Source organism: Thalassospira lucentensis MCCC 1A00383 = DSM 14000 (assembly GCF_000421265.1).
In the GTDB taxonomy this organism is placed as follows: Bacteria; Pseudomonadota; Alphaproteobacteria; order Rhodospirillales; family Thalassospiraceae; genus Thalassospira; species Thalassospira lucentensis.
The window spans coordinates 115,344-228,167 of record NZ_ATWN01000009.1; the positions used below are offsets into that span (position 1 = coordinate 115,344).

Annotated in this window: 106 protein-coding genes and 4 tRNA genes (1 of these 110 cut by a window edge); 60 read left to right on the forward strand and 50 right to left on the reverse strand. The window is 52.9% G+C overall.

The genetic code is table 11. The features are described from left to right. From K355_RS0117710 to K355_RS24330, 4 genes are all read right to left on the reverse strand, one after another. Positions 1 to 815, reverse strand: partial view of a ferritin-like domain-containing protein gene (locus tag K355_RS0117710; protein ID WP_022733499.1) — the 5' portion only. It extends 10 nt beyond the left edge of the window; only the first 815 of its 825 coding nucleotides appear in the window; it begins with the start codon at positions 813 to 815; its stop codon lies beyond the left edge, outside the window. 142 nt (positions 816 to 957) lie between these two features. Next, complete coding sequence (locus K355_RS0117715) at positions 958 to 1,791, reverse strand: response regulator (RefSeq protein WP_022733500.1); 834 nt, start codon at positions 1,789 to 1,791, stop codon at positions 958 to 960. 162 nt (positions 1,792 to 1,953) lie between these two features. Next, on the reverse strand, positions 1,954 to 2,418 hold the full coding sequence (gene bcp / locus K355_RS0117720) for a thioredoxin-dependent thiol peroxidase (RefSeq protein WP_022733501.1): 465 nt from the start codon (positions 2,416 to 2,418) through the stop codon (positions 1,954 to 1,956). A 157-nt stretch (positions 2,419 to 2,575) separates the two neighbouring features. Beyond that, positions 2,576 to 5,548, reverse strand: a complete 2,973-nt coding sequence (locus K355_RS24330; protein ID WP_022733503.1) for a bifunctional [glutamine synthetase] adenylyltransferase/[glutamine synthetase]-adenylyl-L-tyrosine phosphorylase — start codon at positions 5,546 to 5,548, stop codon at positions 2,576 to 2,578. 290 nt (positions 5,549 to 5,838) lie between these two features. Between K355_RS24330 and K355_RS0117735 the strand changes: the two genes are divergently transcribed. Continuing rightward, positions 5,839 to 9,324, forward strand: coding sequence for a YhdP family protein (locus K355_RS0117735; protein ID WP_022733504.1), 3,486 nt, complete (start codon positions 5,839 to 5,841; stop codon positions 9,322 to 9,324). 99 nt (positions 9,325 to 9,423) lie between these two features. Here the strand turns inward: K355_RS0117735 and tyrS are convergent, their stop codons facing one another. The 4 genes from tyrS to K355_RS0117755 all read right to left on the reverse strand — a co-directional run bounded on the left by tyrS (position 9,424) and on the right by K355_RS0117755 (position 13,012). Beyond that, positions 9,424 to 10,677, reverse strand: a complete 1,254-nt coding sequence (gene tyrS, locus K355_RS0117740) for a tyrosine--tRNA ligase (RefSeq protein ID WP_028791721.1) — start codon at positions 10,675 to 10,677, stop codon at positions 9,424 to 9,426. 147 nt (positions 10,678 to 10,824) lie between these two features. Further along, the gene (locus tag K355_RS0117745; protein ID WP_022733506.1) at positions 10,825 to 11,487 is read right to left on the reverse strand and encodes a cupin domain-containing protein; all 663 of its coding nucleotides are present in this window, start codon (positions 11,485 to 11,487) and stop codon (positions 10,825 to 10,827) included. A gap of 104 nt (positions 11,488 to 11,591) precedes the next feature. Beyond that, the gene (locus K355_RS0117750; protein WP_022733507.1) at positions 11,592 to 12,362 is read right to left on the reverse strand and encodes an SDR family NAD(P)-dependent oxidoreductase; all 771 of its coding nucleotides are present in this window, start codon (positions 12,360 to 12,362) and stop codon (positions 11,592 to 11,594) included. A gap of 86 nt (positions 12,363 to 12,448) precedes the next feature. Then, positions 12,449 to 13,012 (reverse strand): TetR/AcrR family transcriptional regulator, encoded by a 564-nt coding sequence (locus tag K355_RS0117755; RefSeq protein ID WP_022733508.1) that lies wholly within the window; start codon positions 13,010 to 13,012, stop codon positions 12,449 to 12,451. A gap of 123 nt (positions 13,013 to 13,135) precedes the next feature. On the opposite strand from K355_RS0117755, the gene K355_RS0117760 reads away from it, so the two are divergent. Then, on the forward strand, positions 13,136 to 14,251 hold the full coding sequence (locus K355_RS0117760; protein ID WP_022733509.1) for an anhydro-N-acetylmuramic acid kinase: 1,116 nt from the start codon (positions 13,136 to 13,138) through the stop codon (positions 14,249 to 14,251). A 48-nt stretch (positions 14,252 to 14,299) separates the two neighbouring features. Here K355_RS0117760 and K355_RS0117765 read toward each other — a convergent pair whose 3' ends face one another. Further along, complete coding sequence (locus K355_RS0117765; protein ID WP_022733510.1) at positions 14,300 to 14,938, reverse strand: alpha/beta hydrolase; 639 nt, start codon at positions 14,936 to 14,938, stop codon at positions 14,300 to 14,302. 245 nt (positions 14,939 to 15,183) lie between these two features. Here K355_RS0117765 and cysE point away from each other — a divergent pair, with 245 nt between their 5' ends. The 13 genes from cysE (at position 15,184) to K355_RS0117830 (ending at position 25,643) form a co-directional block, all read left to right on the forward strand. After that, positions 15,184 to 15,912 carry a serine O-acetyltransferase gene (gene cysE, locus K355_RS24335; RefSeq protein ID WP_022733511.1) on the forward strand — a complete coding sequence of 243 codons (729 nt, stop codon included), beginning with the start codon at positions 15,184 to 15,186 and terminating at the stop codon, positions 15,910 to 15,912. Positions 15,913 to 16,009: 97 nt separating this feature from the next. After that, a complete protein-coding gene (locus tag K355_RS0117775; RefSeq protein WP_022733512.1) occupies positions 16,010 to 16,492 on the forward strand; it encodes an Rrf2 family transcriptional regulator in 483 nt (160 codons plus the stop codon). A 60-nt stretch (positions 16,493 to 16,552) separates the two neighbouring features. Continuing rightward, on the forward strand, positions 16,553 to 17,680 hold the full coding sequence (locus tag K355_RS24340; RefSeq protein ID WP_022733513.1) for a cysteine desulfurase family protein: 1,128 nt from the start codon (positions 16,553 to 16,555) through the stop codon (positions 17,678 to 17,680). A gap of 28 nt (positions 17,681 to 17,708) precedes the next feature. After that, positions 17,709 to 18,932: an IscS subfamily cysteine desulfurase gene (locus tag K355_RS0117785; protein WP_022733514.1), complete on the forward strand. Its 1,224-nt coding sequence runs from the start codon at positions 17,709 to 17,711 to the stop codon at positions 18,930 to 18,932. A 74-nt stretch (positions 18,933 to 19,006) separates the two neighbouring features. After that, the gene (gene iscU / locus K355_RS0117790; protein ID WP_022733515.1) at positions 19,007 to 19,411 is read left to right on the forward strand and encodes a Fe-S cluster assembly scaffold IscU; all 405 of its coding nucleotides are present in this window, start codon (positions 19,007 to 19,009) and stop codon (positions 19,409 to 19,411) included. Between the two features lie 44 nt (positions 19,412 to 19,455). Continuing rightward, positions 19,456 to 19,797 (forward strand): HesB/IscA family protein, encoded by a 342-nt coding sequence (locus K355_RS0117795; protein ID WP_022733516.1) that lies wholly within the window; start codon positions 19,456 to 19,458, stop codon positions 19,795 to 19,797. A 172-nt stretch (positions 19,798 to 19,969) separates the two neighbouring features. Further along, a complete protein-coding gene (gene hscB, locus K355_RS0117800; protein WP_022733517.1) occupies positions 19,970 to 20,614 on the forward strand; it encodes a Fe-S protein assembly co-chaperone HscB in 645 nt (214 codons plus the stop codon). A gap of 26 nt (positions 20,615 to 20,640) precedes the next feature. Continuing rightward, a complete protein-coding gene (gene hscA, locus K355_RS0117805; RefSeq protein ID WP_022733518.1) occupies positions 20,641 to 22,539 on the forward strand; it encodes a Fe-S protein assembly chaperone HscA in 1,899 nt (632 codons plus the stop codon). A 146-nt stretch (positions 22,540 to 22,685) separates the two neighbouring features. Beyond that, positions 22,686 to 23,021, forward strand: coding sequence for a ferredoxin family 2Fe-2S iron-sulfur cluster binding protein (locus tag K355_RS0117810; protein WP_022733519.1), 336 nt, complete (start codon positions 22,686 to 22,688; stop codon positions 23,019 to 23,021). Positions 23,022 to 23,081: 60 nt separating this feature from the next. Beyond that, positions 23,082 to 23,279 (forward strand): Fe-S cluster assembly protein IscX, encoded by a 198-nt coding sequence (gene iscX, locus K355_RS0117815; RefSeq protein ID WP_022733520.1) that lies wholly within the window; start codon positions 23,082 to 23,084, stop codon positions 23,277 to 23,279. A 146-nt stretch (positions 23,280 to 23,425) separates the two neighbouring features. Beyond that, positions 23,426 to 24,124 carry a thiaminase II gene (gene tenA, locus K355_RS0117820; RefSeq protein WP_022733521.1) on the forward strand — a complete coding sequence of 233 codons (699 nt, stop codon included), beginning with the start codon at positions 23,426 to 23,428 and terminating at the stop codon, positions 24,122 to 24,124. Positions 24,125 to 24,241: 117 nt separating this feature from the next. Continuing rightward, positions 24,242 to 25,387, forward strand: a complete 1,146-nt coding sequence (mnmA, locus tag K355_RS0117825) for a tRNA 2-thiouridine(34) synthase MnmA (protein WP_022733522.1) — start codon at positions 24,242 to 24,244, stop codon at positions 25,385 to 25,387. Positions 25,388 to 25,566: 179 nt separating this feature from the next. Continuing rightward, positions 25,567 to 25,643 (forward strand) — tRNA-Met (locus K355_RS0117830). A gap of 182 nt (positions 25,644 to 25,825) precedes the next feature. Here the strand turns inward: K355_RS0117830 and K355_RS0117835 are convergent. From K355_RS0117835 to K355_RS0117845, 3 genes are all read right to left on the reverse strand, one after another. Next, on the reverse strand, positions 25,826 to 26,395 hold the full coding sequence (locus tag K355_RS0117835; protein WP_022733523.1) for a hypothetical protein: 570 nt from the start codon (positions 26,393 to 26,395) through the stop codon (positions 25,826 to 25,828). Between the two features lie 64 nt (positions 26,396 to 26,459). Beyond that, on the reverse strand, positions 26,460 to 26,828 hold the full coding sequence (locus tag K355_RS0117840) for a type II toxin-antitoxin system HicB family antitoxin (protein WP_033369060.1): 369 nt from the start codon (positions 26,826 to 26,828) through the stop codon (positions 26,460 to 26,462). A 308-nt stretch (positions 26,829 to 27,136) separates the two neighbouring features. Continuing rightward, a complete protein-coding gene (locus tag K355_RS0117845; RefSeq protein WP_022733524.1) occupies positions 27,137 to 28,024 on the reverse strand; it encodes a LysR family transcriptional regulator in 888 nt (295 codons plus the stop codon). A 112-nt stretch (positions 28,025 to 28,136) separates the two neighbouring features. Between K355_RS0117845 and gstA the strand changes: the two genes are divergently transcribed. From gstA to K355_RS0117860, 3 genes are read left to right on the forward strand one after another with little or no spacing between them, the layout of a single operon-like run. Continuing rightward, positions 28,137 to 28,745: a glutathione transferase GstA gene (gene gstA / locus K355_RS0117850; protein ID WP_022733525.1), complete on the forward strand. Its 609-nt coding sequence runs from the start codon at positions 28,137 to 28,139 to the stop codon at positions 28,743 to 28,745. Beyond that, a complete protein-coding gene (locus K355_RS0117855; protein ID WP_022733526.1) occupies positions 28,745 to 29,125 on the forward strand; it encodes a nuclear transport factor 2 family protein in 381 nt (126 codons plus the stop codon). The genes gstA and K355_RS0117855 overlap by 1 nt, the downstream gene beginning before the upstream one ends. A 3-nt stretch (positions 29,126 to 29,128) precedes the next feature. Further along, positions 29,129 to 29,350, forward strand: coding sequence for a tautomerase family protein (locus K355_RS0117860; RefSeq protein WP_022733527.1), 222 nt, complete (start codon positions 29,129 to 29,131; stop codon positions 29,348 to 29,350). A gap of 282 nt (positions 29,351 to 29,632) precedes the next feature. Here the strand turns inward: K355_RS0117860 and K355_RS0117870 are convergent, their stop codons facing one another. The 6 genes from K355_RS0117870 to K355_RS0117900 all read right to left on the reverse strand — a co-directional run bounded on the left by K355_RS0117870 (position 29,633) and on the right by K355_RS0117900 (position 35,295). Next, on the reverse strand, positions 29,633 to 30,136 hold the full coding sequence (locus K355_RS0117870) for an SRPBCC family protein (protein WP_022733529.1): 504 nt from the start codon (positions 30,134 to 30,136) through the stop codon (positions 29,633 to 29,635). Then, complete coding sequence (locus K355_RS0117875) at positions 30,126 to 30,470, reverse strand: ArsR/SmtB family transcription factor (protein WP_022733530.1); 345 nt, start codon at positions 30,468 to 30,470, stop codon at positions 30,126 to 30,128. The genes K355_RS0117870 and K355_RS0117875 overlap by 11 nt, the downstream gene beginning before the upstream one ends. Before the next feature lie 127 nt (positions 30,471 to 30,597). Further along, complete coding sequence (locus K355_RS24345) at positions 30,598 to 31,626, reverse strand: permease (RefSeq protein ID WP_022733531.1); 1,029 nt, start codon at positions 31,624 to 31,626, stop codon at positions 30,598 to 30,600. Between the two features lie 100 nt (positions 31,627 to 31,726). Then, a complete protein-coding gene (locus K355_RS24350) occupies positions 31,727 to 32,710 on the reverse strand; it encodes a DMT family transporter (protein WP_022733532.1) in 984 nt (327 codons plus the stop codon). A gap of 225 nt (positions 32,711 to 32,935) precedes the next feature. After that, entirely contained in the window at positions 32,936 to 33,844 is a 909-nt protein-coding gene (locus K355_RS0117895) for a DMT family transporter (protein ID WP_022733534.1), read from the reverse strand. Positions 33,845 to 34,395: 551 nt separating this feature from the next. Continuing rightward, on the reverse strand, positions 34,396 to 35,295 hold the full coding sequence (locus K355_RS0117900) for a LysR substrate-binding domain-containing protein (RefSeq protein WP_022733535.1): 900 nt from the start codon (positions 35,293 to 35,295) through the stop codon (positions 34,396 to 34,398). Between the two features lie 160 nt (positions 35,296 to 35,455). Here K355_RS0117900 and K355_RS0117905 point away from each other — a divergent pair, with 160 nt between their 5' ends. From K355_RS0117905 to K355_RS0117930, 6 genes are all read left to right on the forward strand, one after another. Further along, positions 35,456 to 35,800, forward strand: a complete 345-nt coding sequence (locus tag K355_RS0117905; protein WP_022733536.1) for a hypothetical protein — start codon at positions 35,456 to 35,458, stop codon at positions 35,798 to 35,800. 133 nt (positions 35,801 to 35,933) lie between these two features. Continuing rightward, positions 35,934 to 36,869 carry an AraC family transcriptional regulator gene (locus K355_RS0117910; protein ID WP_022733537.1) on the forward strand — a complete coding sequence of 312 codons (936 nt, stop codon included), beginning with the start codon at positions 35,934 to 35,936 and terminating at the stop codon, positions 36,867 to 36,869. A gap of 487 nt (positions 36,870 to 37,356) precedes the next feature. Continuing rightward, positions 37,357 to 38,337 (forward strand): C4-dicarboxylate TRAP transporter substrate-binding protein, encoded by a 981-nt coding sequence (locus K355_RS0117915; protein ID WP_022733538.1) that lies wholly within the window; start codon positions 37,357 to 37,359, stop codon positions 38,335 to 38,337. Positions 38,338 to 38,425: 88 nt separating this feature from the next. Continuing rightward, positions 38,426 to 38,878, forward strand: a complete 453-nt coding sequence (locus tag K355_RS0117920) for a TRAP transporter small permease (RefSeq protein WP_028791726.1) — start codon at positions 38,426 to 38,428, stop codon at positions 38,876 to 38,878. Next, positions 38,878 to 40,158, forward strand: coding sequence for a TRAP transporter large permease (locus tag K355_RS0117925; RefSeq protein ID WP_022733540.1), 1,281 nt, complete (start codon positions 38,878 to 38,880; stop codon positions 40,156 to 40,158). Before K355_RS0117920 ends, K355_RS0117925 begins: the two co-directional genes overlap by 1 nt. A gap of 55 nt (positions 40,159 to 40,213) precedes the next feature. Further along, positions 40,214 to 40,930, forward strand: a complete 717-nt coding sequence (locus K355_RS0117930; RefSeq protein ID WP_022733541.1) for a GntR family transcriptional regulator — start codon at positions 40,214 to 40,216, stop codon at positions 40,928 to 40,930. A gap of 27 nt (positions 40,931 to 40,957) precedes the next feature. On the opposite strand, the gene K355_RS0117935 is transcribed toward K355_RS0117930, so the two are convergent. Continuing rightward, positions 40,958 to 41,584, reverse strand: coding sequence for a TetR/AcrR family transcriptional regulator (locus K355_RS0117935; RefSeq protein ID WP_022733542.1), 627 nt, complete (start codon positions 41,582 to 41,584; stop codon positions 40,958 to 40,960). Positions 41,585 to 41,734: 150 nt separating this feature from the next. Between K355_RS0117935 and K355_RS0117940 the strand changes: the two genes are divergently transcribed. Next, the gene (locus K355_RS0117940; protein ID WP_022733543.1) at positions 41,735 to 43,771 is read left to right on the forward strand and encodes an NADH:flavin oxidoreductase; all 2,037 of its coding nucleotides are present in this window, start codon (positions 41,735 to 41,737) and stop codon (positions 43,769 to 43,771) included. 85 nt (positions 43,772 to 43,856) lie between these two features. Here the strand turns inward: K355_RS0117940 and K355_RS0117945 are convergent, their stop codons facing one another. Next, positions 43,857 to 44,690, reverse strand: a complete 834-nt coding sequence (locus tag K355_RS0117945) for an NAD(P)H-binding protein (RefSeq protein ID WP_022733544.1) — start codon at positions 44,688 to 44,690, stop codon at positions 43,857 to 43,859. 183 nt (positions 44,691 to 44,873) lie between these two features. Here K355_RS0117945 and K355_RS0117950 point away from each other — a divergent pair, with 183 nt between their 5' ends. Then, on the forward strand, positions 44,874 to 45,482 hold the full coding sequence (locus tag K355_RS0117950; protein WP_258548886.1) for a TetR/AcrR family transcriptional regulator: 609 nt from the start codon (positions 44,874 to 44,876) through the stop codon (positions 45,480 to 45,482). Positions 45,483 to 45,488: 6 nt separating this feature from the next. Here K355_RS0117950 and K355_RS24355 read toward each other — a convergent pair whose 3' ends face one another. Continuing rightward, on the reverse strand, positions 45,489 to 46,559 hold the full coding sequence (locus tag K355_RS24355) for an EAL domain-containing protein (RefSeq protein WP_033369062.1): 1,071 nt from the start codon (positions 46,557 to 46,559) through the stop codon (positions 45,489 to 45,491). A gap of 167 nt (positions 46,560 to 46,726) precedes the next feature. Further along, positions 46,727 to 48,316: an adenylate/guanylate cyclase domain-containing protein gene (locus K355_RS25185; protein WP_147250392.1), complete on the reverse strand. Its 1,590-nt coding sequence runs from the start codon at positions 48,314 to 48,316 to the stop codon at positions 46,727 to 46,729. Between the two features lie 134 nt (positions 48,317 to 48,450). Between K355_RS25185 and K355_RS0117965 the strand changes: the two genes are divergently transcribed. The 5 genes from K355_RS0117965 to add all read left to right on the forward strand — a co-directional run bounded on the left by K355_RS0117965 (position 48,451) and on the right by add (position 53,338). Next, entirely contained in the window at positions 48,451 to 49,314 is an 864-nt protein-coding gene (locus K355_RS0117965; RefSeq protein WP_022733548.1) for a helix-turn-helix domain-containing protein, read from the forward strand. A gap of 87 nt (positions 49,315 to 49,401) precedes the next feature. After that, entirely contained in the window at positions 49,402 to 49,848 is a 447-nt protein-coding gene (locus K355_RS26225; RefSeq protein WP_309471170.1) for an EamA family transporter, read from the forward strand. Beyond that, on the forward strand, positions 49,845 to 50,318 hold the full coding sequence (locus K355_RS26230; protein ID WP_309471171.1) for a DMT family transporter: 474 nt from the start codon (positions 49,845 to 49,847) through the stop codon (positions 50,316 to 50,318). The genes K355_RS26225 and K355_RS26230 overlap by 4 nt, the downstream gene beginning before the upstream one ends. Before the next feature lie 199 nt (positions 50,319 to 50,517). Further along, a complete protein-coding gene (locus K355_RS0117975; RefSeq protein ID WP_022733549.1) occupies positions 50,518 to 52,293 on the forward strand; it encodes a tetratricopeptide repeat-containing sulfotransferase family protein in 1,776 nt (591 codons plus the stop codon). A 70-nt stretch (positions 52,294 to 52,363) separates the two neighbouring features. Further along, positions 52,364 to 53,338, forward strand: coding sequence for an adenosine deaminase (gene add, locus K355_RS0117980; RefSeq protein WP_022733550.1), 975 nt, complete (start codon positions 52,364 to 52,366; stop codon positions 53,336 to 53,338). 98 nt (positions 53,339 to 53,436) lie between these two features. On the opposite strand, the gene K355_RS0117985 is transcribed toward add, so the two are convergent. After that, entirely contained in the window at positions 53,437 to 54,408 is a 972-nt protein-coding gene (locus K355_RS0117985; RefSeq protein ID WP_022733551.1) for a phytanoyl-CoA dioxygenase family protein, read from the reverse strand. Positions 54,409 to 54,817: 409 nt separating this feature from the next. Between K355_RS0117985 and K355_RS24370 the strand changes: the two genes are divergently transcribed. Beyond that, positions 54,818 to 55,501, forward strand: a complete 684-nt coding sequence (locus K355_RS24370; RefSeq protein WP_162142307.1) for a helix-turn-helix domain-containing protein — start codon at positions 54,818 to 54,820, stop codon at positions 55,499 to 55,501. A 13-nt stretch (positions 55,502 to 55,514) separates the two neighbouring features. Here the strand turns inward: K355_RS24370 and K355_RS0117995 are convergent, their stop codons facing one another. The 3 genes from K355_RS0117995 to K355_RS0118005 all read right to left on the reverse strand — a co-directional run bounded on the left by K355_RS0117995 (position 55,515) and on the right by K355_RS0118005 (position 58,378). Then, entirely contained in the window at positions 55,515 to 56,456 is a 942-nt protein-coding gene (locus K355_RS0117995; protein ID WP_022733553.1) for an alpha/beta fold hydrolase, read from the reverse strand. A gap of 49 nt (positions 56,457 to 56,505) precedes the next feature. Beyond that, entirely contained in the window at positions 56,506 to 57,822 is a 1,317-nt protein-coding gene (locus K355_RS0118000; RefSeq protein WP_022733554.1) for an alpha/beta hydrolase, read from the reverse strand. A gap of 151 nt (positions 57,823 to 57,973) precedes the next feature. Next, positions 57,974 to 58,378: an OsmC family protein gene (locus K355_RS0118005; protein WP_022733555.1), complete on the reverse strand. Its 405-nt coding sequence runs from the start codon at positions 58,376 to 58,378 to the stop codon at positions 57,974 to 57,976. A gap of 202 nt (positions 58,379 to 58,580) precedes the next feature. Here K355_RS0118005 and K355_RS0118010 point away from each other — a divergent pair, with 202 nt between their 5' ends. Both K355_RS0118010 and K355_RS0118015 read left to right on the forward strand, forming a co-directional pair. Continuing rightward, positions 58,581 to 58,922, forward strand: coding sequence for a hypothetical protein (locus K355_RS0118010; RefSeq protein WP_022733556.1), 342 nt, complete (start codon positions 58,581 to 58,583; stop codon positions 58,920 to 58,922). Positions 58,923 to 59,081: 159 nt separating this feature from the next. Further along, entirely contained in the window at positions 59,082 to 60,743 is a 1,662-nt protein-coding gene (locus tag K355_RS0118015; protein ID WP_022733557.1) for a sensor domain-containing diguanylate cyclase, read from the forward strand. Between the two features lie 71 nt (positions 60,744 to 60,814). Here K355_RS0118015 and K355_RS25190 read toward each other — a convergent pair whose 3' ends face one another. From K355_RS25190 to K355_RS0118035, 4 genes are all read right to left on the reverse strand, one after another. Continuing rightward, a complete protein-coding gene (locus K355_RS25190; protein WP_022733558.1) occupies positions 60,815 to 62,539 on the reverse strand; it encodes a tetratricopeptide repeat-containing sulfotransferase family protein in 1,725 nt (574 codons plus the stop codon). A 102-nt stretch (positions 62,540 to 62,641) separates the two neighbouring features. Beyond that, positions 62,642 to 64,396 carry a tetratricopeptide repeat-containing sulfotransferase family protein gene (locus K355_RS25195; protein ID WP_022733559.1) on the reverse strand — a complete coding sequence of 585 codons (1,755 nt, stop codon included), beginning with the start codon at positions 64,394 to 64,396 and terminating at the stop codon, positions 62,642 to 62,644. A gap of 206 nt (positions 64,397 to 64,602) precedes the next feature. Continuing rightward, a complete protein-coding gene (gene glnA / locus K355_RS0118030) occupies positions 64,603 to 66,012 on the reverse strand; it encodes a type I glutamate--ammonia ligase (protein WP_022733560.1) in 1,410 nt (469 codons plus the stop codon). 62 nt (positions 66,013 to 66,074) lie between these two features. Continuing rightward, positions 66,075 to 66,413, reverse strand: coding sequence for a P-II family nitrogen regulator (locus tag K355_RS0118035; protein WP_007091888.1), 339 nt, complete (start codon positions 66,411 to 66,413; stop codon positions 66,075 to 66,077). A 580-nt stretch (positions 66,414 to 66,993) separates the two neighbouring features. Here K355_RS0118035 and K355_RS0118045 point away from each other — a divergent pair. Beyond that, positions 66,994 to 68,166 (forward strand): aminotransferase, encoded by a 1,173-nt coding sequence (locus K355_RS0118045; protein WP_022733563.1) that lies wholly within the window; start codon positions 66,994 to 66,996, stop codon positions 68,164 to 68,166. Between the two features lie 96 nt (positions 68,167 to 68,262). Here K355_RS0118045 and K355_RS0118050 read toward each other — a convergent pair whose 3' ends face one another. Further along, the gene (locus K355_RS0118050; protein WP_022733564.1) at positions 68,263 to 68,613 is read right to left on the reverse strand and encodes a rhodanese-like domain-containing protein; all 351 of its coding nucleotides are present in this window, start codon (positions 68,611 to 68,613) and stop codon (positions 68,263 to 68,265) included. Between the two features lie 127 nt (positions 68,614 to 68,740). Here K355_RS0118050 and K355_RS0118055 point away from each other — a divergent pair, with 127 nt between their 5' ends. Further along, positions 68,741 to 69,613 (forward strand): LysR family transcriptional regulator, encoded by an 873-nt coding sequence (locus K355_RS0118055; RefSeq protein ID WP_022733565.1) that lies wholly within the window; start codon positions 68,741 to 68,743, stop codon positions 69,611 to 69,613. A gap of 84 nt (positions 69,614 to 69,697) precedes the next feature. Here the strand turns inward: K355_RS0118055 and K355_RS0118060 are convergent, their stop codons facing one another. Then, positions 69,698 to 70,702, reverse strand: a complete 1,005-nt coding sequence (locus K355_RS0118060; RefSeq protein WP_022733566.1) for a Gfo/Idh/MocA family protein — start codon at positions 70,700 to 70,702, stop codon at positions 69,698 to 69,700. A 333-nt stretch (positions 70,703 to 71,035) separates the two neighbouring features. Here K355_RS0118060 and K355_RS0118065 point away from each other — a divergent pair. Together K355_RS0118065 and K355_RS0118070 are read left to right on the forward strand one after the other, a co-directional pair. Then, positions 71,036 to 71,112, forward strand: a tRNA-His gene (locus K355_RS0118065). Between the two features lie 233 nt (positions 71,113 to 71,345). Beyond that, a complete protein-coding gene (locus K355_RS0118070; protein WP_028791732.1) occupies positions 71,346 to 72,356 on the forward strand; it encodes a serine hydrolase domain-containing protein in 1,011 nt (336 codons plus the stop codon). Positions 72,357 to 72,425: 69 nt separating this feature from the next. Here K355_RS0118070 and K355_RS0118075 read toward each other — a convergent pair whose 3' ends face one another. Then, positions 72,426 to 72,998 (reverse strand): hypothetical protein, encoded by a 573-nt coding sequence (locus K355_RS0118075; RefSeq protein WP_147250393.1) that lies wholly within the window; start codon positions 72,996 to 72,998, stop codon positions 72,426 to 72,428. A 227-nt stretch (positions 72,999 to 73,225) separates the two neighbouring features. On the opposite strand from K355_RS0118075, the gene pyrC reads away from it, so the two are divergent. Next, the gene (gene pyrC / locus K355_RS0118080; RefSeq protein WP_022733569.1) at positions 73,226 to 74,269 is read left to right on the forward strand and encodes a dihydroorotase; all 1,044 of its coding nucleotides are present in this window, start codon (positions 73,226 to 73,228) and stop codon (positions 74,267 to 74,269) included. A 72-nt stretch (positions 74,270 to 74,341) separates the two neighbouring features. Here the strand turns inward: pyrC and K355_RS0118085 are convergent, their stop codons facing one another. Then, complete coding sequence (locus K355_RS0118085; RefSeq protein ID WP_022733570.1) at positions 74,342 to 75,280, reverse strand: putative metalloprotease CJM1_0395 family protein; 939 nt, start codon at positions 75,278 to 75,280, stop codon at positions 74,342 to 74,344. A gap of 196 nt (positions 75,281 to 75,476) precedes the next feature. Here K355_RS0118085 and K355_RS0118090 point away from each other — a divergent pair, with 196 nt between their 5' ends. Continuing rightward, complete coding sequence (locus K355_RS0118090) at positions 75,477 to 76,310, forward strand: DUF547 domain-containing protein (protein ID WP_033369098.1); 834 nt, start codon at positions 75,477 to 75,479, stop codon at positions 76,308 to 76,310. A 33-nt stretch (positions 76,311 to 76,343) separates the two neighbouring features. Here the strand turns inward: K355_RS0118090 and K355_RS0118095 are convergent, their stop codons facing one another. After that, complete coding sequence (locus K355_RS0118095) at positions 76,344 to 76,580, reverse strand: hypothetical protein (RefSeq protein ID WP_022733572.1); 237 nt, start codon at positions 76,578 to 76,580, stop codon at positions 76,344 to 76,346. A gap of 354 nt (positions 76,581 to 76,934) precedes the next feature. Here K355_RS0118095 and K355_RS24385 point away from each other — a divergent pair, with 354 nt between their 5' ends. From K355_RS24385 to K355_RS0118120, 5 genes are all read left to right on the forward strand, one after another. Further along, positions 76,935 to 77,930 carry a DMT family transporter gene (locus K355_RS24385; RefSeq protein WP_022733573.1) on the forward strand — a complete coding sequence of 332 codons (996 nt, stop codon included), beginning with the start codon at positions 76,935 to 76,937 and terminating at the stop codon, positions 77,928 to 77,930. 165 nt (positions 77,931 to 78,095) lie between these two features. Beyond that, positions 78,096 to 80,900: a DNA gyrase subunit A gene (gene gyrA, locus K355_RS0118105; RefSeq protein ID WP_022733574.1), complete on the forward strand. Its 2,805-nt coding sequence runs from the start codon at positions 78,096 to 78,098 to the stop codon at positions 80,898 to 80,900. A gap of 11 nt (positions 80,901 to 80,911) precedes the next feature. After that, the gene (gene coaD / locus K355_RS0118110; protein WP_022733575.1) at positions 80,912 to 81,439 is read left to right on the forward strand and encodes a pantetheine-phosphate adenylyltransferase; all 528 of its coding nucleotides are present in this window, start codon (positions 80,912 to 80,914) and stop codon (positions 81,437 to 81,439) included. Between the two features lie 62 nt (positions 81,440 to 81,501). Beyond that, positions 81,502 to 82,005, forward strand: coding sequence for a peptidylprolyl isomerase (locus tag K355_RS0118115; protein ID WP_022733576.1), 504 nt, complete (start codon positions 81,502 to 81,504; stop codon positions 82,003 to 82,005). Between the two features lie 152 nt (positions 82,006 to 82,157). Beyond that, positions 82,158 to 82,233, forward strand: a tRNA-Lys gene (locus K355_RS0118120). On the opposite strand, the gene K355_RS25680 is transcribed toward K355_RS0118120, so the two are convergent. Further along, positions 82,228 to 82,422 carry a hypothetical protein gene (locus tag K355_RS25680; protein WP_028791734.1) on the reverse strand — a complete coding sequence of 65 codons (195 nt, stop codon included), beginning with the start codon at positions 82,420 to 82,422 and terminating at the stop codon, positions 82,228 to 82,230. The genes K355_RS0118120 and K355_RS25680 overlap by 6 nt on opposite strands. Positions 82,423 to 82,492: 70 nt before the next feature. On the opposite strand from K355_RS25680, the gene K355_RS0118130 reads away from it, so the two are divergent. From K355_RS0118130 to K355_RS0118150, 5 genes are all read left to right on the forward strand, one after another. After that, positions 82,493 to 82,568 (forward strand) — tRNA-Lys (locus K355_RS0118130). A gap of 268 nt (positions 82,569 to 82,836) precedes the next feature. After that, complete coding sequence (locus tag K355_RS0118135; protein WP_022733577.1) at positions 82,837 to 83,724, forward strand: MotA/TolQ/ExbB proton channel family protein; 888 nt, start codon at positions 82,837 to 82,839, stop codon at positions 83,722 to 83,724. A gap of 23 nt (positions 83,725 to 83,747) precedes the next feature. Next, complete coding sequence (locus tag K355_RS0118140) at positions 83,748 to 84,137, forward strand: ExbD/TolR family protein (RefSeq protein WP_022733578.1); 390 nt, start codon at positions 83,748 to 83,750, stop codon at positions 84,135 to 84,137. Further along, the gene (locus K355_RS0118145; RefSeq protein ID WP_022733579.1) at positions 84,134 to 84,541 is read left to right on the forward strand and encodes an ExbD/TolR family protein; all 408 of its coding nucleotides are present in this window, start codon (positions 84,134 to 84,136) and stop codon (positions 84,539 to 84,541) included. The genes K355_RS0118140 and K355_RS0118145 overlap by 4 nt, the downstream gene beginning before the upstream one ends. A gap of 1 nt (position 84,542) precedes the next feature. Further along, complete coding sequence (locus K355_RS0118150) at positions 84,543 to 85,508, forward strand: energy transducer TonB (RefSeq protein ID WP_022733580.1); 966 nt, start codon at positions 84,543 to 84,545, stop codon at positions 85,506 to 85,508. Positions 85,509 to 85,647: 139 nt separating this feature from the next. Here K355_RS0118150 and K355_RS0118155 read toward each other — a convergent pair whose 3' ends face one another. Beyond that, positions 85,648 to 86,973: a globin-coupled sensor protein gene (locus K355_RS0118155; RefSeq protein ID WP_022733581.1), complete on the reverse strand. Its 1,326-nt coding sequence runs from the start codon at positions 86,971 to 86,973 to the stop codon at positions 85,648 to 85,650. A 241-nt stretch (positions 86,974 to 87,214) separates the two neighbouring features. On the opposite strand from K355_RS0118155, the gene K355_RS0118160 reads away from it, so the two are divergent. The 3 genes from K355_RS0118160 to K355_RS0118170 all read left to right on the forward strand — a co-directional run bounded on the left by K355_RS0118160 (position 87,215) and on the right by K355_RS0118170 (position 90,349). Then, on the forward strand, positions 87,215 to 87,733 hold the full coding sequence (locus K355_RS0118160; RefSeq protein ID WP_022733582.1) for a hypothetical protein: 519 nt from the start codon (positions 87,215 to 87,217) through the stop codon (positions 87,731 to 87,733). Between the two features lie 157 nt (positions 87,734 to 87,890). Beyond that, positions 87,891 to 88,982 carry a TRAP transporter substrate-binding protein gene (locus tag K355_RS0118165; RefSeq protein WP_022733583.1) on the forward strand — a complete coding sequence of 364 codons (1,092 nt, stop codon included), beginning with the start codon at positions 87,891 to 87,893 and terminating at the stop codon, positions 88,980 to 88,982. 275 nt (positions 88,983 to 89,257) lie between these two features. Continuing rightward, positions 89,258 to 90,349: a TRAP transporter substrate-binding protein gene (locus K355_RS0118170; protein WP_022733584.1), complete on the forward strand. Its 1,092-nt coding sequence runs from the start codon at positions 89,258 to 89,260 to the stop codon at positions 90,347 to 90,349. A gap of 97 nt (positions 90,350 to 90,446) precedes the next feature. Here the strand turns inward: K355_RS0118170 and K355_RS0118175 are convergent, their stop codons facing one another. After that, positions 90,447 to 91,106, reverse strand: coding sequence for a glutathione S-transferase family protein (locus tag K355_RS0118175; RefSeq protein ID WP_022733585.1), 660 nt, complete (start codon positions 91,104 to 91,106; stop codon positions 90,447 to 90,449). Between the two features lie 106 nt (positions 91,107 to 91,212). Between K355_RS0118175 and K355_RS0118180 the strand changes: the two genes are divergently transcribed. Next, positions 91,213 to 91,716, forward strand: a complete 504-nt coding sequence (locus K355_RS0118180) for a winged helix-turn-helix transcriptional regulator (protein WP_022733586.1) — start codon at positions 91,213 to 91,215, stop codon at positions 91,714 to 91,716. Positions 91,717 to 91,740: 24 nt separating this feature from the next. On the opposite strand, the gene K355_RS0118185 is transcribed toward K355_RS0118180, so the two are convergent. Next, positions 91,741 to 92,133 carry a hypothetical protein gene (locus K355_RS0118185; protein WP_022733587.1) on the reverse strand — a complete coding sequence of 131 codons (393 nt, stop codon included), beginning with the start codon at positions 92,131 to 92,133 and terminating at the stop codon, positions 91,741 to 91,743. A 147-nt stretch (positions 92,134 to 92,280) separates the two neighbouring features. Between K355_RS0118185 and K355_RS0118190 the strand changes: the two genes are divergently transcribed. Both K355_RS0118190 and K355_RS0118195 read left to right on the forward strand, forming a co-directional pair. Further along, positions 92,281 to 96,252, forward strand: a complete 3,972-nt coding sequence (locus tag K355_RS0118190; protein ID WP_022733588.1) for a hybrid sensor histidine kinase/response regulator — start codon at positions 92,281 to 92,283, stop codon at positions 96,250 to 96,252. A 19-nt stretch (positions 96,253 to 96,271) separates the two neighbouring features. Beyond that, on the forward strand, positions 96,272 to 96,886 hold the full coding sequence (locus K355_RS0118195) for a DUF1780 domain-containing protein (protein WP_022733589.1): 615 nt from the start codon (positions 96,272 to 96,274) through the stop codon (positions 96,884 to 96,886). Here K355_RS0118195 and K355_RS25950 read toward each other — a convergent pair. From K355_RS25950 to K355_RS0118225, 7 genes are all read right to left on the reverse strand, one after another. Further along, complete coding sequence (locus K355_RS25950; protein WP_211219042.1) at positions 96,883 to 97,044, reverse strand: hypothetical protein; 162 nt, start codon at positions 97,042 to 97,044, stop codon at positions 96,883 to 96,885. The two genes, K355_RS0118195 and K355_RS25950, sit on opposite strands and share 4 nt — an antisense overlap. 6 nt (positions 97,045 to 97,050) lie before the next feature. After that, the gene (locus K355_RS25955; RefSeq protein ID WP_211219043.1) at positions 97,051 to 97,263 is read right to left on the reverse strand and encodes a helix-turn-helix domain-containing protein; all 213 of its coding nucleotides are present in this window, start codon (positions 97,261 to 97,263) and stop codon (positions 97,051 to 97,053) included. A 62-nt stretch (positions 97,264 to 97,325) separates the two neighbouring features. Then, on the reverse strand, positions 97,326 to 97,940 hold the full coding sequence (locus K355_RS0118205) for a LysE family translocator (protein ID WP_022733590.1): 615 nt from the start codon (positions 97,938 to 97,940) through the stop codon (positions 97,326 to 97,328). A gap of 99 nt (positions 97,941 to 98,039) precedes the next feature. Further along, a complete protein-coding gene (locus K355_RS0118210; protein WP_245562970.1) occupies positions 98,040 to 98,825 on the reverse strand; it encodes an AraC family transcriptional regulator in 786 nt (261 codons plus the stop codon). Between the two features lie 113 nt (positions 98,826 to 98,938). Further along, positions 98,939 to 99,706 (reverse strand): outer membrane protein, encoded by a 768-nt coding sequence (locus K355_RS0118215; protein WP_022733592.1) that lies wholly within the window; start codon positions 99,704 to 99,706, stop codon positions 98,939 to 98,941. Positions 99,707 to 99,870: 164 nt separating this feature from the next. Beyond that, positions 99,871 to 101,013: an AI-2E family transporter gene (locus K355_RS0118220; protein ID WP_022733593.1), complete on the reverse strand. Its 1,143-nt coding sequence runs from the start codon at positions 101,011 to 101,013 to the stop codon at positions 99,871 to 99,873. A 212-nt stretch (positions 101,014 to 101,225) separates the two neighbouring features. After that, positions 101,226 to 102,026 carry a YdhR family protein gene (locus tag K355_RS0118225; protein WP_022733594.1) on the reverse strand — a complete coding sequence of 267 codons (801 nt, stop codon included), beginning with the start codon at positions 102,024 to 102,026 and terminating at the stop codon, positions 101,226 to 101,228. Between the two features lie 110 nt (positions 102,027 to 102,136). On the opposite strand from K355_RS0118225, the gene K355_RS0118230 reads away from it, so the two are divergent. Next, positions 102,137 to 102,715, forward strand: coding sequence for a TetR/AcrR family transcriptional regulator (locus K355_RS0118230; protein WP_022733595.1), 579 nt, complete (start codon positions 102,137 to 102,139; stop codon positions 102,713 to 102,715). Positions 102,716 to 102,751: 36 nt separating this feature from the next. On the opposite strand, the gene K355_RS0118235 is transcribed toward K355_RS0118230, so the two are convergent. Further along, on the reverse strand, positions 102,752 to 103,423 hold the full coding sequence (locus K355_RS0118235; RefSeq protein WP_022733596.1) for a response regulator: 672 nt from the start codon (positions 103,421 to 103,423) through the stop codon (positions 102,752 to 102,754). A gap of 417 nt (positions 103,424 to 103,840) precedes the next feature. Here K355_RS0118235 and pepN point away from each other — a divergent pair, with 417 nt between their 5' ends. Beyond that, entirely contained in the window at positions 103,841 to 106,480 is a 2,640-nt protein-coding gene (gene pepN / locus K355_RS0118240) for an aminopeptidase N (RefSeq protein WP_022733597.1), read from the forward strand. Positions 106,481 to 106,584: 104 nt separating this feature from the next. On the opposite strand, the gene K355_RS0118245 is transcribed toward pepN, so the two are convergent. Next, on the reverse strand, positions 106,585 to 108,900 hold the full coding sequence (locus K355_RS0118245) for a methyl-accepting chemotaxis protein (RefSeq protein WP_022733598.1): 2,316 nt from the start codon (positions 108,898 to 108,900) through the stop codon (positions 106,585 to 106,587). Positions 108,901 to 109,586: 686 nt separating this feature from the next. On the opposite strand from K355_RS0118245, the gene K355_RS0118250 reads away from it, so the two are divergent. Next, positions 109,587 to 110,678 (forward strand): SPOR domain-containing protein, encoded by a 1,092-nt coding sequence (locus K355_RS0118250; RefSeq protein ID WP_022733599.1) that lies wholly within the window; start codon positions 109,587 to 109,589, stop codon positions 110,676 to 110,678. A 283-nt stretch (positions 110,679 to 110,961) separates the two neighbouring features. Then, a complete protein-coding gene (gene upp / locus K355_RS0118255; RefSeq protein ID WP_022733600.1) occupies positions 110,962 to 111,612 on the forward strand; it encodes a uracil phosphoribosyltransferase in 651 nt (216 codons plus the stop codon). Between the two features lie 90 nt (positions 111,613 to 111,702). Here upp and K355_RS0118260 read toward each other — a convergent pair whose 3' ends face one another. Together K355_RS0118260 and K355_RS25960 are read right to left on the reverse strand one after the other, a co-directional pair. Further along, positions 111,703 to 112,149 carry a hypothetical protein gene (locus K355_RS0118260; protein ID WP_245562971.1) on the reverse strand — a complete coding sequence of 149 codons (447 nt, stop codon included), beginning with the start codon at positions 112,147 to 112,149 and terminating at the stop codon, positions 111,703 to 111,705. A 371-nt stretch (positions 112,150 to 112,520) separates the two neighbouring features. After that, positions 112,521 to 112,824, reverse strand: a 304-nt coding sequence (locus tag K355_RS25960; protein ID WP_028791739.1) for a hypothetical protein, incomplete at its 5' end; no start/stop codon positions are given.

Sequence of the window (112,824 nt, forward strand, 5' to 3'; positions counted from 1 at the left end):
TAACCGATATCAGGCAGTTCAAGCACATAGTCCTGATAATAATCAGGCGGCATGCCGGCTTCGTAACGGGCTTCGTCGTTAAAGGGGGGCTTTAACGATCCACGGAAATGCTTGCGCAGCATGTCATGCCAGGTTGTGTAGTACGGAAGACCGCGCTGATCGCAGACATATTCGTAATATTTCCGCCCTGCTGCGACGTGGGCGATTTCATCATGGGCGATGATTTCGAGAATACGGGCACTTTCGGTGTCCCCGTGGGCCATTAACCGCTCAATGGTCGGCGGGGCGGCATCAAGCCCGCGTGCCTCAAACACCATCGGTACCACGGCCAGACGTGGTAAAATGTCATAGGCCGTATCCATCGATGTTTCCCACAACCCGTCATGAGCCGGAAGGTCGCCATAGGCCGCCCCCATTTCGCCCAGTCGTGTAACGATCATTTTAAAATGACGGGCTTCGTCATCGGCGACCTGAACCCACGCATCATGGAAGTGCTTTGGCATCTCTGCATCGGGAAAGCGCACGCATAAATCCCATGCCAGATCGATGGCATTGAGTTCAATATGGGCCAGCGCATGCAAAAGGCTGATACGTCCCTGAACACTGCCTTTTTTGCGTTTGGGCATTTTGTTGGGTGGCAGCAGTTCCGGCTGTGCCGGGCGTCCCGGACGATCAGGAAGATCGGTTGACCCAACTTCCGTGATCTCGCCACTACGCCACAGTGCAGCCATTTCAGCGGTTACATTGGCCTTCTCGATGGCATCTGCAGTGAGCAGGGAACGCTTGGCGGCTTCGGCGAGGGTCAGTTTGGTCATGATCATCCGGAACTGGTGCAGGAGTTAAGGCCACGCTGTGTCTGACATCTGCCAGACGTCTGGTCAATGAACAAAGAAAAAGGGCGTCCAGCATGACAATGCCGGAACGCCCGCAAAGATGGATGATCATCTGATCGTTTGATCAGGTGATGTTAAAGCGAGCAAGGGCTTCTGCCAGATCTTCGCCAAACGAGTTCCCCTTGCGGATGATCGCGGTTCGGCAGGGCAGGTCCTGCAAGGACGGATGGTTCGGCGCATCCGATGTCAGAACCGCGGTTGGGATGTTGCGCGTTTTGGGCATGGCTTGCAGCGCATTGGCAAGATCAATGCCGCTGAGTTCATCGATGGTCTTGGCGACAATGATGAAGTCCGGGCGGGTGCGCACAGCAAGTTCGATGGCCTCAAACGAGGTCTGGGTCACGGAGCTGCGATATCCGCAAGCAGCCAGTTCACGCTCAACAATGACCGCCATTGAACGTTGCGGAATGACCAAAAGGGCCTCGACGTTAGTTTGTTTGAGCCAGTTGGGATCAATGTCGGGTGTGCGTTTTGAGGGCAGTTCGCGGACGAACTCGGCAGTGTCGGTGCCGCCTGCGGTCATGTCACCGTCAAGAAGGGTCTGGATTTTATCGACAAAGGCCTGAATGTCTTCGATAGCACCTTCATTGAGTTCCTTACAGGTCGTGACATAATCTGCAAGGCGATGGCTGGTCAGATTGATCAGCGGGGCGGCGACCGATTTGCCTTTGTACCGCAAATTGAAAACTTCGCGCTGAATAGCTGTCAGGTGGATGGGGTCGGCCTTGCCACGCGCATTCTGCAAATGGACATCAATCGAATTGATGATGTCGTGGGCTTCATCACGAAAGTCTGCAAGCATCTGATCGTCAAGATCGACAACATTCTTGTTCATTGAATTACCCGCCTTGCCGGTGAACCGGTTTGTTTTCTCCTGATAGGTGAAATTTATGCTCACCTATATTCCCATATTCAAATTCTTAGCCTGAGAAACAAGGTAAGGCAACCAAATCAATATGGGCCTCATCGGTCACGACATTGAACTTAAAGCATTTTAAGGTCGAATAAAAAAAGGCCCGACAGGATGATTGTCGGGCCTTTACGTATCATGGCGCAGATTTTAAAGGGCGCGGACGGCTTCAAGAACCTCGGCGACGTGGCCTTTGACTTTGACCTTGTGCCACGCATTACGGATTGTGCCTTGGGCATCAATAACAAAGGTGGTTCGTTCAATGCCCATGAATTTCCTGCCATACATGCTTTTTTCCTTCCACACACCGTAATCTTCACAAGTGGTGCCATTCTCGTCAGAGGCGAGAATGAAGTTCAGGTCATGTTTGGCTTTGAATTTGTCATGGCGATCCGCACTGTCTTTGGAAATGCCAATGATCTGAGCGTCAACGGCGCTAAAATCTGGTTCTGCATCACGGAATTCGCAGGATTCTGTCGTGCAGCCCGGTGTCATGTCCTTGGGATAGAAATAGATCACCACCGGCTTACCACGCAGGTCAGATAGTTTCACACTGCCGCCACCGTCGGTCGGCAGTTCAAAATCCGGGGCTGTCGCGCCTGTATCAAGTGTCATGTTCTATCCTTTGTCTGTTCGTGCGCATGTGCGATCCGCAGTGTCGCGCATCCATCGTTCGCCGTGTTTGAAGGCGTGGGCATAAAAATATAATCCATTATAGGGATGGCAAGGGCATCCGGATCATTGATATTTTCACCGTTGTCGTAGGCTTTCATCAGCTTTCAGGGATCGGGCCCGCTTTTTCGGCCGGATCGCTAATGATCAGGTCATAGATGGCCTTGGTTTTGGTGGCTGTTTCGTCGACCTTGGCCTGCAATTGTTCGAAATCGTCGCATTTCCCGGCTGTGGCCAGCATTTTGCGCAGATCGGTACTGGCCGTTTGCGGATCAAACGGACCCTCGGTGGTGAGCCGCAACATGGCTTGTATCGCCAGCCAGAACGATCCGGCATTGGCAAGAAACTTTGCCTGTTCCCCATCCAGAATTCCCGCCGCATCAAGGTTTTTAAACACATCGCGGGTGGTTGGTGACAATATTTCAGGATGATCATGGGCATGGCGCAATTGCAGATACTGCGCAATGAATTCAAGATCAACCAGACCACCGCGCCGCATTTTGATTGCCCATGGGTGATTGTCGCCCTTGCCAGCATCCATGCGGTTTCGCATGTCGAAAACTTCGCGCACCAACCGATCAGGATCCCGCTTTTTGCACAGTACCGCATTGGTCGTCGCAACGACCTTTTTACACAGGTTTTCCGGACCATAGACCGGACGCAGGCGGGTCAGCGCCATATGTTCCCATGTCCATGCGTCGTTGTTTTGATAGGTATCGAAACTTTTGAAATGGGTCGCAAGCGGGCCTTTTGATCCACTGGGACGCAGGCGTAAGTCGGTTTCAAACAAGATACCCTCGGCGGTCGGGGCCGACAGGGCATTGATGTATCGCTGACTGAGACGGATGTAATAATGCCCCGGTGACAACGGCTTATCGCCATCTGACTCTTCGGCGTCTTCGGGCACATCATAGATAAAGACCATATCAAGGTCTGAGCCCGGCGACAGTTCCTGACCGCCATGCTTGCCAAGTGCAAAGACCGCCAAGCCGCCATCTTCGAATTGTCCATGTTTGGTGGCAAAATCATCGGCAATGCGTGGGAAAAGGGACCGAATGGCAACATCGGCAACATCGGCAAGGGCGCGTCCCGCAGCGTGCGGGGTATGGCGGTTCTGGATGGTTTGCACGTCAATCTGGAATTTCTGGTCATTGGCCCAGCGCCGGGCGCAATCAAGCCAGTCTTCAACCATGTCTTCACGCGACAGGCGCGCGTCAAGTTCCATGATCATATCCTGCGCATCGGGCAGTTCTTCGTGAAAACCTGACATCAGGACATAGTCAAGGACCGCTGCGTTCCGGCCAATGTATTTGGCCATGCGCGGGGCGGTCCCGGCAATCTGGGCCAGCAGTTCAAGAAGTTCCGGGTGGGCGGTAAACAGTGAGAAAACCTGAACACCTGCCGGAAGTCCTTTGAGGAAATCATCAAAGGCGCGAAATGCCATGCCCGGATTGGTGGTTTTGGCCAAGGCACCAAGCAAGGTTGGCATCAGTTCAGTCAGGATTTCGCGCGCACGACGCGACCGGGTGGCGCGATACCGGCCATGGTGCCAGCCGCGCACCGTAACCGATACATTTTCGGCATTCTCAAACCCCATTTGGCGCAAATTTGCCAATGTTTCGGGGTCGTCTTCGGTGCCGGTGAAGACAAGGTTGCCGGTCGCACCGGCCAAGGGAACGTCGTCTTCGAACAGTTCCGCATAATTGTTTTCAACGTTGCGCAAATGCAGCAACAAGTCAGCAATAAACGCGGCCCGGTCGTCATAGCCAAGGAAGGTTGCCAATGCATGCAGGCCTTCATCACTTTCCGGCAGGGTCTGGGTTTGTTGATCATCGATCATTTGCAACCGATGTTCGACGGTGCGCAGGAACGCATAGGCGCTGAGCATTTCATCGCGGACATTTTCTGATACTTGTCCGAATTTGGTCAACTCGCGCAATGTTTCGCAGGTTGCCTTGCAGCGTAGGGAAACCTCCCGTCCTCCCCAAATCAGTTGCTGGGTCTGGGCGAAAAATTCGATCTCGCGAATGCCGCCGCGGCCAAGCTTGATGTTGTGGCCAGGTATGTTGATCTTGCTGCCGCCTTTGTGGGCGTTGATCTGGCGTTTGATCGAATGAATGTCCTGGATTGCCAGAAAATCAAGGTGCTTGCGCCAGACAAAGGGGCGCAATATTTCAAGAAACGCATTTCCAGCATTGTGATCGCCGCCAACAATGCGGGCCTTGATCATGGCCGCACGTTCCCAGTTCTGCCCCACTGTTTCGTAATAGGTTTCAGCCGCCAGCATTGATAAAATCGGTGGGGTTGATGATGGGTCTGGGCGTAATCGTAAATCAGTACGAAACACATATCCGTCGCCGGTACGTTCTTCCATGATGCGGGCAATATCGCGGACCATACGCACCAGATCCTGATGGATACGATCCGGATCGACATAGGTCACAACATCCTGATCATACAGGAAGATCAGGTCGATATCGGATGAATAATTCAACTCACCCGCACCAAGCTTGCCCATGCCAATGGCAAAAATGCCGCTGTCTTTCAGTGGGTTTTCCGGATTTGGCAGATCATATTTGCGAAGACGTGCCAAGGCGGACAAACAATGGGCCATGGTAAAGCCAAGGGTAAGCTCGGCCGTGTCGCTGATAGCAGAGGTGATTTTATCAAGCGACCATGCGTTTGTGATATCGGCAATGGCGATCACCAACGCGGCATGGCGTTTCGCGGTTCGAACGGTGGCCATGGTGGTTGGTTGATCAAGCGGGGCGGCATTGGCGCTTTCACGGACCGGATCAAGAGCCGTTTTAAAAGCATCATCAAGGCCATTGGCAAAGACATCACAGACCGTCCCCGGATCGCGCAAACACAGGTTCGTCAGATACGGGCTGTTGCCAAAAAGAGCTGCCAAAACAGACGATGTTTGCGCGTTTGTCGCAATCTCGACAATTTGATCAGAAATACTTTCAAAGGCAGGACGTTCTGCCAATGCCCGCCAGCGTTCAAATGCGGTGGCAGTACGTTCAGGATCAAATGGTTTGGGAAGATCATGTGATATCCAGGAAAGAGACACTTTATTGCTTTCCTTGTATTGCGAAAGGGGGACGAACCGGGCTATGCACAGATTTACGGCTGATAGCATAAGACCTATGATGGTATCGTGATCCCGAGGGTCGGGGAAACATGTTTCTATTAAGGATGCCGACCCTAATCTTTTCTGTGGATCGGTAAAAAGGGATAAGATCAATAACAGTTTGTTTCTTTTACCGGTTTTAGCATGGTGTTGCGTGCGATAAACTGTATTGGACTGTTTGTGGCTATTGGTAAATCTGTGTATGACACCGAAAATTCAAGGTAAATAGGGTGCGCCTGTTAAAAACCTTTTCTGGATGGTTGGGGCTGATTTTTGGGGCCCTCGTCCTTTTTGTCGGTGTGTTTGGCGCGGTCACCGTCTGGCGCGTCGCACAGGGACCTGTCTCGCTGCATCGTATTACGCCTTACATCGTGGATCGTCTTAATCAGTCGATGGGCGAAAACCGCCTGTCTGTTGAGGATCTTGTTTTGTATTGGCGCGGTTGGGACGAAAAGTTTGATGTGCGCCTGCGCGATGTTTCGGTGCACGGACCAGATAACAGCGAACTTCTGCAAGTCCCCGAGGCAGACGTTGTATTTTCAACCAAGGCACTTTTTGAAGGTGTTCTTGCCCTGCGCGAATTAAATCTGATCGGGCCGCGGATACGACTTGAACGGGGACGCGATGGCGCGATCAATATCGGATACGCCGCCGAAGAGGACGTGGTGGATGATGCAAACCGATCACCGGACGTTTTAAATCAGCCAGAGCGCGCGCCATCCCTTGTGATTGATCTGCCGCCAGTTCCGGGGGACGATCAGGGGACTGATGCGTTGCCCAAGGATGGTGCAAATGGCACTGATCCGGGATCGGATGTGCATTCAGGCAGTCAGGCGCTGCGCGATATTGTTGATATTCTGTCTGGCGCACGGACAGATTTCCCCGCAGCGGACTACTTTGAAAGTTTCGGCGTTGTAAACGCTGATCTGCAGGTGCGTGACGAAAAGCTTGGTGTTATCTGGGCCGCGCCACAGGCAGATATTCTTTTGTCACGTGGGAAGTTTGGCGTTTCGGCCGAAGCATCCATGCAGGTTTCAGCTGGTTCTGTTGCAACCCGTATCGATGTCACCGGCGACTACAGCACCCGAACCGGCGAGATTGACCTTGCCGCCAAGCTTGGCGAGATCGAGCTTGCGGAACTTGCGACGATTTCAAATGTATTTGATGGCCTGCGCGATGCTTTTGTACCGGTTTCCGGGGGGCTTAAGGCAAAGTATGACGCGAATGGCGAGTTGATTTCGGCCAGTGCGGATTTGTCTGTCGGAAGTGGCGTTGTTTCCTTGCCCGACGAAATACGCGCAACCTATCGCGTGACGGGCGGGCGTATTGCCACAAGCTATGTACCCGGCCGGATCAGCTTCGATGATGTTACCCTGAATGTCGGTGCTTCGGTGGCAAGCCTTAAGGGGGTTGTCCTTGATCCGTTTTCCGACTGGAAAATCAATCTGGATGTGTCGGCAAAAGACGTTGCGACCAATGATTTGAACCGGTTATGGCCGGAAAACGTTGGGTATGATGCGCGCGAATGGGTGATTGAGAACCTGTCTGAGGGCATTGTTCATCAGGCAACCATGCATACCGAGCTGCATCAGGATGAGGCCGGTGAAGTCATTCTCGATGCTCTGGGCGGACAGATGACGATGTCGGGGGTCACAGTGCATTATCTTGGCGAGATGCCCGTGGTTCTTGACGCTGCTGGGCGGGCTGAGTTTGATGCAACCAGCTTTAAGATCTATGCCGATCAAGGCAATGCGGATGGCCTGATTGTTGAAAATGCATCCATCGAATTTACCAAGCTTGATGAACCTGTCCCATCGGCAGATATCGAAGTCGTCGCCCACGGCAGTGTGCAAAAAGCTCTTGAGCTGATTGATGCCGAACCGCTTGGTTTTGCAAAGCGTCTGGGGATTGACCCCAAGCAGATCACGGGCGATCAGGCAACCCGCGTAAGGCTTTATTTCCCACTGTTGCGTGCGGTCACATTCGATGATGTCGAGGTGGCCGCTGCCACCCGGATTGAAAATGCCAAGGTGACGAAAGCATTTCGCGATCTTGATATCGAAGACGGCGCATTTGAATTGCAGGTCAATACCAAGGGGCTTGATCTTAGCGGTGATGCCGCCATCGGGCAGGGGCGAACCAACATCAAGTGGATTGAAAGTTTTGCCGATAAAGCCGCAGTGCGCAGCCATTACACCCTGTCGGGGGACCTTGATTTGTCGGCTTTGGCAAAAGTCGATCTTGATGTTTCCCCCTATTTGACAGGCGTTGCAGATGGAACTGTCGACATCAAGGTGGGGGAAAACACCGTTGGTGTGACCGGTGATGTTGGCCTTAAACAGGTGGCGGTTAACATTGACGCGGTTGAGTACCAAAAGGCGGCGAATGTTCCTGCAACGGCGACATTTGATCTTGTCGTTCTTGGTGATAACAGCGGCAGTCTGAATGCGTTTGGCGTTTCTGCACCAATGCTTAACGCCAATGGCAAAGCGAAATGGAGTGGCGACAGCAAGATTTCCGATGTTTGGGCGCTTAACCTTGATAGCTCGAACTTCCGAGAAAACCTTGGTCTTTCGGGATCGGTTCGGTTGTCTCAGGATCAGAAATTGTTTGCTGATCTGAGCGGACAGCAATTTGATTTGCGGTCCTTTGTTGAGAACCACACCAACGATGCGGCGACCACAACGTCAGAAAATCCGATTGGGCAGGATGCAATGGTCACCCTTGCGGGGGATCGTTTCCTGGTCAAGGGGGGTGAACCCACATTGACGGGGGGCAAAATCATCCTCAACAAGATGGGTGAAAATCAGGAAATCGAAATCAATGCCCAACAGGCGATTTTAACCCCCTGGATTGTCAGTGATGACAGCGATCAGAATGATCTACCTGCGGGCAATAACCCCAACAGTGGTGGGATCGGAGAGAGGGCATCACGGGTTGGTGGCAAAACAGATGTTTTCGTGAATGTTGATCAGATGGTCATGGCCAATGGCGAACTGATCAATGAGGTTGAAGGCGCGATCCATATGATCGGCGACGAATGGGACAGCCTCGTTCTGAACGGGACCTTTGGGGATCGTGCCAACATTTTCGCTCAGGTTGAACGCACGGATTTCAAAACCCGTACAGTCAGGCTAACATCGGAAAATGCCGGGCGATTTTTGCGCGCTCTGGACATGTACGACAATCTTCTGGGCGGACGCATGGTGGTCGAAGGAACGGTCGATGAGGGCGATGAGGCCCAACCGTTCACCGGCAAAATCAACATTGATGAATTCCGGGTGGTGAATGCACCGATTGCCGCACGGGTGCTCGGCGCGGCCTCGCTCACAGGCTTAGGTGATGTTTTGGCGGGCAATGGCATTGCCTTTGACGAACTGAACGGTGACTTCACCTATGTCAACGATGTGCTGACCCTTGGCAAGGTGGCGGCAAACGGGACAGCTGTCGGTGTGACGGCCAATGGATCGATTGATTTTGCGAAATCTGAAATCCGCTTGGCGGGATCAATTGTGCCGATCTATGCGTTGAACTCTGCCCTTGGTGTTATTCCGATCCTTGGCGACCTCCTGGTTGGGGAAGAGGGCGGTGGCATCTTTGCCCCGACATACACCATTGAAGGTGATCTGAATGAGCCGGATGTCGATGTGAACCCGCTATCGACCTTTGTGCCGGGGGTGTTTCGCAACCTCATCACCGGGGCGGAACCGGGGTAACGTCCTCAGGTCAATATCGTCGGACCAATGGTATCGTATTTAAACAAAAACCCCGCAGCACAGGCTGCGGGGTTTTTGTATTTTGATGAGATTCTTTGGTCAGACCGGTTTGATCAGGACGTGGCGTTTTTTGCCCGCAGAAACCTTGATCACACCGTCTTTGTTGATGGCATCGGCATTAATCGTGGCATTTTCATCGCTGACTTTTTCGTTATTGATTTTGGCCCCGCCACCCTTGATCAGGCGGCGTGCTTCACCGCCGGTTTTGGCAAGGTCCGTCCGGCGGAGCAGATCAAATGCCGGAATCCCGGCATCAAGTTCAGCCTTGGCAACTTCGACGGTTGGCAGGTCGTCGGCAAAAACGCCTTCTTCGAAGGTCTTGCGCGCGGTTTCAGCAGCGGCAAGGGCGGCTTCTTCGCCGCGGCACAGTTTAACCGCTTCAAGGGCTAAAATCTTTTTGGCTTCGTTAATCTGCGATCCTTCGAGCTTTTCGTATTCCGCAATCTGTTCGAGCGACATTTCGGTAAACAGACGCATGAATTTAACCACGTCGGCGTCTTCGGTATTGCGCCAGAACTGATAGTAGTCATAGGACGACAGGCGTTCTTCATTAAGCCATACAGCACCAGAAGCCGTCTTGCCCATCTTGGTCCCTGACGCAGTGGTCATCAGCGGCGTGGTCAGGCCAAACAGTGATTTTTCATCAACGCGACGGCCAAGCTCGACACCATTGACGATGTTGCCCCACTGATCCGATCCGCCCATCTGCAGCGTGCAGGCATAATTACGGTTCAGTTCAACAAAGTCATAGGCCTGCAGGATCATGTAGTTGAATTCAAGGAAGCTCAGCGACTGTTCACGTTCCAGACGAATTTTAACCGAGTCAAAGCTCAGCATCCGGTTGACCGAAAAATGCCGCCCAAAATCACGCAGGAATTCGATGTAGTTCAGTTTATCAAGCCAATCGGCATTGTTGACCATGATTGCATCGGTCGGGCCATCGCCAAATGTCAGGAACTGCTGAAAGACCTTTTTGATGCCAGCCATGTTGGCGGCAATGATTTCATCAGTCAAAACCGGGCGGGCGTCGTCACGGCCGGTTGGGTCACCAACACGCGTGGTGCCGCCGCCCATCAGGACAATCGGCTTGTGGCCGGTTTTTTGTAACCAGCGCAGCATCATGATCGATACAAGCGATCCGACATGCAGGCTGTCTGCGGTGCAATCATAGCCCACATAGCACACCACCGTATTTTCCGTCGCATAGGTATCAAGACCTTCGAGGTCCGTACATTGGTGGATATAACCGCGGTCATTCATGACGCGGAGAAAATCAGACTTAAGTTCAGTCATGTTTTTTTGCGCTATGTTGGTTGTTATGGATAAAAACGGCGTCCGAAATGGACGGACGCGATGATCTAGCACATTCATCGCAAGATGGGCAATGTCGTAACCAGAAAGACCGACATCGCCCGCTGTCGGAACCAATTGGCCTCCGGGTTAACCAACACTGCCAAGATGCCCGGTCTTGACATAGATAAGGCATCCTTCATCGGTGAAAGGTGAATGGGTGCTCAGGTGCGGGTTACGTAACCAGCTTCCAGCGGGATAGATGCCATGCTCGTCGGCAAAGGTGCCTTCGATGACAAATATTTCTTCACCTCCCCAATGCCGGTGCGCGTTAAATCGGGTCCCCGGTTTCCAGCACACAAGCGCAACGTTTTCAGTTCCGTGTTGATGCAGGGGTAGAACGGTAAGACCTGCGACGAGGCCGGATACAAAACGCGCAGCCCCGGTGTCAAGCGTCACTTGCTGCGTGTCTTCGGCGGCAAATTGATGAAGTTTGACCAGCATGGTGCAACCCTGCTTGCTAAAGGGTTTGTGACGTGTGCCGATGGGGTTGCGGATATAGGTGCCCGGGCCGTAATCGCCGGTTTCATCCGAGAAAGTACCATCAAGAACCAGAAACTCCTCACCGCCATCATGGGTGTGGGCGTCAAAGGATGCATTGGCGGCAAATCTGACAATTGTTGTCGCCCGTGCAATTTCGTCGCCAATCCGGTCGAGCATCATACGCTCGACACTGCTCGCGGGGGATTGTTGCCAATGATAATCTTCCGGTCGAATGACGACCCGTTTGGTGAAATCTGCATTTAGCCGCATCGCAAAGCTCCTGTTTAATTCTGCATCTTGGTATGAACTGACCGGACAAGGGACTTTTGTCCGATCAGCTTGTTCAAGTCGGTACTGGAAAGCCGGATCGTTGTTTACTGGCGGCCCGCCATGACCCCACCATCGACCGAAAGAACTGTGCCGGTGATCCAGGATGCCTTTTCCGATGCAAGGAAAAGGATAGCTTCGGCGATGTCCGCAGGCTGGCCATTCCGGCCAAGCGGATGGAAGCTGTTAAAGCCGGGCAAGACTTCCTTGACCTGCTCGTCACTCATAAAGGTGTTATAAACCGGCGTTTCAACGACCGCCGGTGCAACGGCATTAATGCGGATGTTATGTTCTGATAGTTCGATGGCAAGGTTCTTGACCAGTTGATGAACACCGGCATTGGCAGCAGAATAGGCCGCCGACGGTGTCGCGCCGATGGCCTGCAATGCCCACATCGAACCGGTCTGGACAATCGTGCCGCCACCCCGGCGCTTCATGACTTTGGCCGCAGACTGAGCCGCAAAGAACTTGCCTTTCAGAATGATATCAAGGAACCGGTCATATTCGGCCTCGCTCAGTTCCAGAAACGGTTTGGGTTCAAATATTCCGGCATTATTGATCAGGATGTCTAAACCACCAAAAGCAGTTTCAGCGGACTCCACAAGTGCTTCAGCCGTGGCGGGCAAAGCGATATCGGCTGCAATCAGGTGAATGCGACTTCTGTCCTGTGAAATAGAGTCGGCCGCATCTTCAAGTTTAACTGCGTTGCGACCATTCATTACGATATTCGCCCCCGCCTGATGCATGCGTTTTGCAACTTCCAATCCGATCCCGGAGCCGGCACCTGTGATGATTGCTGTTTTGTTTTCGAATGACATAATTACTACCTACTAGTTGGATGGTAAAATGGGTAAATTAAGAACAGAACTTGGAGGTTCTTCGAAGGATTACATGTTGTTTGGTTCTAGTTGGTCAAGCGTGACAGCAGCAATGCAACGGCATTATCGAAAGTCGTTACGTCCTGACTTGCGTGGGCCATTAATTGGGCCCCTTCAATCAGGGCAAGGCAGCTTGCTGCTTCGAGTTTGCTTTCCGACAAATTTTTGATCGAGCCGTCTGTCTGAGCTGTTTCAAAAAGTGTTTCCAGCCATTTCAGACTTGCGTCATGAAAGTGCGAGATTTCCCTTAATGTTGCGTCATCAAGACTGTTTCTGTCGGAACTGAGCGCGACACACAGGCAAATGGTTTTTCCGCCTTGCAAGGCATCCCGATAAATATCGATATACCCGCGCAACTGACCATCTGCGAGGTGTTTGCTTTTGGCGAGCTCTGAAAGGGTATCTTCAAAAACGAGCCGATAGCGTTCCATCATCGCCTGTCCAAGTATTGCCTTGGTCGGGAAATGATGATGGATGCTTGCCTTTCGAATGCCAACAGCGGTTGCAAGGTCGGCATAGCTAAACCCGTCAAAACCACGTTGACGCGCAATCGTTTCGGCAGAATCAAGAAGGGCTGTTTTTGTATCCATAACAAACCTACTAGCAGGTAGGTAGTGACGCGTCAATCAAATTCGTCAATGCATTCCATTCGAGCTTGTCGTGATCTGTGGTTCGACGATAAGCTTCGATCAGGAATTTTGCGGAGCGCATAGATGGGAACAGGCTGGATCAAGGCAATCGGAATGATGAGCGGCACGTCACTGGACGGGGTCGACGCGGCACTGATTGAAACCAACGGGATCGATGTCCGTCGTACCGGGCAATCTGTTTTTATTGCCTATACCGCTGATTTGCGCGAACGCATGCGGGGATGCTTTGGCAATCGGTTTGCCACCAACAGCGAACAGGTGATCGCGGACGATTTGACCGATGCGCATGTTGATGCCGTTAGCATGTTGCTGGACAAAGCCGGGATTGCGGCCTCTGAAATCGGTGTAATCGGGTTTCACGGGCAGACGGTTTTTCATGAACCGGCCTCCGGGATCACCCGTCAGATCGGGACACCTTACATGCTGGCGGAAAAAACCGGCATTCCGGTTGTGGCCGATTTCCGCCTTGCCGATGTTGCCGCCGGGGGCGAGGGTGCGCCACTTGCCCCAGTCTACCATGCGGCCCTGATGAAAAGTGCCGGCGTTGAAATGCCCGTCGCGGTTCTAAATATCGGCGGTGTGTCCAATGTGACATGGATCGGCCCAGATGACGCACTACTGGCGTTTGACTGCGGGCCGGGCAATGCGCGCCTTGATGACTGGATGCTGCGCCATACCGGCACACCGGTTGATATGAACGGTGCAACGGCATCGTCCGGGCAGGCCGATCCGATGGTTGAAGTGAAATTTCTTGAAGATCCGTATTTTGATCGCGTGCCACCAAAATCCCTTGATCGTGAAGACATGGCCGCAACCATTGATGGGCTGGTAGCCGAGGCAAAGCTAAGCATGGCGGATGGGGCGGCGACCCTTGCCAATTGTACGGTGGCGGCCATCGTTGCCGGAGTGAACCATCTGCCCGCAGCCCCCAAAGGCTGGTTTGTCTGTGGCGGTGGGCGGCATAATCAATATATTATGGCACAGCTTAATGAACGGCTGGGAGTTCCTGTGCGATCAGTTGACGAACTTGATTGGGACGGTGATGCGGTTGAGGCCGAATGTTTTGGCTATTTGGCCGTGCGCCATCTGCGCGGTTTACCGCTCAGCTTTCCGGGTACGACCGGGGTGGCGGAGCCCTGTTGCGGTGGAAAGCTATACCAAACGAAAAAGGCCGCCTGATCAGGCGGCCTTTGGTCTATTGTCGTTGCCTACTCGCGGCGGGTCGCTTTACGCGCCACGCTTCTCAAGATAAGCTGCCGTGTGCTTGATTACGTCGTCTTGCTGTTTGGCAAAATAGTGATCGGCACCGTCAATCGTGCGCAAATCCACTTCAATACCCTTCTGGGCATTAAGCTTGTCAGCCAGTTTATTGACCGACGCCAGCGGAATGTTGCTGTCCTGCGTGCCATGGATCATCAGACCCGATGACGGGCAGGGTGCCAGGAAGGTGAAGTCATATTCGCTGGCTGGCGGCGCGACGCAAACGAACCCGTCAATTTCCGGGCGGCGCATCAAAAGCTGCATGCCGATCCAGGACCCAAACGAATACCCTGCGACCCAAGTGGCGCGCGCATTGGCGTTATAGGTTTGCATCCAGTCAAGAGCCGATGCCGCATCAGACAGCTCACCGATCCCTTGATCATAGACGCCCTGCGAGCGACCAACGCCGCGGAAGTTGAAGCGCATGACCGAATAACCGCGATCCTTGAACATGTTGAACATGTTAAAGCACAATTTATTGTTCATTGTGCCGCCCTGCTGGGGGTGCGGATGGAGAATGAGTGCGATGGGCGAATCGTCAGCGCTGTTATGGTGGTAGCGACCGTCAAGGCGACCTTCGGGGCCGTTAAAAATGACCTCAGGCATGGATCAGACTGCTCCTGTCCACGAATGGAATAATGTGTGCAACAAAAATATCCGAGTGTTTTTGTAAGTTTTTTCGTGTTTGCGCATAAATTGCTTTGGGCAAATACTTGACCAAGTTACTCGGTTATCCTATATTCCGGCTAACGCAATGGCGCCATGTAAACCCGATCTTACGTCTTGCGTAAGGCCGGGTGTTGGCGTGGCTGCCGGGAATCGAAGATACTAATTACACAGTGGACCGCCCCATGTTCAAGCTAATTCGTCAGGAAATTGACGCGATGATTGCCCGCGATCCAGCGGCACGCTCCCGTTTGGAGATCGCGCTCTGTTATCCGGCGTTTCACGCAATCATGGGATATCGCGGCACACACTGGCTGTGGCAGCGTGGTTTTCGTATCACAGCCCGCTTCATTTCGCAGATTTTCCGTTGGCTGACCGGGATCGAAATTCACCCGGGCGCAAAAATTGGCAAACGGTTCTTTATCGACCACGGCATGGGCGTTGTGATTGGTGAAACGGCCGAGATTGGCGATGACGTAACATTGTATCAGGGGGTCACCCTTGGTGGAACGTCGCCGAGCGTTAATAGCGACGGCCAACGTGGCCTTAAACGCCATCCTACGCTTGAAGATGGCGTGATTGTTGGCTCGGGCGCGCAAATTCTCGGCCCGTTTATCGTGCGCAAGAATGCACGTGTTGGCGGTAATGCGGTGGTGCTGTCGGAAGTGCCCGAAGGCGCGACTGTGGTCGGGATCCCCGCCAAGATCGTACGCCACGAAGCCGATGATCGTTTCTGTGCCTATGGCACGCCGATTGGTGATCTGCCTGATCCCGTGGCGCGTGCGCTTGAAGAACTGGGTCGCGAAGTCAAAGAACTGCGCGGTCAGGTCGCCGAGCTTAAAACAGATAACAAGTCATCTGGTGGCAGTGATGTGATTGCCGACAAGCCACGCATCGTCGCGTCATCGGAATGAGTTAGGCGCAGGTTCGCGCCACGAATACGAACAGAGCCCGCTGTCAGGTTTGCACACATAACAGCATGACCGGGGCAGCAAGGCAGGAGGATGAACCGTGAAGCTGAGTACCAAAGGCCGCTATGCCGTGATGGCGATGGTCGATCTCGCTGAAAGCAGCAAGGACCGACCGGTAGCACTTGCGGATATCGCGGACCGTCAGGAAATTTCACTGTCTTATCTTGAACAGCTTTTTGGCAAATTGCGCAAAGGCGGCTTGGTCCGTTCCGTGCGTGGTCCGGGGGGCGGATACCTTCTGGCGCGCACTGCTCAGGAAACCCGCGTTGCCGATGTGATCTTGGCTGTTGATGAGCCGATCCGCGCAACCCGCTGTAAGTCCGGTTCGCCAAAAGGATGCAAGGCCAATCAGGGACGCTGCCAAACCCATGAATTGTGGGAAGAACTTGGCAATCAGATTTACCTTTATCTGGCGTCCGTTAGTCTGGCCGATGTGGTTGGACGCAATGTCAGTGGTTCCTTGCGGGTTTTCCCGTCGAAAACCACGCAAATAGAAGAGCCGTCACAGGTTGCGGCACAGTGATTAGTCCTCTATATCGTGCGTATAGGGACGGCAAATGCGAATAAGGATGATTTTAAACTGATGACCGATCAGGTTTACCTTGATTACAACGCAAGCGCGCCGCTGTGCTCCGAAGCACAACAGGCAATGATCGCTGCGATGGATATCACGGGGAACCCGTCCTCAGTTCACGCCAGCGGCCGCGCAGCTCGCAAGATTGTCGATCATGCGCGCCGTACCATTGCCGATTTGCTTGGGGGTGATCCCGAACGGGTGATCTTTACAAGCGGCGGGACCGAGGCAAACAATCTGGCCCTGAGTGGGCTGGAAGATGTCACGGTTTTCACCAGTGCGGTTGAACACCCCTCGGTGATTGAAGCCCGGTCCGATGCCAAGCGCATCCCGGTTAATGGCGATGGGGTGATTGATCTAACGGCCCTTGAGGCAATGCTGAAAGACGCATCGCAAAAGGGTGAAAAGGTTTTGGTTTCGGTCATGCTGGCCAACAATGAAACCGGTGTCATTCAGCCCGTCGCAAAGGTTGCTTTGCTGGCGCGCGAATACGGGGCAAAGGTCCATTGTGACGCAGTGCAGGCGTTGGGCCGTATACCGTTAGACATGGGACGTCTGCTGGTTGATATGGTGTCGATTTCGGCCCACAAGATCGGCGGCCCCAAAGGGATCGGTGCCCTTGCGATTGCGCCCGGTGTGATGCTGGTGCCGCAAATTCGCGGTGGCGGTCAGGAAAAGTACCGCCGTGGCGGCACGGAAAACGTTTTGGGCATTGCAGGCTTTGCTGCCGCAGCCCAGCGGGCCGAGGCCGGAATGGCGAAAATGACGGAGATCGCAGCAAAGCGCGACCGTCTTGAAACGGAATTGGCATCAGAAGCCCCTGAGCTTGTGATTGCCGGAAAAGGAACGGAGCGGCTGGTGAATACAAGTTGCCTGATCCTGTCAGGAATGCCCGGGGAAACTCAGGTGATGGCACTGGATTTAGGTGGTGTTGCAATCAGTTCGGGATCTGCCTGTTCGTCAGGCAAGGTACGTGAAAGCCACGTACTTAAGGAAATGGGACTTTCCAATACCGGGTCGGCCATTCGGGTCAGTCTGGGATTGGAAACGACCGACGAAGATATCGATACGTTTGTCCGAGTTTGGAGCCGGATGAGGGGTAATGCAGCGCGCAAGAAGGCGCGTCACGCTGCCTGACAAGAGAGTGAGTGAGGAAGTCTTAATTATGAACGAGCTTAAAGCAAAGCCGATCTATCTGGATTACCAGGCAACGACGCCGACCGATCCGCGGGTGGTGGATGCGATGCTGCCATACTTCACCGAGAAGTTCGGTAACCCGCATTCGCGCAACCACAGCTTTGGCTGGGAAGCCGAAGACGCGGTTGAAGTCGCGCGCGGACAGGTTGCCAAGGTCATTGGTGCATCGGCCAAGGAAGTTATCTTTACTTCGGGTGCGACAGAATCGAACAATCTCGCACTTAAAGGTGTGATGAAGTTCTATGGTAAGAAAAAGCCGCATCTGATCACGGTCGTGACCGAGCATAAATGCGTGCTCGACAGTGCCCGTCACCTTGAGCAGGAAGGGTACAAAGTTACCTATCTTGGCGTTAAGGATAACGGCCTGATCGACCTTGAAGAACTTAAAGCGGCCATCACCGATGAAACCGCACTCGTGTCCGTCATGGGTGTGAACAACGAAATCGGTGTGATTCAGCCCCTTAAGGAAATCGGTGCTATCTGCCGTGAACGCAAAGTGTTCTTCCACACCGATTGCGCACAGGCTGTTGGCAAGATTGATCTTGATGTCGAAGACATGAACATCGATCTGATGTCGATTTCCGCCCACAAACTTTATGGCCCGAAAGGCGTTGGTGCATTGTTCGTGCGCCGTCGCCCACGTGTTCGCGTTATTGCACAGATCACCGGTGGTGGTCAGGAACGTGGCATGCGTTCGGGCACGTTGCCGACACCGTTGCTTGTTGGTTTTGGTAAGGCGTGTGATATTCTGTCGAACGAAATGGCAGAAGAAAACGCCCGCATCACCGAGCTTCGCGATTACACGCTTAAGAAGTTCCGTGATCGTCTGGCTGACATTTACCTCAACGGTGACGAAGAAGCCCGCGTTTCGGGTAACCTCAATGTTTCATTTGCGTACGTCGAAGGCGAAAGCCTGCAGATGGACATCAAAAACATTGCGGTTTCTTCGGGCTCGGCATGTACGTCGGCATCGCTTGAGCCGTCTTATGTGCTGCGTGCGCTGGGTGTTGACGAAGAACTCGCCCATACGTCGCTACGTATCGGGATTGGCCGTTACACGACCAAGGAAGAGCTTGATGAAGCGATCGAGTCAATCAGTGTTGCGGTTGAGCGTCTTCGCGAAATGAGCCCGCTTTGGGAAATGGCCCAGGAAGGCATCGACATTAAGTCGATCGAATGGGCTGAGCACTAAGAACGACGGACGACGACTTATCGACGTTTTTTATCTCGTGAGAGAGACACAGAACTTTTAGGAGGATTCCTATCATGGCTTATAGTGAAAAGCTGATCGACCATTACGAAAACCCGCGTAACGTTGGTTCGATGGACAAAAATGAAACGTTCGTCGGTACCGGTCTTGTTGGTGCTCCGGCCTGTGGTGACGTTATGAAGCTGCAGATCAAAGTAACCCCGGAAGGCATCATCGAGGACGCGAAGTTCAAGACCTTCGGTTGCGGTTCGGCCATTGCGTCGAGCTCGCTGATCACCGAATGGGTCAAGGGCAAATCGCTTGATGAAGCTGGTTCGATCAAAAACTCGCAGATCGCAGCAGAACTGGCCTTGCCGCCGGTTAAAATTCATTGCTCGATCCTGGCCGAAGATGCGATCAAAGCCGCTATCAGCGACTACAAAACCAAAAACGGTCAGGGCGAAGTCGAAGCTGCTGAATAAGCAGCTTTGCCTTTCCCCCGTTTTCGGGAATTTGGGAGAAGACCATGGCATTACCGTCACCGATTTCTGTCACGTCAGAAGCGCTTGTTCATATCAAGGCGTTGCTTGATAGCCGCGGCAAACCGTCCGAAGGCATCCGGCTTGGTGTGCGCAGCAAAGGGTGTTCGGGCTTGTCCTACACGCTGGAATATGCCGACGAAGCCAGTGGCTTTGAAGAAGTTGTCCAGCTTGAGGATGGCGTGAAAATCCTGATTGACCCAAAAGCCATGATGTTCGTTCTTGGAACAGAAATGGATTATGAGGTCACCAAGATGGAAGAAGGGTTCGTCTTCCGCAATCCCAACGAAAAAGGTCGTTGTGGTTGTGGTGAGTCCTTCCACATCTAGGATCACCTACGGATTGTCAGGTCTTTACCTGCTTTGAAGATGGTTATGGCCCCAGTGAGTTCGCAGGAATTCACCGGGGCCGTCGCCTGAATGGAGCTGTTTGCACCTGCATATGTCCTGTTCGACGTAAGATGTAATTTGAATTTGTTTTAAATCCTCGGAAGTGCATAGCGTGAGCAACACCGGTACCGAAGATACGGGTACGATGAAACACCCCGCACACAAGGTTTGCTGGTCCTGTAAGGGGCCTGTTGAGGCCAGTGCGCTGTTTTGCGATACATGCAACGCCATTCAGGCCCCCGGTCAGCTTGATCATTTCAAGCGGTTTGGTCTTGAACGATCCTTTGTTGTCGATATTGACGGGGTTGAGGCGACGTACCTTAAGCAGCAACAAAAACTGCACCCGGATCGTTTCGCATCAAAATCGCCCCGTGAACAGGCCCTGTCATCGCAGCAGGCCGCCAGCCTTAACGAAGCCTTCGAAACGCTGAAAAATCCGGTCGCACGGGCGCATTATATGCTGCGTCTGGCCGGGGTTGAGCCAGAAGGCGGCGGCGGGCATACGGTCAATGATCCTGAACTTCTGATGGAAGCGATGGAAATGCGCGAAGCCCTTGATGATGCCGACAACCGTATGACGGTTGATGCCATGATCAAGGATACCCGCAAACAGGCGCGTGCATGCGAAAATGATCTTGCCGATGCGTTTGCCAAGGATGCCTTTGATACGGCAAAAAAACTGACCACCCGTCTTAGATACCTGATGAAAATGACCGAGGAAGCGCGCGCGAAGAAATCGCGTCTCGCGGCAGCCTGATCATTTCAAGATAACGGATAGAATTCATGGCCTTGCTACAGATCCACGAACCGGGCGAAACGCCACTTCCCCACGAAGACGAACGCCAGATTGCGGTCGGTATCGATCTTGGGACCACCAATTCGGTTGTTGCAATATCACGCGATGAAACCCCCGAAGTCCTGCGCGATAAATCGGGTGGCAATGCGATCGTGCCGTCTGTTGTCTATTACGGTGAAGATACCCCCGTGGTCGGCGAAGCCGCCCGTGATCATATCAACACCGATGCAAGTCGGGTTGTCTCGTCGGTCAAACGCCTGATGGGGCGCGGCATTGAAGACGTCAAATCGCTTGCGGGCACTTTGCCCTATGACGTTGAAGTTCCCGAAAAGTCCGATGATGATAGCGCAGGTCCGATGATGGTGCGCCTTAATGTCGGTAACCGCGTTTTGACCCCGGTCGAAGTATCGGCCGATATTTTGCGTGCCCTTCGTACGCGCGCCGAAGAAAGCCTTGATCAGCCGGTCGAAAAGGCGGTGATTACCGTGCCTGCCTATTTTGATGATGGTGCACGCACCGCGACCAAGGATGCAGCGACCCTTGCCGGGATTGAAGTCCTGCGTCTGGTTAATGAGCCAACTGCTGCTGCCCTTGCTTATGGCCTTGATAACGGGGCAGAGGGGCTTTATGCCGTTTACGATCTTGGCGGCGGGACGTTTGATATTTCTCTGCTTAAAATGCAAAAAGGCGTTTTTCAGGTCAAGGCAACCGGCGGTGACGCCGCCCTTGGTGGTGATGATTTTGATCACGCCATTGCCGAACATCTTTTGGCTTTGCGCAAAGACGGCGGGGCGACCGATGCCCTTGATGCGTCGGATGCCAAACGTCTGCTTAAAACCGCGCGTAAGGTCAAAGAGGGCCTTACCGATAGCGATGCAGTCGACGTTGCGGTGGATCTTAATGGTTCTGAGACCTCCCATTCCGTGACCCGTTCCGATTTTGAGGCGATGATTGCAAAGCTGGTCTCGCGGACAACCGCGATCACGGAACAAGTTCTTGATGATGCGGATGTGTTGCCCGAAGACGTCAAGGGCGTGGTTCTTGTCGGTGGCTCAACCCGTGTGCCTGCGGTGCGTAAGGCCGTGGCCGATTTGTTCGAGCAGGAACCGCTTTCCAACATCGACCCGGACGAAGTTGTCGCCCTTGGTGCCGCCCTTCAGGCCGAAGCATTGACCGGTGGGTCTGATAACCTTCTGTTGGATGTCACACCGCTGTCGCTTGGGTTGGAAACCATGGGCGGGATTGTTGAAAAGGTCATTGACCGCAACACCCCGATCCCGGTCGCCAAGGGACAGGAATTCACCACTTATCAGGATGGTCAGTCGGCCATGATGATCCATGTGGTGCAGGGCGAACGCGAAATGGTTGATCAGTGCCGATCCCTTGCCCGGTTTGCCCTGACCGGTATTCCGTCGATGGCTGCCGGTGCCGCGCGCATTCGCGTTCAGTTCAATGTTGACGCCGATGGTCTTTTGACCGTATCGGCCCGCGAAGAAACCACCGGTGTCGAGCAGGAAGTCGCGGTCAAGCCGACCTATGGCATCAATGAGGTGGATATGGCCAACATGCTGCGCGACAGCATGGTCCATGCCCGCGAAGATATGCTGATGCGCCTTCTGACCGAAGCCCGCGTTGAGGCAAAACGCAACATCCTTGCCGTTCAGGCCGCGATGGACGCAGACCGCGCGTTGTTAACGCCTGAGGATGACAAAAACATCAATAACGCCATTGCCAACCTTGAAGCGGCGATGGGCGGCGATGATCGTGATGTGATTAATGACGCGGCCGAGGCGCTTGAAAATGCATCGCGCCCGTTTGCCGAAAGCCGGATGGATAGCCGCATCCGTCAGGCCCTGACCGGGCAGAATGTGGATGCTGTTAACTAAACACGACCCGAATAATTGACAAACCGGCCACTTGCGGCGATTGTCCCGTGCAACCGCCAAAGGTCAGGTCGGACACAGCACCCAAATCTTTGATTGGGTGTTAAACAGAGATCGAACAAAAAGTATTACCGAGGAGAAAGGCACAGATGCCTAAGATCGTTTTTGTTGAGCCGGATGGCACCGAAAAAGAATTCGACGTCGCCGACGGTTTGTCCGTTCTGGAAGCCGCCCATAAAAACGGCATCGACCTTGAAGGTGCGTGCGAAGGTTCGCTTGCGTGCTCGACCTGTCACGTCGTTCTGGACGAAGACTGGTTTGATAAACTTGACGAGCCGTCAGAAGATGAAGAAGACATGCTTGACCTTGCTTTCGGCTTGACCGAAACCTCGCGTCTTGGCTGTCAGATCATCATGAGTGACGAACTTGATGGCCTGCGCGTTAAGCTGCCGTCAGCGACCCGCAATATGATGGTCGACAAGTAAGTTTGACCTTCTTTTTGACCGGATGCACATCGTGGCATTCGGCCACCAAAGGAGACTGATATGCGCTGGACAGATATTCAGGACATCGCGATCGAGCTTGAGGATGCCCATCCTGAGAAGGATAACCTCAACCTGCGCTATACCGACCTGCACAAATGGGTCTGTGCGCTTGAAGGGTTCGACGACGATCCCGAAAAATCGAACGAGAAAATTCTCGAAGCCATTCAGATGGCCTGGATCGACGAACGCGAAGATTAAAGTCGCGCTTGGGTGATGTGTCATTCCCGCACAGGCGGAAATCCATCGCTGCATCGTTCCATATCGTTAAGGCCAGCCCGGAAATCTTCCGCAGGCTGGCCTTTTCATATCCGCATATATGCATAACCGATCAGAGCAGGGCGACCATGAACCAAACCTTCACCGACATCATCCCGGCCGACAGCCTGTTTGGCAAATTGCGCGCCCAGGCCCCCGACGCATGGCAGAGCTATGTCTGCCATGATTTCATCAAGCAGCTTGGCAATGGCACGCTGCCCGAAGCATCGTTTAAGCATTATCTTATTCAGGATTACCTGTTCCTGATCCAGTTTGCGCGTGCTTATGCACTGGCGGTTTATAAGGCCGAAGACCTAAGCGCGATGCGTCAGTTTTCCGGCACTGTGCATGCGATCCTTGATATGGAAATGAGCCTGCATCTTGAATTTTGCAAAGGATGGGGTCTTTCCGAGGCTGACATCATCGCAGAGCCCGAAGCGCGGGCGTGTGTCACCTACACGCGCTATGTGCTCGACCGGGGCGTTCAGGGCGATGTGGTGGACCTTCAGGTCGCTCTGATGCCCTGTATGGTGGGCTATGCCGAAATCGCAAACCGCTTGATGGCAAGTTCTGATACAGTGCTTGACGGCAATCCATATCGGGCATGGATTGAAATGTATGCGTCCGATGAATTTCAGGATGTGGCAAAGGCCGAAATTGATCTGCTGGAACATACCGCTGCCAAGCGCGGCGGGCATGCCCGGATCGAAAGCCTGAGTGAAACATTCGCCATGGCAAGCCGCCTTGAAGCCGATTTCTGGCAAATGGGACTTGATCTGGCAAAATAGGGTGAAATCCCCTATATGAGTGCGAACCGAATTTTACGGGTGGTTTGAAGGCCACCCGTTGCCTTTTGTATTAACCTCTTGTCGCTGCGGCCTTGACCCGCGGATGGGTGAGAAAAAATGAACTCTCTTGGCTTTGATAAAGCCCCGGAAGATACCCGCGTGGTTGTTGCCATGTCGGGCGGGGTCGATAGTTCCGCCGTTGCGGCCCTTCTGAAATCAGAAGGCTACGACGTGGTCGGCATTACGCTTCAGCTTTATGATATGGGGGCAAATGCCCCAACCCGTGCGAAATCCTGCTGTGCCGGGCGTGACATCTATGATGCGCGCAAGGTGGCCGAGGATATCGACATTCCCTATTACGTGCTTGATTACGAATCACGCTTCCGCGAAGAAGTGATCGATGATTTTGCCGACAGCTATATGCGCGGCGAAACCCCGATCCCCTGCGTGAAATGCAATCAGACCGTCAAATTCCGCGATCTGCTGGAAACCTCGCACGACTTGGGCGCGGACTGCATGGCGACCGGCCATTATGTGCAGCGTAAACTGGGTGCCAACGGGCAGGCGCAACTGCACCGTGCAGCCGATGCCAACCGCGATCAAAGCTATTTCTTGTTTACCACCAAACAGGAACAGCTCGATTTCCTGCGCTTCCCGCTCGGCCATTTGATGAGCAAGGCCGAAACCCGTGCTTTGGCAGCTAAATTCGGCCTTGAAGTTGCCGACAAGCCCGACAGTCAGGATATCTGCTTTGTCCCGGATGGCAAATATGCCCGTCTGGTCGAACGTCTGCGGCCCGAAGCCGGTGAACCGGGCCAGATCGTTGACGTTGATGGCAATGTCATGGGCGATCACCGAGGCCTGATCCATTACACCGTCGGGCAGCGCCGTGGTCTTAATATCGGTGGCACCGCAGAACCGCTTTATGTGGTTAAACTGGTGCCCGAAAAACGCCAGGTCGTGGTGGGGCCAAAGGCCGCTTTGGCCAAGAAACTGGTCTATGTCAAAGACCTCAATTGGCTTGATGGCGATCAGATTGATGAAAACGGCGTTGAAGTCGAAGTCAAACTGCGCTCGGCCATGCAGCCGACGACAGCCACCGTTTACCCCGAAGCCGCCGGTGAAGCCCGGATCGAGCTTCATGATGCCCAGTTCGGCATCGCGCCGGGGCAGGCGGGTGTATTCTATCAGGGCGAGCGCGTCCTTGGTGGCGGCTGGATCACCCGCGAAGAACTGATGGCCGGGGCGGCAACCGCGGCCTGATCCCCAATGGATCAGCGACGGATCAACGATTACTGTGGGCGAGGGCAGATGTTCCTCGCCCGCCGGTTTTGTGGATATCTTTTTTGATCAAAACGTCAAAAAGGCGCTTGACGGGGAGCCATCCCTGACTTAAAAACCGCCTCGTTCCAAACGTTGCGGAACACCACAGAATATCCTGTGGCCGAGTAGCTCAGCTGGTTAGAGCAGCGGAATCATAATCCGCGTGTCGGGGGTTCAAGTCCCTCCTCGGCTACCAATTAAAAAACCCGTCAAGCAAAGCTTGGCGGGTTTTTTAATTGGCTCCCTCGGAGAGGGCTTTAACCCTCTGGTTCGCGAGAAAGCGACGAAGGCAGCTTTCGAGAGACATCGCCCATCGGGCGATAGTCCGCCGCGCTTCGCCCAAGGACAAATCTACCCATATGTCCGATTGAGCCGGGTTCAATTGTTCAAAACTGATTTTTGTGGCAGGTGTTCAGTTGGAGAGTCGCATTCGATACCGAAGTCAAGATCGTTAGAGATGGCTGCAATGCCTGCGTTGATACCCGACTGCCAAATGCCGCGACCATTGGTTGAAGGCATGTATTCACTCAATTCTTTTCTAACACACTCGGTTACCGTGGGAGTAATGTCTTGTTTTGACGTGAGGTAAGCGTGTTGAGTTGCGATTTGGCTAGAGAAAAGAACAACGCTTAAAAATACAGTTGTATGGATAAGGTCGATGCCTAGCGCGCACAACTTTAAACCCCAAGACCACTCTGCTTCCTCGTTAGTTCCCGTTTTTTGAATGGCGTGCCCGAAAAATGGGATAATGATTACGTAGATACTAAAAAGAATTAATCCGACAAACAAGGTGAGGTAAGTAATCGGGACAGTTATGATTGCGAAATAGCCGGTTTGAGACAGCGAAGTTGCGATCGAGAAAGTGAAGAAGAAACCGACAATAGCAACGCTGATCCAGCGGAGAAAATTCCATACATCATTGTGAGAACGCGGCGCTTTTAATTCCATATCAGTATGTTCTCTGAATTTCTGAAAAGGGGAAAGTCCCCTTTTTACTTTTTAGCCTCAACGATCAAAGCGCCTTCCGCCCAGCTTCCTCAAGGAAACTTGAAACTGCTCGTTTGCCGTATTTCGCCTCGATCAGGTCGATAAGGTTGGCATCTAGTGTCAGGTTGATCCGTCGCTTCTTCCCCGGAATGGTTGCGGTGATCGCGACAATCCCGATTGCGCCATCATCAAGGCCGACTGCTGCTGACGGGGCGGGGATTTCTTCGCCGTCCGCGTGCATGCCTTCAATATGGAAATTAAGGGCTTCTGTACCCAATTCCACCAATTCCGTCATGGTATCTGCTGCGGACACACAGCCCGGAAAATCCGGAAAGGAAATCCCGAAGCGGCCATCATCATCGGTATGTACCAACCCCCAATAGGTCTGTTTCATTCTGTTGTAATCCTGTTTCCCATTGTCCGTAAAGAACCGGAAAGCCATTTACAGCAGCTTTATACCCGATTGCCTTTCAATGCTTTTGACCGTGCCTTTGGTGAGATCCCGTTTGGGATGGGAGAAAAAAGGGAACTGTCCCCTTTTTCCAAGAAAAACACTGGTTCGCGAGAAAGCGAGGCACGCAGCTTTCGAGAGACGTTGCGCGAAAGGCGCAACGGTCCGCAGGGCTTTGCCCAAGGATAAAAAGCAGCCCAAAGGCTGATTTTTACAATTCCCTCCTTCGTACGTGTCGCGGAGTGTCTGACTTAAGTCGCCCCAGCCTGCATCTGAAGCGTCCGCCAGATTTCACCCATTACCCGACCCATGGTTTGATCGCGTCGTCGTATCGCAAAGACTTCGGTGTGGCGGGGGCGAAATCCTTCTATATTAAGCACGACGAGTTCGCCGCTTTTAAGCTCATCTGTGATCATGTGTTCGGGGAGGCCACCCCATCCATGTCCATTCATAATGATCGATTTTTTGGTGGCAAAATCCGATACGGTCCAACGCCGCCCACCAGCAAGGACGTCGCGTGTCTGATCGTAATCCGGCCCGCCGGTGCCAGAGACGATGACCTGAACATAGCTTTGCATTTCCATGCGCGATCGCATGCCACTGCGTTGGGCGACGGCGAAGCTGCGATGCGCGACGGGGCGTATTACGACAGAGCCGACAGGGGTGGTTTCGACGTGATCGATCTCTACACCCTCCAGACCCGCGACAATCAGATCGGCATCCCCCTTCATTAATCGGGCCAGGGGCCCGCCCATCATCTCGGTTGCGACAGCGATGTGGGTATTGGGGAACTTGTCACCGATCTGACCCAGAACTTTCAGGATAGGTTCGAGCGATATGGTTGCCGTAAGCGTGACACGGACGAGCGGTTCCTGTGTGCTGCGCAGTTCCTGCGCTGTTGCCTGAAGCTTGCGAAACTGATCAAGCACGCGGGTCGCTTCGCGCAAAAAGACCTCGCCCTCCGATGACAGGCGAGGGCGGTAGTCTTCGCGTGAGAAGATGGCAAAACCCAGCTCATCTTCGAGCTTTCGAACTTGATGGCTGATCGCCGATTGCGCCTTGTTCAGCCGGTCTGCAGCGCCGCGAAATGTGCCGGTGCTGACAACTGCGTCAACGGCAATGAGTTGTTCCAGGTTCATCCGTGCCTCAACATGATCTTATTTATCGATCATTAATATGAAAAGTCAATATTATCAATTGCTCGTTTGGGTTGGCATACAGAGGCCATACATCAAACCAAAGGAGCTACCTATGAAACTCTATTACATGCCCGGTGCATGCTCGCTCGCCAGCCACATCATGTTGCATGAAGTGGGTGCCCGTTTTGATATCGAAGGCGTGAATACTCAGGAAGGGCGCACCGAAAGTGGCCGCACATACCGCGAAATCAGCCCGAATGGCTATGTTCCGGCACTTGAGATCGAAACGGGTGATTACCTCAGCGAAGGTGTCGCAATCCTCCAATACATTGCCGATACCCACCCGGATCGTGCCTTTTCGCCAAAGCCCGGTTCAGTAGCTCGTGCGCGCCTTCAGCAGTTTTTAAACTTTGCCGCGGCAGAGCTACATAAATCCTGGGGCCCCCTTTTTACTGATGGGTCGAGCGAGGCGGATAAATCCGCAGCAAAGGGCAAGGTCGCGACAAAGTTTGACCATCTCGAAAGCGTTTTGGCGGACGGCCGTGATTACCTTGTCGCGAACCAGTTTTCCGTTGCCGATGCCTATACGTTTGTTCTGGTCAACTGGGCGAATGTCAAAGATATCGATCTCGATAATTGGCCACGCCTTGCCAAGTTCGTCAAACGTGTTCAGGCACGCCCGGCAACGCTGGCTGCGATGAAGGCCGAGGGACTTGTGTGATGAAATCCGCGGATGAATTGGAAGTTGAAGCCTTGATGAAGCGCTATTTCGATGGCCTTTATCACTCCGACAGTGAGGTTCTGCGCACGGTGTTTCATCCCAAGCTTGCCTACATCAATGCCAGCGAAGGCAATCACGAGTTCATGGATATTGAGGCCTACATGACGCGGATCGATAACCGCGAACCCCCGGCCAAACGCGGCGAAAATCGCAGCGAAAGCGTTGATCGGGTCAAGCTGATCAGTCGTCAAATGGGCTTGGTAGAAGCCCGCATGACGATGATGGGCCGGGATTATCAAGACCTGCTTACGCTGATTCATACCGATGCGGGCTGGCAGGTGCTCACCAAGGTTTTTGCCTATCAGGAAAAGGAGGGGTGAGCGATGCCCTACGTCAATATCAAGGTAACCCGCGAAGGTGGGCCGGACGGAACCGGTCCAACACCAGAGGAAAAAACGCAATTGATCAAGGGCGTTACGGACCTGCTCCAGAGCGTTCTGAATAAGTCGCCAGCAACCACGTTCGTCGTGATTGACGAGGTGTCACTTGACGATTGGGGCATATCGGGACGATCCGTGCGCGATATCAGGGCGACAGAAAGCTAAGCCCTGACCATTTATGCAGACACGTCTAAATCAACAGTACGCCGGTTCCCAAAAGTTCGGGGCCGGCGTGGCGATCCCCATCATGGCGGCAATGAGTGCAGAAGTCGGCCAGCGGGGCGGTGCCCCGACAGCGGCTTTTGCCATATTTTGGCTGCGGCGCTTGCTGGGACACTATTGGGAAAAGTGGACAGTCCCCCTTTATCCTAAAAGCCGCCCGATATTCTGCGGCATAAATGGAAAAAGGACCGGTCGTACCGGTCCTTTTGCATTTGGGGCGCCAGCTTAAGCCGTCAATTTCACCAGCAATTCGTCAAGCCGCTCAAGGGTCGAGGTCATGCCATCCTCCATGCCCATATCAATGACCGTTTGCAGGTCTTCGGGCGCGTTATAGCTCACCACCGTTTCGGTCAGTGTATGGTCCCCCTTGTCGGTAAAGGTCATGTTGATGTGAGAGCGCGGCAGATCAGGGTTGATAACTCCGGTCTCGTCGGTGAAGCCGTCATAGCCGGTATAACCATCAATCGGAGTGATCGTTTCGTAATCCGTGCGGCTCCAGTAATGGGTGCCATTCGGGTCGATCATGGCAAAATGCCAATGCCCGCCCTCGTTGAAATCAAAAGACTTGGTTTTCGTTGTCAACGGCTTGGGCGCGTACCATTGGTCGAGAAGTTCGCACTTGGTATAGCAATCCCACACCAGTTGCCGTTTGGCAGCAAATTCGCGCCGGACGGTCAGGGTGCTTTTTTGCATGTCGGCGATAAAGTCAAAGCGCAGATCAGGTTTCATCGGTTTCTCCCTGAAGGGTTGTCAGTAGAGTGTCGAGATTGTCAAAGCGGCTTGCCCAGATGGTGCGCTGGTCATCGAACCATTTTTCTGCTGCCGCCAACTTGTCGGGATTGAACGTACAGGTGCGCACGCGCCCCTGCTTTTTTGACGCAATCAATCCCGCTTCTTCCAGCACGCTGATATGCTTCATGAAAGAGGGCAGGGCCATATCATACGGTGCAGCCAATTCCTTGACCGGTGCCGGGCCTTTCACTAAACGCTGGACCACCGCCCTGCGGGTCGGGTCGGCCAGTGCGTGAAAGAGGGTGTCGAGTGATGCATTATAGTTATCCATATAGCTAACTATAATGCACTGAAAAGTTAGATCAATAGCTAAGTGTTTTATCGGCTATTTTATTTTGATGTCCCCAAGGGAAGCTGAAACAGGGCTTATCGGTCGCGTAGGATTTCGATGTGATTGATCAGGACAGGTCTCGGGATACCAAATCAAAGACATATCCTGCGATCAGGGAGCCGGAAACGGCGAGCGCGAGATACAAAAAGAAGGTCTTGAGTTTCAGGATAGGGAGTATCGCCAATGCGCCCCAGATGCTCACCACCCCGCCAGACACCAGAAAGGCCATGGCCGCACCGGAAGACATTCCGTGCTCCATCAACCCGCGCGTCAGTGGTAATGCTGCATACCCGTCGAGATATGCGGGTGCGCCGACGAATACGGCAAAGGGGATGGCCCACCATACGTCTTCGCCGACGAACGCGGACAGGGCTTGGGCGGGCAGCACGGCGTTAAGTGCATGTTCCGCAGCAAAGGCGGGGATCAAACAGATCAGGATCAGCCGCGTCGTCGCGATAAAGTTTCGTTTAAAGCTGGCGCGGCGCGAAGCATCTGACCAGATGCGGGCTGTGAATGGTGTTTGTTCGGAGATTTGGCATTGCTGAATGCTGCCGACCAGTTTGTTGTTCCGTAACGGCGTAGTAACCCATGGGCTTGACGAAAATACCGATGTGATGAAACCTCCCCAAAGCCCCAACCCGAAAGCGGCCAGAGTCTTGCCGACAGCAAAGCTGAGGCCAAGTGTTGCGACAGTCGTGGCAAGCATCGCAGGGTCCGTGATCGGAGATGCCAGCCAAAAGGCCATGACCGGGGCTAATGGTATTCCCGCTGCCAGCAAGCCCGCCATTAAAGGCAATATCGTGATGCCACAGACCGGGGTGATTGCACCGATTGCCGAGGCCACGATCACCGTGGGGAAAAGCCTGCCTTCGAACGCGCGTGCAATATGGGCGTCTGCGCCGCTTGCCATGACCCAGGCGGTCAGAACAATTCCCGGCACGACAACGGGTGCCACGGAAAGCAGGCTAAGGGCAATAAAACGCGCCATAATCCATGCCTGCGTGGACCAAACAATGATGGCCGTTGTCGCGAGTGCGACGGCCAGAACAATTAGGCCGATCTTCGATCTGTTTGCTGCCGCACTGTGCCCGTTCATGCCTGCTCCTTGTGTGAAGGCAATTGAATGATCACTGCATGTAGCGGATATGTAAAACGCAAAAACGAGACAAATGCAAAAGCCAACAACGGGAACAGGTTTATGTTTCTCTGCGCAGTCGTTTGACCAACCGCCCGTCAATCACCGCCAGCCCAAGCCCAAGCAAGATTGCACTGACCGGGATCAGGAAAGTGACGAGCAAAAGGTTGCTGGCACCCGCCCGTTTCAGGATCGCGAAATACAGGATATAGGCAAGGGCGGTGCTAAGTGCTGCGATCCCCAGAACGGCCATAATGGTGGTGGGCGAGGGGACGGGCAGGTGCCACGGGGTATCAACCACGGCGGCCAATGGGACCAGCATTAGGCTGGATGCGCTGGTCATGCCCGCTGCCGTCAGGATTGGGGATGTGGAACTAAACCGGCGGCCATATACCCCGGCACAGCCATAGGATATCGCCGCCAGCAGAACCGCGCAGGGGGCGAGCTTGGAAAGCAAGTCTGTCGCGGCGGATGTCTTTGCTTCGGGCATGCCAATCACGACAAGAACCCCGGCAAAGCCGATTAAAACGCCCGCTGCCTTACGCAGGTTTAGTTTTTCGGTGTCGGTTGCGATATGGGCAATAATGATGGCGAAAAGCGGGGTGGTGCCATTCAGGATCGCCGCCAGGCCACTGGCGATATGGGTTTGGCCCCAGACAATCAGCGAAAATGGCACAAGGTTATTCAGCGCCCCCATCACCGCAATCGCACCCCAGAATTTCGGATCACGCGGGATCGGAACATTGCGCAGCAACACCACCCACCACAGGATCAGCGATGCAATCGCCACCCGGCACAGCACCAGCGTAAAGGGTGGCAAATCGACAAGCGCAATTTCGGTAAAGAAAAACGATCCCCCCCACAGGATCGACAGCACAATCAGCATCAGCCAGCTTTTGCCATCCATCGCGCTGGTTTCCCGTGTGGACGGTTTTATTTGTTGTGGGGAAGGCGCATGCCGTGCGCGGTCGGTGTGACCACTGGTGCGGCTATCGGCATATTCGTCAAGTTCAAGGCAGCGTGTCTTTATTTCATGGGGCAACATCGTTTGTTCCGTCCTATGTGGGGCGTGATGACAAACGGAGCCTATGGCAAAACCAATCGGACGGCTGGCCACTTCCGGACGTGAATGCCAGCCGGGATGTGGGCATATGATGTTGCGAGGATGATGGATGATCTGGCGGACTGGATTGCCGCCGTGGCCTCCTTAAAGGCAAAACGGGGCGGCCCGAAAATCGAACCGCCCCGTTTTTGTCTGATGTAAAAATCTTTAGTCCGCAGGGACTGTTTTATTCCTCATACCAATGAATTTTGGCAGTCTGGCAAAGATGGTGATGTTGCCCAGCAGGATCATCGCAAGGCCCGATGCGCCAATCGGTGTCCAGACGTATCCTTCAAGGAAGGTCGATACCGTCAGGGCCACGACCGGGAACAGAACCGTGACATAGGCCGCTCGTCCGGCCCCAACCCGGTTGACCAGCGCCAGATAGGCAAGGAAGGCAACGACCGACCCAGGAATGGCAAGATAGAGCAAGCCACCGATGTAAAGCGGTTCTGTCGGCATCACGGGTGTTTGCCCGCGCAAACCTGCAAAGATAAACAAGAGTACCGTGCCATAGACCATGCCGCGCGCCACCGCATCGCGGTTGGGAATGCCCATGGCATGCAGTTTGACCGAGACCATGTTGCCACAGCTAAACACCGCCGTCCCGCATAGCGCCAGCAACATGCCAGTGATGGCATGCGGGTTATGCGACAGCGCGTAAATCTGATTGGCAAACAGGCAGGCAATCCCGGCAAGACCAAAGGCAGCCCCAAACACAAAGCGCATCCCCGGACGGTTGCCATAAAACGCCCAGTTGCCCAGCGCGTTAAAAATGGTCGAGGTGGTGAAAATTACCGCGACAATGCCGCTCGCGATATAGGCGGTCGCAGAATACATCAGGATAAAGTTGATGCTAAACAGCCCACAGCCCAGAAGCACGCACCACGGATGGGCGCGCCATGGTACCGGGCGCCATTTGCGGCTGATCAGCAAGAACCCGCACAGCACGATGGCCGCCAGTGCAAAGCGGTAAAAGATCGATGTTTCAACCGGGATCGGCCCGATTTGAAGCTTGATCGCGTACCAGGTAAATCCCCAGCAGGCGGTAACGATGACAAACAGAAGGGCGGTCATATGCGGGGCTTTCAATCAAAGACGGGCGCGATTGGTGGCGCGCGAGGGGGTGGCTAAGGGTGTGCAACGGATATGTGGGGCATACCCGATCCGCCTGATTAAGCCCGAAAACCGCTGCGATGGCTTTCACGTTCTTGCGGTGTTTTTCATGTTCTTGTGCCATATTGTTCCGATGGTCAGAGCATCAATCTGGCGCATGTTTAGAGATACCGTGATTTTATCTATCTGGTGAAAGTAGTTATGGAGGGGGCATGAAAAGGAACGTCTGGATAACAGTCGGACTAGTTCTTCTGTTAGGAGGATGTGACGACAATCATGTTTTCACTCTATATCGAGCATCTTCATTGGACGCAAACATGCGAATACATATTGCGACTTTCGATGCGGCGGAAAGTTCGCCCTCATACAATCAGGAAAACTGCGCGATCACGGCAGGACTATTTGCCCAACAGCTAGGAGTCACTGTTCGCTATTGGTGTGAAAAAGGGACTTTTCGTCCTTAGTTTAAGTACGTGACGTGGCAGAACGTATTTGTTCCTCGTCGGATATGCTTAGGCAAACAGCCGCATGCCGCGTTCCGATATTTTCCTGAACCCGGCGACGACGTGCGTGGCAAGGGCTTCTTCGACTGCACCGAAACCATCGCGTTTGGCAAGGGTCATACGGTATTCGCCCAGTTCCGGCAGGCCATGGCGCGGGCCAAGATGCACCAGATCATCGGAAATCACGCTGATCGGTAGGGGCGCAATCGCAAGATCGGCACGCACTGCGGCAATCTGGGCCTGACAAAACTCGCTGGTGTAGGCAATGCGGTAATTGACGTCGGCTTCGTCAAGCGCCTTGAGCGCCATGGTGCGCCAATAACATCCCTGTTCGGCCATCGCCATTGGGACCGGACGTTTATCAAGGGCTGTGCCATGCCGCGCACCAAGCCAGACAAGCGGTTCGGAATGTATCGGTGGTTGCGGGTCAAGTTCGGGATCGTAGCTAAACACCGCCACGTCAATTTCACCATCGGAAACGCGATGGCGCAGATTATAGGTCGGGCCAAGATGGACGTCGATATCGACATGCGGGTGGCTGTCGGCAAAGCGTTTGAGGATTTCGGGAATGGCGATGATGCCGGTGTCATTGGGAACACCCAGCCGCACGGTCCCGGAAAATTCCGGCGCATGAAAATGCGACATGGCTTCGTCATTGAGTTTTAAAAGCCTGCGCGCATAGCCCAAAAGCACTTCGCCGTCTTCCGTCAGGCTGACACGGCGGGTTTCGCGTTTAAACAGTTCACGTTGAACCATGCCTTCAAGTTTTTTGACCTGCAGGCTGATGGCTGATGCACTGCGATGAACCTTTTCGGCCGCGCGCGAAAAATTACCGGTTTCGCAGATGGCAACAAAAGTCCGTGCAAGGTCCAGATCAAGGTTATGGATCAGGGCGGGAGTCGTGTTCATCGCCAGCCTCATTGTTTTGGTGAATGGCATCTCGTTATGAGTGCTGCCACCGACAGAAAATTATATCTGTGAGAATATCTAATCCATGATGTTAAATCTTCTCGTTTGTCTCATCAATGAGAAATGTTCATTGTTTAAAAAACAACGATTGGAGATTCTCATGGCCGCATCCTTCATATCCTACGAAAACACTCAACGAAGCAGTGCATCACAAGCGTGTGCTCAGGCTGGTGTGACGCTGTCATCCTCAAAGTGCGAAAGTTTTGCCAGGCGTTTCCTGAATGCCTTGACGGCATGGCGCGAAAATCGTCAGAAGCAAAAATCATTGAAGAAAACGCTGTCGCTTGATCCGGAAACACTTCGCGATATTTCGGGCATGACGGCGGCCGAATTGTCCGAACAGATGCAGGGCACAAACGGCCGTCAAACCGGGCGGGGGGTTGCCGCGCACGATGTGGTTGCCGGTATGGTTCTGGCGTGGCCCAGCCCAAAGAAAAAGGATTGAGGCGTCTTGAAAACGACATCCGTGCTGCCCTGTTTTCACATTCTTGCGCAAAACAGGGCAGGGATGCGCGCATGGGGCTTTGCAATTAAGATACATGGTGCGATGATCTGTGTTCAGAAAGTCAGGAATACCGATGCCAGAACCGCAATTCGCATCTGTGCCCGGAACCGAGCAGGCAAAGTTCGAACCCAATGGGCGCTATCAGAAATTTGAAGTCTTCAATCAGTTGATTGGGGATGCAAATCTGCTGCGTGCCGGTGATTTTGGTGACAGCATTTCGGTGGCACACTGGCGGCGTAAGGCCGATGTCCTGACGCGCTATACCGATCCGGACCATCACACCATCAGTCTGTATGTGAATGGCGGGACCGGCATTCAGCGTAAAATCGGTGCAGATCCGTTGACGGGCGGTGGGCCCGGGCGTTGTTGTTTGATGCCAGCCCACATGACGTCAGACTGGGTTGTTCAGGGTGAGGTGGAACTGTTTCACCTTTATATCCCGCATGCGTCTTGGGAACGGGCGGTGGTTGAGGCCTTTGACATTGAACCCAACGGCGTCGAGGTCCCCGAGAAGACCTTCTTTCTTGATCCCCTGATCGAACAAACCGTGCGTCATGCCATGTTGCCCCTTGATTGGGATGTTCCGGCTGACCGGATGGCGATGTCACATGCCGGGCAATTGTTGATGGGCCATATGTTGCGCAGCTATTCAACGCGGCGTGATCTGGGCTTTAAGGTGCGCGGTGGATTGTCCCCAGTGATCAAACGACGGGTGTTTGATTATGTCGATGCCAATCTGGAGGCAGCCCTGACGATTGAGGAATTGGCGGCGGTTTCCGGCCTGTCGCCCTATCACTTTGCCCGCATGTTTCGAAAATCGGTCGGCGAAGCACCGCATAAGTTTGTCTTGCGGCGTCGGATCGAGCTGGCGATGACGATGTTGCGATCCGGGCAATATGCTGTGGCGGAAATTGCACATGCCACCGGCTTTTCCAGTCAGGCGCATCTGACCACCCGTTTTCGCGCCATGACCGGTGTGACACCGGCAAAATACCGCGACATATCTTAAGGTGCTGATTTCAAAAGAGTGTTAGCGCTAACATCGTGCAAGGGGCATGTGCCGTCTGGCTTTTTGTCATGACAAGTACGATCTGGCCGCGTGACCATCGGTTGTCGTGATCTTTTACTAGTTTTCCTTATTTTTTCGAGCCCATTTCCATCATCACCTTTGCGCGTATCAGTACGCACAAGACACTTGTGTGGCTGCTCGCAAATACTCCCCCATAAGGCCCGAAAACGATTGCCGCCGTGATGGTGTGTTCGTTAATTCGCAGCGATGATTTCTGTCTCGCACCATGTGCATTTGCGGTTAATCGTGCTGCGGTTGATTACAAGTTGGCGATCAGAAAATGACATAATTTCATTAAGTTTTTGATTTTAAGCAATTTTTACAAGTTGATAATTTCGTTGACAAGATTGGCATTTGGTATCTAAGATTTCACAACAACTAAAATATCAATTAATGGCAAAAGCCAATCCAACGGGAGGATATCCAAATGAAAACCACGTTCAAAACACTCGGACTCTGTGCGGTGCTTGCAGGCGCACTTGCCGCGCCTCTGTCAGCTTACGCAGAGACCACGCTGCGTATCGGAACGGTTTTATCGCCGAATGATCCGATGGGGCAGGGGCTTGAAAAGTTTAAGACCGACGTCGAAAAAGCGACCAATGGCGACGTCCTCATTGAGGTGTTCCATAATTCCCAATTGGGCGATACCACCGAAATGATCGATCAGGCTCGTGCGGGTGCTGCTGTTGGCACGGTGACCGATGTTGCCCGTCTTTCCAGTTTTGTACCGTCACTTGCCATCATGTCGGCACCGTTTCTGTTTGATAATTATGAACAGGCCGACAAATTCGCCCTTTCCGACGAATACCTCGCTTGGGGTGAAGAACTTCGCGAGAAATCCGGCCTCTTGATGATTGCATCGAATTGGTACCAGGGCGCACGTCATGCGTTGACCCAGAAACCTATTTCGGGTCCGGATGATCTTTCCGGTGTTCGGATGCGGACCATCGGAGCGCCTGTGTGGATTGAAACCATCCGTGCGATGGGGGCTGAGCCGACCCCGATTGCTTGGGGTGAGGTTTACAGCGCATTGCAGCTTGGCACAATTGATGCGGCTGAAGCTCAGCCAACGGCGATTTGGAATGCCAAACTTTACGAAGTGATCAAGAATGTCACGAAAACAGGACATATCCAGCTGGTTACAGCTCTTGTTGTTGGCGCAGATGCCTGGGACGAGATTTCTGAGGAAAATCAGAAAATTGTCCGTGCTCTGGCTGTCGAAAATGGTCGCTATGCGTCCAAGTTGACCATCGAACTTGGTGAAAAGGCGCTTGAAGACGTTGCGGCAAGTGGCGTTGAGGTCAGTGAAGTTGATCTGGCTCCGTTCAAGGAGGCCGTTGCTCCGGTTTATCAGATGCTTGATCTCGAAGCAGAGGCAGAAATCGTCAACAAGGTTCTTGGACGCTAATTCCAGGGCTTAGAAAACGTGCCGAACAAAAGTGCGTTGCCGCGCGTGCGCAGCAACGCACTTCAAATTTCAAGATGGAATAGAATACATGCTCAAGCGAATTGAGTTTGCTTTTGGCGGAATGCTGCTTGTCACCGTTGTGTTACTTGTTGCCGTCGCATCCGTTTCAAGGGCAATGGGAACGCCGATTATCTGGTCGGTCGAAATGGCTCAGCTGATTTTTGCGTGGCTGTGCATGTTGGCAGCAGATATCGCCATGCAGGAAGACCGGCATTTCGGGCTTCAAATCGTAAGGGAAGTTGTTTCTGCGCGTGCTGCCGATCTGATCGAGGTTTTCAACATCGTTGTGATCATCGGTTTTCTCGCGTTTCTTCTTTATTACGCTTGGGGCAACATGGTTCTGATGCATCCGCGTCTTGTCGGTGCGGCCCAGATCAATGCTTCCTACATTCATGCGTCGATGGTCGTTGGCATCCTTTTGATGATCCGCACCATGGTATCGCAACTTATCCGACGTATGCGACGCAGGGAGGCAAACTGATGTTGATCTTGATCGCGGTTCTATTCACGGTTTTCCTCATTATCGGCATGCCTGTGGCGTTTGCGCTTGGGCTCGCATCTATTCCGGTTTTTGTCGTAAGCGGCGCCATGCCACCGACGGTGGTTATTCAGAAAATGGTGACGGCAACACAAAGTTTTCCGCTTTTGGCTGTGCCCTTCTTTATCTTTGCCGGCAACCTGATGAACGTGACGGGCATTACCTATCGCCTGGTTAAATTTGCCCGATTGCTAACCGGCTGGATGGCTGGTGGTTTGGCGCAGGTTTCCATTGTGCTGAGCTTCATGATGGGCGGTATTTCCGGTTCGGCTGTTGCTGATGCCTCGATGGAGGCACGCCTTCTGGGCCCCAGTATGATCAAGCAGGGGTATTCCAAGGCGATGACGGCCGCTGTTTTGGCCTTTGGTTCGGTGATTACCGCAACCATTCCGCCGAGCATCGGCTTGATCCTGTTTGGCTTTGTCAATGAGGTCTCTATTGGTCGCCTGTTCCTTGCCGGGGTTGTGCCCGGTATTTTCCTGACAATCGTTTTGATGATCACAACTTGGCTGGTTGCGCGCAAAAACGGATACAAGCCCGATCTTCCAACCGTTCCAAGTGGTAAGGAACTGGTGTCGAGCTTTTCTGAAAGTGTCTGGGCGTTGGCGTTCCCGGTCATTCTGATTGTCGGATTCCGCTTTGGCATTTTTACCGCGACCGAAGCCGGTGCTTTCCTTGTCTTCTACGCGCTTGGCGTCGGGTTGTTCATTTATCGTGAACTTGATTTCAAGAAGTTCCGCGAAGCTGTGACAAGCTCAATTTCCGATCTGGGAATGGTCATGTTGCTGATCATTATGGCTGCTGTTCTTGGCTATGCCATGACCATCGAACGTGCCCCACAACAAATCACCGAATTTGTCACGACGCTGACGGAAAACCCGACGATGATATTGATGCTGGTGATCGCGGTTCTGGTGGTCAGCGGTATGTTTCTCGAGGGGGCAGCCAATATTCTTCTGGTTACACCGATTGTCATGCCGGTGCTGATCAGTGCTGGTTATGATCCTGTGCACATGGGCATTCTGATTGTCACATTGATCAATTTTGGCGGGCTGACACCGCCTGTCGGGGTCATCATGTTTACGGTCTGTGGCATTCTTGATGTCAAGACTGGCGCCTATAGCCGCGCGTCCATCCCGTTTTTCATCGCGATGGGAATATTTTTCATTTTGATGGCTGCAGTACCAAGCTTGACGTTGATCTTGCCCAATACATTGATGTAATCGATGACCTGAGAAATTCAGGCACCAGAAGAGTTGCCAAGGAGATATATCGAACATGAAGACTTCTACTGGTGGATTAATTGCCGTGCAGGGGGGCGGGATTAAAACCAACGCTCATGTACCTGCCTCTGCCTTGGTATATGAAGAAATCAGAAGACAGATTGTTTCTTTGACGCTTCTGCCTGAAACGACACTTGTGCGTGCGGAGCTGGCTGACAGTTTTAGTGTCAGCCAGTCGCCCGTGCGTGAAGCGATCATGCGGCTTGAACAAGACGGATTGGTTGTGTCCTATCCGCAGTCACGGACAGTTGTGACCAAGATTGATGTTGCGCGCATTCGCGAAGAGCATTTCCTGCGGGTGGCCGCAGAATGTGAAGCGGTTCGTCAATTGGCTGAAGCACCGGAAACAGGTGCGGTTGTCAAGGCCAAGGGCATTGTTAAAATGCAAGAAGCGCTGGTTGGCGATATTGAACAGATTGATCTGTTCAAACAGCTCGATGAAAGCTTCCACGCGGCACTTTTTAATGGTGTCAGTCAGTCCAACCTGCATTTGCAGATTACCGCGCGTAGTGGGCATCTTGAAAGGGTTCGGACCCTTGATTTGCCACGTGCTGGAAAAATGTTTTCGGTTCTCGAAGGCCATAAGGCCGTTATCGCCGCCATCCAATCAGGTGATGGTTATGAGGCGACCACGCAGATGCGTCAGCACCTCTCAGGAACAATGGAACGCTTGCCCCAGATTATCGAGGAAAACAAGGATCTGTTTTCCTAACCATCCTTTGTCTTTCATCGTTGATCGTTAGGCCGGATTTTGATTTCGGGCAAGAAAGCGATCGAGTTCTCGTTGCGCGGGCGGTTGACCGGTGAAGACCTCGACATACTCGGGAATGCGCTGCAGGCGTACCGCAAGGTCTTCGTCCGTCTGCATCGAGATATAGCCGATTTGCACCAAATATGTGGTTCTTGCACGGGTATCAGCCAGACGCTCGTTCTGGCCAAAGCGCATAAACATTTGTTTAAGCGCATCAAGACGTTGTTCGTCGGCAGACTGTATTTCCCTAAGCAATGCCGGGGATCGGACGGACCAGCCCCGAATGGCAAATTCAAATTTGGCGTCAAACAGTTCCGGCTTTAACCAGCAATCAATGACATTGAGCATCGCCTCGGTCACGGTTTCGGCAAATGCCTCTGTCTGCTTGATGAGGTTGCCGGTGTTTTTCTCGCGCCATTGCGTGATCAAGGCATCCAGCAGTTCCTTCCGATCCTTGAAGAACCAGTAGAAACTTGTTCGTGACAGATTAAGCCGCTTGGCAAGGGGTTGAATTTTGACCCCGTCCACCCCGGTTTCAAGCAACGCATCATAGGCCGCATTCAGCCAGACGTCGGGCGAACCGCGCCAGCCACCATTTTGTGATTGTTCTTCCATGGCTTCAGTCCATAGCAAACTGCGGGGTGCACAACAAGCAAACTACACATGAATGTACTATAAATATACATCAGTGAACTTAAAATTGACATAAGTGTACATTTATCCATATGGTTGAGAAGAGAGAGTTCGAAACCGGAGTTCCCGCACATGTCCAACGATCCCATTCTTCAGCCCTATCAGCTCAAGCATCTTACCCTGCGCAACCGGATTATGATGACGTCTCATGAGCCAGCCTATCCGGAGGATGGCATGCCAAAGGAACGCTACCGCGCTTATCACGTGGAACGCGCAAAGGGTGGTGTGGCGATGACCATGACAGCGGGGTCTGCTGCGGTATCCAAGGACAGCCCGCCGGTTTTTAACAATCTGCTTGTCTATAAGGACGAAGTTGTGCCGTGGATGAAGGATCTGACCGACGCCATTCACGAACACGGTGCGGCGGTGATGATCCAGTTAACCCATCTTGGCCGTCGGACGCGGTGGGATAAAGAATTCTGGTTGCCGGTTGTGTCGCCATCGCACAACCGCGAAGCATCCCATCGTGCCTTTCCCAAAAAGATGGAAAACTGGGATATCGAGCGGATCATTAAAGATTATGCCGATGCAGCCGAACGGATGAAAGCGGGCGGCATGGATGGGATTGAGCTTCAAGCGTACGGACATTTGATGGATCAGTTCTGGTCGCCGCTGACCAATGATCTTGATGGCCCATATGGCGGGGGCATCGATAACAGGTTGCAGTTTACCTTTGACGTTCTTACCGAAATTCGCAAACGGGTCGGTCCCGATTTTCTCGTCGGTGTGCGCTATTCCGGGGATGAATGCCTTGAAGGTGGTCTTACAAAAGAAGACGGTCTGTCGATCTCAAAGCGCCTGAAAGACAGTGGGATGATCGATTTTCTCAATGTGGTTCGGGGCCATATTGATACCGATGCGGGCCTTACCGATGTGATCCCGATCCAGGGGATGGCAAATTCGCCGCACCTTGATTTTGCCGGTGAAATTCGGGCTGCGACCAACTTCCCAACTTTCCATGGGGCGAAAATCCCCGATGTCGCAACCGCACGTCATGCGATTGCGTCGGGCAAGGTCGATATGGTTGGCATGACCCGTGCGCATATGACCGACCCGCATGTTGTGCGCAAAATCATCGAGAAACGCGAAGAGGAAATTCGACCCTGTGTTGGGGCCAACTATTGCCTTGACCGTATTTATCAGGGTGGGGCGGCCTATTGCATCCACAATGCGGCGACCGGGCGTGAACTTGATATGCCCCATATCATCCCAAAAGCGGAAATCCGCAAAAAGGTTGTGATTGTCGGCACAGGTCCTGCGGGGTTGGAGGCGGCACGTGTTGCAGGTGAACGCGGACATGACGTTGTTGTCTTTGAAGCCGCCGACAAACCGGGCGGGCAGGTGCGGTTAACCGCGCAAAACGAACGCCGTAAGGAAATGATCAGCATCATTGATTGGCGCATGAACCAGTGTGCGCAGCATGGTGTCACCTTCCACTTCAATACATGGGCGGAAGTTGACACCGTTCAGGCCGAAAATCCCGACGTTGTGATTATTGCAACCGGCGGCTTGCCCGATACCGAAGTTCTTTCGCGCGGCAACGATCTGGTGGTTTCTTCGTGGGATATTATTTCCGGTGACGTCAAGCCGGGGACCAATGTTCTGGTGTTTGATGACGCAGGCGATCATTCAGGACTTCAGGCCGCCGAACTTATTGCGCAGTCTGGTGCAAAGGTCGAAATCATGACCCCGGATCGTTCATTCGCACCGGAAGTCATGGCGATGAACCTTGTCCCCTATATGCGCTCCATGCAAAAACTCGATGTGACGTTTACGGTGACATATCGTCTGGCGGCGGTTGAGAAAGACGGCAATCACCTGACGGCCCATGTCGGAAGTGATTATGGTGGCGTTGCCAAACAGCGCACGGTTGATCAGGTGGTGATCAATCATGGGACCATTCCGCTTGATGATCTTTACTTTGAGCTCAAATCGGCGTCCTCAAACCATGGTGAGATGTCGCATGATCAACTGATCGCCGGAAAGCCCCAGTCAGTTGTGCGCAACGCGGACGGAAATTTCCAGTTGTTCCGAATTGGCGATGCGGTTTCCGCACGCAACACGCATGCGGCGATTTATGATGCGCTACGGTTGCTAAAAGACATTTAAGCGGTCGGCTCAGGTCGATTATGCGATGACCCCAATGAACTGGCGCGTGCCGCACATCATCTGCGGCACGCATCCAAGGTCAGGATTAGTCCGGGGTGCCCCAAACGCCGGTTTGTGCAGCCTCATGGGCATATGTCCGAAGGGGTTTTGGTTTGCGGCCAAGGATCTGTTCAACGTCACCTGTCGGTGTTTTGTTCCGACCGTCCAGAACTTCTGAAAACAGATAGCGGATCAAACCTCGGAGTTCATCGGGTACGCCATCCTGTTCAAGGCCAGCATCAAGCTGATCAAGTGTGATGGGAACAAAGGCAATGTCGCGGTTGGCGGAACTGGCGATGATGGCGGTTGCGTCTTCAAAGGTCAGGGCATCAGGCCCTGAAAGCTCGTACGTCTTGCCAATATGCGTCGGCTCAAGAAGGGCTGTGACCGCACATTCGGCGATGTCGTCGGCATCAACGAACGGCTCGGGAATGTCGCCGGCAGGCAGGGCAAGTACGCCGTTTTGAAGATAAGGCAGGAACAGGTCTTCGCTAAAGTTCTGGAAGAACCAATTGGCCCGCAGCACGGTCCAGTCAGCCCCCGAATTTCGCAATGTGCGTTCCGCATCCTGTGCAGCATCTTCCCCACGGCCCGACAACATCACAAGTCGTTTCGCACCATAGCTTAGGGCGCGGGCTGCAAAATCAGCGATGATCTGATCCGAGCCGGGAACAGCCAGATCAGGCTGAAACGTGACATAAACGGCATCAATGTCGCGTAAGACATCATCCCATGTGTCGGGCTTCGTCCAGTCAAACGATGGCGTGGTGCTGCGCGATACAGCACGTACCGAGTGGCCAAGGTTTTGTAGCTGTGCGGTGACCCTTCGACCGGTTTTGGCCGTTGCACCAAGTACGAGAAAACGGGTTTTTACTGTCATTTTAGGGCTCCTGACATTGGGGTTTTAAATATGATAAATCCTCACATTTGCCAAATGTGATAAATCCTCGTATTCTGTTCGTCAAGAGAGTTGACAGGGAACCGGCCTATTGCTGTTGTCTAAAAACAGTTAGATAAGCTTATGAAAACAGGACGTAAGTATTTGTCAGATAACGCGAAAAAGATGCGCCGTGCCCCCACGCAAAAAAGAAGTCGCGAGCGGGTGCAAAACATCCTTAAGGTGGCGTGCGAGCTGATTGCATTGCAGGGAAGTGATGGGATGAAGATGGGGGAACTCGCAGAAAAGGCGGGAGTCTCCATCGGATCGCTGTATCAGTATTTTCCCGATAAGGCGGCGATCATTCATGCGCTGGCCGATCGCTACAACGATGAATCCCGCCACTGTATCGAAGAAGCCCTGTCAGAGGTCACGACGTCGCACAGCTTGATCGCGGCTTTTGACCATCTGATTGATACCTATTTCGAACTGTTCCTTGCCGAACCGGTCATATGCGACATCTGGACGGGTACGCAGGCCGATAAGACGCTGCGTGATATGGAGCTTGAAGTCAGCCGGGAAAATGGTGCGTTCCTTGCCCGGACAATCGCGCGGTTGCGCAATGAACAGACTGCGGACCCGTCCATTTCGGCCCGGTGTCTTTTGATTATGAGTATGGGGGAGGCGACCATGAGGTTGGCGATTTCCGTTCCGGTTGACGAAGGTCGCGAAATTGTTGGCAGCTATAAGCGCATGACGCGCCGTGAAATCACTGAAATGCTTGATGCGTCATAGGGACGGTTATGCGCGGCCTGTCGTGAATGGTTTTGGTCCCGGACGTCCGAGTAGGAAGCCTTGCACATAATCGACCTTGTGCTCTGTCAGGAAGTCGAGTTCTTCCTGCCGTTCGATGCCTTCCGCAATAACCTCGATGCCGAGCTGTTTGGCAAGGTCGATCAGTTTGCTGACAATGGCCTGTTTGAAGTTGTCATGATCAACGTGGTCGATCAGCTCGCGGTCAATTTTAATGATGTCCGGACGCAGATCCGGCAACATGTTGAGCGTCGAATATCCTGACCCAACATCATCAAGTGCGACCCTGAAACCGGAATCACGATATGACCGGAGGATGTGGCCAAGATGCGACGTGCTGCGGACTTTTTCGGTTTCAATGACTTCAAAGACAATGCTGCTGCGGTCAATTTGGCATTCTTCGACCACCTCGATGGTGGATCGCAGGCAGAAATCGGGATCGTAAATCGAACTCGGCGTGAAATTGATAAACAGATTGCCAGTCACGCCTGCCTTATGAGCATTGCGCACGTTTGCCGCACGCGCGGCGCGGTCAAGCTGGAACAAAAGTGTCGCGGATTGTGCGGCGTCAAACAGTTGTCCGGGCGTAATTTCACTGCCGTCTGCGGCGACACCCCGCAGTAGGCATTCATGTCCATAGGGTGCGGTGAAGTCGCTGATCGGGAAGATCGGCTGAAATGCTGAATTCAGGCGGCTTTCGCGTAAAACATCCCCCAGCCATTCCGCGCCAATCGCAGCCCTGATCGCATTGAGGCTTGTGATCCGGGAAATGTCATCGATTTCCGGTGACTGTTTGGGAGGCATGATCAATGCTTTGGTTGCGGTCATTTCCTCGGGTAGAAGATCTTTTGAAATCACATCAATCAGGTCACGCAACCCCGGGCGGGAATAATTGATGGTCAATGTTGCAACGGATGCCGTCTTTTCAACGGGAAGGTCGATGGACTTGGCCGAGGCAAGAATTTTGCCCGTTATGTGTGACACCGGTGGCCATAAAAACAGCTGACCTTCTTTCGGGGCGATTTCCGGAATGGAATCACATTTTTTGCAGTAGGTCACTTGTTCCTCCCCGGTATCATCTTTGCCCAACATACTGAACGAAAAGAGATTAGGTGGCAATTTGAATGGCTCATCACTGTGCCATTTGGGCCTTGCCGTGCCAAAGCACGAGAGCCCAGATTGAAAAAATTTCAATTCTAAAGGGATAAATCAGGGGAAGCAGCACGTCAAATATCGATGGTGAACAAATCGATGGTTTGTTGACGACCACGAATGTCAAAGGTGCCAAGCGCACGAAAGTCGACACCGGCGTCTTCAAGCTCATGACATAGCGTACGTGTGGTTGCACTGATCAGGATTTCAGTGCCAGTTTCCTTGTTCATGTTCTCAAGCCGTGATGCCAGATTTGCAGCATCCCCCTGAATGGTAAAATCGACCCGGTCACGTGAGCCGACCGGTCCGGCAACCACAGGGCCGGTATGAATGCCAATTCTGGTTTCGATTTTTTGATGACCTGCAAACAGATGTTTACGGCTAAGTTTTTGCATGGCAATGGCCGCGCGCACGGCATTTGCCGCATGATCAGGATCATCATGGACCACATTGAAGGCGGCATGCAGCGCATCACCAACATAGTTAAGTACCGCCCCGCCATGATCGCGGATCGGGGCATTCACCAGATCAAAATATTCATTGAGTAATGAGATAACTTCTGCCGGTTCAAGTTGTTCTGCCATGCGGGTAAAGCCGCTGATGTCGGTGAACATTACTGTCGCATAACGCAACTCGCCCGATGCGCGTGGGTCATCGTTGCGTTCGCGTTCCATCGCCAGATTGACAACATCCTGACTGACATAGCGTTCAAAAGCCCGGCGCATGCGGTCTTTTTCCGACAGGCCTTCGGCCATGCGGTTAAATTCAAAGGCCAATTTTCCGGCTTCGTCGTCGCTGGTGACGGCAATGCGGGTGTCTATCTTGCCCTGGCCGATGTCACGAACCGCCTCGGTCAGGCGGCTGATGGGGGAGGTCAGGGTACGGTTGATGAAATACAGACACAGAACAGCGGCTGTTTCGGTCGCGATGACGTCCAAAATCACGGCCTGTTCGACACTTAGGCCCTGCGTTGCACGAATGTCACGAAAGACCGTCAGGTCCAAAAGAATGGCCATTGATGAAATCAAGGTCAGCGCGAGTATAACAACCGCCAGCCGATGACCAATCCGCGCGCGACCGGGACGGAAATTAAATCCCCATTTTTTATGGATATCGTGCTTGATTGTTTCGCTGCATGCGGCAGCGGCAAAGAAGGCGTAAATCGCAAAATGGGCAGCATAGGCAAAGCTGAACCAAAGGCTGCCATAGACCTTCAAGATGGTTGGCACCTGTGCGGAAAGTTCCGGATAGGTATTGAAAATGCCAAGTCCAAAAGCGGCAACAGAATAGATCAACCCAACACAAAACGCCCAGATGGAAGAAGCAAGCGCAAGCTGCCGCAGTCTGCGCAAACCCGGGCTAAGGCGCTGGGACGAGTTGGTGTGCAAGCCGGCGATCATTTTGCTGATTGGGCGAAATAAAAACCATGCACCAATCGCATTTAACCCGACCAGAATGGCGATATTGACAAGGGCCGCACGCCAGATCAGGGATGTGTTACCGGAAATCAGGACATACGCCCCAGAAAAACACACATCAATAATTGCCATACCAATCATCGCAACGACATAGCGCGCGACAAAGGGTGCCGATGCGGATTGATCGGTGCTTGCCGTTGTCGGGCGCAAAATGCTTTGTGCGATGTTGCTCATATCCTGAATCACGGATTTTCCTGTTGTTTTCAATTCATACGAGAAGAGCGGCAATCAGGTTCATTTCATCTTGATTAGATGCAGGAAAGTCCGGTTGGCAGGATGCCTTGCTGCACTTATGATGATGTGGAGCAGATAGGAAAATCATGCAGTTTAGTCTTCGACATTATCAGGCAGAGGCAGCAAGCCACAACCACACTGATTTTCACCAGATTATCATTTCCGATCTTGGTCTTCTGGAGATGGAAATTGAAGGCCGTGGCGGTCAAGTGCGCGGCACAAAGATGGCCTTTGTGCCCGCCGGTGATACGCATGCCTACCGAGCAGAGGGATTAAACAGGTTTCTTGTGCTCGATATCGATATCGCCGTTGCCCAGCGGACGGGCATTGAAATGCTGTGGCGTCGTAACACCAATGCATCACCTTATCTTCAAATGGCGGTGGGTCGACAGGCGGTGATTTCCGACCTGTTCCATGTTCTGTCAAAAACCATGCGCGACGGCAATCAAATCAGACTGCCGAGCCGGGTTGGCGACTGCGGGGCCATGATTGATGACCTAACAGGTGAAGACGGGATTGTTTGCGACGGTTTACGGCGCATTTTGTCGGGAACGTCGGCGGCTTTGACGACGTCTGCTGATGATTGGGAGTTGCCTGGTGTTTTGCCATCCCGTTTACAACGCGTTCTCGATTGGGCAGACGTGCGAATGGCCGACCCGATTACGGTTGGGGATATGGCTGCTGTCGCGGTTCAGTCGGAAAGCAGCTTCTTTGTTAGTTTTCAGCGATATCTTGGCACAACGCCGATGCGCTGGCTTACCGAGCAACGCTTGCTTGCTGCACGCCAATTATTGCTTGGTTCTGATGATCACACCTCAATCGGGGTACTGGCATCACAGGTTGGGTTTACCGATCAAAGCGCGTTCTCGCGCGCGTTTTCACGCCGCTTCGGACATCCCCCAATCAGGATACTCCGCCAATCGTCCAATCACCTGCGTGATATAAACTGAAGATATCCTCAAAAAGTCCAGAGTTTCGGCAAAGACATAAATCATCAACCGTCCAATGATCGTGCCACGATTATTGGAAACTTGGGGATGGTGATGATGTCATTAAGGCAACAGGCGTTAGCCGCGCAAAAATCAAAAGCAACCTTTGTCGGATCGATTGCGGTGGTACTTTGGGCCTTGCTGGCTCTTTTCACAACAGAAGTCGGCACCATTCCGCCTTTTCAACTGATCAGTCTGTGTTTCACGGTGGCGGCAGTTTTCAGCGCTGTCTCAATCATCGTGCGTGGCAAAAGTGTTCTGTGTGTTCTGTGTCAGCCACTTGGTGCTTGGTTGCTTGGTGTTGGTGGATTGTTTAGCTATCACTTCTTCTATTTTGTCGCATTGGCCAATGCACCAGCGGTCGAGGCCAGTTTGATTGCATATCTTTGGCCTTTGCTGATTGTATTGTTTTCGGCCCTTTTGCCGACGGAAACGCTGCACTGGTATCATGTTGCGGGGCTGTTCTTGGTCTTGGTGGAGCAGCACTTCTGGTGACTAAGGGGCACGGTCTGGCGTTTGAACCCGAATACGGGTTTGGATATGGGGCTGCCATCGTCTGTGCTTTGATCTGGTCGGCTTACTCCGTTTTAAATCGGCGGTATGGCGCGGTTCCGGTCGAGGCCGTTTGTGGGTTTTGTTCCGGTGCGGCTGCTCGTGGGTTCGCAACACATTGGGGGGCGGAGAACTGGGTGTCGCCAGATGCACCACAATGGTTTGCCATCATCGGTTTGGGACTGGGCCCGGTTGGTGCGGCGTTTTTTGCGTGGGACTACGGAACAAAACATGGAAATATTCAGATTCTGGGCGCCGTGTCCTATGGCGCGCCGCTGTTCAGTACTGTTTTACTTATCGTCTTTGGCAAAGCGGAAGCGACGCCGACCGTCATAGTTGGGTGCTTAATGATTGTCGCCGGGGCGCTTGTCGCGTCGCGCGAAATGGTGCTGCGTTCACGGCGAAAAGCATAACGTCATAGCCCATCACCCATCCGACAGTCTTTATCAAAGTCTTGCAATCATCAGAGATGAGGTAGTCGGCACTCACATTTACGTGACCATACGTAGTAATACATATATTTGTGCTGTGCAGTGTCATGTAAGTGACTTATAGTCGCCCAGTACTTGGGGAGGGGGCGTTTGTAATATTTTACGCACCAAGGACACGTAAATGACGCAGGTAAAAGCGGACATTGCACAGGATCTAAAATTGGCAATGTCGGCCGCCGAGTTTGACAAGGCGGCCAAAATTGGTGCCCGGATTCTAAGGCTGCACCCAAAGCGGACCGATATACAGGTCATGACTGCTGTGAGCGAAATGCAGGGAAAGAACCCTCTGCAGGCCGGGCAGAGATTACGGCGTATCTTCCGCACATTACTTCCGAATGATCGTTTTTTGGGACCTGTATCGCAGAATCTTCTGCAATATGCTTACATTACAAATGACTTTAGTTCAGTCGAGTCGGTGATGGAAGAACGCCATCGCGCCGCGCCGCAACATTCCGTTTTTGCCTTGATGCTTGCAGATGTTATTTTCCGTCACCAATGCAAGTTAAGTCCGGGGCGCAGTTATGCGCCAAAACTGGCTCAGGCAATTGAACTTCTGGAAAACACGGCACCGTCTGACTCGTACTATCGAGACATGCAAACACTTTTGGCGCGGATTTATCTGTATCAAGAAGAGCATGAAAAAGCGTTTCCATTGCTTGAAAGCATCACCCAAAAGCAACCCCAAAACAGGGCGTTACGTGAACTGTTGGCGTCCAGTTATGCGATTGCTGGGGAAGTTGAAAAAGCCGTTTCAACCAGTCTTGCAATCATCCATGATTTTCCTGATGCAGGGGCGCAGCCTTTTATCATCATTTCATTTATGCGCCCGCAATCCATGCCGGAAAACGCACGCGAGCTTCTGACTGAGATTGCCATTAACCCGCAAAACGATGCGGGACAGGTTTATAAGGCGTCATTCGCGTTGGCGCGGATGGATGAGGCCGATGGCAAGATGAAGTCGGCATTCGACTGGTATCAAACCGGACATGATGCAAACCGCAGAGCACGACCAATTGACATGGTCGCAGAGTTTCACGAAATGAAGCGTATCGCAGAATTGGCGCGCGATAACGTCACCGCCGATCTTGGCGATGTCAAAGACGTCTCGGCAGAGAAAGAAGATGGGCCCATGCCGATCTTTATTGTTGGCATGCCGAGATCGGGAACCACTCTGTGCGAGCGGATTCTTGGGGCGCACCCCGATGTCTATGCCGCGGGCGAAATTGGCGACCTTGCACGGATTTTGACTGAGGTCGTAGGTCGTTACTCCATTGCTGAGCAGGTTGCGCGGTTGACTAAGAAAAACATCGCTGAAATTCGCAAACGCTATCTTGCGGCGATGAAGGCATATGCTCCGGATGCGCGATTTGTTGCCAACAAGACACCTGCTAACTTTTTGCGATTAGAAGTGATCCGCCGGATATTTCCAGAGGCGCCGATCATTCACACGCATCGTCATCCTCTGGCGACGTGTCTTTCGATCTATACAACGCCGTTTGCTGTGCCGATGCGCTTTGCCGATGATCTTGGCGATTTAGCCGATTACTATCGTGGCTATGACACTCTGATGAACGTGTTCTTTGAAACCGATCAGCACGGGATGCTTTATGACCTGCGCTATGAAGACCTGGTAGCAAACCCCGAAGCTGTTGCTAAGGATTATCTTGCTCACTGCGGATTGGACTGGCATGAGCAATGTCTTGAATTCTATCGCGACGGTAAGACATCGACAACTGCAAGCATGATACAGGTGCGTCGCCCGATTAATAAGGATTCCCTTGGCAAGTGGCAACGGTTTGAGCCCTTTATTGGGCCACTTGCCGATCTGGTTGCCGACATCGCAGTGCCTGATAAAAAAGCAGATAAGAAATCGACCCGCAAAACGTTTGCGGCGTGACGTCATTGGGGCTTTCGGGGTAGAAAGGCTTCTTGCAAGATCAAGAACCCGAAAATGCCGGAGCGCCCAAATGACCCGTAAAATCCCAAAAGCAGAGCTGCACTTGCATCTTGAAGGTGCGATGACGCCGGCGCTTGTACGGTCCTTTGCCATGCGAAATGGCCTTACGTTGCCTGCTGGGATTTATGATGATCAGGATCGGTATATCTGGTCGGATTTTCCCGAGTTTCTCATGAGTTTTGATAAGGCAAGTGCCGCGATCCGCACGAAGCAAGATTATGCCGATCTGACGTATTTCTATCTGACCGAGCAGGCCAAATCAGGTGCGCTTTATGTCGAGCTGTTCTGTTCACCAACCCATGCGGCTGAATGCGGGATTTCGTTTGGTGATCACCTTGAAGGGGTTGTCGATGGCATTGATCGTGCAGAAAAGGAGTGCGGCATCATTGGCCGGGTCATTATGACCTGCGTGCGCCATGTCGGCGGTGACATCGCTGTTGAAGTTGCCAAAGACACTGTTGCATGCGGCCACCCCTATGTCGTTGGCTTTGGCATGGGCGGTAATGAAAGCATGTTTTCGCAAGAAACCTTTTACCCGGCATTCAAGATTGCCGCAGATGGCGGTCTTGGCTGCACGACCCATGCGGGCGAGGTGCAAGGTCCGCAGAGTGTTTGGGATGCGATTGATAAACTGCCAGTGACCAGAATTGGGCATGGTGTTCGCTCAATCGAAGACCCGAAACTGGTTGAGGCACTTGTTAAGCGTGGCATCGTTCTTGAGGTGTGCCCGGGATCAAACATCGCACTTTCGGTTTATCCCGATTTCGCAGCCCATCCGTTGCGTAAACTTTATGAGGCTGGCGTCAAGGTGACGCTGGGATCTGACGATCCGCCGTTCTTCCACACAAGTTTGGCCGATGAATATCAGTGTGCACAGGATGATTTTGGGTTCAGTGATGCGGAACTTCTTGGCATTACCCGAACCGCCCTTGAGGCGGCCTTTGTCGATGACGACACCAAAGCTTTGCTGATCGCAAAGCTTTGACCACGTTTCTGCTGCCTATGAGAGCAAGGTGAGTTCTGTCCTAAATGAAAAGCGCCCTGTCAGAAGGGCGCTTTTTAAATGATGCGTGCAGGGTTGGATTACCAGCGCGTTTTCCCCAGAAGCTTTTCGCCAAGCGGCGTCAGGTTTGCCCGGTCATAGCGGGTTTGTTCCCAGTTGCGTGGATCACCTGGGAAGGCATGGCCGCGGGCGGGAAGACGTTCGGACCAGCTTTTGACCCGCCAGTCGATGAGTTCCTGTTCCTCGGGCGTTGCCGGTGCCATCGAGATATATTGTGCAATACGTGATTGATCCGACCGGTTGGCGCGAATGCCATGCGCCAGCAAGCTGTTGAAAATCACAAGATCGCCAGCCTTCATCTCTATGCGCTTTGGTTCATAGGGGATGTTGTCCATATCCGGGCGGAACGGGTCGCGACCTGATGGTGCCGTTTTGCGCCATTGCTCAAAATTGGCAAATAAATCAGGCACGCATTGAAAGCCGCCCATATCGTCGGTGGTATCAACCAGCGATAAAACACCCTGCACATTAATTGGCAAAGGATCGGCCGTCGTATCTGCATCCCAGTGAATGAAGCCGTCAAATGCACGTTTACCGGTATTGGGCGTGTTCAGGTTGGCACGATCAATCGACACCCAAAGATCAGTTCGATCCCAAATATCAACAAAGGCGTCGTAAACGCGCTGTGTCTGACGGTTGTCCCAAAGTGTCTGATGATTATAGACTTCGACCATGCCTGAATTGTTCAGTTCGGTCATTGCATGGTCGCGCATTTGCGGCCGGCTCCAACTGGCCGGATCATTCGGGTCCATTTCCTGAAATTCCCACAGGAAATCGCGGGTCGCACGGACCTGTTCATCGGGAACCGCATTTGGCACGACGACATAACCATAGGTCTGCCAATGGGTAAAATCATCCTCGGATAAAACGCGAAGCGGTAACGTCTTTGCAAGGTCGCGCAACTGTGCACCACGAACCTCCTTAACCGACGCATTGCCGGGACGATCGGCATTGGGGGTGTTTGACATTGGGGCGTTTGCCAGCATCGACATTGCGGTATCTCCCGAGTGCTTTGTTTGTGACAGGTTGAATTCTAATCTCTGACCCGGGAAATTGCCCACTGACAGCACGGACAAATACTGATACTATTCGGTCAATATTATCCAATATGTATACCGTATAAGCGTGATTGGTATTTAAATGAAATTGCTGTTTGAGCATGTCCAGATTGCAGCAGATCGGTCTTGGAAGGGATTGCACCGTAATTTGGAAGCAATTCCGTTCGAATGGCATTTCCATCCTGAATATGAATTAACCCTGACGCTAGGCAGCCATGGACAGCGATACGTGGGCGACCATATCGGGTCGTATGGCGAGGATGACCTGGTTCTATTGGGGCCGAATTTACCCCACACATGGCACTCAAAAAATGCCGGCCCACCGTCGGTAACGCTAGGTGGTATGCGTGCTCATGACGCAGCCCTTCAGGTTAAGGGACGGCGTAAGGGGCATCAGGCGTTTGTTTTCTGGTTCACGGTGGACTGGATCAATTCGATCTGCAAAACCATCCCCGAACTATCATCGCTGGGAAAAATCCTGCTTCTGTCGCGGCGTGGAGTGAAGTTCGATGTAACAATTGCGCGTAAGGTGGCCAAGCTTGCAACAAATTTTGATCAGGGAAAACCGGCAGATCAGCTTGTGCTTTTGATCGAAGTGCTGCGCACCTTGATTGATGCCAAAGACCTCAATCCGCTGGCCTCTGATCGGTTTAATGCCGATGTTCCGGGTCGCGACGATGCCAGTCGGCTCGGCAAGGTGCTTGATCAATTGCATGGTGCCTATGTCGAGCCCGTCAGCAGTCGTGTGATCGCACAAAATGCAGGTATGAGCGAACGCACATTGCGGCGCTTTTTTCAGCGCCATATGGGCACAAACATTCAGGATTATCTGATGGGGTTGCGGCTTGGGCGTGCGGTCAGTCTGTTGCTGTCATCAGATATGCCGATTTATTGCGTAGCGGAGGAGGCCGGTTTTCAGAATCTGTCACACTTTAACCGTCAGTTCCGTCGTCATCGTGGCGTGGCGCCAAGTGCATTTCGAAAAATGCGCTTTGACGGGGTAGAAATCAGCACGTCATCCCGGTGAGTTGTTTGGGATGTCAGCCAGCGTTTGAAAGCCACTCGGCATGATGGCGTGAAACATGCAAATCAAATGCTGCCCAGAATTGGTCGCGAAGATAGTCCTGCTCTTGCAAGATTTCATGCCGGGCTTCGGGAATTTCGCACATGGTCACATTGGGATGGTTGCCAAAAAGGTCATTTGTCGTGGTGTTTGACACAACCTGATCGTTGCCAGCGAGAACCATGGTGATAGGGGGGAGGCTCATGGCGTCTGCAGGTGCCGCAAGTTTGCCCATGAGGTTGGCCTGAGTACGAAAACAGGCATCAAGCCACCCTGCAGAAACGCCGCCGATGACAAGGTCTGGCTGGGCTGTCAGCAGCGCAACATTACGAGCATATCGCGTGGCATCAGACGTTAAAAGGTTTTCCGGCTCAAATGCATTCAGCGGTGACAATGCCTTTTGACCCGGAAGGTATTGCTGATCAAAACCGTATCGGCATAGGCTGGCGGATAAGAACTGTGCCGCAATCGCCAGCCAATCCGGACCACCCATGCCAAAAAACGGCGCCAACATCACAACACTTTTCCAAAGGTCAGGTTGCGAAAGTAGCATCTTCATGGCCACGAGCCCGCCCGTCGAATGGGTTAAAAGCATTTCGCACGTTATGTCATGCTGATCTTTGATATGGGCCATAATACACGCAGTATCAGACACATACTCCGTGATATCTTTGATATAGCCCATGATGGGATCTGACGTCGCGCGATCAGAACCACCTTGCCCGCGGAAATCAAACGTGACGCAGCCCAACCCACGTTGGGTCAGGTCCTCGGCAGTTTCTTGATATCGTTCGATATATTCGCCGCGCCCCTGCAGAATAAGGACATAGGCATCCGAATTACCCCGAGAAGGCGGGCTGATGCCATAGCGTAACCGCACGCCATCTTTATTGGTTACGTGATGCAGGGAGAAATTCATTCAAATGCCTGTCTCAAGTTCCGTTCAAGCCGACGTCAAAACCGCATATCTATTCTACGGGATTTGGGGTCGCCGGGGCACGTGACATCGCGATGAAATGCATGATTTTCTCCATCATGGTGTTAAAATCCGGGTTAAACGTCGCACGTCGCAGGGTTCCGGGTGTCGCACCGTCAACAAGGTTGCGTTCACCGTAAACTGCATCGGGTGCTGTTTGGCAGGTTTCCTTGTCTTCTTTGTTGTCATAGTGACCGCAATCAGGATGTTTGCCATCAAGCCCGTAAACAGGATCGTTCGGCGAAAGAGTAATGCCGGTATGAGCATGGTTTAACGTTCTGAAGTCCGCATTTGCAGACTTAACAACGTCAATACCGTCACATTGGGTTTGTTCGTCGGGGATTTCGATTTCCCCTTGATACCAGACCATATGACGGTTCGGGACAGTCACCTTTTCACAGAAGAAATCAAGCACGATAAGCGGGTCGATGGTTTGGTCATCCGAACTGACCGCAACGAATACCGGAATGTCGACAGTGCCAATTGATCCATCGCGATAGGGGGCGGTGAGCAAATGAAACTCTGCCGCACCATTCATCGCCATCGAACCATATTTCCCCGGATCATTGTTTTCACCCTTGCCCGCCCAATTTTTGACATAGCGGACATAGGGGGTGAGCCATGCCATGCCGCTGCGCGCAGAAAAGCCGGGCGATAGCATGACAAGGGCGTTCAGGCGATCATCGTGATCAGCCATATCATAGTAACGCCCAATCAGGGCCGCACCGGTTGAAAAGCCGATGGGAATGATCTGTTCTACTTCCGGGCCAAACGATTCAACACCGAATTTAACCGTATCCATCCAGTCCTGATATGCAACGTCCATAAGGTCGGCGGGAACCGTGCCATGCCCAGGCAACAACACACCATGGAACGATGCGCACGGGTATTTATCGCGCAAGGCATCGCGTACGTCACTTAACCAATATGGACTGTCCGTAAGCCCATGGACCATGACAAAGCCCAGATTTTTGCCGCGCGATAAGGTGACATCACCATCCGCACAGGAATTTCGGTCTGGCGCAATGTCGTAAGGCGCGCGCATTTCAACAACTTCATCCAGACTGAACGATCCAAACGGCTGTTTTTCATCGGCGAAGCGCGTGCTTTCTAACACCGTGCGAATTTGACTTCGGGTGTTTTTGACATAGTCAGGAAATGCACCATTGGGCGAGGGGGCCTGAACGGCCATGCCAGATGGGGAAAGGGCATCGGCGTTGGCGGCCTGTATTGTGCTTACCCCCGCAAGCAGGCCGGTTGCGATACTGATGGAACAAAGTCGTAATCCTATCGCGTGACGGACGGACATGGGGCATCTCCAGAACTGGGGCGAGTGTGTTGATCAATTGCAACCTTAACGCGGGCATCGATCATGTGCGAGCAACAAAAAAAGCGGCCTTTATCAGACCGCTTTAAAAGTATGTCGACTTTCGGCACCGAGATATCATGGTGCGTCTTGGTTATTCCATGATTTCCCAGCTATGGGTGATCTCTGCCGCCTTGGACAGCATGATCGAGGCAGAGCAATATTTTTCCGCAGATAATTCAACAGCCCGACCGATTTTAGCTTCGTTCAGGTTATCCCCCTTCACCTTGAAATGCAGGTGAATCTTGGTGAAGACCTTAGGGTCGGTTTCAGCACGTTCGGCTTTGACATCGGTTTGCACATCCAGAACGTTCTCGCGTCCTTTTTTAAGGATATGAACGACATCAATTGACGAACATCCGGCAATGCCCAGAAGAAGCATTTCCATCGGGCTGGCACCAAAGCCATTTTCCCGGTCGCCATCCATGACAACACCGTGGCCACTGCCACTGGTGCCTGTGAAGGTCAGGTTCTCAAGCCACTTTACCCGTGCTTCCATGATCAAATTCCTGTTTTTGAAAAACTGTTGATCCATCGTCTAGCGCGGTTGGCGCGTGCCTGCAAGTTACGATCAGTTTTGTCCCCACAACACAGCGCGGGATTAATGCGACAGTTGGTGGTAAACTGTTATTGGAGTTTTTACTTTCCGGCGTGATACTTAACGTCAGAATTAGACCCTTATGGCTTAAGGAGTATAGGTCATGTCGCAGGATGCAGCTCGCAGCAAAAGCCGTTTCATGATGGGCATGGAACATGTGCTTCGCGAAATTAATCACGAGATCATTGGCCCGGCAATTCCCGATATGTCGGTTGAAAACGCCGTGCCATTGATGATTACGGTGGCACGTTTACGTGCGGAATACCTGAAGTACGCGTTCAAACTCAGTTCGGACCGTACCGACCAGCATCCGACCGAGCAAGAGCTTGCCAAGCTAAAGCATCTTCGCGAAACCTATCAGGAAATGCTGGCTGCTGCGCGTGAGCTGGAACATTGCATCGACCGTGGTTATATCGATCTGCCGGTTTCGGCGGCAAAATCATAGTTGATTATACCTCTCCATAAGAATTATAATGATTTATTCTTCTGTATATGTAATGGCTTGCGCATAAAGACAAAGACCGAAAAACAAGGTCTGCTGGGTTTGGGACATCACTGAAAATACCAACGTGGGAGTGCGCCGTATTTCGGCGTTACGGGTGTATTGTCAATAAGTCCTGAAGTTACTGCGACGGCGGCATTGTCGCGCGATAGTCTTATTCTTCTTGAACGATCCAGTCTTAAGGTCGTGCATGCCAACCCGGCTGCGGCAACGTATCTTGAAGATGCCAAGTCCGTTATGCGGGTGGGAACAGAAATTAAACAGTTCCTTGCCTATCTTGCCAAGAATGGTGAATTCGTCAGTGGCGACGGTGTGGGTGCTGTGCGTGATGCGCTGGCAAGTATTTCTGCAGGTAAGCAGGCCGATTTGCCCGGATTTCGGTTGTCCGGCAAGACATTCACGTGGCATTGCGCCCAGGGTCCGTCAGATACGACAGCACTTGTTTTACGCGATTCTGGCAAGGCGCAGGAACTTGCCAAGGCACTGGCCGACCACAAAATATTCATTCAGCACCTGATTGATGTTCTGCCCACGCCAATTTACATCAAAAACCTTGATGGGGTGATCAGCCGCTGCAATGGGGCCTTTGCCGCGTTTCTCGAACAAAAACCGGAAGATGTCATCGGGGAAAAGTTCAGCAAAATAGCCCCGGAAGGCCTCAATAAAACGGTCACCGACCACGAAGCACCGCTTTTAAAGCAAGAAGGTCAGGTGCGTGATGAAATTGCCTTCATGCTTGGCGATCAGGAACGCGTTGCGTTATTTGCCGCATCAAGTCTTAAGGCACCAAGTGGCGCCATCGCAGGTACTATCGGATCCTTGATTGATGTCAGTTCGCTCAAAAAGGCCCAGACAGAGGTTGCGGAAGCAACTCAGCGTCTGACAGGACTTCTTGAAAGTGCACCGGTCGGGGTTGCGATCTCAAATCGTGATGACGGTGTTTTCCGCTTCTTTAATCGTACATTTGAAACCCTGCTTGATATCACAGAGGTTAAAGACCCAACTGATTCCATTTTGCTGTCAGAACGCTATCGCAAGCAGTCGCTTAAAGATATGGATCTGCTTGGCGAATTGAAAGATGTCGAGTTACGGCTGCGACGCCCTGGCATGTCAGAAGCCCGTTGGTTGAAAACGTCGCTTGAGCCATTGACGTTCGAAGGCGAAGAAGCCGTTCTGTGGTGGACAAGTGACATTACCAAGCAAAAGCACGCCGCGCGTGAACTTCAAAACAAAGCCAATAATGATGAATTGACCGGTTTGGCGAACCGCGCGCGGTTCATGCAAAAACTTGATCAGTGCGAAGCCGTTTTACGTGGAACAGATACGCCGGCATCGATTTTTATTCTTGATCTGGATGGGTTCAAGAATCTGAACGACACCAAGGGGCATGCTGCGGGGGATTGGGTACTGGTGGAAACGGCCAAGCGGCTAAAACGTGTCTCGCGGCGTGCTGATGAAGTCGCACGTCTTGGCGGGGACGAGTTCTGCCTGTTGTTCATCAACAAGGGCACAGAAGACGAAATGACCAAGATGGCAGATGACATCCTTGCGGAAATGACAAAGCCGTTCATTTGGCAAGAGCATGATTGCGGTATTTCGGCTTCAATCGGCTTTTCTGTATTCGCGGGCGGAAACAGCGATATGAGTGAACAGCTCCGTCGCGCGGATAAGGCCATGTATGAAGCCAAGAACTCCGGAAAAGCGCAAAGCTGCCTGTATAGCCCAGCCCTTGAACCTGAAATTCATCAGGATGATGTCGAGTAGGGGCATAGACCTAGGTTTGCAAGTTTCAAGTGTCGTGAGCCATAAACGCACACCTGATCACGTTTGCGCGGTTATTTGTTCAGTGCTGAAAGTAAAGGCTGGATGTATGGGGCGTAAGGTTTCCAGCGCTCGACACTACTACTATAAATTGGTTTTCTGACCTGATTGGCGCTTGCGGTGCGAACTGAGCGGCGGTTTTCGTGAAAAGTAAGCAACGCCGGATCCCAGTCAAGGTCAAGAAAGTTTGTTAGACGCCGGACCTCGGTTTCAGTATCAGCAATCATATCTTCGTAACGGATTTCGATGAAGTTGCTTGCGGGCAACACATTACGCCAATGTGCCATCAGTTGTTCATAGGCGCAGTAGTAACGACCGAGTTCAGATAGATCATAACTGAAACTCTGTCCCGATACGAAATACTTGCTGAAACAAGACAGGCAGGTGTCGATCGGGTTTCTGCGGCAATGAATAATGCGGGCATTGGGCATGGCCATCGTAATTAACCCGGAGAACACAAAGTTTCCTGGCAGTTTATCAATCAGGTAACGGTAGTGGTTTGTCGGTTTGTCAATATATTGCCGACTTTCGTTGGTGTAGGATTCAGCAAGGAGAGACAGCCTCTCTTTTGACATTGCCCAATCGATGCTGTCGGCGATATCGGGGAAATCAGGCCCGAAAATTGTACGTTTTAGTCGGGGGAGGGTGGTGAGTTCATCTGCGCCGAATACCTGTTCATGGGTTGCAAGTATTTGTTCAATCAGTGTTGTTCCTGAACGAGGCATGCCAACAATGAAAACTGGGGCTGGTCCGGATTCGTTCTGGTCCTGCAAAGATGCACGCCTTTGTTGTACAATCTTCGGGGAAAAACACGTGCGATAATTTTCCAGTCTGCGACAGATAGCATTAATATCGTAGGATAACTGATCTCGGCGCAGGCGATTGGCAGGGATCAAATGTTCCATTGCCTGTTTTGGCTGACCGGAATCGATGAATGCCTTGCCAAGAGCGAAGCCCAAGTCAGTTCGGTCAGGCGCAGAGAGAATGCTCTTTCGGTCTACCAGAAGGCTGGACATTTTCGTAATCTCTGGTGCGTTTGGGGTGAACCGGATAATATCGCTCAGAATTAGCCATGCACGGGTATTTTTAGGATTGACCCTTAATACTCGGCGTAATGTGTTTTCTGCTGTTAGTATATCCCCGTTATCTTTCGCAGCTTCGGCCACCAATAAGGACAGTTCTTCACGTCTCGGTGTATTTTTCTTTCTTGCGGTTTTTCCCGTGACTTTCAAGGCCTGCTTGAAATGTGTTGTGGCCAAATCGGGCTGTCCAATAGCACGATAGAATGTACCTGCGGCCTGACGTACATCAATGTTGTTTTCGTCAGTCTTAAGTGCGTATTCCAACAGCTTTCGCACTTGGTTCACGTGTCCCTCGTCGAACATCGCCAATCCAAGTTTGGCGGCAATGCTGGCATCTTGAGGGAAGCGCTTGAACGCCACGACCAAAATTTCGCGTTCCTGCTTCTTATTACCTGTGCGCCGCATCATGTCGGCGAGGTCAAGGAAGCAGCTCGGGTGTGCATCCGACATGTTGCAGGCGACTTCATAAGCCTTGGCCGCTTCGGCAAGTTTTCCATTCACTTGCAGGATTTTGGCTTCGAGATGCTTCACGCCAGACGTTAATACCGAGTACGTCTGTAACTCGAGTAAAGCGTTCTTTGCCGCAGCCAGGTTTCCTGTGTTGAATTGCCTAAAGGCCGTGGCCAAAAGATTTTTCTTCCGTGCGGTGTCGCTCATGTTTAGCCGCCTTGTCCGTTATCCAAGTTACCCAATGCTGCGGAAGTTCTTCATTTTGTAGTGGCGCAGTACTGCAGGGGATAAAGAAAGCTTAGTATGCGGCTAACCGTCCTCGCTCAGAATGTCCAACATTGGTCGTATATAGGGTTCAAATGGACGCCAACGTTCCACACTGCTTTTGTATATCGGTTTGCGGACCTGAGACATGCTGGCTGTGCTTACTGTTCGCTTTTGCTTGTAAAAGTCGAGCACCTTCGAATCCCAAGGCATGCCAAGGAAATCGAGCAGTTTACGTGCTTGCCCCTCTGTGTCGGCGATCATGTCTTCATACCGACTTTCAATCAGGGACGAGGGGGGGACATGTGCGTGCCAATATTTCATCTGTTCTTCATAGGCGTTATAGAACTCGGCCAATTCTTTTTGGTCATATGAATAGTTAACCGGGGAGCTGAACCGCATGGAGTAGCAAGACAAGCAGGTGTCGATCTTGTTTCTCCGACAATGAATGATTTGCGCCTCAGGAATAGCTTGCAAGATCATGCCTATCATATCGAAGTTTCCCAGCATCTTGTCGACAACAAGAAATTGATCCTTTTCAAGGTCGTGGTCAGGATGAAGGTCACAAACAACGCGTGCAATCTCATCTAGATAGGCCTTGCGGAGCTGACTTATTGTTTCAGGGGCATGCGCGAGAGCTCGATGTTCCGGGCGGCTTGGAAAATCTTTGCCGAGAAGCCTTTTTTTTATCACGGGTAAGGCGATCAGTTCTCCTGCGCCGATAATCTGAGGATGAGACGCAATAATTTGTTCGGTTAGGGTGGATCCACTACGTGGCATTCCGACAATAAAAGTCGGTCGTAAATTTAACTTGTTCGATTTGCGTTGTTTCTCGATATTTATGAAGGTCTTGGGGGGAAAGAAATCGGGTGTGTGCCGAATACGGTCACAGACAGCAAAAGAATCATAGTCCAGTTTAGAACGAACAATTCTGTTTCCTGCATCTAGGTGGGTCATAGACCTTTTGGGATCTTTCGCATTGTCCCAAGCCCGGCCCAGTGCGAAATGAAGATCACGTAGTGCATCCTCGTCCCCCGAATTTTGTGCATTTTGAACGCAGATTTCCATCTGTTCTAGTTGTTCAGGGCTACATTTTATAAGTTTCGCAAGCATGGGCCACGCTCTATGGCTTCCTGGAGTCTTCGCCAAAATTTCTTCAAGCATTCGGCGTGCGACTTCTGTCTTGCCTGCGTGGATTAGAGCACTGGCTTTATTAAGTTCTATATTTTCGATGTCACGCCCAGTGGCCATTTGCAGTGGCGATTTGGTTATAAGTGCTAGGCTCTTGTCAAAACATTCGAGTGCGGTTTCGGCGTGGTTATTTTGTACTCGACTGCAGCCCAAGTGGTTCCAGCAAATCCAGTCATCGGGATGAAGTTTCAAACAATGTTCAAACATCTGAAGTGCTTGGTGGTTCTGGTCGTTTTCCGAGAGTAGCACTCCCAGTTCGCGCGCTATCACTGCAGTTTTAGGCCACTTCTTAATGCCAACTGATAGAACTTCCTGAGCATTAAGCCGCTGACCGCCCCGTTTGAGAAAGTCGGCAAAGCCAAGGAAGCATTCCGGCGCTGTTTCGGGGAGGCTGCAGGCCGCTTCATAGTGTTTGGCTGCTTCCTGTGCATTGCCACTATCACTTAGAAAACCAGCATAGATCAAATGGGCCGGCGCATATTGCGGGGCGCTGCGCAGTATTTCTTGACATTGATTGACTGCATTCTGGCGGTCGCCCTTTTTCCATTGGTCCTTGATCTTTTCAAGTTGCTTGTCGTGAAATTTCCCCGACAAATGCTGTGCTGCCATGCAGACGCTCTCCTGAGAGTGTTTGGTGCATTAGGGACGAAGCTATCAGTTGCAGATGACTTGTCTGTATAGTCTATTTAATAACTATACTAAAGGTGGGTCAAACACTATTCGGAAGGCTGTTTTTTTGTTTTAGCCGAAAAGAAAAACGCCCGGTCGTGATGACCGGGCGTTTCGCTTTGGCGTCGTCCTTTCGGGTGAAAGGATTATGCGCTGTAGTACATGTCAAATTCGACCGGGTGCGGTGACTGTTCGAAGCGAATGACTTCTTCCATTTTCAGACCGATGTATGCATCGATCAGGTCGTCGGTCATCACGTCGCCTTTTTTAAGGAACTCGCGGTCTGCATCGAGGCTGGTAAGTGCTTCGCGCAGCGAACCACAAACGGTCGGAACGTCTTTGAGCTCTTCCGGCGGAAGGTCATAGAGGTTTTTGTCCATGGCATCGCCCGGGTGGATCTTGTTCTGGATGCCGTCAAGACCAGCCATCAGCATTGCGGTAAATGCAAGGTACGGGTTTGCCAGGGCATCCGGGAAACGAATCTCAACACGCTTGCCTTTCGGCGAAGCAGTGTACGGGATACGGCAGGAAGCCGAACGGTTACGGGCCGAATATGCCAGCAGTACCGGTGCTTCAAAGCCCGGGACCAAACGTTTGTAGGAGTTGGTCGTCGGGTTGGTGAAAGCATTCAGTGCTTTGGCGTGCTTGATGATACCGCCGATGTAGTAAAGTGCGGTGTCAGAAAGATCGGCATAGCCGTTGCCAGCAAACAGTGGTTTGCCTTCGTGCCAGATCGACTGGTGCACGTGCATGCCAGAACCGTTGTCACCAAAGACAGGCTTCGGCATGAAGGTTGCGGTTTTGCCATACTGGTGTGCAACCATCTGGATGCAATATTTATAGATCTGGATCGCGTCGGCATGGTCGATCAGGGTGCCAAAGGCAATGCCCAGCTCGTGCTGCGACGGTGCAACTTCATGGTGGTGCTTTTCGCAACGCACGCCCATTTCGTTGATGTAGTTCACCATTTCGGCACGAATGTCGTTTGCCGAGTCAACTGGTGGAACCGGGAAGTAACCGCCCTTCGGACCCGGACGGTGGCCACGGTTGCCGCCTTCAAATTCGGTGCCGGTGTTGTACGGACCTTCTTCGGAATCAAGCGCGTAAGCCATGCTGTCCTGGCTGGTGGTCCAGCGGACGTCATCAAACAGGAAGAATTCTGGTTCTGCACCAAAGTATGCGGTGTCACCGATGCCAGCCGACTGCATGTAAGCAAGTGCGCGTTTCGCGGTCGAACGCGGGCAACGCTCGTAACCCTGGCCGGTGGCCGGTTCGATAACGTCGCAGAACAGGATCAGACAAGGCTGTGCGGTGAACGGATCAACAACAGCCGATGCCGGGTCCGGCATCAGAATCATGTCGGATTCGTTGATGTCTTTCCAACCGGCGATCGACGAACCGTCGAACATGATGCCGTCAACAAAGACGTCTTCGTCGATCGTGCAGATATCCTGCGCAGTATGCTGCCATTTACCTTTGGAATCGGTAAAGCGCAGATCGACAAACTGGATGCCTTTTTCTTTGATCAGATTAAGTACAGAAGCGGCGTCAGACATGATGCAACCCTTTAAAACTCAAAATTAGTTACCGTACGGTGTTCAATAACAGACAAGACCGATCAGATCGCGTCGTTGCCCCGTTCACCGGTACGAATACGGATCGCGTCCTCAAGCGAGGAAACGAAAATTTTACCGTCGCCGATACGGCCGGTATGAGCGGCTTGCTGGATTGCCTCAATCGCACGCTCGACAAGCGTGTCCTCGACAACGATTTCCAGCTTTACCTTCGGCAGAAAGTCCACGACATACTCGGCGCCGCGATACAGCTCCGTGTGACCTTTCTGACGGCCGAAACCTTTGGCTTCGGTGACGGTAATCCCTTTGAGGCCGATCTCTTGAAGGGCCTCTTTTACCTCGTCAAGCTTGAATGGCTTGATGATGGCTTCAATCTTTTTCATTAAGCGCCCTCTGCTTTTGCGAGAGTTGCGTAGAACTCGGAAAGCATAATGCTTCGCTCGCTCTCTATTTGCACGGACCATGCCAATTCAGGTCCGCCAACGCATTCTAGGGATTCTCTGCATGAAAACCCAGCAAAACCCATGAAATTTTTAACATTTTCTGCGATGGGGGTGACTTAGTTTTAGGCAAGATGATTAAAAAATATGCAAATCCGTGTTGTCGGCGTGTCGCCGCTGGGCTGAGACGGATCAGCACTTGCCAAGTTTACCCCGTCATGCGACAGAATTTGCCATAACAGATCAAATTTTACTGAAAAATCCGTATGATGCGGGTGACTCGACGATCTTTCGATCTTGGCGCCGGACTGCGGACTTTTCGGGGTCCTGAACGGGATCAAATCAGAATGTTTGTTGCTGGCTTTGCGTCGGCGGATCATGTCGATACGATGTATCGCTGGCTATATAGTATATAGTCATGGCATCAGGGTTGGATAAATATCTGGGATCAAATGCCGGACGCCACCGTACTTAACCATGGCGCCACCATCCGGTGACAGGACCATAAAGAAAAGGACGCCTCATGACCGAATTTGTCGGTAATCCTCTTTTTGCTTCGGGCGGCATCACGATTTTTGAAGTGATGAACGAACTGGCTCAGAAACATCAGGCCATCAATCTGGGGCAGGGTGCACCCGATACCGATGGCCCGGCCGATATCCGCAAAGCCGCCGCCCGCGCGACCATGGAATTGTCCAATCAGTATCCGCCACTTGCCGGGGTGCCGGAACTTTTGCAGGCGGTTGCCGATCACAACAAGCGTTTCTATGACATTGATGTTGATCCCAAAACCGAAGTCCTCGTTGCCGTCGGCGCGACCGAAGGGCTGGCCGATGTGATCCTTGGTCTTGTCGCTCCGGGCGATGAAGTCATCCTGATTGAGCCGCTGTATGACAGCTACCTTCCAATTGTGAAGCTGGCCGGTGGTATCCCAAAACTGGTCCGCGTCACCCCGCCGCACTGGGATTTGCCGCGCGACGAATTGGCCGCAGCCTTTTCTGAAAAAACAAAACTGATCCTGATCAACTCGCCACAAAACCCGTGTTCAAAGGTCTATGGCGACGATGAACTGCAATTTATCGCTGATTTGTGCATCAAACATGATGTGATCGCCCTGTGTGACGAGGTTTATGAGCATCTTGTCTTTGATGGTCGCAAACACAAACCTTTGATGACCTTCCCGGGGATGCATGACCGCACCGTGCGGATTGGATCAGCAGGTAAGACATTTTCGCTGACGGGCTGGAAAATCGGCTATGTCACGGCCTGTGCACGGTTGATGGAGCCGATCAAAAAGGCCCACCAGTTCCTTGTTTTTACCGTGCCACCGGGATTGCAGCATGGGGTGGCTTATGGCCTGAACAAGGACGACGCATACTTTGAAAACTTCACCGCAGAAATGCAGGCAAAGCGTGATTTCCTGATGAAGGGGCTCAAGGAAGTCGGGTTTGATGTGCTTGATTCCCAAGGCACCTATTTCATCACCTGTGATTTCCGCCCGCTTGGCTATGATTGTGATGATGTCGAGTTTTGCCAGATCATGATCAAGGAAGCCGGCGTTGTCGCCATTCCTGTGTCGGCCTTCTATCAGGGCGAAGACGGTGGCGTGCGTAATTTCGTACGGTTCTGTTTTTGCAAGGAAGAAGCCAAAATGGCGGACGCCATCGAGCGGATGAAAAAGGCCTTTGCCAAGTAAACGCCAAAACCGCCTTGAAGATCAAAAGCGATATAAAAAAACAGGCCAGCAGGGGGAATGCTGGCCTGTTTTTTTTAAGTGTTCTCTGACACCAGATTACGCCGTGTTTTCAAGCACACCTTGCCCCTGTAAAGGAAGGCCTGCGTCAAGCCAGTCCTGTTTGCCGTCGTGATAGTCGCGGACATCCTGATATCCAAGTTTGGTCAGGGCCGTTTGTGCAATACCGGAGTTTTTGCACGGACCGCTGGCGCAATAGACCACAATGGGCGCTGACAAATCGGGCAGGATTTGTTTGATGTTTTCATCAATCGCGTCATGGGGAATATTAATCGCACCGGGCAGGTGGGCATCGATATAATACCGTGCCGGAAGGGCTTCGATCAAAACCGGGGCCTGTGCGCCGCCGAGTGCAGATTGCAGTTCACTACGGGTTATTTTTGCAGTCATTTTCCAATCTCCATCTGGAATTCTGTTGGCTGATGGGATCAGTATCGATGTGCGTATGTGCAAAGTAAATTTGCGATATTTCACATAGTGTGTGCAATAATACGAACATCAACTGAGGTGGGCAGAAATGGCAGACATGCTTGAGTGGGATGACCTGAAACTGGTGCTGGCCGTTGCCAGAGCACGCAGTATAACGCAGGCCGCAAAACAAACTGGTTTGCATCACTCGACACTGTTTCGTCGGATGGCAGATATCGAAACACGCCTTGGTGCCAAGCTGTTTGAGCGCCAGCAGGGTGATTATCAGCCAACCTCATCAGGGCTGGCTGCGGTTGAAACGGCCGAAATACTCGAAGATGAAATGGCGGTCCTTGCCCGCAAACTTGCAGGGAAAGACATCCGCCCATCCGGTGTCGTGCGTCTAACCACCACCGATACATTGCTCCATGGTGTGTTGGCGACCGATCTTGCCGCATTTTGCGAGGCTTACGGCGAAATTACCCTGCATGTTACGACCGATAATCGGTTCTATGACCTCAACCGTCATGATGCGGATGTTGCCATCCGACCGATCAATCAGCCCAACGAAAATCTGTTTGGGCGTCAAATCGGGTCGATCAGATCGGTCATCTGCGGATCGGATCAGTATCCCGATCCAATGGCAGGTCCGTGGATCACATGTGATGAAACACTGGCCCACATCGCAGCAGCTCGCTGGCGCGATCAGAATTTTGCAGATCAGCGCGTCGCACTTCGCAGCAACTCACTTTTGAATGTTGCACGGTTGGTTGATGGCGGCGGCGGGCTTGCGGTGTTGCCGGTTTTTCTGGCCAAGGCATTTGGCAATATTCGGATACTAACCGATCCGATTGACGGACTTGATAACGATTTATGGATGTTGATTCATCGTGATTTGCAAACAGTGCCGCGCATTCGGGCCTTTAATGATTTCATGTTCCCGCGGTTAAAGGCACACAATGCCGTTTTCGTCGGGCAATAGATAGCACCCGCAAGATAAAGAAAAAGCCGGGTTTCCCCCGGCTTTTGTTCTTTGATGAGACGGTTCGCGTCGATGGCGCCGGCCTTAGCGTGGAGAAACCATTTCCCAGCTACCGGTTTTGGCTGAACGCGCCATGGCATCCAAAATCTGCATATTGGCAATGCCGTCTTCGATCGGATAATCCACCGGACTTTCGCCCTTGAAGATCGCCGTCGCGGACTCACCTTGCAGGGTATAGTGATTGCAAATCGGGAATTTGATTTCGCGTGCGTCGTCAAAGCCCGGCTGTTTCTGCCCGGCAACGCGAATGATCGCTGGATTTTCCGGGATCGGGTTAAACGGCATCAGGATTTCAATCCGGCCTTCCGTGCCCAGAATATGCACGCGCTGAACTGCGGCGGACTGTGTGCCACAGACAAAGCTGGCCTGAAGCCCCGATCCAAAATCAAGCATGCCTGACACAAGCCGATCCGTGCCAAATTTCGGGTCTTTGTCCATCAGGGACACCACCCGGATCGGTTCCTTGCCCGTGACATAGCGCGGACCAACAATGCAGTAACAGCCGATATCAAGCAAACCGCCGCCGCCGATATCCTTCTTGTTGCGCACATTGTTCGGATCGGCATTGAAATAGGTAAAGATGCTTTGCACGGTGGTCAGCTCGCCGATCTGACCACTTTCAATGATCTTGCGCGCCTCAACCCATTGCAGATGATGGCGGACCATAAAGGCCTCAAGCACCTGTTTACCGCTTTTGTCGCGTGCTTCGATCAGGCGCTTGGCATCATTGGTGTCGAGGCCAATCGGCTTTTCACACAGAACATGCTTGCCTGCTTCAAGTGCCTTGATGGTCCATTCGACATGCAAGTGGTTGGGCAGGGGATTGTAAATTGCCTCAATCGACGGATCGGCCAGAAGCTCCTCATAGGAGCCATAGGCGCGCGGGATGCGAAGATTTTCGGCAACCTCGCGGGTTTTCCCAAGATCGCGGCCGGCAATCGCCAGTATTTCGAGCTGATCGCTTTCCTGCATGGCCGGGATGACTTTTTCCGTGCCAATCTTGGCGGTGCTGATAACGCCCCACTTCATTCCGATACTCCGTCTGTTTTTCTCGTTCGTGGCCTGCATGGATAAACACAGGCAGTCCTGATCTTCGGCGTCGCAATCAGCCCTTGGCCGAGCGCGATACCAACAGGATGTGGTATTGAATTGAATTAATTAAGGCATATGACGTGACATGCAAGATGTTCGGACGGGTAGGTTGGGGCATTTGTGACCAAATCAATCGCGATTTACCGACGGCGATACTCAAAGGCCGCAAAAATCGGCGCTTTGTGCTTTGTTGGGGAAAACGCTGCAAAAAAGTCAAAATATGCGCTTGACGTTGGGGGCCTCGGGCCATATAAACCGCGCCACACGATGGCGGGTGTAGCTCAGTCGGTTAGAGCGCCAGTTTGTGGCACTGGAGGCCGTGGGTTCAATCCCCATCACTCGCCCCATTGTGAAAAGGTCAGGCAGAAATGCCTGGCCTTTTTCGGTTCTGGTTACAAAACGCTGCGACACGGTCTTGTCCGATTTTGGTTTGGTGTCACATTGTTGACTAAATAATTCCAAATAATGGATTTTTCTTCCGGGCCGATTGGCTGGAAAGTTGTGCGTTGCAGCCCGTGGTCATATGGACTGCGAATAGTTTGGGCACGCACATGATCCCGACCTCCAAGGACTGATGGATATGCCCAGCGACAGACCTCATCCGATGCTGACCCGTCGTGCCTTTTCGGCGACCCTTCTGGGCGCGATGGCCGTTCCCCTTGTGGCCCGGGCCTTCGCACAGGCGCCGTCCGACATCCCTTCGCGAATTGCTGTCATGTCCCAGCTTCATGCAATTCTGGTACAGCGCGGTGACGAGATCATCGTCGCCGAAGCACCCCGCGGCCGCGGCTTGGATCGGGTTGCGAATATCAAGTCCTGCTCAAAAAGCATCGTCGGTCTGCTGACGGGTAATGCAATCGCGCAAGGCTCGATCCCCTCGGTCGATGCCACCATCGGCGAAATAGCGCCGTCTATCATTCCTTCGGATGCCACCCCCGGTGTAGAAGACTTGACCATCGAAGAACTGTTGACGCTCAGGGCCGGGCTTGAAGGCACATCAGGGAGAAACTACGGCGCTTGGGTCAATTCCGAAGACTGGGTTGCCTTTGCGCTGCGCCGCCCGATGGTCGCAAGCCCGGGCGGGCGTATGATCTATTCCACCGGCACCACGCATATCCTTGGCGCTGTCCTCGCGGTTGCGACAGGAAAAAGCCTGCTCGCGCAGGCGCGCACTGTCCTTGGTCAGCCGCTCGGCATTGAAATTCCAGCTTGGACACAGGATCCGCAGGGCTACTATTTCGGCGGGAACGAGATGGCGCTGACGCCGCGCGGGATGTTGCGCATCGCGGCTCTTATGCGTGACCAAGGCCAGTTCGATGGTGACCAGATCATTCCGGCCGACTGGATCGACCAGTCAACCCAAGCCCGCACCCGATCACCTTATTCGGGCTTTGATTATGGCTATGGCTGGTTCCTGACCCGCAGCGGCTTCATTATCGCACGCGGCTATGGCGGCCAAATCATCGCGGCACATCCAGAACAGGACCTGGCCGTGGCCATAACCTCTGATCCGACGTCGCCCGCACGATCAGGCGGATATTTTGGGCAACTGATGGATCTGCTCGAGGGGCCAGTGCTTTCACTGGCCTGACAGAAGCGACAGAGAGTATGTAAAAAGGGGCGGGCAGGATGGGGCGGAAATGCCTGACCTTTTCACGTTTTAGGCTTTGGTCAGCTTTAGTGTGGCGCTCTGCAGATTTTGGTACAATTCATCTAACTGTGGCCAGCATTGGTTTATGTCGTCGAGAGCGTTGAGAACGGTTTCTATGGTGCTTTCCGGATCTGTTATATTCCCGGATTTTAGTCGTAGTTCAATGTCATTAATGGCTGCGATTGCTACTGTCATTTTGCCTGAAATATCGTCAACTGCGTATATTAAAGACATGTTTTCGATATTGTTGCGTGGAACAGCATCAAGCATGTCTAATACTTCCTTGATAAAGCATCTAAGTGGATCAATGTGCTGAGTTAGATGCTTCTTTAGAAAGAGAATCTTCTCAGATGCAGTGTCGTCCGAAAGCCTAATCTTGAGTTGGGCCGAAACAATTGGATTCCAAGGCGCTGAAAATTTTACTGCTCGAACAGCGCGCCTAATTTCATGAAGACTCGCGAGGAAATGCAGTTGTTTTTGACTCTTGTTGTCTTCTCTCCGCTGAAACCAAAAAAGAGCAATTGCTATAAAGGAGCCAAAAAACGAGCCGATTAACGATTGCCAGTGATCTAGCCAGTTCACCAAAAAACCTCCGTACAAGTTGAAAAAGCCCCAGCAACCAAATGCCAAAAGAGCAAGTATGGGTATCTTTATCACAAGAAAGATAAGCCCGTTCAGTGGCAACTTGCACTCCTTTAAAGTGTGGCGTGGTGAACATCGAAACTTCATAATTCCATAATGATGGCCAATCTGCTAGGTAACGCTCCATATTTCCCAAACGGGTTCATTGCTTGCCAGGAGATCGCCCTATGTCGACCAATCGCATCACCCTTCGCCGTCCCGATGACTGGCATTTGCATTTGCGCGATGGCGATATGCTGAAATCGGTGATTGGCGAGACGTCCGAGCATTTTGCCCGTGCGATCATCATGCCCAATCTGGTGCCCCCGGTGGTCAAAACCGCCGATGCCGTTGCCTATCGCGACCGTATTACAGCCGTGATCCCTCAGGGGCATGATTTCACCCCGCTTATGACCCTTTATCTGACCGAGGGCAGCAATCCCGATGATATCGAGGAAGGCTATAAGGCCGGTGTGATCACGGCCCTCAAGCTCTACCCGGCCGGGGCGACGACCAATTCCGACAGTGGCGTGCGTGATTTTGACAAGGCAATGCCTGCGTTGGAGCGTATGGCCGAGCTTGGCATTCCGTTGTGTGTGCACGGCGAAGTCACCGATGCGGATGTTGATATTTTCGACCGTGAAGCGGTGTTTATCGACCGGGTTCTTGACCCCTTGCGCAAGCGGGTGCCGGACTTGCGCGTGATTATGGAGCATATCACCACCGAAAACGGTGTTGAGTATGTCAAGGCGCACGACAAGAACCTTGGTGCGACCATCACAACCCATCATCTGATCATTAATCGCAATGCCATTCTGGTTGGCGGCATTCATCCGCATATGTATTGCCTGCCCGTGGCCAAGCGTGAAAAGCATCGCTTGGCGCTGCGTGCGGCGGCAACATCGGGTGATACGCGATTCTTCTTGGGTACTGACTCAGCCCCGCATACCGATGAACGCAAGGAAAGCCCATGTGGCTGTGCCGGTATCTTTACCGCCAATAACACCGTGCAGCTTTTAGCGCATGTGTTTGAGCAGGAAGACGCGCTTGATAAGCTCGAAGGCTTTGCCTCACTCAATGGCCCGCAGTTTTATGGCCTGCCGCTGAATGGCGATAAGATCACGCTGGAAAAGCGCGCTGAACCGGCCAAGTTTGCTGAGAAGATCGAAACGGGCGAAGGTCCGGTGACGGTGTTTAATCCCGGCTTTGATGTGTTCTGGCATTACGCCTGATCACCTGCGATCAATCCATATAAAAGGCGGCTCCAATGTGGGCCGCTTTTTTGTTGTGTGGTCGGCTGGGGGTTAACCGCTCAAATCAACGGTGCCGGGGGCGGCATTGAGGCCAATTGTGTTGCGGTAGCTTTCTGCTGCGGCGCTGGCCTGTGATGCGATCATGGTCGAGATATTCTTTGAGGCGCCTTTGGCGACGTTAAAATCGGCGGCCGAACTGCCCGGAACCGATGCCGCGCGCGAAATGGCGGCCTGATTGGCAATGGCGGCAATGCCATCCAATCCCTGAAGCGGATGGATGCTGACTTTCCCGCCCGTGGCATAAAGCCGCCCGTCTGGCCCCGCACTATAGCTGTAGCTGATCATGCCGGCATTGGCTCCGGCCAAGGTCTGATGGCTTTCTTCTTCGGTGCGAACGATGGCATCACGCGCACTTAATTCCTGAATAATCTCGCGTTCGCTGGCGGTTAAAATCGCCGGATTGGATGTTGGTTGCCGTGCGCTTTGGGGTGTTGCTTCGCGCTCCTGCTGCTGGCGTTCGGTCGGGCTTTGGGTGTCGGTTTGCTGGGATGCGGCTTCGCCGTCAATATCGCGCGGATCAAGTTGCTGAATGATGGTAACGACCGAGGCAGCACTTTGGATCGGCGCAGTTCGCTGGGGCGGCGGTGGTGCGGCTGGGGCTTGCGGCACGGCAGGTTGCCCGCCAGCACCTTGTCCAGCCGCACTTTGCCCCGTAGCACTTTGGCTGTTGAGTGCTTGCACGGATGTGGTTTGCGTTGCTTGCTGATAGGATGGCGGCGAGGATGCAGGCGGCAGCGGTTTCGGGGCGTTTGAGGCCAGCGGAACAATCGCAACGGCGGCGGGCTGTGTCGATGGCGCAACGGTATTTGTTCCGCCCGATCCATTGACCGTCGGTTGGCTCCCGGAGCCGGGCAGGGCGCGTGTGGCTATGACTTGGCCAAGTTGCCCACCACTTCCGGGGATAACCTGTATAGCACCTGCCTGTATCATGGGGCCATTATAACCCAACCTTGGGTTAAATGTATATACGGCCGATGGATGAAATGCCTGACTTAACCAATTGATTTTGCGTCCGGGGCGATCACGTTGGTTTGATGTGACTGTGTCTATGGGGCAAGGCTATCAATGGTTTTTGCGAAAAGCAGTTGGAAGCTTGCTGCAATCACGTTGGAATATGGTGTCGATAATGCGTGTCTCGATCTTTATGGTTTTGGTCTTGTTGCTGTGCCCCGGCGTTGCGCGCAGTGCACCTGATGCCGACCTTTGGCCCGATTGGCAGGCCCATGATCCGCAAAGCACGGATAAGGTGGATCACAGCGCATGGCAAAACGTTCTGGATCGGTATCTTGTGGTGTTTGAACCCGGCGTCACCGCGTTTGACTATGCGTCGGCCAAGTCAGGCGGTTATGACGCAATATCGGGCTATATCGCATCCATGGCGCAGGTTGGCGTTGATGAACTCAACCGTGATCAGCAATTTGCCTATTGGGTTAATTTATATAACGCTCTGACGGTGCAGGTGGTACTTGATCACTATCCGGTCACATCAATCCGCGATATCAACATTTCGCCGGGGCTGTTTTCATCCGGGCCGTGGGGCAAAAAGCTTATAACGGTCGAAGGACGCACGCTCAGCCTTGATGATATCGAACATCGTATCTTGCGCCCGATCTGGCACGACCCGCGCATTCATTATGCGGTCAATTGTGCGTCCATTGGCTGTCCGGCATTGGCGCCAAAGGCCTATGATGCAGACATGCTTTACGCGCAGCTTGATCAGGCGGCCAAGGGTTTCATCAATCATCCCCGGTCTGTGCGCCGCAATGGGGATGGGGCGTTTGTGCTGTCACAGCTGTATGATTGGTATCGGGATGATTTTGGCAAAAGTGATGCGGATTTCATCAGTCATTTAACCCGCTATGCCGGACCGGAGCTTGCCGCACAGCTAAAAGCAGATGCGCCGCGTTTGGATATTTCCGGGTATGAATATGACTGGACGTTAAACGCCGCCACCAAATGATGCATGGCGGGCAGGGCGCCAAACCGTCTTGGCTCAGGCGGCTTTGTGGCGTGCGCCGCCGTTGATCGGGCGCGGCGTGCCCCAACGTTTGCTGGTGCCATCAACGGATTTCTTGTGTGCGCTGGCCGGCATGTCGGGGCGGTTTAGATTTACTTGTTCCATCGTGTGACGAACGTCACTGGCAGAAATACCATCATAGCGCATTAATGTCTGCACGATCGGGTCGGCAAGCATATCTTCGACCGACAATTCCTGATCAACGTAACTCATCTGCTCATATCCCGTTTTTTGTTATTCGCAGCATAATGATATTGAAAGTCATTCGCAATTAAAAAGTTGTGTCTGAAGCATTTTTCTCGATCTTTCCGATCATTTTCTAGGCCGTCATCCCAATCACCTTAAGCTATCCATCTTCACGGCGTGCGTTTGTGGGCGGGGTTGCCAGCCGTTTGTTGGCCTCCATGCTCCGACAGGGTCGTTAACGCCACAGCTTCAAAGTGTTATGGGGGCAAACCCCGTGCCGCTATTTTCTTGATTCTTTGATGCCTGACCTCTAACGCTGTAATCCGGTTTTATTACCGTTGTTATAAAGCCCAATAAATATGGCAAAAACAGGCTCTGAAGATGACACGTCCGGGAATTCGCGAATATGTTCTGCTGCTGCTTTTGGCCGGTATGTGGGGCAGCTCGTTCACCTTTATCAAAATTGGCGTTCATGCCTATTCGCCGCTGGTGGTTGCAGGCGGACGTTTGACGTTTGCCGCACTTGTGCTGTGGGGGTTTGCATGGGTACGTAAATCCGAACTGCCCAAGGGCAAAAAAGCATGGGTTTCGACCTTTTTCATTGCGCTGATTGGTAACGCGATACCGTTCTTTTTGATCAGCTATGGCGAAACCCAGGTTGATGCCGGTCTGGCGGCCATTTTGATGTCCACCGTCCCGCTGACGGCTGTGGTGCTTGCGCACTTCTTTACCGCCGATGAGAAGCTGACACTGGGCAAGGTGGTCGGGATTATTCTCGGCACAATCGGGGTTGTTGTTCTGGTTGGGCCGGAAACCCTGTCGGGGTTGGGCGGTGAGTTCCTGTTCCAGTTGGCGATCTTGATTGCCGCAGTCGGCTATGCCGTGTCATCGCTGATAACCCGGAACCTGCGCGATCAGCCGCGCATTGGGTCAACGGCCGTCATCCTGACATTCGCATCCTTGATGCTGATGCCGTTTACATTGATCCTTGATCAGCCATGGACCATGACATGGGACGTCGAAGGCGCGCTTTCGATCATGTATCTTGGCGTGTTCCCGACCGGCATTGCGATGTTCTTGATCCTGCAACTGGTTGCCGCAGCGGGCACCAGTTTTCTGGTGTTTAACAATTATCTTGTGCCCGCAGTCGGGGTGTTGATCAGCTTCCTTGTTCTGGGCGAAGTGCCCCAGCCAACCGCGATCCTGGCGATGGTGGTTATTCTTGCCGGGATTGCCGCATCGCAGGTGCGTTTCACACGAAAATCGCTACGGGTCGAAAACAGTGATACACAAGGTGATCCGATTGCGCCGGTGCTGGAAAAAGACACCCTTGAAAAATCCAGTCAGGTCAGTACGAAAAGCCAAAATAAGCGATAAAAACCGAACTTTGTCGTCCAATGCGGACAGATGGGATTTGTCAATATTGTTTGTCGACGACAAACCTGATACTTTCCGCCTTTCTGGTCCGGCATGTGCTTGAAAACAGGTACGTGTCACGCCGATTGAATCATTTCAGATCAAGCGTTTAAGAGGTCACGGCCTTTGTCCACCAAAGAGACCAATTCCGAGAGCCGCGATATTTTCCCGGTATCCATCGAACAAGAAATGCGCCGAAGCTATCTCGATTACGCAATGAGCGTGATCGTCAGCCGTGCGCTGCCTGACGTCCGAGACGGTTTGAAGCCGGTGCACCGACGTATTCTGTACGCCATGCATGAAAACGGTTTTGACTATAACAAGCCATTCCGTAAATCGGCCCGTGTCGTCGGGGACGTGATGGGTAAATACCATCCGCACGGCGACAGCGCGATTTACGACGCGATGGTTCGTATGGCGCAAAGCTTCTCCATGCGCCTGCAACTGATCGACGGGCAGGGCAACTTTGGGTCCATGGATGGCGATAAAGCCGCCGCCATGCGTTACACCGAAGCCCGCATGGCCAAGTCCGCGCACTTCCTGCTCGAAGATATCGATAAAGACACCATCGATTTCCGCGACAACTATGACGAAACAACCAAGGAACCATCGGTTCTGCCGGCACGTTTTCCCAACATGCTGGTCAATGGTGCGGGCGGTATTGCGGTTGGTATGGCAACCAACATTCCGCCGCATAACCTTGGTGAAGTTATTGACGGCTGCATGGCCTATGTCGATGACCCGGAAATCACCATCGAAGGCCTGATGGAATTCGTCCATGGTCCGGATTTCCCGACTGGCGCGCTTATTCTGGGCCGTTCGGGCATCCATTCTGCATTTAAAACCGGCCGTGGGTCGGTAATCATGCGGGCCCGCACCCATGTCGAAGAAGTCCGTGCCAACCGCGAAGCCATCATCGTCACCGAAGTTCCCTATCAGGTGAACAAGGCGAGCCTGATGGAAAAAATCGCTGATCTGGTGCGCGACAAAAAACTCGAAGGCATTTCCGATCTGCGCGATGAGTCTGATCGTTCAGGCGTACGCATGGTGATCGAACTTAAACGTGATGCCAATTCCGACGTGGTTCTGAACCAGCTGTTCCGCTTTACCGCGTTGCAGACGTCGTTTGGCGTTAACATGCTGGCCCTGAACCGGGGCAAGCCGGAACTGATGAACCTGAAGGAAATCATTCAGGCATTCGTCGAATTCCGCGAAGAAGTCATTACGCGTCGGACCATCCACCTTCTTAAAAAGGCCCGTGATCGTGCCCACGTTGTCGTGGGTCTTGGGATTGCGGTTGCCAATATTGACGAAGTGATCCGACTGATCCGGGCTGCTGCTGATCCGACGATTGCGCGTGAACAGCTGATGGCGCGTGATTGGGCGGCTGGCGACATTGTGCCGCTGATCGAACTGATTGCTGATCCGCTTCAGGTGGGCTCCACCGATGGTCAGTATCGCCTGTCCGAAGCACAGGCCCGTGCGATCCTTGAACTTCGCCTGCATCGCCTGACCGGTCTCGAACGCGATAAAATCGCGGCCGAATTGACCGAATTGGGTGAGAAAATCAAAGACTTCCTTGATATCCTGGCCTCGCGTGAGCGGAAGCTGACGATCCTCAAGGATGAGCTGACTGAAATGCGCAACGAGTTCGCCAACGAACGTCGTAGTGAAATTCAGGAAGGCGACTTTGAACATGACATCGAAGATCTGATCGCACGTGAAGACATGGTGGTGACCGTGTCTCATACTGGTTACATCCAGCGTGTTCCGCTTTCGACCTATCGCGCCCAGCGTCGCGGTGGCAAGGGGCGCTCAGGCATGGCGACCCGCGAAGAAGATTTCGTTTCCAAATTGTTTGTTGCCAATACCCATACACCGGTGCTGTTCTTTAGCTCCGAGGGGATGGTATACAAAATGAAAGTCTGGCGTCTGCCACAAGGCACACCGCAATCGCGCGGTAAGGCCCTTGTGAACATGTTGCCATTGTCTGAGGGCGAATATATCACCACGGTTCTCCCGCTTCCGGATGAGGAAGAATGGCCGAACCTGCATGTGATGTTTGCTACTTCGACCGGGAATGTGCGCCGTAACAGTCTTGCCGATTTCGTGAATGTGAAATCGAACGGCAAGATCGCCATGAAACTTGAAGAAGATCGTGGCGACAAACTGATTGCGGTTCAGACCTGTACCGATGATGACGACATTTTGCTGACCACCCACAAGGGTAAATGCATTCGTTTCCGTGTGACGGACGTGCGCGTGTTTACCGGCCGTAATTCGGTCGGTGTCCGCGGTATCCGTTTGGCAGATGAAGACGAAGTCATCGCGATGTCGGTTCTGTTTGGCAACCATGTTTCGATGGAAGAACGCGGTGAATATCTTTCGATCGCAGGTAAACTGCGTCGTGAGGAAATCACGGCTGAAAACCTTCCGCTCGAACTATTGTCCGAAGAACGCTATCAGGAAATTCTCAACGGCGATCAGATGATCCTGTCTGTGACGGAAAACGGCTATGGCAAGCGGACCTCGGCCTACGAGTACCGTGTAACCGGTCGTGGCGGTCAGGGCTTTGCCAACATCGAAATGTCTGAACGTAATGGCGACGTTGCCGCGTCCTTCGTAATTGAAGAAGGCGACGAACTGATGATGGTCACCAATGGTGGCAAGGTCATCCGTATGCCAACCCATGACATTCGCATGGCCGGTCGTAAGACACAGGGTGTGACACTGTTCCGGACAGCACAGGACGAAGAAGTCGTTGCTGTTGAACGTTTGTCAAATCTTGGTGGTGATGACGAAATCGAGGGCGAAGAAGGTCTGATCGAAGGTGTCGCAGATGCCGTCGAAATCACCGATGACGCCGTGCCGACAAGTGCCGAAGATGCCGGTGATGCACCGGAATCCGATGGTGTGGACAGCGACGATTAAGTGGAAGTTCGATGACTGAAATGTCTGCTACCGCCTCACGTATAGGGATTTATCCGGGCACCTTTGACCCGGTTACCCAGGGGCATATGGATATTATTCGTCGTGCGACCCGAATTGTGGACAAGCTTATTGTCGGCGTTGCGATCAACGCCGGCAAAGGTCCCATGTTCGGTGTCGACGAACGCTGCACATTGGTTGAAGAGGCTCTTAAGGCTGCGGGTGGCGAGGTTGCTGCCCGTACCTCGGTAAAGCCATTTTCTTCGCTTTTGATGCAGTTTGCTCAGGAAAACGGATCAAGCACGATCCTCCGTGGACTTCGGGCTGTTTCTGACTTTGAATATGAATTCCAGATGGCCGGGATGAATGCCCGGCTGTCCCCGGAAGTTGAAACCGTCTTTTTGATGGCTTCTGAAAAGCAGCAGTTTGTTTCTTCGCGCTTTGTGAAGGAAATTGCCCGTTTGGGGGGCGACGTTACTGAATTCGTCCCCACCAATGTGCTCAATCGCCTGCATCAGAAGCTGGCAGAGGAAAAGGAATAACGCAGGCCATGCGTCTTATTCGTATTTTATCACTATTTGTACTCGCACTAGGAATTGTAACCATGTCCAACGCAAACGACGCCGGTGCGCAGGACCTGGAAAACACGCTTTATCTTGATCTGAAAGATGGCCGCGTTGTAATCCAGCTTCGCCCCGACCTTGCGCCCAATCATGTGGCCCGTATTAAGGAACTGACCCGCGAGGGGTTCTATGATGGACTGGTGTTCCATCGTGTGATCGAAGGGTTCATGGCCCAGACCGGTGATCCCGATGGAAACGGCACCGGGGGCTCCGGCCAGAAACTCGACGCCGAGTTCTCCAAGGGGCACCACAGTCGCGGCACTGTTTCCATGGCCCGTTCGGCCAATCCGGACAGTGCAGACTCACAGTTCTTCATCTGCTTTACCGATGCACCACACCTTGATGGGCAATACACCATCTGGGGGCAGGTGACCGAGGGCATGGAATATGTCGATATGATCAAGAAAGGTGCGCCTTGGGCTAATGGCTCGGTCGCTGATCCTGATCAGATTATCAAAATGCAGGTTGCAGCCGACGCCAGCTAAGCGCGCGACCCGATCAATTACAACCGAAAGCCGTCCCTTTGTGGGGCGGCTTTCGCGTTTTAGGGCCTGAAAGCATAAAAAGCGGGAAAATATGGAAAACAGGTGTTGACCAGCGCCGCCTGTGCCATTAAAACGCGCTTCACCAACACGACGGGCCCGTAGCTCAGTTGGTAGAGCAACTGACTTTTAATCAGTTGGCCACAGGTTCGAATCCTGTCGGGCTCACCAAAAAACCTCTGAAACCTTTTCGGTTTCGGAGGTTTTTTCTTTTCTGAAACTTTTCAATCCTGCCGGGGCCAAGCACCTGTTTACCTTACGGTTTAAGCAGGCGTTTGAAATGTCATTTTGGGGCTGTTTTTTTTGATGGAAAAAAACGCTCGGTTTTCGGAGCTTTTCCGCACCCAGAATGGCAGGCATGCAATTTCCTGCAAAAAGGGGGGTTGACCGATGACGCCAGTCCCATTAAAACGCCGCTCACCAACGTTGAGGGCCCGTAGCTCAGTTGGTAGAGCAACTGACTTTTAATCAGTTGGCCACAGGTTCGAATCCTGTCGGGCTCACCATTTCAAAACCCCTGGAACCAAACGTTCCGGGGGTTTTGCTTATTCGGGATTTGGCCCGCTTTATTTCCACGTCTTTGGTTCTGCTTGTTTTGTTTGTACCGGCAATTGGCCGCGCACGAGGTGCGACGCTGATATGCACGAAAAAGCTGCAAAACTGTTCTGTTGCGATTGCATCGCAATTCTATTTCATGTAAATAATGCAAATCATTTTCACCCGCACCGGAGCAGGGTCTCCGGTGATGATCACATATTTGATCGGAATAGACACATGCCTGAACCCGTAAATCCGCAGGTCACATCCGGTGATGCACAAGGCTCCCCGCAAAGCGCGCTGCAAAACCCGCCGGCGGCGACCGCCGATGTACCCGCGACCGGAACTCTTGCTGCGGACGGAACCGTATTGGTCGACCCAAGTACTGGGCTGCCGGTCGACACCACAGCAACGACCCAGACAAGCTTTCTTGGCGATGGTTTGATGGGGCTGCCGGTGATTGAGCAAGTGGACCGTGCGGGTGTTGTCGGCTGGGTTCTGGCGGCCATGGCCCTGATCGGGTTGGTGGTGTTCTTTTACAAGCTTGTCGGGTTCCTGCGCCGTGGTGTGTTTGCAGACGGTTTCGTTTCTGATGTTGAACGCCACCTGATCAATGGTGATGAGGCCAAAGCCGCCGAACTGATGGCGCGCCGCCGTCATCCTGCGGCACGTATCGGGCTTTCGGGCATGAGCCTTTCGGTTGCGTCCCCGTCCGAGCGTGAAGCGGCATCTGATTTGATTGCTGCCCGCGCACGCAAAGAGGTGGACGGCCTTAGTGGTGGTTTGCGCATCATGTCGACCGTTGCGGTCCTAAGTCCGCTGCTTGGGCTTCTGGGGACGGTGATGGGCATGATCGACGCCTTCCAGAAAATGGAAGGGGCGGGTAGCCGCATTGATCCGTCTATATTGTCTGGCGGTATTTGGTTGGCACTTTTGACCACGGCAATCGGTTTGGTCGTGGCGATCCCGGCAACGGCGTTCCATATGTGGATGCAGGGCGTTATCAGCCGTACAGCAGCCGTTATGGAAGATGTCTGTACCATCGTGGTCAATCGCAACGAATTGTCGCACAAGGCACACGCACCGGCTTCCAACGTCGCAGAGTTGCGTCACGCAGCTGAATAGAAACACATCCTGGAATACGCCCAATGCAATTGCGTGAACGTAATCGCGGTTCTTCGCCGATGATCGGTCTGACGCCGCTGATTGATGTCGTCTTCATCCTGCTGATTTTTTTCATGCTGGCCTCAAGCTTCCTTGACTGGAAGGGCTTTGAGATGTCGGTGGCAATTACGGACGGGAAATCGACCAGTCAAAGCGATGTCCGCCCCGTGACCATCAATGTTGATGCAAACGGCAAGCTATCTCTTAATGGCGAAGCTGTGTCGCTGAGTGCGCTGGCACCGATGCTGGTGCGGGATCACACCAACGCGCCGGTGCGCTTGCGCCCCATCAACGGGGCAAACTTGCAACATCTTGTCGAAGTGATGGATGCGCTGGGCCGGGGTGGCGTTACTGATGTGGATCTTGTCGAATGAAGCGCCGTATTCAGATTGCCGATGACAGTCCGGTTCAGGAACCGATGCTGCCACTGATCAACATCGTGTTCCTGCTGCTGATTTTCTTCATGATTGCAGGCAGCCTGCAAAAGCTAGGGCCCTTTGACGTCAATCCACCAGCAAGCCAGACGGCCGAAAGCCAGCCCGAAGACACCATCGTTCTATGGTTTGGCAAGGCGGGCGAGGTCGGCATTGATGATCACAAAGGCACGCTTGAAAACCTGTCGTCCTTCTTGCCTGTTGATTATATCGGTCGTCCTGTGGAAATCCGCGCTGATCGTGAAACAGATGGCGTAAAGGTCGTCGCATTGCTTAAGCGGTTACAGGAACTTGGCATCGATAAAGTGCAGTTGATGACCGCGATGGAAGCCGAACAGGAATGATATGTCAAAACGCGTAGATTTCCTGATTGCAACCGGGCTGACCGGGCTTGTTCTTGCCGGGGGTGTCGTCTTGGCGATGCCCGATCCGCAGCCGTCTGGCTGGGGCGGGGCGGGGTCTGTTCAAAGTATCAGCATCTCGCTTGGTGCCGGGCAGGCAACAACCGGTGAAACCGAAACCGATCAGCAGGCCGCAGATTCCGTCGAAAGCCGTATGGCCGAAGAACCGGTTGAAGAGGTCGAGCCGGAACCAGAACCGGAACCAGAGCCCGAACCGGTGGTCGAGCCGGAGCCGGAATCAGAACCCGTCGCAGAACCTGAGCCAATTGCCGAACCAGAACCGGTCGTCGAAGAAGTCGTCGAACCTGAACCAGTGCCAGAACCGGAACCCGAACCTGAAATCGTTGAGCCGGTCCCGGAACCCGAACCAGAGCCGATCGTGGTTCAAAAACTTGCCGATGTGCTGCCGGTCCAGATGAAGCCAAAGCCGCCGGTGAAAAAGGTGGAAGCCCCCAAACCGGTCAAAAAGGTCGAGACCCCGAAACCGCAAAAGGCACCGGCACCAACACCACCCGCCGGGGCAACCAATTCCAGCCACTCCGAAGGGACGGTTGGCGAGGTTGCGCAAAGCCAGGCTGCCAGTTCATCAAGCGGCAGTGGTGGTGGGGCCGCTAGCCGGGCCGCCATGGTTGATTACAAATCGTCGGTCGTTCAGATGCTCAACCGCTACCGCGAGTATCCCGAACGGGCAAAGCGCCGCCGGATCGAAGGCCAGAACAGCATCCGTGTTGTGATCGCCAAGGATGGATCGATTGAAGTGTTCGAGATGATTTCAGGCAGCGGATCAAAACTGCTGGATCGGGAAACCCAACGCATGATCGAACGCGTCAAACAGTTCCCCCCCTTTCCCGAGCACATGATCGAGGAACGGATCACGCTGACGATCCCTGTGATCTACAACATTCGTTAATGCGATAAATACCCTATGGCCCCTTGATCGGGGCGACAGGTCTACGTCTAACACTAACACCTGCACGGTAAAACGACGTCAGGCGCAAGGAGGACGTTCCTTGCGCCTGTTTTGGGCTGGTGGTGGGTTTGGGCCGTGCTTAGTCGTTAGATGTCAGACGTTTGACAAAGGCATCAACATCAGCCCGCAACTGTTCAGAATTGCGTTGAAGTGTTTTCGAGACTTCGGACACCTCTGCTGCGACCGAACTGGTTCTGCTGGCCGTCCCGTTGACGGTTTCAAGGCTGGTATTGACATCCCGATTGGCCGAGGAAACTGTATTGATGTTGCCACTGATTTCGGTGGTGGCGGCGGCTTGTTGTTCAACGGCGGCCGAAATAGCGGTTACTGCATCAACAATCGCACCGATTTGACCCGCGACTTCACGGATCGCCGTCACAGCCGCACCGGTGCTTGCCTGAACAGAATCAATTTGTTCGGTGATATCGCCTGTTGCCTTGGCGGTTTGATTGGCAAGATTCTTGACCTCGCTTGCGACCACGGCAAAGCCTTTGCCGGCTTCACCCGCGCGGGCAGCCTCAATCGTCGCATTTAAGGCCAGAAGGTTGGTCTGACTGGCAATTTTATCGATCAGATCAACAACAGTACCAATTTGATCTGCTGCGGTATTAAGGGTTTCGATCGTATCGGACGTCGATTTGACCGATGCTTCCACCTCGTTTGAGATGGTCGATGCGCGTGAAATCTGACTGGATATTTCACGGATGGAGCTATCAAGTTCTTCTGCCGCCCCGGCAACGGTCGTGGCATTATCAGCCGATATTTCCGCGGCACCGCGTGCCTTTTCAACTTCGGACTGGGTTTCATTCATGCTGGCAAGAAGCGTGTTTGACGCATGCGACATTTCGTCAGCAGATGTCGCAACCGCGGAAACGACGGTGCCAATGGTTGTTTCAAACTCGGTCGACATGTCATGAAGTTTGCGGTTGTAGGTATTCTGAGTTTCCTCGTAATAGACGGTGATGGCCATTTCCACATCAACCAGCAAGGCATTGGTCGCCGCAACCACCATCACGGATACATCTGCATCCTTGCGGAAATGCTTCAACAGCAGGGAGGTAATTTCACCAAGCATGAAATTATAGGCCGAGACATAGGACTCAGGCGTCAGACCAATGCGTTCATGGGCTTTGCCAATACGCCGGACATCTTCATAGAACGAATCATCAAATGTGCCCTCAAACAGCTTTCCCCAATGTTTGCGCTGCGCATTCTTTAAGCTGTCGATGTTCGATGGGTCTCCAATGATCTTGGCCAGGTCCGGGCGTCCCATGACCTTTTGGTAAAACACATCCAGAATTGGCGCGATGTTCTTATCAATGACCGGCCACGCTTTTTTAAGCAATTTGGCCTTTGTGTCGTTGAAATCAATAAATTCAAGGCGACGTCGAATTTCCGGATGCATGTATTGTCCCCCAAGGCGCTAAAATGCGCTCTATGTGATTGGATATCCCTCTGTAATTCTAGGTTGGGTACTGAGCTCCATTGTGAACTATGCGTTGGTATGGTTTCTCGCCTTCCGTTAGAATAGTTTTACCTTTGCTAGGCGTTTTAAACGTAAAAACGGGCTGAAATTTTTCCCAAAACCCGACCTGCCGCGTCGTGTGTCTGATGGTTTCATTCACATAGATCGCAAAGGTGCGAACATGCCAATTAATCCCGATCAATTACGTACCCTCGTTGTCCGGCCGGTTCTTGCCGCGCTGGATTTGTCTGCTCCGGATGTGGCTGAAAATTTGATCATGGGGACTGCTGCCCATGAAAGTCATCTGGGCGATTTCATCAAGCAAGTCGGCGGCGGCCCGGCCATGGGCATTTATCAGATGGAGCCCGCCACGCTAAATGATTGCTATGAAAACTATCTCGATTATTCCAGCCGGGCGGCGTTAAAGGCAAAGGTCGATGCGTATCTTGCCGTCAGTCCGGCTGTGGCGTCCTCAACCGGTTCGGGTGATCAACCGGATAAGGCGAGCCAGCTTGCGACCAATCTGGCCTATGCAACGGCGATGTGTCGTATTCGCTATTACCGCGCCCCCGCAGCAATGCCGTCTGATCCAAACGATATCAATGCACTCGCGGCTTATTGGAAGCAGTATTACAACACACCGCTTGGTGCCGGAACGCCCGAACAGTTCGTTGCCGACTATCAACGCTATATCGGGTAGGGGGCCTAAGCCCTGCTTTCCGTAACGTCGATGAAAAAATAATTCACCGATTTTGCAAAAATAGTGGAAACCCACGTCTGTTTTAGCCAAAATCCCCCAACGAACGTCGGTGGTCGCGCAAAAAACCACCAAATTATAAGAATTTAAGGGGATTCCAATGAAACGTCGTCAGTTCCTTAAAGGGGCCAGTATCGGTGTCGGTGCGGTTGCCGCATCCGTTGCCGCACCGGCAGTTGTTTCTGCGCAGGAAAGCCTGAATTGGCGTATGGTGATGCCATGGCCAAAGGGTACACCGGGCCTTGGCACCAATGCAGAAAAATTCGCCGCCATGGTTAAGGAAATGTCAGGTGGCCGTTTGAACATCTCCGTCTTTGGTGGTGGTGAAATCGTCCCGCCGTTCGAATGCATGGATGCGGTTGAGCAAGGCGTGGTCGAAATGGCCCACGGCACCCCGTATTACTGGCAGGGTAAAAATCCGGCACTGAACTTTTTCTCGACCATTCCGTTTGGTCTGACCGCGTGGGAATTGTCTAGTTGGCTGCGCTTTGGCGACGGACAGAAATTGTGGGAAGAAGCCTACGACGAATTCAATGTTGTTCCGTTCTATGCCGGCAACTCGGGCATGCAGGCCGGTGGCTGGTTCAACAAGGAAATCAATTCGCTTGAGGACCTTAAGGGCCTTAAAATGCGCTATGCCGGTTTGGGTGGTGAAGCCATGCGCCGTGTCGGTGCAAACGTGACCATGATCCCGCCGGGCGAAATTATGCCTGCGATGCAAAGTGGCGCGATTGACGCAGCCGAGTGGGTTGGTCCATGGAACGATCTGGCGTTTGGCCTGTATCAGGTTGCCAAATACTACTATACCCCGGCCTTCCACGAACCCGGACCCGGGCTTGAGATTTTCATCTCCAAGGACAAGTTCAACAGCCTGACACCTGATATGCAGGCGATCATTCGCTATGCCGCACAGGCGATTGCTGAAAACACCCTTGCCGACTTTACCTTCAATAACCTGCAGTCCTATCAGCCGTTGATCGACAAGGGTGTTGAAGTCCGTCAGTTCCCTGATGAAGTCATCATGGCGCTGGCCGAACAGTCCAAGGCCGCTGTTGATGAAATTGCTGCCAAGGATGAATTGTCTGGCCGTATTGCCGCAAGCTATCTTGATCTGGTCAAGAAGGGCGCACGCTACGGCAAGGAGTTTGAGGCCACCGGTCTTCTGCACCGCGCGAAAGTCTGGGGCTTCTAAGCCCAGAAAACGCATCGTACGGACCACACATTGGGGACGTTTAAGTCCCGTCAGACAAAGGGGCGGCCATGTGGTCGCCCCTTTCGCATGGAAACCGCAGGGTGAATTTGGGGGGGGTAACATAAATGCCATGCAAGGCGCGTGATGCAGCATCCCGCAAAGATGAATTGTTGGGGGCGGCAAAAACCGTAACTTTGGCTGCATGTAAGGTTACGAAATTACCTTCGTGATCGTTTAACGCAAAAATTTGCCAATAAAAGATTGGGAGCCCCACAATGAAACGTCGTCAGTTTCTGAGCGGTGCTGGTGTTGCCGCAGGCGCGTTTGCCGCGACAGCCGCCGCACCAGCCATCGTCAAAGCCGAAGAAACCATCAATTGGCGCATGGTGATGCCATGGCCCAAAGGCACACCGGGCCTTGGTGCCAATGGTGAACTGTTTGCACAGCGTGTGAACAAAATGTCCGGTGGTCGTCTGAACATCACCGTTTATGGTGCGGGTGAACTGGTTCCGGCCCTTGAATGCATGGATGCGGTTGAGCAGGGCGTTGCTGACCTTGCACACGCCACTCCGTATTACTGGTTTGGCAAGGACCCGGCAGTTTCGTTCTTTACCACCATTCCGTTTGGCCTGATGGGCTGGGAACTTTCCGGCTGGCTGCGCTTTGGCGGTGGTCAGGAACTTTGGGATGAACTTTACGCCCAGTTCAACGCCAAGCCGTTCCTTGCGGGCAACACGGGCCTTCAGGCCGGTGGCTGGTTCAATAAGGAAATCAACAGCGTTGATGACCTTCAGGGCCTTAAAGTCCGTTATGCCGGTATCGGTGGCGAAGCCATGCGCCGTCTCGGTGCAAATCCGACCCTGCTTCCGGCTTCCGACATCCTGCCAAGCTTGCAGTCCGGTGCGATTGATGCCGCTGAATGGGTCGGCCCTTGGAACGATTACGCGTTCGGGTTGGCAAGTGTCGCCAAATATTACTACACCCCCGCATTCGCTGAACCGGGTTCGGGCATTGAAGTCTTTATCAACAAGGACAAACTTGCCGAGCTGCCAGAAGATTTACGCGAAATCGTTGCGGTTGCCGCACAGGCCAACACCGATCAGACCCTTGCCGACTTTGCGTTCAATAACGTTCAGTCCTATCAGGCGATCCTTGATAAGGGGACGGAAATCCGTCACTTCAACGACGATCTGATCCTTGCCTTTGCCGATGCGTCCAAGGCCGCTGTCGAAGAAATCGCGAACAAGAACGACCTGAATGGTCGTATCTATGCGTCGATGATGGATTTTGCCAAAAAAGCCGCACCGTATGGTAAGGAATTCGAGGCAACCGCATTGCTACAGCGTGCAAAAGTCTTCGCCCGCTGATCTATCAGGACGGTCCAGTTCATGCAAAATGCCGGCCCATTGCGGCCGGCATTTTTGTTTGGGTTATTGGCGGATCGCTGTCGTCTGGAATAAGGCCTTAGTCCGCTTGGGGTGCGCCCAGTGGGAAAAGATGGCGGTAAGGGCGGGCTTCTTCGATACAACGTGCAAAGGATGGGCGGACCATCAGACGATTACGATAGGCATGGATATGCCCGAACTTTGGATCAATCGGGTGCGTCCAGTGCGCGTAAAACAATGCCGGACCCGCTGCACAATCGGCCATGCTGAAATCATCCCCAATCGCCCATGTACGGTCAGCCATTTTGGTATCGAGCCACTCGTAAGATGTTTCAAGCAGTTCTTTGGCCTTGGCAACGCCGTAAGCATCGCGATCCTGTTGGTCGCGCAGGACGTCAAACACCACCGTCATTTGCGGGGTGGAAATGTAATTGTCAAAAAATCGATCCATGAACCGGGACTCAAGCGCCGACTGGCTGTCTTGTGGAACCAACCGGACATCACGGTGATAATGTTGGTCGATATGTTCAATGATAATGCTGCTTTCGATGACCGGGCGGCCCTGATCGACAATGACCGGCATACGCTTTATCGGCCAGATTTCCGAAAATTCATCAAGAGCACTGGACCCTTCGAAATCAATCTGGCGTAACTCATATGCCAGGTCGTGCTCATAAAAGGCGATCAGGACCTTTTTGCAATAAGCGGAAAAAGGGTGTCCATAAAACGTGATCGACATTCGCGCCTCCCTAAGGATTGGGTCCAACTGATTGCAATATGCAACTTGTTGTGTTTTAGCAAAACCAATCCTATTTTGCAATCAGTATGAAAAAGGATACCTGCAAATGGATCAACATCGTTCGGGATGTCCGATCAACCTGACATTGGAAATACTTGGTGATGGCTGGAGCCTGATCGTCATTCGCGATGTGATGTTTGGCAACCGTCGCCATTTTCGGGAGTTACTTGGCCAATCAGAAGAAGGCATAGCGTCAAACATTCTGTCGGCCCGGCTTAAACGACTGCTGGCCGAAGGTTTGCTTGTTAAACACCCCGATCCAACCCATCGACAAAAATCGATCTATAGCCTGACCGAAGCCGCCATTCAGCTCGTCCCGCTTCTGGTGCAAATGGGGGCGTGGGGGCGGCGTCACACACCGGTATCACGGGAGTTGTCGATCCGCGCCCAGTTGCTCGAAGAAGGTGGGCCGCAAATGTGGGCCGATTTTATGGATGAGCTGCGCCACATCCATCTGGGCGCACCGGCACCGGAAAAATCGGTTCTGGCGGAGTTACAGGACGCCTATCTGCGCGTGGTGGCCGGGCAAACCGACGTAGGCACGACATAAAACGAAGTGCCCGGGCTTTTGTCCTTAATGGATGGTCGGGGACCCCGGTGCCGCGGGCAGGTCAAAGGTAAAGCTATCCTGATCTTTCAGGTCCTCATTCGCCGCCCGTTTGACCAGTTCAGCCGCCAGCACAAGCGATGTCTCAATTGTCCATTTAAGCTGCTCGACCGCGGGTTCATTCCCGGCATTCAATGCTTCGGGCAGGATGCGTTCCTGAAGGAATTTGGCTACACCAGCAAAGGCGCGCGCGGCACTTTCGCAATTGTCGCGTTCAACCATGAAACGGCCAGACTGCTCGATTGCATCGGCAATCCCGGCCAGATGGCCCATCATGATGCGAATTTCCCGGTCTTCGGTTTCAGTTTTCTTCGCGACAAAGCGCAAAATACCAGCGTAAAATCCGTAATCGGAAGCCATTTAAACAACTCTCTTAGGTCTTTGGTCGCAATGAGATTTGGGTCGTTTTAGACAATATGTCAGTCGTGGTATAGTCCCGATAACAGATAATTATAACTGCCTGAATTGGCAGCCAGATTACAGATACTTATACAGGGCCATTCACGGATGCTTCAGGGCGGACTGATCTTTATTGTTGCCATGGCCTATATCGGGCTTCTGTTCGCCATTGCCCATTATGGCGACAAATATGCCGATAAATGGCGGGCGTCGAAGCTTAAGCCGACCATCTATGCGCTTTCCATGGCGGTCTATTGCACCAGTTGGACGTTCTTTGGCTCGGTCGGGACGGCCGCAACACGCGGCTGGGCGTTCCTGCCGATTTATATCGGGCCATTGGTGATCATGATTTTCGGTTTTGGCATCATGACCAAAATCGCCACGGTCTGCCGCGAACAAAACATCACCTCGATTGCTGATTTTCTGGGATCGCGCTATGGCAAAAGCCAAAGTCTGGCTGCCCTTGTCGCGGTGATCGCGGTGGTGGGGGTGCTTGCCTATATCTCGCTTCAGCTCAAAGCCGTGTCTTTGTCGTTCGATGTTTTGATTGGTCAGTTGGGCGAACAAGTCGTCAGCCATTCGGCATCGGACTTTTCCAAGGACACCGCGTTTTACGTCACGATTTTGATGGCGGTTTTTGCCATCCTGTTTGGCGTGCGCTACATCCACGCATCCGAACATCATGACGGCTTGATCCTGGCGGTGGCCTTCGAAAGCATTGTCAAACTGGTCGCCCTTTTGCTGGTTGGTGTATTTGTCGTTTATGGCCTGTTCGATGGATTTGGCGACATGAATGCGCGCGCCATTGCCGATCCGACCGTGCGCCAAATATTTAAGCCCGATACGTGGCTAACCTCGCATTTCTTTATTTCAACGCTTCTGGCGGCCTTTGCGATTTTCTGTCTGCCGCGTCAGTTCCATGTGACCTTTGTGGAAAACGACGACAGCCGCAACCTGACCAGCGCGCGCTGGCTGTTTCCCGCCTATCTGATTGCGATCAATATCTTTGTTGTGCCAATTGCGGTGGCCGGGCTGTTCCTGTTTCGTGGTGATCCGACGGTCAACCCCGATACATTCGTTCTGACCTTACCCTTGTTGGCCGGGCAAAACTGGTTGGCGGTTTTGGCCTTTATCGGTGGGTTGTCGGCCAGTACGGGGATGGTGATTGTTTCATGCGTCGCGGTATCGACAATGGTCTGTAACGATCTGGTCATGCCGCTTTTGCTGCGCTCGGAAAAACTGCAAAACCGCATGTCGGGCGATGTCAGTCAGGTGTTGCTCAAAGTTCGCCGGGCGGCGGTGATTGTATTGTTGTTTCTGGCCTATGGGTTTTACCGGTTTCTGTCGGAAAAATATGCGCTGGCCGATATCGGCATGCTGTCCTTTGCCGCGATGGCGCAATTTGCCCCGGCGGTTTTGGCTGCGATCTATCTGAAATCAATCAACCGGACCGGGGTGCGCCTTGGTCTGGCGTGGGGGTTCATTCTATGGGCCTATACGCTGCTTCTGCCGGGCTTTGTTCAGGGTGGGCTTTTGCCAGTATCGATTCTGACCGACGGGCCGTTTGGCATCGGAATTTTGCGGCCGCAGGCCTTGCTGGGTGTCGGGATCGAAGATCCGCTGACCCATGGGGTGGTCTGGTCGCTGGGGCTGAACTTCGTTTTGATGTTTGTTGGCTCGGCTGTCGGCGTGCAGGGGGTGACCCAACGCCGTCAGGCCCAACGATTTGTCGATGTCTGGCGCAAAGACACCCGTGCGCGCACCGATACATGGCCGGGCAGGGTGACGCTGGGCGATCTTGAAGACCTCGCCGCGCGGTTCTTGGGCAAACACTGGGCGCAGCGTGCCTTTCGCAATTACCTGCAACAACGCGAAGGTGCGGCCAAGCGGTCCGACATTGCCGATGTTGATGCCGCAAACTTTACCGAACATTTGCTGTCTGGCGCGGTTGGTGCCGCATCATCACGCGTGGTGATGGCGTTGCTGTTGCCCGACAAGGCCGTGTCGCGCCGCGATGCGATGGAATTGCTTGATGAGGCGTCCGAGGCGATCAAATTCAACCGCGACCTTTTGCTCAACACGCTGGAAAACATTTCCCAAGGGGTCGGGGTGTTTGATCAAAACCTGCGTCTGGCAACCTGGAATCATCGCTTCATTGATCTTCTCGGCCTTGCCACCAGCGACATTCAGGTCACCTTACCCCTGTCTGAATTGGTCGCGATTTGCCGTGAAAACACTGTGCGCGCGGTTGATATTGATATTATTCTCGGCCGCAACGCCGCCCCGCAAATGCGCCGGTTGCCCCATACCTATGAACGCAAACGGTCCGACGGCATGGTGCTTGAAATCCGCACCAACCCGATGCCCGATGGCGGCTTTGTTGCCACCATTGCCGACATCACCGCGCGCGTGCGCACCGAAGAAGCCTTGCGCGAAAGCGAACGTAATATTCGCATTTACACCGATAATATTCCGGTGATGATCGCCTATGCCGATAAAAATCAGCGTCTTCGCTTTACCAACCGCCCCTATGAAAAGATGTTTGGCCTGCGTCGGGTTGAGGCGCATGGCATGGCCGTCCGCGAAGCGGTGGGCGAGGAACGCTATGTCCATCTTGCCCCGATGATTGCGCTCGTGCTTGAAGGATACCGCCAAAGCTTTGAAATCGAATTCCCGGCGATCACGCGCAACCGCAATGACGAACGCGGTATTCTCGGCGTGCGCGAAGGCCGCTATGCCGAAGGCACCTATATCCCGCACTTTGACGAAACCGGCCAAGTGCTGGGCTATTTCTGCATCTATCACGACATCACCGAACGCAAGACCGCCGAGCAGGCGCTCAAAGAAGCCAACGAAGGGCTCGAAGCCCGGGTGACAGAACGCACCCACGCGCTGGAAGTCCTTAATTCCGAATTGTCGGTCGCCAAGGAACAGGCCGAAACCGCCAACGATACCAAAACACGCTTCTTTGCCGCCGCCAGCCACGACCTTCTGCAACCACTCAACGCGGCCCGCCTGTTCACCGTCGCCCTTGGCGGTAAGCATGGTCTGGCTGAGGATGTGTTTGATCTGGTTGGTAAGGTTGACCTGTCGCTTAAGGGGGTTGAAGAACTGCTCAACGAGCTTCTTGATATCTGCAAACTTGATGCGGGTGCGATGAAGCCAACCATTCGCGACTTTGCGCTGGGTGATGTTTTGGGCGCGCTTGAAACCGAATTTGGCCCGGTCGCCGAACACGCGGGGCTTAGCTTTAAGGTCCATAAACGCGATCTTTGGGTCAGAAGTGACTCACGCCTGCTGCGCCGTATCCTGCAAAACTTCATTTCCAACGCCATGCGCTATACCCGAAATGGCGGGGCGGTGGTCGGGTGCCGTGTGCGCGGTGATCATGTGCGGGTGGAGGTTTGGGACAGCGGGCCGGGCATCCCCGAAGACAAACTGAAAATCATCTTCCGCGAATTCCATCGCCTTGAAGGCCCCGAAACCACCGATGTAAAGGGCCTTGGTCTTGGCCTCGCCATTGTCGAGCGCCTTGGCCGGTCCCTTGATCACGCCGTCTCGGTGCGATCCCGCCCCGGACGCGGCACGGTGTTTTCCGTCGATGTGCCACTGGGTATTGCCGCCCCACAAACCGCAACCAAGCCCAAACGCCGCATGGCGGGGGAACTGGGCGGCCTGCGCGTGCTCTGTATCGATAACGAACCCGATATCTTGGATGGTATGCGTGCCATGCTCGAAAACTGGGATTGCGTCGTGGCAACGGCGCGCTCTGGCGCGGTTGCCGAAGAAATGCTGACCAAGGACGGCGGAGACAGCAGACTAGCCTTCGCACCCGACATCATCCTTGCCGACTATCACCTTGATTCCGGCCAGACCGGCCTCGACTGCCTGATCAAACTGCGCGATGTTCACGGTATTAACGTACCGGGTGTGCTCATCACCGCCGACCGCGCTACTGAAACCAGCGACCTGATAAGAGAGCAGGGTTTCTCCCTGCTTAACAAACCGTTGAGACCTGCTAAGCTGCGGGCATTGATGACGCGGGCACTTAATCGACTTGGTTCTGATGCTGCGGAGTGATTTTAGATGGAAGCTTTTGATGAACAATCACACAAAGCTCAAGAATTACTGGATTGAGACACTAACTGAGTGGCGTCACTATTTTTCAAATCGAGGGAAGCCGGAAAGAGAGAAATACTGTGTCGATCGGTTCTTAGAGATCTTTGATATTCCGCATGATTGCAAAGATTTTATCGCTCCTGAGCAAGGATCAGTTATTGACGTTCAATGGAACGATCTTAGGTTTCAGGTAAAGGAAATCACTGACCTGAGTGTTAATCGCGGCGAGTTCAAAGAAATTCTCAGGAAGGTCAAAAAGTCGGAAGATATTGAAGATTTGGGCAGATTTCTTGTCGGTCAATCTAGAGATGTGCCTTCAGTGGCCTCAATGTATGATTTGGTTTCTAAGGAATCTGCCATCCTGTCTAAAGAAAAACGGTATGTTTCTACGAAATCGGAACTTGACCTTTTGTTTTATGTGACACGATCACATTGCTCTTTGTTGCAACCAGATGAGGCTCAAAGAAACGTGCTCGATAGCTTGGGGTGGCGTTCAATCTCTGTTGTAAACGAAAAGCAAGCTGTTGTGCTCAGCGCATTGGATAACGCTCCGGATTTGATTCGGAAAAGAAAGGGGCAGATTTATGCTGCTTAAGCACCTTCCCGAACCGGCTGGATCAGAATATCTGCCGGGATATTCCACGCTTCATTGAGCTTCCGAATTTGAGTAAGCGACAGACTTGTCTTGTGATTGAGGAATTCTGAGGCGCGGGAGCGACTGCCCAGCAGTTTGCCGAGTTCCGCACGTTCCAACCCATTTTACTCCATATAAAACAGTACGGCCTCGACCGTATCCGGTGCGGCTATCGGGACTTTCTGTGCTTCATACTGATCAATCAGGATGCCAAGGATTTCAAGCTGATCGGCCTCTGGCGTGCCGGGTTTGGCACCCCACAGGCTTTCAAGATGTTCTATTGCCGCTTCATGGTCGGTTTCGGTCTTAATCGGTTTAAGGGCGTAGGTCGGTTGCATTGCACGGGTTCCTTTGATCGAACCTAGAATACCATGTTGCAATGGACGTTAATAATACTGTTCTATCGTTCAGTAAGGGCGAGCTTCGCACCCATCGCAATGAAAGCACCGGCAAACCCCTTGCCCAACCATTGCATCACATTGGGCCGTTCGATGATGTGGTGTCGTACAGCACCAGCAAAGCACCCATACCCCACAAACACCGCAAACGTCATCGCCATGAAGATCAGGCCAAGGATCGTCATTTCGCCAGTCGTATCAAGCGTGTTAGCGCTAACAAATTGCGGTAGGAAGGCGAGGAAGAAAACCGACAGTTTGGGATTGAGCAGGTTAAGCAATATCCCGTCTCGGATAATTTTGATGATGCTGGCCGGACTATCATGGGCGGTGACTTTCATCGCGCCCGTGCCATGCCACATCCCCCACGCCATATAAAGCAACCACGCCACCCCAAGATAGCGCACGACCTCAAACGCAACTGCACTGGCATGAAGCAAAGCCGAAAGGCCAAGGATGCAGGCGGCCATATGCGGCACAATGCCAAGCGTGCAGCCAAAAGCCGCCCAGATGCTGGCTTTTGTGCCGCGCCCCAATCCAAGCGCAAGGGTATAAATCACCCCGGTTCCCGGCAGTAAAACAACAATCAGCGATGTCAGAAGATATTCAAGGGTGATCATGGCGGTTCCGTTCAATTGGCTGTGCTTATCGCCAAAATAGGCGGATCGGGCAGGGCGTTCTTGAACGAAATTGCAGGGTGTTCTTGGGGGTGAATGGGCTCAGTTCGCCCGCACCGCACGGGCATAGCGGCCCGGTGTCATGCCAAAGGCCCGGACAAAATGGCGGTTGAGGTGGCTTTGATCGGCAAAGCCCGCCCCATGGGCGATATCAGCAAGCGTTTCGCCGCGTTTGATCATATCGCGCGCAAGGTCAATACGCCGCTGGATCAAATAGGCATGCGGGGTGAGGCCCGTCGCACGGGTGAAATCGCGCAGGGTTTGAAACTTGCTCAAGCCTGCTGCCTTGGCAAGGTCATCAAGGCTGTGCGATGTGGTCGGGGCATCGTCAAGCAATGCCTTGGCGTTCCGGATGCGGTTGCTGGCAACGGCGGTGCGTGATGCTGTGCGCAAGCCCGGCGCGTTGGTGTAGTCCGGTGTCATCACCGCATGATGCAGCAAGATCAACAACATTTCCTGACGCCGCAATCGCGCCGCATCGGCTGTGCCGTTGGTGATGGCATCAAAAAGGGCGGTAAAACAGTTGCGGACATCGGGACGGTCCATCACCGGCTGGATGAAGCTATATTGGTCGCTTTTGCCTTCGGTGATGTCGCGTACGGCATCGGCAATCAGGTCGGGCGCGAAATACAACATGTTCCAGCCGCGCGGCCGATCGCCAATCGGATGACCATCGTGCACTTCACGCGGATTGACGGTGATGATGTTGCCTGCCCCAGCCTCGACCATGCCGCGCCCGGATGCGGATTTTTGCGCCCCCGCATACATATATCCGATGCCAAACGCCTCGTGGGTGTGCTTGGCAAAGGAATGGCGTGTTTCGGCCATGACGGCTTCAACACCGAGACAATCATGGGAAATTATGCGAACGTGATCCTGCGACATGGTTGGAGGGTGTCAGAATCCCTTGAAGAAAACAATGACACAGTCAGTCGATTGGATCAGAAACGCTTGATCACTGCGAAGCGCAGGTTGTGAGACTGGAAATCAACCTGATGGTCGAAGGAACCTCGGAAGCCGGCTCTGACGAAGCTCTGACGTTCATCAATGACTTTTGGGTAGTAGTTCATGACGTAGTCGCCGCGCAGCACCCAACCATTATCAAGCTTGTAGGACGAACCAAGCCCAGACGAAATGCCTAATGCCAGCGAGCTTTCACTGAAGTCCTCGTTTTCCCCGGCGCTGTTGGTATCGGTGTAGCGGAAATCATAGTCGAAATAACCGATCGACGGACCCGCAGCAGCATGGAACATCCAGTTTCCAACGGCATATCCGATCTTGGGGCGAATGCTGAACGCAAAGTTGGTTTCCAGCGTCGAGTTGATATTGAAGTCGACACCCGCAGAATTATAACGTACCGGCCCGGATGCGGTGCTGGCAGAATAATCCATTACCGAAAGGTCCGCTTCGATCCCGTAAACAAGCTGGCCGCTTTGGTGGTCATATCCCCCCAAAACTGATCCATTCAGAGCGAGGTCATCGAGGCTTTTTTGCAGGTAAGGACGCTGAACCGCGGGGTCGTCACTGGTGAAATAGGGGGTCGATTCGCCGACCGTATCAGGATTGCTCTCCCCATACGTCCCACCAAGCGCAAAGCCGCCGTAAAATCCTGACCAGGTTGCATCTGCTGCGGATGCGATGCCCGGAAACAGAATGCCTGCAGCGATTGTTGCGCAAATGATAGACCTGAACTTTGGTAGTTTGTGCATCCCATTTCCCCCAACGCAAGAGTAGCTATACTATGTGATAGCACTAATCAATTTATTAGTATTTCTCAATGTTTAACTTTTGGTTTGCAACGGTATTGATTTCATCGGGTGTGTTGTAGAGTGTGAAATTATCTTGTGCGTTTCAGAAGAGTGTTAGTCCTCCTTCAAGGTGCTTTCACATGCGGGCTCAAAAGTTCGCGAAGTCCGCCCAGTCCTTCGACGTGATTGGCAATGACACTGGTGACAATCAAAAGCGGCACGGCAACCAGCACCCCGACAAAGCCCCAAAGCCAACCCCAAAACGCAATCGCCAGAATGACGGCGATGGAGTTGATCCGAAGCCGGTTGCCGACAAGGGCGGGTGTGATCAGCTGTCCCTCAAGGGCGGTGCAGGCAAGATACAGGGCAGGGGCGAGTAACGCCTCGCTCGTGGTTTGGACCGAGACCAATGCAACAACACCCACCAGCATCACCCCGCACAGCGCCCCAAGGACCGGAACAAAGTTCAGAACCGCGGCGGCAACACCCCACAGGAACGGGTTGGGCATGCCGATCACGGCCATGAGCGTGCCAATGACACTGCCAAGTATGATGTTGATTGCCGAAATCGTCGCAAGATACCGCGATACTTCGCGTTCAACGTCATGGGCAATCCGCAACCCCTTGCGCCGGTCGCCAAAGGTCGGAAGGGCGCGCACCATTTTTTCATAAACCAAATCCCCACCCGACAGGATAAACAGCAATAAAACAAGCATCAGTGCAATACCCGTGGCAATGCCCGGTGCGCCTTGGGCGGCCTGACTGATCAGGTTGGGTTCGGCGACGACAACTTTTTGAACGTTGTCGCCCTCATTGTTTTGGTCGGTGGCCTCTGACACCTGTTTTTGCGCATCGCGAAGCTTATCAAGTGGTTCGCCAAGATCAGCCAGACGCAAGCGTAATTGCCGTTCAATTTGCGGGGCTTCATCGATCCAGCCCGATACCGGCCCGCTGAGCCCGTAAACCCCGGCAATGGCGGTGGCAGTTAAACCCAGCACAATCGTAAAGGCCGTCAGGACACGCGGAATACGCACCCGGGCGAATGTCCGAACCACGGGTGAAAAGACCAGCGACAGCAAAAAGGCAAGGGTGATGGGAAACAAAAGGTCCTGCGCGATATAAATGCAGCCAAGCGAGAGAACCCCAAACGTCCCGATCACCGATATTGTCCGCGCACGGCGATAGGCGCGCGCGCGCGCCGCTTGTCGGGCATCATTGGCTTTGGTTTGATCCAGACTGTCTTCTTGCGCTGCGATTGGATCGCTCATGCAATTTGCTCCGCTTCGTCCCTGCCGGGCAAAATTGCAAGCGGCAGCATTACGCGTGTTTAACGCCCTGTCGGATGGGGATGTTCCGCACTATCGGGTTCTCAGATGGCAAAGTAAGTAGAGATCAGTGTGCCGCATCGCGCAAATAGATCAAGGGCGCACCATCAAATGCATGGTGCGCCCAACGATTTTGATCAAGAAGGTTTCAGAAGTCAGCCATAAAAGGGCGATGCCATGTCACGGCTTGCCGCCTCGGTAACCGGGGCGTCAAACACGCGGGTATAAAAGGCCGCGTTCAACGTTTTGGCTTCACTCGGGAAGTAATCAAGGGCAAATTTCCGGGCGTTTTCAAGTGAGTCAAAGGCATAGAAGCCGCCAACCGTCCCGGTGTGAAGGCCACTCAGCCAGGTTTTGGACAAAAGCCCTGGTTGTTGTTTTAAAACCGGATTAAACGCCCGCCATGGTCCGTTATCAAACGGGAAAACATGAAGCTGCACCTCGGTATAAACAAATGCGGCGGGCAGTGTTGTCGGGGACGCGCCGTAATGCACTGAATTCATGTCGATGCTGGCCTCAGTGGTTGCGGTGGCGTCAAAAATGCGGGTGGTCTGGGCGACACCGAAATTACGGGCTTCGGCCGGGAAGTCATCGGTAACGAATGCTTGCGCATTTTCGATTGAGTCAAAGGCATAGATACCCCCCGCCGAATTGTTGCCGACCCCCGACAGCCATGTTTTGTTCAAAAATCCCGGTTTGGTTTTGATCGTCTCGTTGATCTGCTGCCACGGCACCTGATCAAAAGGGGCCGAGATTTGAAGTTCGGTATAGACAAAAGCTTTTTGTGACATGGGATGGGTTCCTGTTTTCTGTGAAAGGGGGCCGGCATCGGCCAAAGACGGGATAAGAAGGCCTGTGCCTGTTGCGGTCAAACCGGCCGCCGCGAAGGTCAAGAATTCACGGCGGTCAATCTGGGTTGGGGGTAAATCCACGGTATGTTTGGCGTCGGGTTTCATTCGGGTTGATCCGTAAAGTTAAAAATATAACGAACGTTATATAAATGAATGATCGACAATCGCATGGTTGTCAATTAAAAATATAACGACCGATATATTTTGAGGATCCTATGGTTAAAAACCAGACGCGCAAGGAAGAAACCCGCCGCAACATGCTCGATGCCGCAAGTCGCGGTTTTCGTGAAAACGGGTTTGCCGGGGTGGGGGTTGATGGCATTGCCAAGGCGGCCAATGCGACGTCCGGTGCATTCTATGCCCATTTCGGGTCAAAAGACGGGGCGTTTCGGGCCGCACTTGATCTTGGACTTGATGAAGTGATCGATGGTGTCCCACGGTTTCAGCGTGATTATGGCGATGGCTGGACCGATGCCTTTATTGAGTATTATCTCGGGCGTGCGCATCGCGATGATCTGGCGTGTGGCTGTGCGATGACCAGTCTTTCGCCGGAAATGATGCGCGCAGATGCGCAAACACGCGCCCTTTACGACCGTAAAATGCAAACCATCGCAACCTTGATTGCCAAAGGACTGCCGCAGTTCGACACACAACAGCAGCGCGCCAAGGCGTGGTCTTTTCTGGGAATATTGATCGGCGGGCTGACCATGGCGCGGGCCTTAAGTGACGACAGCGCCATAGATGACGTCTCCGTCGCGATCAAGGCCGCGGCAGCAGGGCTTTTGAAAGCTTGATGACAGAGATATCAGATCAGGTTTAGCGATAATCGCTTACGTCTCGATTGCCGGTTCCTGAAGCTGCAACTCACGCGCAATAATTACCGCCTGTGTACGGCTATGGACCGAAAGTTTGCGCAGGATCGCCGATACATGGGCCTTGACCGTGGCTTCGGTGACATCAAGCTCATAGGCAATTTGCTTATTCAGCTTGCCTTCGGTCAGCATGTTCAAAACGCGAAGCTGTTGCGGGGTCAGTTGGCCAATTTTTTCCGCCAGATTAGTGGCTTCGTCATCGGCAGGGCCATTTTCCATGGCATCGCGCGCCCAGTCGGGCATCCACATCCCACCATCCAGAACGGTTTTGACCGCAAGACCAATCTGGTCTACTGGGGCGGATTTCGGAACGAACGCCGATGCCCCGTATTCGATGGACCGGCGTACAACCGGCATGTCCTGACTGGCCGAAACAATCGATATCGGAATATCGGGATAAGACGCGCGCAGGGTAAACAGGCCAGTAAAACCGTTCATGCCGGGCATATGAAGATCAAGAAGTACAAGATCGATGTCGCCCTTGTGGGCTTCGATCTGCTCGATGGCTTCAAACAGGCTTCCAGCCTCATACAATGTCACGTTATCCAGTTCTGTTGACAATGCTTGTTTAAGAGCACCCCGGACAAGCGGGTGATCATCTGCGATCAGAATCTGGAACGTTTCGGACATTGGCGATTTCCCTTGGAAGTGATTTTTCCCCATCAGGTCGCAATTATTCTATCCCGATTAATCGGACTCACAAAACAGAAGGTGAGAATATGATTGGGATAGTTTGATTATTGGCTTGGGTGCGACCCGGATTGCGTCCGTCTGCACAGCCACTGGCGGGCAGAAGGAGTGAGGGAAACCAAAGATCACTCTCGCCCCACGAAATGTGAAACTTCGGCCCCCCTCGCGCCACCGTTTGGGATTATGCATACTAAATTCGGCGCCGTAAACTCCGCATTTGTCGAAAAATGAATTTTATCCTATCACTTAGGGTAATGAACGAAATTCAGTTCTTACAAACCACATCGCGGTGCAAAAAAGTGGATTTTATACAATCCATTCCAATACCGCGCAGACCAAGGGAAAAAGGACGCAAAAATGTCTGATCAGCGCCACGTGATTTCGCGTAAAGACTATAAAGAACCTGACTTTTTTGTAGAAAAGGTCGAACTGGTCTTTGATCTGGAACGAGAGGTCACAAACGTCAAATCGCGCCTTTTCATACATGCGAATCCTGCGCGGGGTACCGGCGTTGACGATGAAGTTTTCCTGTACGGCGAGGACATGAAACTTGTTTCAGTCAGCATCAATGAGCGCCGTCTTGCATCGGGCGATTTCACCGTTGATCAGGAAGGTCTGCGTTTTACCGCACCCCGCGAAGCCTTCATCGCGGAAATCGAAACCCAGATTTCACCAGCCAACAATACGCGCCTTGAAGGTCTGTACGTTTCGCAAAGTGCCTTTTGCACCCAGTGCGAGGCCGAAGGCTTCCGCCGCATTACCTATTTCCCGGATCGTCCCGACGTTATGGCAACCTTCAAGGTCACCATCAATGCGGATAAATCATCCTGCCCGGTGTTGCTGTCAAACGGCAACCTGATCGATAGCGGCGATCTCGACGGCGGGCGTCATTTCGCGGTGTGGGAAGATCCATTCCCCAAACCGTCCTATTTGTTCGCACTGGTGGCAGGCGACCTGGCTTGTGTCGAGGATAGCTTTAAAACCGTTTCCGGGCGCGATGTCGCACTGCGTATCTTTGTTGAACATGGCAACGAAGATCGCTGCGACTTCGCCATGGACAGCCTGAAACGCTCCATGAAATGGGACGAAGAGGTCTATGGTCTTGAATATGATCTTGATCTGTTCAACATCGTCGCCGTGTCGGACTTCAACATGGGGGCGATGGAAAACAAAAGCCTGAACGTCTTTAACGCGAAATACATTCTCGCCAAGCCAGATACCGCGACGGACATGGATTTTGAACTGATCGAATCCATTGTTGCGCATGAATACTTCCACAACTGGTCGGGCAACCGGGTAACCTGTCGCGACTGGTTCCAATTGTCGCTCAAAGAAGGCCTGACCGTTTTCCGTGATCAGGAGTTTTCGGCCGATCAACGGTCCCGCCCAGTGCAACGGATCAAGGATGTTGCACAGTTGCGTGCGCGCCAGTTCCCCGAAGACGGTGGCCCGCTGGCCCATCCGGTCCGCCCTGACAGCTATATGGAAATCAACAATTTCTATACCGCCACGGTCTATGAAAAAGGGGCCGAACTGATCCGCATGATGCATACGTTGCTGGGGTCAGATGGCTATCGTAAGGGCATTGACCTTTACTTTGATCGCCATGATGGGCAGGCCGTGACCTGTGATGATTTCGCCAAGGCAATGGAAGACGCCAACGACATCGATTTCACCCAGCTCAAACTTTGGTATTCACAGGCCGGCACGCCGAAACTTTGGTGGGAAGGCGACTACGACGCCGATGCCAAACAATACCGCATCACCCTGACCCAGAAAACCGACCCAACCCCGGGCCAGGGCGATAAAAAACCGCTGCATATGCCGGTATCCATCGGGCTTCTTGGTGCCGATGGCAATGATCTGGCGGCCAAAACGGTTGAATTGACGCAAGCAACCCAGGAATTCGTCTTTGACGGTGTGACCGAAAAGCCGGTCGTGTCGTTCAATCGTGGTTTCTCGGCCCCGGTCAATGTCATGACCGATCAGCCCGACGCAGAACTTGCCTTCCTGATGGGCAACGATTCCGATGCGTTTAACCGCTGGGAAGCGGGGCAGAAATACGCCACCCGCCTGATGCTGTCGGCTATTTCCAATTTTGAGGAAAATGACGGCAATGCCGATGCGGCCTTGAATGACGTGGCGGTTGCGGTGGATGCCTTTATTGGTGCGATGCAGGCGACCCTTTTAAATGACGGGCTTGATAAGGCATTTCGTGCCGATGCGCTGGTTTTGCCGGGTGAGGAGTTTATTTCCGAGCAACGCAAACCCGCCAACCCTGACGCCATTCATCAAGTGCGTAACGCTCTGCGCAAACGCATTGGCGTGGCCCTGATGGATGATTTCGAAAATACCTATCATCAAAACGCCTCGAACGCGGCCTTTACCCCCGATGCACTATCGGCCGGGCAACGTGCCTTGCGCGCAACGGCTCTTGGCTATCTGGTGGCATCTGGTGAAACCCGCTTTGCCGATCTGGCGTCTGACCAATATAAAGCCTCCGATAACATGACCGATCAGATGGCCGCACTCTCGGTGCTGAACCATCTTGATCATCCGGGCCGGGCGGATGCCTTGGCTGATTTTGAAACCCGCTTTGCCAAGGACGGTGTTGTTCTTGATAAATGGTTTGCACTTCAGGCGATGTCATCGCGCGATGATACCTTGGCGCGCGTCAAGGATCTGATGGGCCATCCGGCCTTTACCATGCGCAATCCCAATAAGGTCCGGTCGCTTATTGGCGCATTTGCCATGGGCAACCCGCGTCATTTCCATGCCAAGGATGGCTCGGGCTACGAATTCTATACAGATCGTCTGATCGAACTTGATGACATCAATCCACAGGTCGCCGCACGTTTGTGTGCCCCGCTTGGCAAATGGGCGAAATATGATGACGACCGGGCCGAGATGATGAAGGCTGCCTTGCAGCGTATTCTGGCCAAGGAAGACATCTCGCGCGATTTGTATGAAATCGCGTCAAAATCCGCTGCAGCGTAAAACGTTATCCGCACGGTGATTTTGCGATCTCCATTTAAAAAAGGCGGCTCCTTGCAGGGCCGCCTTTTTACGTTAAGTGTGTTGGCGAGAACGCCGGGATTAGATTACGTCAGTTTCATCCGCTCGCTAAAGGCACGCATCCGTTCTGACAGGTTGCGCGCCATTTCCGAAAGTTGATGGCTGGCGGTGTTGAGGTCATGGGCATTTTTACCCGTGCTTTGCGCACCGTCATTCACAAACTGGATCATTTCATCCATTGATCCGGCACCCGCAGCAATCCGCTGCACATTTTCGGAAATCTCGCCAGTTGCACGCCGCTGTTCATCCACCGATTGGGTGATGGTTGACTGGATGTCATTGACCTGATGAATAACGTCGCCAACCGTGCTGATGGAATGGGCGGCCTTCTGGACTTCCTGCTGGATCGCGGCGGTAAGTTCGCCGATCTTTCCGGTCGCACTTGCGGTTTGATCGGCAAGCGATTTTACCTCGTTGGCAACCACGGCAAAGCCCTTGCCAAGTGGCCCGGCACGTTCGGCTTCGATTGTCGCATTCAGCGACAGAAGCTTGGTGCGATGGGCAACATCGTTGATCAGATCAATAATCGATCCGATCTCCGAGCTGGCCTTTTCCAGTGAGCCGATATTGCGCTGACTTTCCTCGGCTTCCTGCTGTGCCCGGTTGGTCACGTTGGAGGCTTCGGATGCCTGACGGTTGATCTCGGCAATCGACGATGAAAGTTCCTCGACCGCTGTGGCAACATTCTGGGTGTTTGAGGCTGCTTCACGCGACACATCAAGTGCCCCACCAGATTGCGCGACGGTATTTTCCGACTGGCTTGTCAGTTCGCTGGCAAGGCCAAGCAACCCTTCGGATTGTTCCGTCACCGATTGGGCTACGCGCGCAACCTCGGCCATCATTTCCGTGATCGCCATGCGGCTTTCTTCACGTTCAGTTACCTTGTTCCACGCCAGCATGGTGCCCAAAAGGACATTGTCCTTGTCGCGCACCGGCGCTGCCAGAAGTTCAAGGTAATCGCGGTCATTCTGCATGACCTCGGTAAAGGGCAGATTATCCGGGTTCGAAAGCTTGGTCTGGAAATCATCCCCAAGATTAAGGAAGTCACCCGAAACCGTATCGGTGTTTCCGCCAACATAGTCCTGCGCGCTGGCATTAAGATAACTTAAAGTGCCCGCAGGTGTGATCAGGGCTGTCATGGTGGGGGTGTTTTCCACCATGTTTTGCAAGATCATGGCTTGTCGTACTGATTCGCGAAGACCAATCAGGGCTTTTTTCATATCCCCAATTTCATCCGACCCGACTTTGGGCAGATCAACATTGGTATCGCCGTTCGAGATGGATGTCATGGCACGGGCAAAGGCCCGCAAGTTGCGAAATACCGTTGTGCGCAACAAGACCCACCCGGCAAGCCAGCCCACCACAAGTACCGCAACCAGGATTTCAATCGAAATCATCCGCAGATCATTGGTCTGGGAATAGAAATCCGTAATGTCGCGGTCAAATGTCGCCTTGGCCCAAGTGCCGCCACGCCCATCAGAAATCAGGATGTCAACCGCAGCACGCTGTGTTGCGCTGGCATTTTCACTGTCTGGCGTATTGGCGGTCTCGGGGGGCGTTGCCTCGGTGTTGCCGGGTTCTGCCCCGTCGCTACCGTCAGCAGCGGCAATTTGTTCATCCCCTTCGCTTGTTTGCCCATCTTCAAGGCTTTCAAACAAAAGCGTTCCATCAGTATCAAAAATCCGGAAATTGCCACCAAGCACCTTGCCAATGCCCGCCAATGTCGGCAGCGGATCGGTAACAACTTCAAGAAAACCAACCGCGCGGAAACCGCCCACGGGCAGGATAAAACTAAACACAGGGCGCCCGTCCGGTGTTGACCACATATAGGTCGCCGGTTTACGGGCTTCTGCCTTCTCGCGGTTTTTCAGATATTCCAGAACCGCTGGATCATCGGTGATACTGGCACCAAGTTCGGAATCCGATGTTGCCAGTTTGGTGAAGTTCTCGTCATAGGCCACCGTTTCGATCAGATCGAGCTCGCCTTGCACCACCTGACGGGCATTGGACAGAATGTTCAGCTCCGCCTTCATACGGGTCTGATCATTCTCCTGAAAGCTTTTGACCAGGCTGCCTAGTCGCGACCATTCGTTGACAATGGGGGTAACCTTGTTGCTGTAATCCTGTGCAACGCGGGATCCGACAAAGAAATTGACTGTGCCACTGACCGAATTGTTCAAGGTTTCTATGGCAAAATTGCGATAGGTATCGCCAGTCCAAAGTAACATCCAGGTGACAGCACCTGACAATAGTAATCCCGTTACAAGCAAGATTCGCCGTAACGTCAGAAGGCTATTGCTGCCTTCTGTCATAGCCGTCTTTGCGGCTTTTTCTCCCGTCATTCAAACACTCCAGAGCAAACCGTTTGTTTTTAGTTTTGATTGGGTGTCTCACTCCCGCCGGACCTACTTCTTAAGAGTAGCTCTACTGATCCAATCAGAGGTTAATTCGGAAAACAATCATTTACTTGGTGTCCCGTGCGGAAATTGCTGGGCGTGGCAACTGAAATTCGTGTGTTTTTGGGGTGAATTTCGCGCATTGGTTGGCGTTTCAAAGAAGGGTTTCAATGGGGCGCATTGAAAATATTCAGAAAAATATGCGAATGTGTGTGATAATCGTTTGCAATTACTTTTTCGATGTTCTATGACTGTCTTCGTCAAATGCAGACGGCAATGCCGTTTGTGACCCGGTCATCAGACTGACATGGCGTAGCTGATGACCTGTTTATCTTCGGGACTCTCTCTCCCCGAAGGTCGATCTCTCTCACTCGAGGGGCTGGTATCCGGATCATTGTGCGGGACAATGCCGGGGAAAATACCAGCCCCCTTTTTTTATCCAAAATTCTGTCTTTAATACTGTTTGAAAGCGACGATGGCTTTTGATGCTCATCATCGGGCATCGTCTTTTTTGCGGCAATTGCGCGTAATTGCGGCCTTTATGTCTCTGATTGAACGGCTTTAGGGTTTTATAAACGGGCTGGCGGTTACAAAACTCCTTACCCTTAATGTCGTGAAGAAAGGCCAAGCGGATGGCTGGCGAGGACCCGACCAACAAACCCGATTTGCGGGCAGACCCAAATCCGGATGCCGGGCAAACGCCCGAACCCGAACAAAAACCCGAGCCTGAGCAAAAGGATGCACCACTTCCTGCATTCATTTATGGCCGGGACGGACGTGGTGATGCGCAAGGACAGGGCAACCGCTTTGCCGATCGGCAAAACTTCAATGCATGGATAGGTGATATGGATCGTAAAACTCTCCTTGGCCTCGTGACCGGGGCTGGCATGCTGGGCCTGGTATTGTTCTTTGCTGGCATGTTGGTCGGTGCAGGCCTGTTCATGGAGTCCAGTGATACCGACACCGTTGTACAAAAAGACCCGGCACCGATTGAAATGCTGGCAACCGAACCGGACGCGCCCGTGATGAGCGAACCGGTGCCTGATCCTGAAATGGAACCGGCTCCGTCACAAGGCAATGCGCAAACAGATACGACAAGCAATGATCCCGTTGGCGATCTGATCGCGGAACGCACCGATACGCTCTCACAAACGGTACCAGATGCGCCCGAAGGGGATGAGACGACCTCAAACAATGCGGATGCCGCATCAGAGCCGATGGAAACACCGGCTGCACCGGATCTGGACGAACCGGCCGATAAAAAAGCTCTGAGTGCGCCGGAAATTCGCGAAACGGAAGAGCCTGCTGAAACAGCAGAAGCCGAAGCCCCGGCCGCAGAGGAACAAGAACCCGCTGCCGCACAGCAAACGGATACCGCCGAAAAAGCACCGGCGACCCCGGAGCCAGCGACCTCGGAACCAGCAGAAAAACAATCCGAGCCCGCGGCGGCGTCGTCCAACGAAGAGACCCCGTTCTCGGTTCAGGTCGGCGCCTTCAAAGTGCATGAAAATGCCAGTCAGCGTGCCGAAGAGCTGCGCAAAACCGGGCTCGAAGTCGTCGTGGTCATTCGCGGTCCAGAGGGCGAGGGGGCATGGTATTATGTCCGTGTTGGTAAATATGCCAATCTCGCACAGGCACGCGATGATGCGGCAAAGATCAAAAAGAATCAGGGCGTTGATGGTTTCCCGGTACGCGCGGAACCCAATGACCGCGAAGTCAACTAAGGCCATCCCAATTTTGGTCAGTATATAAAGGTCGCTGTCGATCACAGCGAGCCGGTTTCACGGGGCGATACAGCAATGTATCGCCCCGTCTTTGTTTGTTGCCCCCGCGTCTTAGTCCGATTTTGTGAATTTGCCCGGATGGGGTTTGTTTTTGCGTTTCTTTTGCGGCATTCTACTTGCCATCACTGGGCAAAGGCTTTAGGCGGTAGGCCCATAAGCTCATTACAGGTGGCAGCAATGTTTCTTTGGCTGCTGCGCCGCAAGACAGGATGGCTGGCAGAACATGACCACGCACAAGGATTTCCCCAATCTTCATATTCTTGATCACCCGCTGATCCAGCATAAGCTGACGCACATGCGCAAGGTCGATACCTCGACCAAAACCTTCCGGCAGTTGCTCAAGGAAATTGCACTGTTGATGGGCTACGAGCTTACCCGCGAACTGCCCGTCAGCTATGAGGAAATCCAGACGCCGATTTGCGCGATGAAGGCACCGACCATTCAGGGGCGCAAACTTGCCGTTGTGCCGATCCTGCGTGCGGGGTCGGGCATGGCCGATGGCTTGATCGAACTGATGCCGTCTGCACGTATCGGTCACATTGGTCTGTACCGTGATCCCAAAACCCATATGCCGGTTGAATATCTGGTGAAATTGCCCGAAGTCGAAGGCCGCACCTTTATTCTGGTTGATCCGATGCTGGCGACCGGGAACTCGGCTGTGGCAGCAATCGATACGCTCAATAAATACGGTGTAGCGGACAAGGACATCCGCTTTATGGCACTGGTTGCCGCCCCCGAAGGGGTCAAAGTCTTCCAGGATGCGCATCCTGATGTACCGATCTATACCGCGGGCCTTGATGAGAAGCTGAATGAAAAAGCTTACATCGTGCCAGGGCTCGGCGATGCGGGCGACCGTTTGTTCGGAACGCGCTAGTCTCTGCAATACGACGACGCGATCGAAAAACGACCATTAAAAAAGGGTGCCAGACGGCACCCTTTTTCTATTTTGTATTTGGGGACGTCATCAGCCTTTCGGCGATACCGTCACATCCACAGTCGATCCGCTAAAGGAACTTCCGCTAAGTTTGATCGTCGCAACGCGGTTTTCACGGTCATACACCATGACGGAAATATCGGCGCGTACGACGGTCACTTTGCTCCAGCCAAAATTAGGCATTTCGCGTTCGTAGAAATCATACATCTGCGCCTGAGTGCCGCCAGAATTCAGCACAAGGCGTCCGTGCCATGCGTCGGATGCGCCAAAGATAATGCTTCTGTCCATATCCAGCGATGAATTGGACGGCATCGGAATGTCGGTGAATTGCGTAAATGACGGGACAGGCTGTCCACCTTTGCCGTCACTACCGCTTCCTGACGATGTGTTGGGTATAAGACTGGTACCAGAACACCCGGCCAGTGAAAGTCCTGCAATCGCAGCAGCACACATAAGATATTGTCGCAGTCTCATCATCTTCCCTCGGTCCCCTGATGCCCATCTTGTTAAGGGCATGGATATCTGGCCCTATCATCGGGCGATAATGTAAAGGAAAGGTTCACATATTCGCTTTTTACACCAGTTTGTGGCACCTGTTTTGTGCCTGCCCTACGTGAGATGCGCAATACCTTTATATATAGCCTATCAGGACGACGGGTTCTGCGGGGCCAGAGTTCACTCAAATCCATAGCCCCACCATCTGTCATACGACAGACCTTGTTGGCAAATCGCCGGTATTTTTGCTGTTCTAAAAAGAATCACAATTCGCAGATTGTCTTTTTTGCCGCAGGTCCAAATCGATGATATTGGGTTTTAACAAGGCTATAGCGTGATTTTTCAACTCTTGGTCACAGCATGGATGTATGTGCATGGTTGTGGTTGGGGAGGGTGAAAAGGCTATGGTGTTGAAAATAAACGAATTGTGATAAAAACACGATTAAATCCATTTTTTCCTTAAAAAGGTATTTACAGGTAGCGGATAGGGCCCTATAACCCGCCTCCACCGACGAGGCGCGGCGCTGACGAGATTGGCGACGCGGGTTAAACGGTTTAAGGTTTCGGCCTTTGAGTTCTTTGACATTGTTGATCAGTAGGAAGGGATGCGCGGGCAGCGTTATGGCGTTAGTCTGTGCATCCTGGAGACGACGGATC

What these genes read in the sequence shown, in the direction of transcription:
- K355_RS25195 (WP_022733559.1), bottom strand. Translation starts at nt 64,396, where the DNA reads ATGGCAGCACAGCATTTGTCGGGGAAATTTCACGACAAGCAACTTGAA.
- K355_RS0117910 (WP_022733537.1), top strand. Translation starts at nt 35,934, where the DNA reads ATGCCAGAACCGCAATTCGCATCTGTGCCCGGAACCGAGCAGGCAAAG.
- K355_RS0118095 (WP_022733572.1), bottom strand. Translation starts at nt 76,580, where the DNA reads ATGAGTTACGTTGATCAGGAATTGTCGGTCGAAGATATGCTTGCCGAC.
- K355_RS0118000 (WP_022733554.1), bottom strand. Translation starts at nt 57,822, where the DNA reads ATGTCCGTCCGTCACGCGATAGGATTACGACTTTGTTCCATCAGTATC.
- K355_RS0118175 (WP_022733585.1), bottom strand. Translation starts at nt 91,106, where the DNA reads ATGTCGATCACGTTTTATGGACACCCTTTTTCCGCTTATTGCAAAAAG.
- K355_RS0117895 (WP_022733534.1), bottom strand. Translation starts at nt 33,844, where the DNA reads ATGACCGCCCTTCTGTTTGTCATCGTTACCGCCTGCTGGGGATTTACC.
- K355_RS0118160 (WP_022733582.1), top strand. Translation starts at nt 87,215, where the DNA reads ATGCCAATTAATCCCGATCAATTACGTACCCTCGTTGTCCGGCCGGTT.
- K355_RS0117855 (WP_022733526.1), top strand. Translation starts at nt 28,745, where the DNA reads ATGAAATCCGCGGATGAATTGGAAGTTGAAGCCTTGATGAAGCGCTAT.
- mnmA (WP_022733522.1), top strand. Translation starts at nt 24,242, where the DNA reads ATGAACTCTCTTGGCTTTGATAAAGCCCCGGAAGATACCCGCGTGGTT.
- K355_RS0118230 (WP_022733595.1), top strand. Translation starts at nt 102,137, where the DNA reads ATGGTTAAAAACCAGACGCGCAAGGAAGAAACCCGCCGCAACATGCTC.
- K355_RS0118195 (WP_022733589.1), top strand. Translation starts at nt 96,272, where the DNA reads ATGAACAATCACACAAAGCTCAAGAATTACTGGATTGAGACACTAACT.
- K355_RS0118055 (WP_022733565.1), top strand. Translation starts at nt 68,741, where the DNA reads ATGGCAGACATGCTTGAGTGGGATGACCTGAAACTGGTGCTGGCCGTT.
- K355_RS26225 (WP_309471170.1), top strand. Translation starts at nt 49,402, where the DNA reads ATGGTGATGATGTCATTAAGGCAACAGGCGTTAGCCGCGCAAAAATCA.
- K355_RS0117915 (WP_022733538.1), top strand. Translation starts at nt 37,357, where the DNA reads ATGAAAACCACGTTCAAAACACTCGGACTCTGTGCGGTGCTTGCAGGC.
- K355_RS0118150 (WP_022733580.1), top strand. Translation starts at nt 84,543, where the DNA reads ATGTCAAAACGCGTAGATTTCCTGATTGCAACCGGGCTGACCGGGCTT.
- K355_RS24350 (WP_022733532.1), bottom strand. Translation starts at nt 32,710, where the DNA reads ATGTTGCCCCATGAAATAAAGACACGCTGCCTTGAACTTGACGAATAT.
- K355_RS0118045 (WP_022733563.1), top strand. Translation starts at nt 66,994, where the DNA reads ATGACCGAATTTGTCGGTAATCCTCTTTTTGCTTCGGGCGGCATCACG.
- K355_RS0117875 (WP_022733530.1), bottom strand. Translation starts at nt 30,470, where the DNA reads ATGGATAACTATAATGCATCACTCGACACCCTCTTTCACGCACTGGCC.
- K355_RS0118205 (WP_022733590.1), bottom strand. Translation starts at nt 97,940, where the DNA reads ATGATCACCCTTGAATATCTTCTGACATCGCTGATTGTTGTTTTACTG.
- glnA (WP_022733560.1), bottom strand. Translation starts at nt 66,012, where the DNA reads ATGTCTGACGCCGCTTCTGTACTTAATCTGATCAAAGAAAAAGGCATC.
- K355_RS0118140 (WP_022733578.1), top strand. Translation starts at nt 83,748, where the DNA reads ATGCAATTGCGTGAACGTAATCGCGGTTCTTCGCCGATGATCGGTCTG.
- K355_RS0117995 (WP_022733553.1), bottom strand. Translation starts at nt 56,456, where the DNA reads ATGAATTTCTCCCTGCATCACGTAACCAATAAAGATGGCGTGCGGTTA.
- hscA (WP_022733518.1), top strand. Translation starts at nt 20,641, where the DNA reads ATGGCCTTGCTACAGATCCACGAACCGGGCGAAACGCCACTTCCCCAC.
- K355_RS0117795 (WP_022733516.1), top strand. Translation starts at nt 19,456, where the DNA reads ATGGCATTACCGTCACCGATTTCTGTCACGTCAGAAGCGCTTGTTCAT.
- K355_RS0117965 (WP_022733548.1), top strand. Translation starts at nt 48,451, where the DNA reads ATGCAGTTTAGTCTTCGACATTATCAGGCAGAGGCAGCAAGCCACAAC.
- K355_RS0118145 (WP_022733579.1), top strand. Translation starts at nt 84,134, where the DNA reads ATGAAGCGCCGTATTCAGATTGCCGATGACAGTCCGGTTCAGGAACCG.
- K355_RS0117760 (WP_022733509.1), top strand. Translation starts at nt 13,136, where the DNA reads ATGGGAACAGGCTGGATCAAGGCAATCGGAATGATGAGCGGCACGTCA.
- K355_RS0117940 (WP_022733543.1), top strand. Translation starts at nt 41,735, where the DNA reads ATGTCCAACGATCCCATTCTTCAGCCCTATCAGCTCAAGCATCTTACC.
- K355_RS0118155 (WP_022733581.1), bottom strand. Translation starts at nt 86,973, where the DNA reads ATGCATCCGGAAATTCGACGTCGCCTTGAATTTATTGATTTCAACGAC.
- K355_RS0118215 (WP_022733592.1), bottom strand. Translation starts at nt 99,706, where the DNA reads ATGCACAAACTACCAAAGTTCAGGTCTATCATTTGCGCAACAATCGCT.
- K355_RS0117870 (WP_022733529.1), bottom strand. Translation starts at nt 30,136, where the DNA reads ATGAAACCTGATCTGCGCTTTGACTTTATCGCCGACATGCAAAAAAGC.
- K355_RS0117845 (WP_022733524.1), bottom strand. Translation starts at nt 28,024, where the DNA reads ATGAACCTGGAACAACTCATTGCCGTTGACGCAGTTGTCAGCACCGGC.
- K355_RS0117945 (WP_022733544.1), bottom strand. Translation starts at nt 44,690, where the DNA reads ATGACAGTAAAAACCCGTTTTCTCGTACTTGGTGCAACGGCCAAAACC.
- K355_RS0118180 (WP_022733586.1), top strand. Translation starts at nt 91,213, where the DNA reads ATGGATCAACATCGTTCGGGATGTCCGATCAACCTGACATTGGAAATA.
- cysE (WP_022733511.1), top strand. Translation starts at nt 15,184, where the DNA reads ATGTTCAAGCTAATTCGTCAGGAAATTGACGCGATGATTGCCCGCGAT.
- K355_RS0117860 (WP_022733527.1), top strand. Translation starts at nt 29,129, where the DNA reads ATGCCCTACGTCAATATCAAGGTAACCCGCGAAGGTGGGCCGGACGGA.
- K355_RS0118070 (WP_028791732.1), top strand. Translation starts at nt 71,346, where the DNA reads ATGCCCAGCGACAGACCTCATCCGATGCTGACCCGTCGTGCCTTTTCG.
- K355_RS0118235 (WP_022733596.1), bottom strand. Translation starts at nt 103,423, where the DNA reads ATGTCCGAAACGTTCCAGATTCTGATCGCAGATGATCACCCGCTTGTC.
- K355_RS0117935 (WP_022733542.1), bottom strand. Translation starts at nt 41,584, where the DNA reads ATGGAAGAACAATCACAAAATGGTGGCTGGCGCGGTTCGCCCGACGTC.
- K355_RS0117975 (WP_022733549.1), top strand. Translation starts at nt 50,518, where the DNA reads ATGACGCAGGTAAAAGCGGACATTGCACAGGATCTAAAATTGGCAATG.
- K355_RS0118260 (WP_245562971.1), bottom strand. Translation starts at nt 112,149, where the DNA reads ATGATGAGACTGCGACAATATCTTATGTGTGCTGCTGCGATTGCAGGA.
- K355_RS25190 (WP_022733558.1), bottom strand. Translation starts at nt 62,539, where the DNA reads ATGAGCGACACCGCACGGAAGAAAAATCTTTTGGCCACGGCCTTTAGG.
- K355_RS0118225 (WP_022733594.1), bottom strand. Translation starts at nt 102,026, where the DNA reads ATGAAACCCGACGCCAAACATACCGTGGATTTACCCCCAACCCAGATT.
- K355_RS0117950 (WP_258548886.1), top strand. Translation starts at nt 44,874, where the DNA reads ATGCGCCGTGCCCCCACGCAAAAAAGAAGTCGCGAGCGGGTGCAAAAC.
- K355_RS0118170 (WP_022733584.1), top strand. Translation starts at nt 89,258, where the DNA reads ATGAAACGTCGTCAGTTTCTGAGCGGTGCTGGTGTTGCCGCAGGCGCG.
- iscU (WP_022733515.1), top strand. Translation starts at nt 19,007, where the DNA reads ATGGCTTATAGTGAAAAGCTGATCGACCATTACGAAAACCCGCGTAAC.
- iscX (WP_022733520.1), top strand. Translation starts at nt 23,082, where the DNA reads ATGCGCTGGACAGATATTCAGGACATCGCGATCGAGCTTGAGGATGCC.
- K355_RS0118220 (WP_022733593.1), bottom strand. Translation starts at nt 101,013, where the DNA reads ATGAGCGATCCAATCGCAGCGCAAGAAGACAGTCTGGATCAAACCAAA.
- K355_RS0118245 (WP_022733598.1), bottom strand. Translation starts at nt 108,900, where the DNA reads ATGACGGGAGAAAAAGCCGCAAAGACGGCTATGACAGAAGGCAGCAAT.
- K355_RS0118185 (WP_022733587.1), bottom strand. Translation starts at nt 92,133, where the DNA reads ATGGCTTCCGATTACGGATTTTACGCTGGTATTTTGCGCTTTGTCGCG.
- coaD (WP_022733575.1), top strand. Translation starts at nt 80,912, where the DNA reads ATGACTGAAATGTCTGCTACCGCCTCACGTATAGGGATTTATCCGGGC.
- tenA (WP_022733521.1), top strand. Translation starts at nt 23,426, where the DNA reads ATGAACCAAACCTTCACCGACATCATCCCGGCCGACAGCCTGTTTGGC.
- K355_RS0117930 (WP_022733541.1), top strand. Translation starts at nt 40,214, where the DNA reads ATGAAGACTTCTACTGGTGGATTAATTGCCGTGCAGGGGGGCGGGATT.
- K355_RS24345 (WP_022733531.1), bottom strand. Translation starts at nt 31,626, where the DNA reads ATGAACGGGCACAGTGCGGCAGCAAACAGATCGAAGATCGGCCTAATT.
- pyrC (WP_022733569.1), top strand. Translation starts at nt 73,226, where the DNA reads ATGTCGACCAATCGCATCACCCTTCGCCGTCCCGATGACTGGCATTTG.
- gstA (WP_022733525.1), top strand. Translation starts at nt 28,137, where the DNA reads ATGAAACTCTATTACATGCCCGGTGCATGCTCGCTCGCCAGCCACATC.
- K355_RS0117835 (WP_022733523.1), bottom strand. Translation starts at nt 26,395, where the DNA reads ATGGAATTAAAAGCGCCGCGTTCTCACAATGATGTATGGAATTTTCTC.
- K355_RS0118010 (WP_022733556.1), top strand. Translation starts at nt 58,581, where the DNA reads ATGTCGCAGGATGCAGCTCGCAGCAAAAGCCGTTTCATGATGGGCATG.
- K355_RS0118090 (WP_033369098.1), top strand. Translation starts at nt 75,477, where the DNA reads ATGCGTGTCTCGATCTTTATGGTTTTGGTCTTGTTGCTGTGCCCCGGC.
- K355_RS0117785 (WP_022733514.1), top strand. Translation starts at nt 17,709, where the DNA reads ATGAACGAGCTTAAAGCAAAGCCGATCTATCTGGATTACCAGGCAACG.
- K355_RS0117840 (WP_033369060.1), bottom strand. Translation starts at nt 26,828, where the DNA reads ATGAAACAGACCTATTGGGGGTTGGTACATACCGATGATGATGGCCGC.
- K355_RS0117920 (WP_028791726.1), top strand. Translation starts at nt 38,426, where the DNA reads ATGCTCAAGCGAATTGAGTTTGCTTTTGGCGGAATGCTGCTTGTCACC.
- K355_RS25680 (WP_028791734.1), bottom strand. Translation starts at nt 82,422, where the DNA reads ATGCCTGCCATTCTGGGTGCGGAAAAGCTCCGAAAACCGAGCGTTTTT.
- K355_RS0118250 (WP_022733599.1), top strand. Translation starts at nt 109,587, where the DNA reads ATGGCTGGCGAGGACCCGACCAACAAACCCGATTTGCGGGCAGACCCA.
- K355_RS0118085 (WP_022733570.1), bottom strand. Translation starts at nt 75,280, where the DNA reads ATGATACAGGCAGGTGCTATACAGGTTATCCCCGGAAGTGGTGGGCAA.
- K355_RS24385 (WP_022733573.1), top strand. Translation starts at nt 76,935, where the DNA reads ATGACACGTCCGGGAATTCGCGAATATGTTCTGCTGCTGCTTTTGGCC.
- K355_RS0117925 (WP_022733540.1), top strand. Translation starts at nt 38,878, where the DNA reads ATGTTGATCTTGATCGCGGTTCTATTCACGGTTTTCCTCATTATCGGC.
- K355_RS0117750 (WP_022733507.1), bottom strand. Translation starts at nt 12,362, where the DNA reads ATGTCATTCGAAAACAAAACAGCAATCATCACAGGTGCCGGCTCCGGG.
- pepN (WP_022733597.1), top strand. Translation starts at nt 103,841, where the DNA reads ATGTCTGATCAGCGCCACGTGATTTCGCGTAAAGACTATAAAGAACCT.
- K355_RS0117900 (WP_022733535.1), bottom strand. Translation starts at nt 35,295, where the DNA reads ATGAACACGACTCCCGCCCTGATCCATAACCTTGATCTGGACCTTGCA.
- K355_RS24340 (WP_022733513.1), top strand. Translation starts at nt 16,553, where the DNA reads ATGACCGATCAGGTTTACCTTGATTACAACGCAAGCGCGCCGCTGTGC.
- K355_RS0118165 (WP_022733583.1), top strand. Translation starts at nt 87,891, where the DNA reads ATGAAACGTCGTCAGTTCCTTAAAGGGGCCAGTATCGGTGTCGGTGCG.
- K355_RS0118190 (WP_022733588.1), top strand. Translation starts at nt 92,281, where the DNA reads ATGCTTCAGGGCGGACTGATCTTTATTGTTGCCATGGCCTATATCGGG.
- K355_RS0117810 (WP_022733519.1), top strand. Translation starts at nt 22,686, where the DNA reads ATGCCTAAGATCGTTTTTGTTGAGCCGGATGGCACCGAAAAAGAATTC.
- K355_RS25955 (WP_211219043.1), bottom strand. Translation starts at nt 97,263, where the DNA reads ATGCAACCGACCTACGCCCTTAAACCGATTAAGACCGAAACCGACCAT.
- K355_RS0118060 (WP_022733566.1), bottom strand. Translation starts at nt 70,702, where the DNA reads ATGAAGTGGGGCGTTATCAGCACCGCCAAGATTGGCACGGAAAAAGTC.
- K355_RS0118135 (WP_022733577.1), top strand. Translation starts at nt 82,837, where the DNA reads ATGCCTGAACCCGTAAATCCGCAGGTCACATCCGGTGATGCACAAGGC.
- K355_RS0118005 (WP_022733555.1), bottom strand. Translation starts at nt 58,378, where the DNA reads ATGGAAGCACGGGTAAAGTGGCTTGAGAACCTGACCTTCACAGGCACC.
- K355_RS0117755 (WP_022733508.1), bottom strand. Translation starts at nt 13,012, where the DNA reads ATGGATACAAAAACAGCCCTTCTTGATTCTGCCGAAACGATTGCGCGT.
- K355_RS0118050 (WP_022733564.1), bottom strand. Translation starts at nt 68,613, where the DNA reads ATGACTGCAAAAATAACCCGTAGTGAACTGCAATCTGCACTCGGCGGC.
- K355_RS0117905 (WP_022733536.1), top strand. Translation starts at nt 35,456, where the DNA reads ATGGCCGCATCCTTCATATCCTACGAAAACACTCAACGAAGCAGTGCA.
- K355_RS0117745 (WP_022733506.1), bottom strand. Translation starts at nt 11,487, where the DNA reads ATGCGGCTAAATGCAGATTTCACCAAACGGGTCGTCATTCGACCGGAA.
- K355_RS0117985 (WP_022733551.1), bottom strand. Translation starts at nt 54,408, where the DNA reads ATGTCGATGCTGGCAAACGCCCCAATGTCAAACACCCCCAATGCCGAT.
- upp (WP_022733600.1), top strand. Translation starts at nt 110,962, where the DNA reads ATGACCACGCACAAGGATTTCCCCAATCTTCATATTCTTGATCACCCG.
- K355_RS24370 (WP_162142307.1), top strand. Translation starts at nt 54,818, where the DNA reads ATGCGTGCTCATGACGCAGCCCTTCAGGTTAAGGGACGGCGTAAGGGG.
- K355_RS0117765 (WP_022733510.1), bottom strand. Translation starts at nt 14,938, where the DNA reads ATGCCTGAGGTCATTTTTAACGGCCCCGAAGGTCGCCTTGACGGTCGC.
- K355_RS0118035 (WP_007091888.1), bottom strand. Translation starts at nt 66,413, where the DNA reads ATGAAAAAGATTGAAGCCATCATCAAGCCATTCAAGCTTGACGAGGTA.
- bcp (WP_022733501.1), bottom strand. Translation starts at nt 2,418, where the DNA reads ATGACACTTGATACAGGCGCGACAGCCCCGGATTTTGAACTGCCGACC.
- tyrS (WP_028791721.1), bottom strand. Translation starts at nt 10,677, where the DNA reads ATGACTGAACTTAAGTCTGATTTTCTCCGCGTCATGAATGACCGCGGT.
- K355_RS0118115 (WP_022733576.1), top strand. Translation starts at nt 81,502, where the DNA reads ATGTCCAACGCAAACGACGCCGGTGCGCAGGACCTGGAAAACACGCTT.
- K355_RS0118210 (WP_245562970.1), bottom strand. Translation starts at nt 98,825, where the DNA reads ATGGCCGAAACACGCCATTCCTTTGCCAAGCACACCCACGAGGCGTTT.
- add (WP_022733550.1), top strand. Translation starts at nt 52,364, where the DNA reads ATGACCCGTAAAATCCCAAAAGCAGAGCTGCACTTGCATCTTGAAGGT.